At 54.4% G+C, this 104256-nt stretch carries 83 protein-coding genes, 2 tRNA genes, 2 pseudogenes and 1 other annotated feature; of the genes and pseudogenes, 8 read left to right on the forward strand and 79 right to left on the reverse strand.

The genetic code is table 11. The features are described from left to right. Positions 1 to 183, reverse strand: a pseudogene (locus ACI1P1_RS26450) (IS110 family RNA-guided transposase); the annotation flags it as partial. Between the two features lie 157 nt (positions 184 to 340). Between ACI1P1_RS26450 and ACI1P1_RS26455 the strand changes: the two are divergent. After that, entirely contained in the window at positions 341 to 757 is a 417-nt protein-coding gene (locus ACI1P1_RS26455; RefSeq protein ID WP_416219525.1) for a hypothetical protein, read from the forward strand. 218 nt (positions 758 to 975) lie between these two features. Further along, a complete protein-coding gene (locus ACI1P1_RS26460; protein WP_416219526.1) occupies positions 976 to 2067 on the forward strand; it encodes an HD-GYP domain-containing protein in 1092 nt (363 codons plus the stop codon). A gap of 88 nt (positions 2068 to 2155) precedes the next feature. On the opposite strand, the gene ACI1P1_RS26465 is transcribed toward ACI1P1_RS26460, so the two are convergent. From ACI1P1_RS26465 to ACI1P1_RS26475, 3 genes are all read right to left on the reverse strand, one after another. Beyond that, complete coding sequence (locus tag ACI1P1_RS26465; RefSeq protein ID WP_416219527.1) at positions 2156 to 2695, reverse strand: methylated-DNA--[protein]-cysteine S-methyltransferase; 540 nt, start codon at positions 2693 to 2695, stop codon at positions 2156 to 2158. Between the two features lie 12 nt (positions 2696 to 2707). Then, positions 2708 to 4165 carry a hypothetical protein gene (locus ACI1P1_RS26470; protein WP_416219528.1) on the reverse strand — a complete coding sequence of 486 codons (1458 nt, stop codon included), beginning with the start codon at positions 4163 to 4165 and terminating at the stop codon, positions 2708 to 2710. A gap of 117 nt (positions 4166 to 4282) precedes the next feature. Next, positions 4283 to 5254 (reverse strand): LysR family transcriptional regulator, encoded by a 972-nt coding sequence (locus tag ACI1P1_RS26475; RefSeq protein WP_416219530.1) that lies wholly within the window; start codon positions 5252 to 5254, stop codon positions 4283 to 4285. A 36-nt stretch (positions 5255 to 5290) separates the two neighbouring features. Here ACI1P1_RS26475 and ACI1P1_RS26480 point away from each other — a divergent pair, with 36 nt between their 5' ends. Further along, complete coding sequence (locus tag ACI1P1_RS26480) at positions 5291 to 6229, forward strand: NAD(P)-dependent oxidoreductase (RefSeq protein WP_416219532.1); 939 nt, start codon at positions 5291 to 5293, stop codon at positions 6227 to 6229. Between the two features lie 89 nt (positions 6230 to 6318). Here ACI1P1_RS26480 and ACI1P1_RS26485 read toward each other — a convergent pair. The 27 genes from ACI1P1_RS26485 to lspA form a co-directional block, all read right to left on the reverse strand. Then, positions 6319 to 6392: transfer RNA gene (locus ACI1P1_RS26485), tRNA-Ile, on the reverse strand. A 13-nt stretch (positions 6393 to 6405) separates the two neighbouring features. Further along, positions 6406 to 6479, reverse strand: a tRNA-Met gene (locus ACI1P1_RS26490). Positions 6480 to 6609: 130 nt separating this feature from the next. After that, positions 6610 to 6780, reverse strand: a complete 171-nt coding sequence (locus ACI1P1_RS26495) for a hypothetical protein (protein WP_416219533.1) — start codon at positions 6778 to 6780, stop codon at positions 6610 to 6612. Between the two features lie 580 nt (positions 6781 to 7360). Then, positions 7361 to 7915, reverse strand: coding sequence for a phosphatidylglycerophosphatase A family protein (locus ACI1P1_RS26500; protein ID WP_416219534.1), 555 nt, complete (start codon positions 7913 to 7915; stop codon positions 7361 to 7363). Positions 7916 to 7999: 84 nt separating this feature from the next. Then, complete coding sequence (locus ACI1P1_RS26505) at positions 8000 to 8671, reverse strand: tetratricopeptide repeat protein (protein ID WP_416219535.1); 672 nt, start codon at positions 8669 to 8671, stop codon at positions 8000 to 8002. Between the two features lie 114 nt (positions 8672 to 8785). Beyond that, entirely contained in the window at positions 8786 to 10291 is a 1506-nt protein-coding gene (locus tag ACI1P1_RS26510; RefSeq protein ID WP_416219536.1) for an ABC transporter substrate-binding protein, read from the reverse strand. A gap of 187 nt (positions 10292 to 10478) precedes the next feature. Further along, positions 10479 to 11351, reverse strand: a complete 873-nt coding sequence (locus ACI1P1_RS26515) for an ABC transporter ATP-binding protein (RefSeq protein WP_416219537.1) — start codon at positions 11349 to 11351, stop codon at positions 10479 to 10481. Between the two features lie 3 nt (positions 11352 to 11354). Further along, a complete protein-coding gene (locus ACI1P1_RS26520) occupies positions 11355 to 14339 on the reverse strand; it encodes an ABC transporter permease (protein WP_416219613.1) in 2985 nt (994 codons plus the stop codon). A gap of 3 nt (positions 14340 to 14342) precedes the next feature. Continuing rightward, on the reverse strand, positions 14343 to 15449 hold the full coding sequence (locus tag ACI1P1_RS26525; RefSeq protein WP_416219538.1) for an efflux RND transporter periplasmic adaptor subunit: 1107 nt from the start codon (positions 15447 to 15449) through the stop codon (positions 14343 to 14345). Next, the gene (locus ACI1P1_RS26530; RefSeq protein ID WP_416219539.1) at positions 15412 to 16329 is read right to left on the reverse strand and encodes an ABC transporter ATP-binding protein; all 918 of its coding nucleotides are present in this window, start codon (positions 16327 to 16329) and stop codon (positions 15412 to 15414) included. Before ACI1P1_RS26530 ends, ACI1P1_RS26525 begins: the two co-directional genes overlap by 38 nt. 433 nt (positions 16330 to 16762) lie before the next feature. Next, entirely contained in the window at positions 16763 to 17569 is an 807-nt protein-coding gene (locus ACI1P1_RS26535) for a response regulator transcription factor (protein ID WP_416219540.1), read from the reverse strand. Continuing rightward, positions 17562 to 19454, reverse strand: coding sequence for a cache domain-containing sensor histidine kinase (locus tag ACI1P1_RS26540; RefSeq protein WP_416219541.1), 1893 nt, complete (start codon positions 19452 to 19454; stop codon positions 17562 to 17564). Before ACI1P1_RS26540 ends, ACI1P1_RS26535 begins: the two co-directional genes overlap by 8 nt. Positions 19455 to 19578: 124 nt before the next feature. Further along, positions 19579 to 21234: an extracellular solute-binding protein gene (locus tag ACI1P1_RS26545; RefSeq protein ID WP_416219542.1), complete on the reverse strand. Its 1656-nt coding sequence runs from the start codon at positions 21232 to 21234 to the stop codon at positions 19579 to 19581. A 58-nt stretch (positions 21235 to 21292) separates the two neighbouring features. Continuing rightward, the gene (locus ACI1P1_RS26550) at positions 21293 to 22162 is read right to left on the reverse strand and encodes a carbohydrate ABC transporter permease (protein ID WP_416219614.1); all 870 of its coding nucleotides are present in this window, start codon (positions 22160 to 22162) and stop codon (positions 21293 to 21295) included. 23 nt (positions 22163 to 22185) lie between these two features. After that, positions 22186 to 23133: an ABC transporter permease gene (locus tag ACI1P1_RS26555; protein WP_416219543.1), complete on the reverse strand. Its 948-nt coding sequence runs from the start codon at positions 23131 to 23133 to the stop codon at positions 22186 to 22188. A gap of 228 nt (positions 23134 to 23361) precedes the next feature. Beyond that, on the reverse strand, positions 23362 to 24219 hold the full coding sequence (locus tag ACI1P1_RS26560; protein ID WP_416219544.1) for a DegV family protein: 858 nt from the start codon (positions 24217 to 24219) through the stop codon (positions 23362 to 23364). 511 nt (positions 24220 to 24730) lie between these two features. Next, positions 24731 to 25384 (reverse strand): orotate phosphoribosyltransferase, encoded by a 654-nt coding sequence (gene pyrE / locus ACI1P1_RS26565; RefSeq protein ID WP_416219546.1) that lies wholly within the window; start codon positions 25382 to 25384, stop codon positions 24731 to 24733. A gap of 3 nt (positions 25385 to 25387) precedes the next feature. Beyond that, positions 25388 to 26155, reverse strand: a complete 768-nt coding sequence (gene pyrF, locus ACI1P1_RS26570; RefSeq protein ID WP_416219547.1) for an orotidine-5'-phosphate decarboxylase — start codon at positions 26153 to 26155, stop codon at positions 25388 to 25390. Between the two features lie 159 nt (positions 26156 to 26314). Next, on the reverse strand, positions 26315 to 29533 hold the full coding sequence (gene carB / locus ACI1P1_RS26575; protein ID WP_416219548.1) for a carbamoyl-phosphate synthase large subunit: 3219 nt from the start codon (positions 29531 to 29533) through the stop codon (positions 26315 to 26317). Continuing rightward, a complete protein-coding gene (gene carA, locus ACI1P1_RS26580) occupies positions 29520 to 30704 on the reverse strand; it encodes a glutamine-hydrolyzing carbamoyl-phosphate synthase small subunit (protein WP_416219549.1) in 1185 nt (394 codons plus the stop codon). The genes carB and carA overlap by 14 nt, the downstream gene beginning before the upstream one ends. An 84-nt stretch (positions 30705 to 30788) precedes the next feature. Continuing rightward, positions 30789 to 32084 (reverse strand): dihydroorotase, encoded by a 1296-nt coding sequence (locus ACI1P1_RS26585; protein ID WP_416219550.1) that lies wholly within the window; start codon positions 32082 to 32084, stop codon positions 30789 to 30791. Between the two features lie 192 nt (positions 32085 to 32276). Then, positions 32277 to 33179, reverse strand: a complete 903-nt coding sequence (locus ACI1P1_RS26590; protein ID WP_416219551.1) for an aspartate carbamoyltransferase catalytic subunit — start codon at positions 33177 to 33179, stop codon at positions 32277 to 32279. Continuing rightward, a complete protein-coding gene (pyrR, locus tag ACI1P1_RS26595) occupies positions 33176 to 33721 on the reverse strand; it encodes a bifunctional pyr operon transcriptional regulator/uracil phosphoribosyltransferase PyrR (RefSeq protein ID WP_416219615.1) in 546 nt (181 codons plus the stop codon). Before pyrR ends, ACI1P1_RS26590 begins: the two co-directional genes overlap by 4 nt. Before the next feature lie 268 nt (positions 33722 to 33989). Continuing rightward, on the reverse strand, positions 33990 to 34982 hold the full coding sequence (locus tag ACI1P1_RS26600) for a GNAT family N-acetyltransferase (RefSeq protein ID WP_416219553.1): 993 nt from the start codon (positions 34980 to 34982) through the stop codon (positions 33990 to 33992). Between the two features lie 156 nt (positions 34983 to 35138). Further along, complete coding sequence (locus ACI1P1_RS26605) at positions 35139 to 36374, reverse strand: LL-diaminopimelate aminotransferase (RefSeq protein ID WP_416219554.1); 1236 nt, start codon at positions 36372 to 36374, stop codon at positions 35139 to 35141. Positions 36375 to 36709: 335 nt separating this feature from the next. Further along, positions 36710 to 37714 (reverse strand): RluA family pseudouridine synthase, encoded by a 1005-nt coding sequence (locus tag ACI1P1_RS26610; RefSeq protein WP_416219556.1) that lies wholly within the window; start codon positions 37712 to 37714, stop codon positions 36710 to 36712. A gap of 56 nt (positions 37715 to 37770) precedes the next feature. After that, positions 37771 to 38289 carry a signal peptidase II gene (lspA, locus tag ACI1P1_RS26615; protein ID WP_416219557.1) on the reverse strand — a complete coding sequence of 173 codons (519 nt, stop codon included), beginning with the start codon at positions 38287 to 38289 and terminating at the stop codon, positions 37771 to 37773. A gap of 140 nt (positions 38290 to 38429) precedes the next feature. Between lspA and ACI1P1_RS26620 the strand changes: the two genes are divergently transcribed. Then, positions 38430 to 39173: a TraR/DksA C4-type zinc finger protein gene (locus ACI1P1_RS26620; RefSeq protein WP_416219558.1), complete on the forward strand. Its 744-nt coding sequence runs from the start codon at positions 38430 to 38432 to the stop codon at positions 39171 to 39173. 404 nt (positions 39174 to 39577) lie between these two features. Here ACI1P1_RS26620 and ileS read toward each other — a convergent pair whose 3' ends face one another. The 39 genes from ileS to bshC all read right to left on the reverse strand — a co-directional run bounded on the left by ileS (position 39578) and on the right by bshC (position 89656). Next, on the reverse strand, positions 39578 to 42346 hold the full coding sequence (gene ileS / locus ACI1P1_RS26625) for an isoleucine--tRNA ligase (protein ID WP_416219559.1): 2769 nt from the start codon (positions 42344 to 42346) through the stop codon (positions 39578 to 39580). Between the two features lie 49 nt (positions 42347 to 42395). Next, positions 42396 to 42640, reverse strand: a binding site (T-box leader). A gap of 124 nt (positions 42641 to 42764) precedes the next feature. Continuing rightward, positions 42765 to 43271 (reverse strand): DivIVA domain-containing protein, encoded by a 507-nt coding sequence (locus ACI1P1_RS26630; RefSeq protein ID WP_416219560.1) that lies wholly within the window; start codon positions 43269 to 43271, stop codon positions 42765 to 42767. An 84-nt stretch (positions 43272 to 43355) separates the two neighbouring features. Beyond that, positions 43356 to 44132 (reverse strand): YlmH family RNA-binding protein, encoded by a 777-nt coding sequence (locus ACI1P1_RS26635; protein ID WP_416219561.1) that lies wholly within the window; start codon positions 44130 to 44132, stop codon positions 43356 to 43358. 16 nt (positions 44133 to 44148) lie between these two features. Beyond that, the gene (locus tag ACI1P1_RS26640; RefSeq protein WP_416219616.1) at positions 44149 to 44427 is read right to left on the reverse strand and encodes a YggT family protein; all 279 of its coding nucleotides are present in this window, start codon (positions 44425 to 44427) and stop codon (positions 44149 to 44151) included. Between the two features lie 26 nt (positions 44428 to 44453). Continuing rightward, positions 44454 to 44879, reverse strand: coding sequence for a cell division protein SepF (locus ACI1P1_RS26645; RefSeq protein WP_416219562.1), 426 nt, complete (start codon positions 44877 to 44879; stop codon positions 44454 to 44456). 74 nt (positions 44880 to 44953) lie between these two features. Then, positions 44954 to 45643, reverse strand: a complete 690-nt coding sequence (locus ACI1P1_RS26650; protein WP_416219563.1) for a YggS family pyridoxal phosphate-dependent enzyme — start codon at positions 45641 to 45643, stop codon at positions 44954 to 44956. Positions 45644 to 45668: 25 nt separating this feature from the next. Continuing rightward, positions 45669 to 46502 (reverse strand): peptidoglycan editing factor PgeF, encoded by an 834-nt coding sequence (gene pgeF / locus ACI1P1_RS26655; RefSeq protein WP_416219565.1) that lies wholly within the window; start codon positions 46500 to 46502, stop codon positions 45669 to 45671. Positions 46503 to 46795: 293 nt separating this feature from the next. Then, entirely contained in the window at positions 46796 to 47119 is a 324-nt protein-coding gene (locus tag ACI1P1_RS26660; RefSeq protein WP_416219567.1) for a YlmC/YmxH family sporulation protein, read from the reverse strand. Between the two features lie 212 nt (positions 47120 to 47331). Continuing rightward, positions 47332 to 49782 (reverse strand): hypothetical protein, encoded by a 2451-nt coding sequence (locus tag ACI1P1_RS26665; RefSeq protein WP_416219568.1) that lies wholly within the window; start codon positions 49780 to 49782, stop codon positions 47332 to 47334. Between the two features lie 43 nt (positions 49783 to 49825). Beyond that, positions 49826 to 51442 carry a response regulator gene (locus tag ACI1P1_RS26670; protein WP_416219569.1) on the reverse strand — a complete coding sequence of 539 codons (1617 nt, stop codon included), beginning with the start codon at positions 51440 to 51442 and terminating at the stop codon, positions 49826 to 49828. Continuing rightward, positions 51439 to 53205, reverse strand: coding sequence for a sensor histidine kinase (locus tag ACI1P1_RS26675; RefSeq protein WP_416219571.1), 1767 nt, complete (start codon positions 53203 to 53205; stop codon positions 51439 to 51441). The genes ACI1P1_RS26670 and ACI1P1_RS26675 overlap by 4 nt, the downstream gene beginning before the upstream one ends. Positions 53206 to 53287: 82 nt before the next feature. Next, positions 53288 to 54682, reverse strand: coding sequence for an ABC transporter substrate-binding protein (locus ACI1P1_RS26680; RefSeq protein WP_416219573.1), 1395 nt, complete (start codon positions 54680 to 54682; stop codon positions 53288 to 53290). A 78-nt stretch (positions 54683 to 54760) separates the two neighbouring features. Then, positions 54761 to 55624 carry a carbohydrate ABC transporter permease gene (locus ACI1P1_RS26685; RefSeq protein WP_416219574.1) on the reverse strand — a complete coding sequence of 288 codons (864 nt, stop codon included), beginning with the start codon at positions 55622 to 55624 and terminating at the stop codon, positions 54761 to 54763. Positions 55625 to 55638: 14 nt separating this feature from the next. Continuing rightward, positions 55639 to 56526, reverse strand: a complete 888-nt coding sequence (locus tag ACI1P1_RS26690) for a carbohydrate ABC transporter permease (RefSeq protein WP_416219576.1) — start codon at positions 56524 to 56526, stop codon at positions 55639 to 55641. Positions 56527 to 56700: 174 nt separating this feature from the next. Further along, positions 56701 to 57483, reverse strand: a complete 783-nt coding sequence (sigG, locus tag ACI1P1_RS26695; RefSeq protein ID WP_113018803.1) for an RNA polymerase sporulation sigma factor SigG — start codon at positions 57481 to 57483, stop codon at positions 56701 to 56703. 97 nt (positions 57484 to 57580) lie between these two features. Next, positions 57581 to 59365 (reverse strand): ABC transporter ATP-binding protein, encoded by a 1785-nt coding sequence (locus ACI1P1_RS26700; protein WP_416219578.1) that lies wholly within the window; start codon positions 59363 to 59365, stop codon positions 57581 to 57583. Then, positions 59340 to 61175 carry an ABC transporter ATP-binding protein gene (locus ACI1P1_RS26705; protein ID WP_416219579.1) on the reverse strand — a complete coding sequence of 612 codons (1836 nt, stop codon included), beginning with the start codon at positions 61173 to 61175 and terminating at the stop codon, positions 59340 to 59342. Before ACI1P1_RS26705 ends, ACI1P1_RS26700 begins: the two co-directional genes overlap by 26 nt. Continuing rightward, the gene (locus ACI1P1_RS26710; protein ID WP_416219580.1) at positions 61172 to 61885 is read right to left on the reverse strand and encodes a LytR/AlgR family response regulator transcription factor; all 714 of its coding nucleotides are present in this window, start codon (positions 61883 to 61885) and stop codon (positions 61172 to 61174) included. Before ACI1P1_RS26710 ends, ACI1P1_RS26705 begins: the two co-directional genes overlap by 4 nt. Positions 61886 to 62372: 487 nt before the next feature. Continuing rightward, positions 62373 to 63095, reverse strand: a complete 723-nt coding sequence (gene sigE, locus ACI1P1_RS26715) for an RNA polymerase sporulation sigma factor SigE (protein WP_416219581.1) — start codon at positions 63093 to 63095, stop codon at positions 62373 to 62375. Between the two features lie 25 nt (positions 63096 to 63120). Further along, positions 63121 to 64020, reverse strand: a complete 900-nt coding sequence (gene spoIIGA, locus ACI1P1_RS26720; RefSeq protein ID WP_416219582.1) for a sigma-E processing peptidase SpoIIGA — start codon at positions 64018 to 64020, stop codon at positions 63121 to 63123. A gap of 269 nt (positions 64021 to 64289) precedes the next feature. Further along, positions 64290 to 65414: a cell division protein FtsZ gene (gene ftsZ / locus ACI1P1_RS26725; protein WP_416219583.1), complete on the reverse strand. Its 1125-nt coding sequence runs from the start codon at positions 65412 to 65414 to the stop codon at positions 64290 to 64292. 54 nt (positions 65415 to 65468) lie between these two features. Continuing rightward, positions 65469 to 66710 carry a cell division protein FtsA gene (ftsA, locus tag ACI1P1_RS26730; protein ID WP_416219584.1) on the reverse strand — a complete coding sequence of 414 codons (1242 nt, stop codon included), beginning with the start codon at positions 66708 to 66710 and terminating at the stop codon, positions 65469 to 65471. Positions 66711 to 67160: 450 nt separating this feature from the next. Further along, a complete protein-coding gene (locus tag ACI1P1_RS26735) occupies positions 67161 to 68066 on the reverse strand; it encodes a cell division protein FtsQ/DivIB (protein WP_416219585.1) in 906 nt (301 codons plus the stop codon). Between the two features lie 174 nt (positions 68067 to 68240). Beyond that, positions 68241 to 69560, reverse strand: coding sequence for a UDP-N-acetylglucosamine 1-carboxyvinyltransferase (gene murA / locus ACI1P1_RS26740; protein ID WP_416219586.1), 1320 nt, complete (start codon positions 69558 to 69560; stop codon positions 68241 to 68243). Between the two features lie 250 nt (positions 69561 to 69810). Further along, entirely contained in the window at positions 69811 to 70716 is a 906-nt protein-coding gene (gene murB, locus ACI1P1_RS26745; RefSeq protein WP_416219587.1) for a UDP-N-acetylmuramate dehydrogenase, read from the reverse strand. A gap of 563 nt (positions 70717 to 71279) precedes the next feature. Then, a complete protein-coding gene (locus tag ACI1P1_RS26750; protein WP_416219617.1) occupies positions 71280 to 72356 on the reverse strand; it encodes an undecaprenyldiphospho-muramoylpentapeptide beta-N-acetylglucosaminyltransferase in 1077 nt (358 codons plus the stop codon). A gap of 38 nt (positions 72357 to 72394) precedes the next feature. Next, complete coding sequence (gene spoVE, locus ACI1P1_RS26755; RefSeq protein WP_416219588.1) at positions 72395 to 73492, reverse strand: stage V sporulation protein E; 1098 nt, start codon at positions 73490 to 73492, stop codon at positions 72395 to 72397. A 57-nt stretch (positions 73493 to 73549) separates the two neighbouring features. Next, the gene (gene murD, locus ACI1P1_RS26760; RefSeq protein ID WP_416219589.1) at positions 73550 to 74950 is read right to left on the reverse strand and encodes a UDP-N-acetylmuramoyl-L-alanine--D-glutamate ligase; all 1401 of its coding nucleotides are present in this window, start codon (positions 74948 to 74950) and stop codon (positions 73550 to 73552) included. Positions 74951 to 74953: 3 nt separating this feature from the next. Next, entirely contained in the window at positions 74954 to 75916 is a 963-nt protein-coding gene (gene mraY, locus ACI1P1_RS26765; RefSeq protein ID WP_416219618.1) for a phospho-N-acetylmuramoyl-pentapeptide-transferase, read from the reverse strand. Between the two features lie 30 nt (positions 75917 to 75946). Next, positions 75947 to 77338, reverse strand: coding sequence for a UDP-N-acetylmuramoyl-tripeptide--D-alanyl-D-alanine ligase (locus ACI1P1_RS26770; RefSeq protein ID WP_416219590.1), 1392 nt, complete (start codon positions 77336 to 77338; stop codon positions 75947 to 75949). Next, entirely contained in the window at positions 77335 to 78825 is a 1491-nt protein-coding gene (locus ACI1P1_RS26775; RefSeq protein WP_416219591.1) for a UDP-N-acetylmuramoyl-L-alanyl-D-glutamate--2,6-diaminopimelate ligase, read from the reverse strand. Before ACI1P1_RS26775 ends, ACI1P1_RS26770 begins: the two co-directional genes overlap by 4 nt. 26 nt (positions 78826 to 78851) lie before the next feature. After that, positions 78852 to 80765, reverse strand: coding sequence for a stage V sporulation protein D (locus tag ACI1P1_RS26780; RefSeq protein ID WP_416219592.1), 1914 nt, complete (start codon positions 80763 to 80765; stop codon positions 78852 to 78854). Positions 80766 to 80907: 142 nt separating this feature from the next. Beyond that, positions 80908 to 83313, reverse strand: a complete 2406-nt coding sequence (locus ACI1P1_RS26785) for a penicillin-binding transpeptidase domain-containing protein (protein ID WP_416219593.1) — start codon at positions 83311 to 83313, stop codon at positions 80908 to 80910. Positions 83314 to 83362: 49 nt separating this feature from the next. Beyond that, positions 83363 to 83779 carry a cell division protein FtsL gene (locus ACI1P1_RS26790; protein ID WP_416219594.1) on the reverse strand — a complete coding sequence of 139 codons (417 nt, stop codon included), beginning with the start codon at positions 83777 to 83779 and terminating at the stop codon, positions 83363 to 83365. A gap of 69 nt (positions 83780 to 83848) precedes the next feature. Further along, positions 83849 to 84805 (reverse strand): 16S rRNA (cytosine(1402)-N(4))-methyltransferase RsmH, encoded by a 957-nt coding sequence (rsmH, locus tag ACI1P1_RS26795; RefSeq protein WP_416219595.1) that lies wholly within the window; start codon positions 84803 to 84805, stop codon positions 83849 to 83851. A 15-nt stretch (positions 84806 to 84820) separates the two neighbouring features. Beyond that, a complete protein-coding gene (gene mraZ / locus ACI1P1_RS26800) occupies positions 84821 to 85252 on the reverse strand; it encodes a division/cell wall cluster transcriptional repressor MraZ (RefSeq protein WP_416219596.1) in 432 nt (143 codons plus the stop codon). Positions 85253 to 85421: 169 nt separating this feature from the next. Beyond that, positions 85422 to 86531 (reverse strand): DUF4349 domain-containing protein, encoded by a 1110-nt coding sequence (locus ACI1P1_RS26805; RefSeq protein WP_416219597.1) that lies wholly within the window; start codon positions 86529 to 86531, stop codon positions 85422 to 85424. 194 nt (positions 86532 to 86725) lie between these two features. Then, on the reverse strand, positions 86726 to 87988 hold the full coding sequence (locus tag ACI1P1_RS26810) for an adenosylhomocysteinase (protein WP_416219598.1): 1263 nt from the start codon (positions 87986 to 87988) through the stop codon (positions 86726 to 86728). A gap of 36 nt (positions 87989 to 88024) precedes the next feature. Beyond that, positions 88025 to 89656 (reverse strand): bacillithiol biosynthesis cysteine-adding enzyme BshC, encoded by a 1632-nt coding sequence (gene bshC / locus ACI1P1_RS26815; RefSeq protein ID WP_416219599.1) that lies wholly within the window; start codon positions 89654 to 89656, stop codon positions 88025 to 88027. Positions 89657 to 89826: 170 nt separating this feature from the next. On the opposite strand from bshC, the gene ACI1P1_RS26820 reads away from it, so the two are divergent. Next, positions 89827 to 90477, forward strand: a complete 651-nt coding sequence (locus ACI1P1_RS26820; protein ID WP_416219601.1) for a VC0807 family protein — start codon at positions 89827 to 89829, stop codon at positions 90475 to 90477. A gap of 73 nt (positions 90478 to 90550) precedes the next feature. Here the strand turns inward: ACI1P1_RS26820 and ACI1P1_RS26825 are convergent, their stop codons facing one another. From ACI1P1_RS26825 to ACI1P1_RS26860, 8 genes are all read right to left on the reverse strand, one after another. Then, entirely contained in the window at positions 90551 to 91504 is a 954-nt protein-coding gene (locus ACI1P1_RS26825) for an ABC transporter ATP-binding protein (RefSeq protein ID WP_416219602.1), read from the reverse strand. A gap of 1 nt (position 91505) precedes the next feature. After that, positions 91506 to 92537 (reverse strand): ABC transporter ATP-binding protein, encoded by a 1032-nt coding sequence (locus tag ACI1P1_RS26830; protein ID WP_416219603.1) that lies wholly within the window; start codon positions 92535 to 92537, stop codon positions 91506 to 91508. A 24-nt stretch (positions 92538 to 92561) separates the two neighbouring features. Then, on the reverse strand, positions 92562 to 93476 hold the full coding sequence (locus ACI1P1_RS26835) for an ABC transporter permease (RefSeq protein ID WP_416219619.1): 915 nt from the start codon (positions 93474 to 93476) through the stop codon (positions 92562 to 92564). An 11-nt stretch (positions 93477 to 93487) separates the two neighbouring features. Beyond that, positions 93488 to 94408, reverse strand: coding sequence for an ABC transporter permease (locus ACI1P1_RS26840; RefSeq protein WP_416219604.1), 921 nt, complete (start codon positions 94406 to 94408; stop codon positions 93488 to 93490). A gap of 88 nt (positions 94409 to 94496) precedes the next feature. After that, positions 94497 to 96203, reverse strand: a complete 1707-nt coding sequence (locus ACI1P1_RS26845; protein WP_416219605.1) for a peptide ABC transporter substrate-binding protein — start codon at positions 96201 to 96203, stop codon at positions 94497 to 94499. Between the two features lie 471 nt (positions 96204 to 96674). Beyond that, on the reverse strand, positions 96675 to 97646 hold the full coding sequence (locus ACI1P1_RS26850) for a ketopantoate reductase family protein (protein ID WP_416219606.1): 972 nt from the start codon (positions 97644 to 97646) through the stop codon (positions 96675 to 96677). 119 nt (positions 97647 to 97765) lie between these two features. After that, positions 97766 to 98416: an RsfA family transcriptional regulator gene (locus tag ACI1P1_RS26855; RefSeq protein WP_416219607.1), complete on the reverse strand. Its 651-nt coding sequence runs from the start codon at positions 98414 to 98416 to the stop codon at positions 97766 to 97768. A 405-nt stretch (positions 98417 to 98821) separates the two neighbouring features. Beyond that, positions 98822 to 99946 (reverse strand): class I SAM-dependent methyltransferase, encoded by a 1125-nt coding sequence (locus ACI1P1_RS26860; RefSeq protein ID WP_416219608.1) that lies wholly within the window; start codon positions 99944 to 99946, stop codon positions 98822 to 98824. A 109-nt stretch (positions 99947 to 100055) separates the two neighbouring features. On the opposite strand from ACI1P1_RS26860, the gene ACI1P1_RS26865 reads away from it, so the two are divergent. Continuing rightward, on the forward strand, positions 100056 to 101039 hold the full coding sequence (locus ACI1P1_RS26865; protein WP_416219609.1) for a hypothetical protein: 984 nt from the start codon (positions 100056 to 100058) through the stop codon (positions 101037 to 101039). Between the two features lie 147 nt (positions 101040 to 101186). After that, positions 101187 to 102311, forward strand: coding sequence for a coiled-coil domain-containing protein (locus tag ACI1P1_RS26870; protein WP_416219610.1), 1125 nt, complete (start codon positions 101187 to 101189; stop codon positions 102309 to 102311). 106 nt (positions 102312 to 102417) lie between these two features. On the opposite strand, the gene ACI1P1_RS26875 is transcribed toward ACI1P1_RS26870, so the two are convergent. Continuing rightward, a complete protein-coding gene (locus ACI1P1_RS26875) occupies positions 102418 to 103740 on the reverse strand; it encodes a sugar ABC transporter substrate-binding protein (protein ID WP_416219611.1) in 1323 nt (440 codons plus the stop codon). A 333-nt stretch (positions 103741 to 104073) separates the two neighbouring features. On the opposite strand from ACI1P1_RS26875, the pseudogene ACI1P1_RS26880 reads away from it, so the two are divergent. After that, a pseudogene (locus ACI1P1_RS26880) lies at positions 104074 to 104256 on the forward strand (IS110 family RNA-guided transposase); the annotation flags it as partial.

Here is a 104256-nt window from a genome sequence, read left to right on the forward strand (position 1 = left end):
CGCCTCATAACAAAAAGAAAGGGTTTCGACGGAGCCCAGAGCACGGATGAGTTTTCGTAACGCAGCAGGCGTATGCGGAATACTTCCATAATACCGGGGAGCTTCTTGGCCGACTTCAGCAATGGCGACGGCGATGGTATCTTTCGAGACATCCAAACCGATAAATTTTGTGGTAGAATGCATAGTAACAGCTCTCCTTTGCTATGTAGCTCTGAAATGGGTGGTGGTCACTTTCCATTTTAACCTACGACAGTAGCAATTTGGAGGGCTGCCCTTTGTTTACGTTCATCTTAGCTAGATTTTTTACTATACCCGTATTCGCCCCGGCCCGCTGGACACATTGAAGGCCGCTGCCGCCTATCTGGGGGATGCCAGCTTCTATCATGCCCTCTACCGGACACTGCTGAAGCTTGCCGTCAGTATGGTTTGTGTGCTTCTCGCGGGCGGCGGACTGGGGCTGGCCATTGGCCTGCGTCCCCGCTGGAAGCCGTATGTAGAGCCGGTGGTGGATATGATGCAGTCCATCCCGCCCATTGCTTGGCTGGGCATCGCGATTATCTGGTTCGGGCTTACCGATCTGCCCTCCGTCTTCATTATTGTGCTGTCCACCAAGCCGATGCTCTGCACCAATCTGTATGAGGGCTTTATGGATCAAGCTGCCCGAGCTGATGAAATGCCGGTCGGATATTTTACAGCTTTTGCTGGCAATTTAATAGATATGCTCCTGTCCCCTAAGCAGCGGGGGCTTTTTCCCTAGGGGGAGAAATACCCAGGCCGCACCGGCATATAGTGCCATTCTCATGGGAAAACCGCTTCCGGGGCAGGAGGCGTATGCTACTCCCGATTCATTTTTGCTTTTCGACTAATGAAAACCGCCTGTTTTACCGAAAATTTTTCATGCTTTTATGCGCAGCACGTATCGGAAATCCCGGATTTATATGCCAAAAATCATAAGACCTCGGGAGGTATGCTTTCATGCCGGCCAAAGAGTATGAAGAGTTAATCGGGAAACGACTGACAGCGAGTATTTACGGTGCCAAAGGAACAATGCTGATCGGCGAAGGGACTATACTCCTGCCAAGCCATATCGAGAAGCTGGCCAATTTCAAAATCAAAGCTTCGGATGTGGAAGCAGTGGAGGTGCAAGAGCCGGAGACAGAGACAGAGTCTGAACCGGAATTAACAACGGAAAGAGAAGCCCGTGAGGTTAGCGGCGGGAGTGCGGCTGACACCCGGGAAAAAGCGAGGCTGGCGGGGGAGCATCTGAACCACATCGACTTCTTCGTGCACCAGAACAGCATCGTCCCCTTGGAACAGGTGGAGGAAAAGATCTTGCCGTATATCCGGGAAACGGCTATGCGGTACAATATGTTCCAGGTATTCTCTGAGCTGAAGGACCAGGGAGATTACCGGTACAAGCAGATTCTCGGTGTAGCCGTTATGGCAACCGCCCTGGGCAAACGGCTACAGATGGATGAGGAGGAGCTGGCCCTTCTGTCCACCGCGGCCATTCTGTATGATATCGGCTCCGTCCAGCTGCCTTCCTCTCTCATTAATAAAACCGCCCGATTCGACACCCATGACTATGCCATCATGAAGCAGCACACCGTGCTGGGTCATGAGCTGTTATCCAAGTCCGGTGTGGATCCGCGGATTGCCGCTGTGGCCCTGGAGCATCACGAGCGGGAGGACGGCAGCGGCTACCCCAACTCACTCACGGGGGATCAGATCAGCCGCTTCAGCAAGATTATCGCCTTGGCCGACGTGTACATGGCCTTAACCTCGGACCGCCCCCACCGGCCGGCGTTCACCTTTTTTGATGCAGTCGAAGAGATTCATCAGCAAATTCTCCGCAACAAGCTGGACTCGGTCATCGGCATTACCTTCCTGGATCTTATCCTAGTCCGGCAAACCGGCTGCGACGTGATCCTCTCCGACGGCCGCCGCGGCAAAATCCTGCTGACCAATGTGAATTATCCCACACAGCCCTTAATCGTGCTGGAGAATGACGAGTTTATGGACCTGAGCAAGGTGTTCGATGTGAGAATTCAGGAGGTGCTGGGGTAATCTTTATCTCCGCACCGGCTAACCTCATAAAAGAAAGCCCCTATTCGCAGTGAATGGGGGCTTTTGGTTATGTTTTATGTGTTTTATGTTATAGCGCTGTACCTTTTGTGGGGACAAACAACCGGGACATATCCACGCCCTCCAGCTCAAGCAGTTTCACCTTTGTGCCTATCCCTCCGGCATACCCTGTTAAGCTGCCGTTGGTCCCTACAACCCGGTGACACGGAATCACGATAGAGATAGGATTATGCCCGACTGCCCCGCCTACCGCTTGGCTGGACATGGTTGTTTTGTTCAATTTAGCGGCAACCTTTTGTGCAATCTCCCCATAGGTGATGACCTGCCCATAGGGAATTTCACATAGAATCCTCCATACGTGCTGCCTGAATTCCCCTCCAATAGGACTCAGCGGCAATTCGGAAATGGCGGGTTTCTTTCCTGCGAAATAGTGATCCAGCCATCTTTTTGCAGCGTCAAATACCGGCATATCGTCCTTTTCCGTCATTGACGCGGCAAGACCGGAACCATGATATTTTTGCCCTTCATTCCATATCCCAACAAGATGGCCATCCTTACTCGCAAGCGTAATGGTACCGACAGGTGAAAGATAGGTCGTTGAATAGTACAATTTGCATCCTCCTTATTTCATACCGATCAGATCGTAGTCAAACCAGGTGCGGGTTTCCCCTGTATTCAGATTCTCTAACGTGTTATTGCCGTGCAGGACAAAGAGGGTCCGGTTCCGGTCCAAATAGAAATCCCCCTGCGTCTGATTGGAAATAAGGGTCGTTTCCAGCTTCGTATTGATGGTATACACACCCTCAACTGGTTGGTCACGGGTATTGGGGGCATAGTCTCCATAAACCGCTATGTGGAGGCTGCCATTCTGATCTACCGGATTGTCCAGCATCGGATTATTCAACCCTAGTGTCAGAACGTCCGCTCCACCTAACAGCTCATTTACCATGCGTAAATTTCCATCCGCATCCAGCAGACCCAAACGGGCACTGCCTGATATATATGCAGATCGGCTTGGCAACCGATCGGAGGCAATCCATACGGTACCGTCCGAATTGGGGATTACCCTGCCCAACCGTTGGTTCTTGAATTCTTCGAGCATAGTAGCTTGGCCATGGCGGACCAAAAAGGTGTAGGTGGTGCCATAATTCGGTCCAATCACCGCTATGGAGATTCTCAGATTGACGGTGATGATCACCGCATCCTCACCTGCCGCATACTCCTTGTAGGTGTGGACAGGAGCCCCCCATGTGACTAATTCTTGAAGGTCGTTATCCGTAAAGGTATAGATTTTCACATCGCCATAATACAGCTCCCGGTCCTTTTTCAGCAGCTTCGCAGGTTTGCCGGTGTAAGGGACATCTCTGGAAGACAAAGCGGTCCTCAGGACATCCCCTTCCTTTTCGCTCTTCCATTGAAGCCCGAAATCCGTTTTATCCATCCGGATCATTCTTTTTTGGGGGTCAGCATAATACATGGATTGAAAATACAGCGCCTCGTCATCCTCGCCGACCACGGGTCCCAGCACATGCTGCCCGCCGATCAGATGCAGCCCTTCCCCTTCACTCCAGCGAATATCCAACTGCAGCAGATCATGGACGAAGTGCCAGGTAAGAGGCATGTAGGTGACATCCCTGAACATCAGAAAGGGATACGGCTCATTCAAATTGTCAATGGAGGCTGCGCCAATACGGATAGGTCCCTGCGCCAACTGAGCGGTATAAACGCGCCCGGAATTGGTTGCCTCCATCAGATCCTGGACAAGCAGTGTTTCCACCACAGGGGGCGGATAATCCCGATTAGAAGACACCTGCAGCCCCTCTTCCTCGCTCCAACCATACCGAAGCCCAAGAGCCTGCAGATTATTCCAGGTCAGAGGAAGATACGTCACATCCTTGTAATAAAGAAAGGGGTATTCGCTGTGTGTCTGGTCCATCGTTTGTCCGTTGATTTTGACAGGGAAATAGGGTAGATTGACCCGGACAGAGGACGCCGCCTCCACTGGAGAAAGTGGCATCAGAGGCAGCGCGAGTACAAAAGCCAGCAAAACGGCCAATATGCTTTTTTTGCAACCAATCATAATAGGTCACCCGCTTTTGTTAATTGAGTGTAAACCATATATACAGACGCAGGTGATAGTCAAAAAGTTCCTCCATGCATTGTGTGGATCTTCCCCGTATGCCGGCCTGCCGGATCATTAGCTTCCGAATATATCTTGCAGGTAGGTATCCAGAATACGAAGGGGCTCGTGTAAAGCCTGGTTTGGAAACTTATGCGTTACCTTATAGCATATTCTCGGAGGCACCGGTACCGATAGCTTCTGAAGCACAAAATCTCCCATCCGCATCATATGTTCACCAATCGAAGCGGGCACGATGGTCCATTGTTTGGCGTCATTCAAAAAAGTAGTGATAAGTCCCGCTGTATCCAGATGAACACGGGACGGGCAAAGAGGATCCCACCATTGGTCATGCCGGAATTGAAACTCTCTGTTCCAATTGATGAAAACTTCGTGCTGTGCCGCCAATTCTTCCATTTCCACCGTATCTCCAGCCTTCCGCCCTGGCACAGCCAAGCGCAGCAGCACCATTTCCTCCGTAAAAAACGGTTTAACCGTAACACTGGGCGACACGATTTCCCGCACCACAAACGCCACATCCATTTCACGCCGCTCAATACTATCGAATGCTTCCTGAGTATGCTGCGTACGAATTTGCAATCGAATTAGCGGGGTATGCTGATTAAGCATTTTATAGACAGGAGGCAGCACAAAGTGACTTATGCTTTCGGCTGCGCTTATGGCCAAGCTTAACTGCGAACCGCTAGCCTGTAAGATTTGTGTTTCCCTGGAGAGAGCCTCCCATCGTTCCGCAATGCTAAAAAAGTTCTCCCCTTTAGGGGTCAGACTGATTCTGGATGCCCCTTTTCTCCGTTCAACCAAAAGGCCGCCCATTTCCTGCTCCAACGTCTTTAACCGGTAGCTAACCGTCGCTTGTGACAGATGCAGCCAGTCTGCCGCCTTGCTTATACTCTGGGTCCGTACGATAGCCAGGAACGCTTCAATCCCGGGAAAATACATAGAACAGCTCCTCGATATATAGAAATACTTAATATACTTCTGCAAATAATTGAGTTTTACAACATTATTCTTTATGTCTAAAATTATCATGAATCAAGACATACCGCAACGAAAGGTGGTTCAGCAATGAAGATTCTCATCGTGGGTCATTTTAATGAGAGCTCCAAATCAAATATTGTCCGCTATTTTCCGCAAAACTGGAACGTTGTCATTGTTCCTCCCGGAAAAGAAATGCTGCACCATGTTGAAGATTGCCAGGTCATTATTCCTGAACATATTAAAGTGGATCACAGCCTGCTTTCTATCGCTAAAAATTTGAAATTGGTGCAGACGGGTGCAGGATTTGATAATGTGGATATTCCTGCCTGTACACAACGCGGCATTTGGGTGGCCAATGCGGCAGGAGTGAATGCACAGGCAGTGGCCGAGCACGTTATGGCACTGATCTTGTCTTATTATAAAAACATCCCGTTTTTTGATGCCTTCATGAAAAACAGGATGGATGAAAACCAATTGGACTATACCGGGAGTGAGTTAGAGGGCAAAACCATTGGGATCATAGGTTTAGGCGCCATCGGCAATAAAGTAGCTACATTTTGCCGGGTGTTTGATATGAATGTACTGGCTTATAAGCGAAATCCCGTTGTAGGAGCGGATGATTTCGTGAGAATGACGGATTTCGATACGCTTGTCAGCACATCGGACATTATCAGTGTACATGTCCCCTTGACTCAGCAAACCAAGCAACTGATTAACAAATCAGTATTCCAGAAAATGAAGAAAACCGCTCTTTTTATCAATACAGCCCGCGGCGGGGTTGTCAACGAACAAGACTTGATTGAGGCCTTAACAAACGGGGATATTGCTGGCGCCTGTCTGGACGTATTTGAATCTGAACCACTTCCTATAGACAGTGAGCTTCGGAATCTGCATAATGTGATCCTGACTCCCCATACAGCCGGAATGCCGGATGGCCGGAAATTCCACAAAAAAAGATATGATTTCTTTATCAACAATATAAAACGTGTAGAACGTGGTGAAGAGCCTGAGAGCAAGCTCAATTAGGTGATTCCCCATCTCCATTAGGCTTCACAAAAAAACTACCCGAAACAACAAATAACCCCTTGCGCAAGTGGCAAGGGGTTGTTCATCTATGGGCCCTGCAGGACTCGAACCTGCGACCAATCGGTTATGAGCCGACCGCTCTAACCAACTGAGCTAAGGGCCCGAACAAAAAAATATTGCGGGGGCAGGATTTGAACCTGCGGCCTTCGGGTTATGAGCCCGACGAGCTACCGGGCTGCTCCACCCCGCGTCGTTAAGGAAATTGCGTATCTGTTGCCGCTTATGGCGACAAATGTAAATATACCAGAATTGCGGTTGTCCAGTCAAGGCTTTTTTTCGCAAAAAAGCCCCGCGTCCGCCGCGGGTCTGTACGAAGCCGCTTATTCCATCAAGCGGTACCGGACACCGAAGCGTCCTTTGGTGGAGCGGTAAATCTCCACGAATTGCGGGCACTCATACCCGTAAATCCACCAATCCTCCTCCATCCGTTTGGCCAGGCAGCCGGCTTGGAATTTGCTTTCGTACAACTTGGCCCAATACACCCAATTCAATGGCTCCGCCTCCTGTCAGTAATGGTTGGTATTCTTAGCATATCCATTTTGTCGGGAAATCCATTCCCGTATCTCTACTGTTGAAGCCGCTGAGAGTGAGGCAGAGGGTGCAGCTCTGTGTGGGACGGTGTGTGGCGGTGGGTACAGCTCTGTGTGGGACGGTGGGTGTAGCTCTGTTTGGAACGGTGTGTACAAGAGTGTAACGGAACTGAGCAGCTCTTAGAGCGACTTTTGCGGCTTCTTTCACGGCTAACGGAACTGAGAGGCTCTTAGAGCACGCTCCGGCTACATTTCTCTCCATTTTTTCCGTCTAAGGAGCTCTCAGTTCCGTTAAAACTCCAAACACCCGATTTTCTGCCTCTAAGAGTCGCTAAGTTCCGTTGCAGCCCTTCGGCCCACACAGACCCACTCCCATCCGCCTCACTCAGACAAACTCCCATCCGCCTCACTCAGACCTACTCCCCATATCCTCATCTGCCCCACCCCACTCGGCCCTCTCTCATATAAAAATGCCCTCCGCTGCAAACGGAAGGCATCGGGGGCGGGGGGCAGGGTCGGTTTCCGGACTACCAAGCAGGAATTACGGCGCTTCCTCATGCTCCTCCGCCAGGGTAACCAAGCTGCCTGCGTCCGCTTCCTCCACATCCCGTAAGCGGTGGGCCAAACGGCTGGCCGCCGAGGAGGCGATGCTGGCCACCAGATCATCCAGGAAGGTATGTACCTGGCCGCCGGTTTTGGAATCCAGCTTCTTGATGATGCCGGTTTTGCACTTATCCAGGAAACCGAAGGTGGTTACCGCAATGCTGCCGTATGCGAATACGGCTCCGAGAGCCAGCGTTTCGTCGCAGCCGAACAAACCCTCATCCTTCTCCACAATAGATTGCAGAGGTTCGGATAGGGCTTTCCGTTCAGCCAGCTTATCAAGCTCCACACCAACCAGGATGGCATGCAGCAGCTCGCGTTTTTCCAAAACCCGCTTGACGCTGTCCAGGCAGGTCTCTTGGCTGAGGTGGGGGTGATAGGGAGCTTGCAGCTCGTATACAATTTCCGCGATACTATCCAGAGTGACGCCGCGCTCCGCCAGAAGCTGCACCGCCGCCTCTTTCACTGTCCTGCTGTGAACTCTTCCCTCCATACCCATCTCCCCTTTCTCTTCTATCTTATGAAGGGGGAGGGGCAGAAGTGTCCTTGGGCGGGAACAAAGTTATTATCGATAAGATTATTCGTATTGAATGGCGTCGAAATAAGCCTCCAGCGCCTTCTCATAATCGTTGTTCTTTTCGGCCGCAAGGCCTGCATCCACCATCTCCCGGTCGAGCCCCGGCGCCAGCTCCATGGCCTTCTTCATATGGGTAAGAGCCTGGGGCACATCGGTCTTATGCAGCTCGAACCAAGCCAGGTACTGGTAGACCTTGGCCAACCGTGTATTGTCGGCGTTAAGGCTGTTCAGCTTATGGAGAATCTCCTCAGCCCGCTCCACAGCCTCCAGAATAAAGCCTTGGCCAAACCGGCATTGAGCGATCAGGAGAGAAATCTCCTCGCGCAGGAATTCCAGCTCCGGCACCTGGGCGTATTCCTTGCGGGCTTCCCAAAGCAGGTTCTCCGCTTCATCATACTTCATCTCGTCCATCAGGAGATACGCCATCTCCATCCGGGAGCGGATACGTGCCGCATCCTGCTCGCTGTCCCCGGTGGGGTCTGACGCAGCGATGCTCTTCAGCAGCAGCGTCCCTTCCTGCTGTTTGCCTGACTCCAGAAGCGCGGAGGCCACCGCTAGCCGCGCCCCCAAGTCTGTTCTTGCGCTGTCGCATATAAAAGCATGCTCCCGGTCAAACCAGGGGAGGATGGTGCTTAACAATTCCTGAACCGTCTGATCCGCTACCCGTTCCATCTATGAATTCAGCTCCTTTGTTCCGACTACGTCTCATCCATTATAAGCGAAGCCGCGGCACAAAATAAAGGCGAACCGGTCTAAGCCGGTCCGCCCTTCATTGTAATTAGCTTTTTACCAAGCGCGAGCTGCTCCCATAGTACTGCCGTCTCCCATATCGAGAGGTCCGTTGGGATTATCCCGCATCTGCTGCAGCATGGAATCCCCGCGGGTTTGCCAGGATTTCAACGCATCCCGGATAGATTTGGTGCCTTGCAGCGCCTGCATATATTCCATTTGGGCTACGTTGTAGACCGCATAGATATTCGGATATTTCCGGTACAGGCTGTACATGTCGTTCATGGTTTCGAGGGCCGGCTTCACATTGATGAAGGCATTGATGTTCAGATCCGAGCCTTCCTTAGCCTTGATGTAAGACTTGCGGGACAAGAGCTGGTAGTTATTCTTGGCCTTGGCACGGGCGTAATCCTCGCCGTTGATGAACTTCAGGAAGCTCCAGGCATCCTTCGGATTGCCTGCCTTGGCGTTGATGCCCATAATCCCGTTCAGGCTGACACTGCCTACCACACCCGGATGGTCCGGATGGCTGGGAAGGGTAACCGCATTGTATTCCACAGGGGTAAAGTTGTTCTTGGCTGCATTCTTATTGGCGTTGTCGATCCGCGAGAGGTCATAATAGTTCATGACAGACATGGCCAGACGGTTGGACAAGAAATCGTCATGGGCATACGGTTTCTCTGCACTGGGTTGTTTGGATTGCTGGAAGACCTCATCCTGATAATCGTTCTGGCTGGGGATAACTTTATCCTTCTCCAGTTGGATCAAGGTGTTCCAAACCTTTTCCCAGTTATCCGAATCCACAGTCAGCTTATCTACATCCTTGTCAAAAATGGACATCCCCATAGGAGACGCGTAGATGGACATCATGTTCATATAGTCCATATAGCCTTGGGAGTTGAAGCTGAAGCCATAAACCCGCTTAGCGGAGTCCTTGTTGGTCACCCGGCGGGCCAGGTCGAATACCTGATCCCAGGTCATATTGTCTTCGGGATAAGGAGCGCCTGCCTCGTCGAAAACCTTCTTGTTATATACCAGAGCGGCCGAGGAGAAGGTCGGGGACAGCGCATAAAGCTTGCCGTCCGGGCTGACGCTCTTCAAACCGTCCAGCACGATAGGTGCGATATCCGTGGTGTCAAATTTGTCCTTGGTGATCATGGGATCCAAGGGCTGCAGCAGGTTATCCGTCAGCAGATCCTGCATTTCATTCAGGTTAAACATGACGATATCCGGCGGATTGTCGGCCTGCATAACCTCCTTCAGCTTCACCACCGGATTGGGCTGCTGCTCCTTTTGCTGTTCAGGGGAAATAAATCCGCCGTAGCGCATAGAGCTGTTGTCCACCACTTCCACAAACTCCAGCTTGATATTCGGATGGGCATATTCGAAGATCTCCGTAAATTGCTGGCGGAAATATTCCCCTTCCTCCCCGTTATCACTAGTGGCGGCAACCCGAAGCACCCGCTCCGTGTCCTTGTCGTCGGCATCCCCTTTGGTACAGGCTGCAACAGTCGGCAGCACCATCGTCAGCGAAAGCGCCGCGGCAATCCAAGACTTCTTCATGTGTTTGTTCTCCCTTCCTTTTTTAAGGTCTCTCTTTTGAATATCTCTTTACCGGGGGCTCCCCCAAAAGTAATCGGAATTCACTTCGAAGCTTCGCTTCACTTTTGGGGGATTCTATCGGGGGCTCCCCCAAAAGGTATCGGAACCCGCTTCAAAGCCTTCGCTTCACTTTTGGGGGATTAATTTTTTATCCCAGCTTGCGCGGGGCCTTGATAATAATCTTCTCGCCGTCGAATTCCATGGAGGCTTTGCCGGCGATACCCAACTGCTCCAGATAAGCCTTGGGCACCTGAAGCCGCCCCGCCCGGTCCAACACCACATATTCCTCATGCTCATCCCGGATGGAGCCCTTGAAGCCGGAAACGGAGGCATCCAGACCCGGGTTCCGCTTCACGAACTCCGTGCTGGTCATGCCGTCCCGGATGGCGACCACCCGGTCCACGGAGCTGGCCAAGGACATATCATGGGTAACGATCACGATGGTGACCCCCGTATCCTTGTTGAGCCGCCGGAAGATGGACATAATCATATCCGAGGTTTCCGTGTCTACGGAGCCGGTGGGTTCATCCGCCAGCAGCAGCTTGGGCCGGTTGCACAGCGAGATGGCGATGGCTACCCGCTGCTGCTCGCCGCCGGAGAGCTGATGCAGCTTGTTGTTCATCCGGGCTCCCAGACCTACAGCCTCCAGGAGCTGCTTGGCATAGTCGCGGTCCACCTTGCCGCCCAGCATCATGGGCATTTCCACATTCTCCAAGGCGGACAGATACGGCAGCAGGTTGCGTCCGTTGTTCTGCCAGATAAAACCAACAGTGCGGCGTTTGTACTCCACCAGCTCCTCGTCGGTTATCTTCAGCAGATTCCACTCGCCTACACGCACCTGGCCTGCGGAGGGGCGGTCCAGACCGCCCAGGATGTTGAGAAGCGTTGACTTGCCGCTGCCGCTGTTGCCGATGATGGCCATCAGCTCGCCAGGCTGCACATTGATGTTCAGACCATGGAGCGCCACAACCTCCAGATCCTCCGTTTTGTAAATTTTGACCAAACCCTCGCATTGAATCATCGGTTAGCGCTCCTCCCCCAGCTTCACTGCTTGATGAACCCGCAGCCTGCGGATATGGAGCAGAAGCAGAACGGCTCCCGTCGCCATCATCACGACCGTAACCAGATACAGCTGCAGGGTATCCCGTCCTTCGAATACCACCCGGAAGGGGGGGACCTGCTTCTTCACATCATCCGACGTTTGCAGAAACGGCAGATACAGGGTGCTGGCCAGCTTGCCGATGCCGATGCCGAGTACAATGGACAGCCCTGCCGTAAACAGCTGCTCCAGCAGGAGCATGCCGGTGAGCTGGCGTTTTTTGAGGCCCATGGCCCGCAGAACACCGAACTGCACCACCCGGCTGGAGAGGTTGAAGAACCAATACAGGAGGTATCCGATGAGGGACACCAGTACGGATACAAGGAAGCCCAGGCTGAGAATGCCGAACACGCCACCCCTGGTGGGCTGTTTGCTCTCCCGGACCAGCTCGCTGCGCACATCCTTGATGCTGGTGACGTCGATTTTGGCCTCTTGCAGCTTTTCGATCAGCGGAGCCGTTTTGGCCCCTTCCTCCATCTTGATCCATACATCATAGGGGATGGTATCCCCCTGGTCATAGATATACTCCAGATTGGTAATCACAAAGGGCCGGTCATCCGGGTATTGGCTGGGCCAATAGGGCAGCACACCTACCACTACCAGCTCCATGCTTTTCTGGTTGACGGAAAGGCTCATCAGGTCGCCGGGCTTCAACTGGTTCTTCTCGGCGAATTTATCGGGAATAATGGCTGCTTGCTCGTAGCTGCCGAGAAGATTCAGATAGGCATGAGGGTGAGCCGGGAACAAGTCCCGCCGCATCCACGCCACATCCGCAAAATCCACGTTATCGATGGCGTTTAAATTCACAACGCCGAGTGACTTGCCGGAAGCGCTGATATTGGCCCGGGTCTGCAAAACGCGGGCAGTATGCTCGACCCCCGGCAGTTCCTTAAACACAGCATAAGGGGGCTCCACATACCGGATATTGGTAGGGAGCTCGGGACCCCCGCTTCCGGGATTGCCTGTGCCCGGGTTGCCGCCGGAACCTCCGCCCGTGCCACCGCCGGTGCCGCCGCCACCAGTTCCCTGGCCGCCACCGCCGCCGGTGCCAGCTCCACCACCGCCTTGAGAACCCCCGCCGCCGCCTGAACCGGCGCCGCCGCCCTGCTGTCCCTGGTTTTGACCGGGATTGTAAACAGGCAGATCATCGGATACAGATTCCCACGCAGTGCTGATTATCACATCCGTACCGTATTGGTACAGCGTCCGCTCCGTGGAATTAAGGTCAATGGTGCGGGCCGCCGAGGAATTGTATACTCCCAAACCCAACGTCAGCGTAAGCAGCAGCATCAGCGGGTAATAGGATCGGGCGGAGCGCGACAGCTGCGCCAGCGTCAAGTAGATGGAAACGGGAAAGAACCGTTTGCCGATGCCGTTGACGGCTTTTAGAATCAGCGGGAACAATCTCAAAAACAGGAGTCCCAGCGCAAAAATGGTCAGCGCCGGCACAAAAAACAGCAGCGGATGCACCTGCAACTGGTCCGAACCAAGACCCGTCTGCTGCGACAGAAGCTTATGCTCCCGGAACATATACCAGCCGTAGCCGGACACCGCCAGCAGAATCACATCCAGGAACCACTTCTGCCAAACCGGCTTCGCATCCGCCCGGGCCAACGCCTGCTTCAGCCCCACAATGGAGGAGCGGGCATACTGGACGGCCGGGATCAGAGTGGCGCCCATAGCCAGCAGCACGGCCGCCAGACCGTACATCATGGTGGTGCCATGAAAGCCCACCGGGATGTTCTGCCGGTTGACGAAGGTCAGGAACCCGTTGGAGGAGCCGATGCTCTTGGCCATGAACCAGCCCAGAAGCGGACCGGCAATTAGAGCGGCCAGCCCCAGCATCAGGCTTTCCAGCAGATACAGCATGAATATTTGTTTGGTGCTGCCCCCTCTGGAGCGGATCACCGCTATATCGCTGCGTTGACGTTCCAGGGATTGCCTGGCGTTCATGACGATATAGTACATCACCATACCCAGCATGGGTGCCGCCAGTGTAAACAGGAGCACCTGCAGCTGGATGCTGTCCCGGCGGAATTCCTGCAGCATATCGGTGAAGGTGACATCCACCTTCGTGTCCTTCAGCTTCTGGTACAGAGTGACGTCCAGACGGGCCAGCTTCTTCTCCAGAGGACCGATCTGCGAGGTGCTGATCTGGGTCATATCGAAGGCATAGAACCAGTTTGCCTGATGAAGCTGGATTTTTTTCTTCTGGAGAAGCTCAGTTCGGAACAATCCCTCCGGCACAACCAGGGTGTTCAGCATCCCCTCAAAACCCTGGAACCAATAAGGATCTGCCTCATCCAACGGCTTAAAAGCTCCTGTAATCTTGACCTTCAGCGGGGCAATCCCTTGTCCGCCGGAGATGGGGTACGTGAATTCATCCCCTACGTGAAGGTCGCTGCGGAACATGGCCTCCTCCAGCACCAGCGCCTCAATCACGCCGTTCTGGATGGTGTCCTTGGGCTTTTGGCCAAGGCTGAGCTCAGTGCGCGCGTCCAGATCGGACATGGCGCTGACGGTCATTTGCCTGCGTTTGCTGGGATCGGTTTTGGACGGGTCCACCGGCGTCACCTGGGCGCTGCGGATGGACATTACGCTGGCATATACCTCTTGGGGCAGCGCGATGTCCTGGGCCACGTCCTCCCTTATGTATCGGTCAATCTCCTCCACGTCCGCGAAGTCCGCCTTGTCCTGTCCCGCCGCCTGGTAACGCAGCACCAGGGAGCCCGGGGGCAGACCGCCGGCCTTCTCCTCCAGGGACTTGGCGATGACGCGCTTTAACGCCCCGTCGGAATACATGGGAATGCTGGTGACAAAAGCCACCGCCACAATCAGCCCCACCAAGGCGCTGACCGTAAGCCACCGGGTATTCCACATTTTCCGCATAATAAAATGCAGCATGGCCATCATTTATCGACCTACAACTTTCTGCCCGGCTTGAAGCCCCTTCAGAATCTCCACGCTGGTAGAGGTCTGCAGGCCCAGCTCCACGTCAACCTCCCGCTTGGCTCCCGACGAATCCACCACCTGGACATAGTTGCGCCCGGTTATGGTCCGCAGTGCGGAGGGCGGAATCGTGACGGCATTTTCCTTCTTCTGGACAACGATTTCCACACTAAGCTGGGTTCCCCGGGAGACCTGCTCCGGCATCTTCTCCAGCTCTACCACCAGATATTGGTCGATGGTTTCCTTCTGCCGCTCCTGGCCGTTGTAATAACCGCCGCCATAGTAGCCGCCGTTGTTCTGATTCTGGGTTTTGTTGGGATTGGGAAGCTGCTTGACCGTACCCTTGTGCTGGCCGGCCGTGTTGATATCCGCCGTCACCTCCATACCCAAGGCCACCTTCTTCAGGTCCTCCTGGGAGATAGACGCCACCACCGTCAGCTGGGACATGTCGGCAACCGTTGCAATGGACTCGTAAGCCTTGCTGTTATCCCCCTTGGCTTTATAAACACCCACTACCTCCCCGGAGATGGGGGCGGTGATTTTCGCCCGGGCGATGGATTCCTCCAGCGTCACCAGCTCATTGCGCTTCAGCTCGAACTCGATCTTGGCCTGCTCCAGCTCCTCGGCGGTTTTGGTGCCTGCGTCCCGCAACAGCTGGATCATCTTCAGCTCCTCGCTGCGGGTCTGCAGCCTCTTTTGCCTCAAGTCACTCTCCAGAGTAGCCACATCCAGCTCCGCAATCAGCTGTCCGGCCTCCACCTGGTCGCCGGTTTTTACATAGATTTCCTTAATCCGCTTGCCGTCGTCCGAGAAATACACATCCTCCTCCCGGGAGGACATCAGCTTGCCCGAACCCCGTACCTTGGTGGTCAGAGTTTCGGTTTTGACGGTGTATTCCGGTTTTTTGGACAGTTTGGGCGGGTTGATGGTGGGCAGGGCTTCCTCCACTTCCTCGCTGGGCAAAAGAGCACAGCCCGACAACGCGGTGACCGCCAGCAACGCGGCCGCCGCAACTAAACCTGACTTGCGGACGCTAGCCCTGAATCCGTCCGTCAACCATTTGGTAAACATGGTCCGCAACCTCCATTATTGTTGGATCGTGAGTCGTCATGCAGATGGTCACCTGCTCCTGCCGGATAATCTCCCGGAAGACCGCCATAATCTGAGCGCCCATCTGGGAATCCAGCTCCGCAGTGGGCTCATCCGCCAATAGCAGCACAGGCCGGTGGGCAATGGATTTGGCAATAGCCACCCGCTGCTGCTCGCCGCCGGACAATTCAAAGGGGCGGTGGTGCATCCGTTTGGCCAATCCCACCAGGTCCAGACAATGCTCCACCCGGGTTTTCCAGCCGCTCCGGGGAATGCCTGCCATTCGCAGCGACAACTCCACATTCTCGTAGGCTGACAGGAGGGGAAGCAGCGCGTAGGATTGAAAGATAAAGCCAATCTCCTTGCGTCTGGCCTCGGTGCGGTTCTCATCATTCAACGTATGGAACGGCTTGCCCTGAAACAGAATTTCCCCTTCGTCCGGCTGGTCCAGCCCGCCCATCAAATTCAGCAGGGTGGTTTTGCCGGAGCCGGATCTCCCCCGCAGCATGATGAGACTGTTGGCCCGCAGGGTCATATCGATGCCCTTCAAAACCTGGAGCTTATTGCTCCCCACGTCAAAGCTCCTTACCACTCCCGAGATGACGAGAAGGGGATCAACAACCTCCCGCGGCTCCGGCACATAAGCGGCTGCCGGTGCAGGTGCATCGCCTGTTTGGGGCTTGCCCTTGCCGGGACGCAGCTTCAGGGCCATTCCCTTCAGCCTGCCGGCCTTCTTCCGCTCCTCGGGAGCGTCATTGCTCTGGCCGGTTTCGGCTTGCCCGTCCGGCTCTGTAGTGTTCTCCCTTTCCGGCTCGTCGATCAGACCGGTTCTTGCTTGCTTTCGGTTCGCCAACCACCCCATCCTTATACTCTCCCTCTTTCAAATTCCCGGGTCATCTGCCCGGACAGGCAATGATCCACACTTAATGAGACGTACAAAACTGGAATAAGGTTACAAGTTTTCGAAAATTATTTGCTTTCGGTTTGTTTGGAGGTTTGCTAACGGAAGCTGCAGCCTTTATTTGCCCCAAAATCACCCTTTATAAATTCTAACGGCGGCCACAGCCGCTATTTGAGGATCGGGAGGTGTTTTGGCCCGAATGGAGCACAAATAAGGTCGCTGGCTTCCGTTAGGAATCCAAAGCTCCTTTTTTCGGCCAAATAAAGGCTCTCACTTCCGTTAGGTCTATCCCTGGCCGTAGAATAATCCGCCTGGCCCAAAACAAAAACGGCTGAACCGGGGACCAGTTCTCGCCGACGAGACGTAAAGTTTGGGGAGCTGCCGCTCCGACGGGTCAAAGAAACGTATTCCGGAATTCCGTTGGCGTCAAGCCGAATTGCTTCTTAAAGCTTTCCCGGAAATGGTCCTGGTCTGCATAGCCGATCCGGTCACAAATTTCGTATATTTTCGTCAGCGGATCCTTCAGCAGCCGGGCCGCCTCCTCCATCCGCAGCCGGATAATCATGTGGTTGATGGTTGTGCCGGTCACCTCTTTAAAAAGCCGATTCAAATACCGCTCGCTTAATCCAACGGCTGCGGCCACATCCGACAAAGCGAAATCCCGCTTGCGGAAGCCCACGTTCATTACCTCCAGCGCCTGCTCCGCCAGCTTGACCTTCTTCAGGCTGCCTGCCCATTCGTCTGGTTGGAGAGCTCCGGAGAGATGCGGCAGCTTCTCCTTCGTTGTCCGGCCGGCCAGCTCGAGCTCCCGGCGCTCCCAACGCTCCTTGTCGAGCTCCGCCACCGCCCTGGCGAATGCCGCCTCCAGCTCGGAGGGATCCAGAGGCTTCAGCACGTACTCCAGCACCTGGAGCTTGATCGCTTGGCGGGCATGCTCGAACTCATTCAATCCCGACAGAATCAGGCATTTGATATCCGGGAACCTGGCCCTGGCGGCTTCGATCAATTCCAGCCCGCTCATACCCGGCATGCCGATATCCGTCAGCAGGAGATCCGGGACCTCCTGCTCCATCCGGACCAATGCCTCCTCCCCGTTCTCGGCACTGCCCAAAAGCTCTATCCCCAGATCACTCCAAGGGATGGAGCATTCCAACGTCAGGCGGATCAGCCTCACATCCTCCGCAATCAACAGCTTATACATGGCAGCCTCCTGTCAAAACGGACCGTTCCGCATCATAAGGCAGGACCGCCTCCACAACCGTTCCACGTTCAGCGGCGAGATACCGCAAACCATATCCCTCCCCGCAATACAATTGAATACGGCGGTGGACATTAAGAATGCCATACCCCCGCTCCCCTCCGTCCTGCCTTTGGCCCGGTTCCTTGGGCGGCTGCCGCAGCAGCCTGTTCAGCTCCCCGGGATCACAGCCGCGGCCATTGTCCGTCACCCGCAGAATCAGGGCCTGCCCCTCGGTCCTTGCGGCAATATGGATGAGGCACTCCTCCCGGCGGAAGGCAAATCCGTGTTTTACAGCATTTTCCGCCAAAGGCTGGAGGATCAGATGGACGATCCGTGCGCCCGTCAGCTCCCGGGGGACATCTGTCACCACGGCAAGCTGCTCCAGCATCATGGATTGGATATGGAGATACGCCTCCGCCTGCTTGATTTCATCCTCCAGGGAAATCCAGGTTTGTCCCTGGTTCAGTCCATAACGGAATACATCGGCCAAGGAAAGCACAATCCGGCTGGTTTCCCGGTCACCCGCCAGAATAGCCCGGCAATTGATCAAATCCAGTGTGTTGTACAAAAAATGGGGATTAATCTGCGCCTGCAGCAGCTCCAACTGAAGCTGCTTACGCTCTATCTCCTCCGTAAAGGAGCGTTCGATGAGGCGGTGAATGGTGACCAGCATCCCCGCAAATTGCTGGTTCAGCTCATCCACCTCGTAGATTCCCGTATGATGGCAGGGCAGCGGCTCCTTAAAATCCACCACCTCCGGGCGCTGCATGGCATGGACTAGCTTGGTGATGGGAACGGTTACCCTTACCACAATCTTCCGCAGCAGATAGGCGGCAATAAAGGATGCGGCAACCGCAGTTGCGGCCCCCAGAGCTGCGATGAAATAGGTATACCGGCTCAAATGGCGCTCCGGCACCACTGCCAGGAGCCGCCAGCCATTCTCCATGGTTTCGTACATCATCCGGTGCTGCTCCCTGTTCAGTTTCACCAGCGCCGTACCCGCTTTCCCCTTCAGCAGCTCCATATACGGCATCGCAGACAGATCCTCCAGAAAGCCATACTGCTCGCTGTAGATCACCCTGCCGCCTTCATCCAGGAGCAGATGATACCCCTCCTCTAAGGGAGCGTTCTCGAATACTCCCTTGATACTGCCCGTGTCGGCCCCGATAATCACCGTACCGATGCTGCGGCCGCCGCTAAGGTTTCCCTTTTTTCTAGCCGAATAGATCATAGTGCCGCTTAGAACATTGGTTTTCTCCCCCCACCAGACCGTAGAGCTGTCTCCTTGCTTCAAACGGCTATACCAGTCCCGTGTGTCCAGGCCTTCACTTTTGAAGATACCGGTTACCGGGTAAAAGGCTTCGGGAGCCAGGGCATACAGCCCGCTTTCCGGCTCCAGAGCCATACTGACCACATAGGATTGCTTGACCGATTGGGCGGACCCGAAGTCATTCAACAGCGATAATAGGGACATATTCTCCAGGTTCAACTGAAGCGTGTAATAATCATTAATGGCCTCGTAGGCCTCCCGGACACTGGGCTTCAGCAGACTGTCAAGGGCAGGATTGTTCAGCACAAAAGCAGCCAGATTATCCATGGTATCAAATTGGTACCGGATGTTCCGGTAAACAAACTGCAGGGATTGCTCCGCCATCTTCAGGCTATGGTCATTTTGCACCCGGATCATCATATAGCTGGCAGCCGTAGAGAACAAAGCAATGAATGTGACGATCAGCAAAAAAATGGGATAGGTAAGCCGGGAAAGCAGCCTCGTGCCGGCTGCCCTGCGCCGCAAATGCTCCATCATTGTCCACACTCCGTTGCAGCCATAGTGCCGGGTCTTCATGCCCAACGGCTCCTTCGGCAGACTATTGCCGCCTTAGGAGCCGTTATTGGACTTCACCGTTCCCTTTATTCGTATTCTCCGCCCGGTTTTGCGTATCCTGCCTCATGCATCCGCGGGTCAGGATTTATTTCCCAGCTTTCTTCTGGAATGAAGCTCCCAGCTCCTTCAGAATCTGTGCTCCGCCCTGAGCCCTCCATTTTTCCGCAAATTCATCGAACTTCTTGATATCCCCGCCCATAATAATCTGGGTAAACACCGAGTCGCGCATGGTATTCAGCTCGGTCAGCTTCTCAATTTTGGTGGGGGAGTCCAGATAATTGGAGGCGTCGGTAATCTGGTATTTATTGTTGATGGCAATATCCAACGCCTGGGCGTTGCGCAGCGGCACCGATTCCAGATAACGCGGCCAGCCCTTCAGGCCTGGGGAGACCAGATAGCTTTGCACACCACGGTAATGGCCGTTTTTGTCCACCTGGGTTTTCGGATCAACAATGTCCGTCACCATCTTCAGCTTGTTGTCCACGATATTATAATCCTCATTCTCGATCCCCCAGACAGTGAGCATCTGATTTTCCGGAGTCAGGGAATTCTCCAGAATGGCCAGCGCCCGCTTGGGATCCTTAGTTTTGGCGCTGATGGCGGTCATTTGGGCGAAGGGCGCTCCGGCTGGAGCCACCGCTTTGCCGTCGGTACCCAGCAGGGAGCCGGTCAGAGCCAAATACTTGAAGGGCTGCTCCACCTGATTGGGGAGGCTGCCGTCCGCGGCCAGCTTGCCGCTTTTCTTCAGCTCATTGGCTTCGATCTGAGTATCGTAATCATTGGCTGTGGACCACCAGCCCATCCAGGAAAACAGCTTGCCGCTGTACAGCTTCGCCCGCAGCTGCTCCTCTTTGATAGTGGGAAATTCCTTGTCAATCAGGCCTTCCGCATACATCTTCTGCAGAAGCAGGAGGGCTTCTCTGGTTTTGGGATCGGTATCATAGCTGCTGAATTCGCCATTTTTCTCCATGAAATAGCCGGGCGTGACGCCGAAAGCGCCGAAGATATGGTCGAAGGAGTTATTGGCATACTTGGACTGGCCAATCTGCGCCGTATATCCGCCCAACGGGATCACTTCCGGCTTCGCCGCTTTGATCTTCTTAAGGAGATTGTAGTAGTCGTCCAGTGTTTTGGGAATTGCGGAGCCGGTGCTGTCCAGATAATCCTTGCGCATAGCCAAATTCCAGCGGTATCCGGCGCCGGGGCCGCCCTGGAAGGGGAGGCCGTAAATTTTGCCGTTCACCTTGGTTTTTTCGAAAACCTCCGGCGGTACCTCACGCATAATATTGGGCGTATCCTTTTCGTTCAACAACGAGGTCAGATCCGTAAAAGCCCCCTGCTGGGCGTACTTCTGGAAGTCATCGGCGAAGTCAATTTTGACCACTACATCAGGAATATCACCGCCGGCCATCTTCAGGTTCAGCTTGGTTTTGTACTGCTGCAGATCCACCATCTCCGGGATGATCTTGACATTCAGCTTTTTTTCGATGGCCTGGAGAACCGCATCCTTGGTGTAATCATACGGCTTGGAAATATCCTGGGACTTGAGGAATTTGATCTCGTAGGGAGCTGCCGGGGCTTGTGTTCCCGCTCCCGCCGAAGCACTGCCTGCTGAAGCCGCCGGCGGAGGAGCAGAAGCCCGTCCCTCCCCGTTGTCATTACCGCATCCAACAAGCGTCACGGTGCCCGCTAAAGCGGCGGCAAGCATACCCATGGATAATTTTCTCTCGATAGTCGCCATATTGGCTTGACCTCCTTGAGGATATTTATATATAATTCCGCAGCGGATGCCGCAGATCCTAACCTTTCACAGAGCCCAGCAGCATCCCCTGTTCGAAATATTTCTGGACAAAGGGGTAAATGATCATCATCGGCAAAGCAACAATTACAATCGCTGCCATCTGAATGCCGATGGTGGGAGGCGGTGCGGAGCCTGCGGCCTCCAGCAGCTCCGGGGGCAGGCTGGAGTTGGCGATGATCGTGCGCAGCACCAGCTGGACAGGTGCTTTGCCCCAATCGGTCACATACAGCATGGCGTTGAAGAAGTCATTCCAATACACCACCATATACAGCAGGCTGATGGTGGCCATAACGGGCAGGGACAGAGGCAGGACAATCTGCCACAGAATCCGGAATTCGGAGGCGCCGTCGATGGAGGCCGATTCCTTCAGGCTCTCCGGGATTCCCTCGAAGAAGGACTTTATGATAATCATGTTAAACGCGCTGTAAGCCATCACCAGGATCAGCACCAGGTTGGAGTTCAAAAGCCCCAGCGCTTTGATATTGATATAGGCGGGGATCATCCCGCCCTTAAACAGCATCGTAAAAATAAAATACAGGAGGATGATCCGCCTGCCGGGCAGCTTCTTTTCGGAGAGCGCATAAGCCGCTGACACGGTCAGAAACAGAGCCAGCAGCACACCCCCGGCCGTATTGCGCAGTGTATTAGCATAAGAGGAATAGACCAGGGAGCCTTTGGCCAGCAAATATTCGTAATATTGAAGGCTGAAGCTCCGGGGAAACAGGATCAGCCCGTTTTTCTCGCTGAACACATGGTACGGCGTGACAGATACGGCGAGCACATACCAGAACGGCAGAACGATGATCAGCGTCATGGCGGTTAGCAGCGTATAGTTGACTGTTACAAAGGAAGCTTCGCCTTTGCTCATTTTCACGGTAAAATGCCCCCTTCTCAAAAAATCCCCGAATCATTCACCCGTTTGGCCGCCTGATTGGCCAGAAGAACCAGGATCAGTCCGATTATGCCCTTGATCAGATCCGCTGCCGCCGCCAGACTCAGGTTGAACTGCTCAATGCCAATCCGGTAGATATAGGTGTCCAGAATATCCCCCACTTCAAATACCATAGGGTTATACAGGTTGATGATCTGATCCAGCCCGGCGCTCATGATGTAGCCTACCCGGAGGATAAAAATGACGATGATGGTATCGGTAATCCCCGGCAGAGTCACATGCAAAATACGGTGGAGCCGTCCCGCTCCGTCCATAACCGCCGCTTCATAAACCTCGGGATTGAGTCCGGCAATAGCCGCAATATAGATGATGGCTGCCCAGCCCATTTCCTTCATGGCATCCGTCAGCACCAGAATAAACCGGAAGGATGCCGGATCGGCCAGCAGGTAGGCCGGCTTCATCCCCAGAAGCCCGGCCAGCTTATTGATGAGACCGGTTTCAGGAGACAGCAGGAGCGTAATGATGCCGCCATAGACCACCCAGGAGACAAACCGGGGAAGGTACACGGCAGTCTGCAGCGTTTTTTTGAACCATATGGTACGGATTTCGTTTAAGGCCAGCGCCAGCACAATAGGGCATACGAAGCCGCTGATCATTTTGTACAGGCTGATAATCAGGGTATTCTTGAAGGAGTTGCGGAACATCTCCGATTCCACCAGCATGCGGAAATATTTGAACCAGGCCCAGTGGCTGCCAGCGTAACCCTGGATGGAATTATAATCCATAAAAGCGATTCTGATGCCGTGAAGGGGCAAATAATCAAAGATGAATACCCATGTGCATGCCGGCAGCAGCAGTACATAAAGCAGCTTGTATTTCCATATCCGTTTGAGGCGCCTGTAGGGCAGCGCCGTTTCCTTGACGGCTTTAACCGTCGCCATTTCCATCCTTAACTCCTCCGTTTCCCGCTTCTCTGCTGTTATGAAAGGGCTTACTGTAATAAGCATACAGGAGGCGCCTTCAATGGAAAACCGGAGGGAAGGACGATACTACCGGGGTAAATGGCGAATGTCCCGAGTGCCGGAATGCCCCGGAATACTCTGGAATGCTCCGGGAACATAGACAAAACCCGCTACCTCCTTTCGGAAGTGCGGGTTTCGTGTGAAGCAACCTGGTTATGCCGGGCGTTTGGCAAACAAAATCCCTACGGTGCCGGGACCGCAGTGGCTTGAGATGACGCAGCCGGCATTGGTGACAATAACCTCGCTGCCGGGGAACTGCTTCTCCAGCTCTCCCTTGACCCAGGCCGCATTCTCCGCAGCCAGGGAATGGGTGACGAAAATCCGTTTGGGGTCAATGGTTTCCTTGTGGCTTAAGGCCCGGTCAAGCAGGCTTTGCACCACCTTATCCATCTTCCCGCGCAGCTTCTCCGCGACGATCATGGAGCCATTCACCACCTTGATCACCGGATGGATCCGCAGCAGACTGCCGATCACCAGCTGAGTGCCGCTGCAGCGTCCACCTTTGTGGAGGTAATCCAGGGTATCGATGACAAACTCGGACTCTACCAGCGCCGTATCGTCCCGAAGCCGGTTAGCCAGCTCCGACAGATCATCCATTCCAGCCTTGACGTAGTCCACGGCCTTCATCACCGTCACCCCGATGCCGGTGGACAAATTGCGGGAGTCCACCACTTCAATGGTGCCTTGGGGGAATTCCCGGCTGGCAATGACCGCATTCTGGTACGTGGACGACAATTCGGAAGAAATGCTTATGTATACAATGCGCTTATCCTCACGGACGATGTTCTCGAAGGACTGGACAAAATCAGCAGGCGAGGGAGCCGCTGTTTTGGGGAGCTCCCCTTCCTTCTCCACTTTCTCATACAATTCGGCGGTGGTCATATCCGCACCGTCGCGGTATGTACGGTCACCGAACACAACATGGAGCGGTATAATCCGGATGTTATGGTCCCGGATCATGTCTGGCGTTAAATCGCATGTGCTGTCCGCAACAATTTGGATGGACGGCATGAATGATTTCCTTCCCTTCTCCAGATCCTGTCGGATCTGCTTCTTGAACCCACCTATCTATTATAGCGGTGCGGGAGGGGCTTGAAAAGGTAGGAAGATTGAGAGGCTGTTTACGCGGCCTGAATCAAGGAAAGACATGCCATGGCCCACCGGCAGATGAGAAAGCCTTAATATGCCCCCGTATCAAAGCTAACGGAACTCTGCGGCTCTTAGAAGCTAAAATCCGGCTGATCTGAAATCTAACGGAACCCGGCGACTCTTAGACGCCTATTTAGACTAGCCACCGCCTATTTTTTCCTGCTAAGGGCTTCTCAATTCCGTTAGATTTTCAACCGGCCCATTTTAAGCCGCTAAGAGCGTTTCAGTTCCGTTAGAGCCAGGGTTTGTTTGCAAACTCGCCCTAGAGCTGCCAAAAAAACTCCGGCCACGGAAAAGCCGCGGGTCACCCGCCAGCCTCCGCAACCGGAGCATATAAGCCGCTGCATGCAGAAATTTCGCCGCAGCCGATAACTTACTTTTTGCCGAACGCCTGCGGATCCTTCCGCCAGGACTGGAGCAGCTCCACATCCGATTCCCGGATGCTGCCCTGCTTCACAGCCTCTCCGATCAGCGCTGTATAGTTGGACAGCGTGTGCAGAGGCATGTCCGCTTCGTTGAAGGTGGCCTCCGCCTGATCCAGCTGATACGAGAAAATCGCCGCAACTCCCAGGGCATTGCCGCCTGCTTCATTAACAGCCAGCGCAGCCTTTAAGGAGCTGCCGCCGGTGGAGATCAAATCCTCGATCACCACAGTTTTGGCGCCTTCGGGAAGCATTCCCTCGATCTGATTCTTCTTGCCGTGGCCCTTGGCCTTGTCCCGGATGTAGATCATCGGCAGGTTCATCCGCTCCGCCACCCAGGCGGCATGGGGAATGCCCGCTGTAGCGGTTCCGGCGATGACCTCCGCATCCGGATAATATTGGCGGATCAGCTGCACGAAGCCGTCCGCAATCAGGCTGCGGATGGCCGGGTAGGACATGGTCAGCCGGTTGTCGCAATAGATAGGCGAGATAATGCCGGAGGTCCAGGTAAACGGCTGGTCCGGCCGCAGGGCCACCGCCTTGATATTAAGCAGCTCCTTGGCGATTTGTCCGGCAAGGGCGTTCAGATTTCCGGTGTTAGGCATCTTTTAGCTCAGCTCCTTCAGAATAGTTTCCAGTGCTTGCCGCGGGTCCGGCGCAGCAGTAATGGGACGGCCCATCACAATAAAATCGGTTCCCTGCCCAAAAGCCTCCCGCGGCGTCATCACCCGGGACTGGTCACCCTTGTCTGCCCCTGCGGGACGGACACCGGGAGTTACCGTAACAAATTGGGAGCCAACCGCGTTTTTAATGGCCGCTACCTCCAAGGGTGAGGCAACCACACCATCCAACCCCGCACCCCGGGTCAAGGATGCATACCGCAGAACAGCTTCTTCCACGGTACCCGGAATGCCGATCTCCTTGTTCATGACCGTCTGGCTGGTGCTGGTCAGTTGGGTGACGGCAATCAGCAGCGGACGCTTGAGCGCGCCGGCGCTTTGGCCAAGAGCCCGCTCCATTCCTTCCCGCGCTGCCTCCATCATGGCTTTGCCGCCCGCTGCGTGGACGTTGAACATATCCGCTCCCAGCCGGGTGATGGAGTCCGCTCCACCTGCAACGGTATTGGGGATGTCATGCATTTTCAGGTCCACAAACACCTTGTAGCCCTGCTCCTTCAGACTCCGTACAAAAGCTGGCCCCTCCGCATAAAAAAGCTGCATGCCCACCTTCATGTAACAGGGGATGCCCCGCAGCTTCTCCAGGAGTCCGCTGGCTGCCTGGGCAGACGGATAATCCAGAGGAATAATGATCCGTTCGGCGATTTCCGCCGCCGTTTTGCCCTTCAGGACACCCGCCGGTTGTTGAAGCTCCGCCACGTGTTGACGCCTCCTTCATATAATTTAGAGTTACCCCCGCACGGGGAACACCCTTCATTCAAGACAGGAGCCCGGCGCGCAAGCCTTCAGGAGCGGCTCCACCATTGGCGGAGGACGTTCCCGTAACTTGCGGGCAGGGCTTCTTATGTCAGTTCGGGTTTACAGTGTTACAGCATTGGCCGGCATCGGACGGGAGGAGAAGTTAATGGCCTCCAGTGTATGCAGGAGCGCCCGCACCGTGTCCAGAGAGGTCATACAGACCACGCCGTTCTCTACTGCTTCCCGGCGGATGCGGAAGCCGTCGCGCTCGGGGGTTTTGCCCTTGGTCAGGGTGTTTACCACAAAGTGGGCCTGGCCGTTGCGGATCAGATCGAGAATATTCGGCGAACCCTCGGAGAGCTTGTTAACCCGCTTCACGTTGATGCCCGCTTCTTCGAAGGCCAGAGCTGTGCCGCCGGTAGCCACAATGTCGTAGCCCATGGCGTAGAAGCCCTTCACAATCTCGATAGCTTCCTTCTTATCGCTGTCCGCTACGGTTACAATCATAGAGCCTGTGGGCGGAATCTTCATGCCGGAGCCTACCAGACCCTTGTACAGCGCCTTGGCGAAGGTAATATCCCGGCCCATAACCTCGCCAGTGGATTTCATCTCAGGACCGAGGGTTGTGTCTACCCGGCGAAGCTTGGCGAAGGAGAATACCGGCACCTTGACGGACACATACTCGTCCTCCGGCCACAGGCCTTCGGTGTAACCCAGCTCCTTCAGGGTTTGGCCCATAATCACCCGGGTAGCCACATTGGCCATGGGGATTTTGGTCACCTTGCTCAGGAACGGAACAGTTCGGGAGGAGCGCGGGTTCACCTCAATGACATAGACCTCATCCTTGTAGATGACGAACTGGATGTTCACCAGACCCACTACGTTCAAGCCCTTGGCAATGCGGATGGTGATATCCACAATCTGCTGCTTGATTCTATCGGACAGTGTTTGTGGCGGATATACCGCTATGGAGTCGCCGGAGTGTACGCCTGCCCGCTCCACATGCTCCATGATGCCGGGGATCAGGACCGTTTCGCCGTCGCAGATGGCGTCCACTTCCACTTCCTTGCCCAGCATGTAGCGGTCGATCAGCACCGGGTGCTCCGGATTAATCTTCACAGCGCGCTCCATGTAGTTCAGCAGCTCATTGTCGGAGTATACGATTTCCATCGCCCGGCCGCCCAGCACGTAGGAGGGGCGAACCAATACCGGGTAACCGAAGCGGGCTGCCGTGCCTACCGCTTGGTCCACAGAGGTTACGGTGCCTCCGGGAGGCTGGGCAATGTTCAGCTCGTTCATCAGCGCCTCAAACCGCTTCCGGTCCTCCGCTGTGTCGATGCTGTCCAGATCGGAGCCCAGAATGCGCACGCCTGCTTTGGTCAGGGGACCTGCCAGATTGATGGCGGTTTGGCCGCCGAACTGCACGATCACGCCGATGGGCTTTTCCCGTTCGATGACGTTCATGACATCCTCGTAGAACAGCGGCTCGAAGTAGAGCCGGTCCGAGGTATTGAAGTCCGTAGACACAGTCTCCGGGTTGTTATTGATGATCACCGCTTCAAAACCGGCTTCCTGGATGGCCCAGACGGCATGGACGGTGGAGTAGTCAAATTCGATGCCCTGGCCGATACGGATGGGCCCGGAGCCCAGAACCACTACCTTTTGCTTGGCGGTTTCGGTGACTTCATCCTCGGTCTCGTAGGTGGAGTAGTAATAAGGCGTGGTGGCCTCAAACTCCGCGGCGCAGGTGTCTACCATCTTGTAAACCGGCTTCAGCCCCAACTCAAAGCGCAGCGCCCGCACATCGGCTTCCTTCACATAGGACGTGCAGCCGGCCAAAGCTCTGATCTCGGCGACAGCCCGGTCGGTGAAGCCCATCCGTTTGGTTTCCCACAGCAGCTCGCGGGTCAGCTCAGGCTGGGCGATTTCCGCTTCGAAGCGGATCATGCCTTGCAGCTTGGAGAGGAACCACCAGTCGATTTTGGTCAGCTCTTGAATCTGATCCAGCGTGTAGCCTCTGCGGTACGCTTCGGCGATGAGGAACATCCGCTCATCGTCGGGACGCTTCAGTCTGGTTTCCAATGCCTCAGTCTCCAGCGCATCGGTTCCCTTCAGGAAAAGGCGGTGTACGCCGATTTCCAGAGAGCGGATCGCCTTGTGCATGGATTCCTCGAAGGTCCGGCCGATGGCCATAACCTCGCCGGTCGCCTTCATCTGGGTGCCCAGCTTCCGGTTGGCGGAGATGAACTTATCGAAGGGCCAGCGCGGGATTTTGCTTACGATATAGTCCAGTGTCGGCTCAAAGCAGGCATAGGTTTGGCCGGTAACCGGGTTGACGATTTCGTCCAGGGTGTAACCAACAGCGATTTTGGCGGCCATTTTGGCGATAGGATAACCGGTTGCCTTGGAGGCCAGGGCCGAGGAGCGGCTGACCCGGGGGTTTACCTCGATGACATAATACTGGAAGCTGTGGGGGTCCAGAGCGAACTGGACGTTACAGCCGCCTTCAATATTCAGCGCGCGGATAATCTTCAGCGACGCGGAGCGGAGCATTTGGTACTCGCGGTCGGACAGGGTTTGGCTGGGAGCCACGACGATGCTGTCGCCGGTATGTACGCCAACCGGATCGAAGTTCTCCATGTTGCAGACAACGATACAGTTGTCGTTGGCGTCCCGCATGACCTCATACTCCACTTCCTTCATGCCGGCGATGCTCTTCTCCACCAGACATTGGCCGATGGGGCTGTAGCGGATGCCGGAGCTGACAATCTCAATCAGCTCTTCTTCGTTGGAGCAGATGCCGCCGCCTGTGCCGCCCAGGGTATAAGCCGGACGGATGATGATGGGATAGCCGATTTCATTGGCAAAAGTCACTGCCTCTTCTACGGTGGTGACAATTGCGGAGTCCGGCACCGGCTGCTCCAACTCCCGCATCAGATCGCGGAACAGATCCCGGTCTTCGGCCTGCTCGATGGCCGACAGCTGGGTGCCCAGGAGCTTCACGTTCTCCCTCTCCAGCACTCCCGCCTTGGCCAGGGCAACCGCCATGTTCAGACCGGTTTGGCCGCCCAGGGTGGGCAGCAGGCCGTCCGGCTTCTCGGTGCGGATAATATTGGTGACAAATTCCAGGGTGATGGGTTCGATATACACCTTGTCTGCCATATTGGTGTCGGTCATGATGGTGGCAGGGTTGCTGTTGATCAGCACCACCTCCAGCCCCTCCTCCTTGAGGGCCTGGCAGGCCTGGGTGCCGGCATAGTCGAACTCCGCGGCCTGGCCGATGACGATGGGGCCGGAGCCAATCACGAGAATCTTTTTGAGAGTATTATTTTTGGGCATACTGGAGGTCTCCTTTCACTTCAGAGGCTTCTTCTTTGTGTTTCAGCGCCGATGCCGCCACCATTGCCGCCTGCTGCGGCACATAGGGCTTGGCTGCCTTGAAATCGCGGATCATCTCCAGAAACTCGTCGAACAGGTAGCTGGAATCGAAGGGGCCGGGAGCCGCCTCCGGGTGGTATTGGACAGAGAAGGCCGGATATTGGGTGTGACGCAGGCCTTCGATGGTTTTATCGTTGTTGTTGATGTGGGTGACCACCAAACCGGTGCCCTCTACAGATTCTTCCTTCACGGTGTAGCCGTGGTTCTGCGAGGTGATGTAGCAGCGGCCGCTGGCCAGCTCCTTCACCGGATGGTTGCCGCCGCGGTGGCCGAACTTCAGCTTCTCGGTGTCCGCGCCGGAGGCCAGCGCCAGAAGCTGGTGCCCGAGGCAGATGCCGAAGATGGGCAGTTCACCCAGCAGGGAGGCGATGGTTTTGGCTGCGTGGGGCACATCCTTGGGGTCCCCGGGGCCGTTGGAGAGCAGCACCCCGTCCGGGCACAGCTTGCGGATTTGCTCGGCGGTAGCGGTATGAGGCACCACTACCACATCTGCACCGCGCGTACTCAGCTCGCGGATAATGCCGCTTTTGGAGCCGTAGTCCACGAGTACGATACGCTCCTTGGTGCCGGGGCAGCCGAAGACGCTTTTGGTGGAAACCCGGTCCACCTGGTCACGCAGAAGCTGGGCCACGCCCAGACGCTCCTTCAGCTCCTCCAGAGGAGCATTGGAGGTGGTCAGAAGCCCCTTCATGGTGCCGTGGTGGCGCAGGATGCGGGTGAGCATCCGGGTATCGATGCCGCTGATGCCGGTAATGTCGTAATCCTTCAGCAGGGTGTCCAGGGTGAACTGGGCCCGCCAGTTGCTGGGGGTTTCCTCATGATGGCGCACCACAAAGCCGTGGATAAAGGGCCGCATGGATTCGAAATCGTCGCGGATGATGCCGTAGTTGCCGATCAGGGGATAGGTCATGGTCACGATCTGGCCGCAGTAGGACGGATCGGACAGCACCTCCTGATAGCCTGTAATTCCTGTATTAAACACGACCTCGCCGGTGGATTCGCCGGTTGCGCCGAAGGCTTTGCCCGTAAACAGCGTGCCGTCTTCCAAAAGCAGTCTCGCCTGAACCTGCATGGTGATCTCTCCTTTTATCGCGAAAATGTGGAGCGGTTTCTCTAGAGTCTGTCATCAAACCCGCTTGAGGGCATCTTTTATCGCCTATTCGTCCTGCCAGACCGTCTTTCCCGCTACCATGGTCAGTACCGGCCACCCGGCCAGCTCCCAACCGATGAAGGGGGTGTTCCGGGATTTGGAGAGGAAGTCAGCCGCATCTACGGCTGCGCTGCGGTCCAGATCCACCAGCACCAGATCCGCGTCCGCCCCTGCTTCCAGCTTGCCCTGCTTTAGCCCGAATACCTCTGCGGGTTTGCCGGTCATACGCTCCAGAAGGAATTCCAGGGTCCAGCGTCCGGTTTGCACAAACTTGGTGTACAGCAGCGGGAAGGCTGTTTCGAAGCCGACGATTCCGAAGGGTGCAAGGGCCATGCCCTTGGCCTTTTCCTCAGGGCTGTGGGGGGCATGGTCGGTGACGATAATATCAATCGTCCCGTCCTCCAGTCCTTCCAGCACCGCCTCTACATCCCGGGGAGTCCGCAGGGGAGGGTTCATTTTCCAATCCGCGTCCATTCCGGGGATATCCTCATCAGAAAGGATCAGATGATGGGGGCAAACCTCTGCGGTCACGTTGATACCCACCGCTTTCGCCTGGCGGATCAGCCGCACGGACTGCTCGGTGCTCACATGGCAGACATGGTAGTGGACCCCTGTGGCTTCCGCCAGCAGAATGTCCCGGCCCACATGGATGGCCTCCGACTCGTTGGGAATGCCCTTCAAGCCATGCTTGGCGGCAAAAGCCCCCTCTGTTACACTGGCGCCCTCCAGCAGGGAGTCGTCCTCGCAGTGGGCCACTACCGTCATTCCCAAGCCTTGAGCCAGCCGCATGGCATCCTTCATCATCTTGGAGTTCTGAACCCCGACCCCATCGTCGGAAAAGGCCACCGCTCCCGCTTCCTTCAGGGCGGCGAAGTCCGTCAGCTCCCGGCCCAGCTCCTGCTTGGAGATGCTGCCGTAGGGAAGCACCCGCACACCGTTGCCCTCCGTCCGGGCTTTTTCCAGGATAAGCTTGATGGTCTCCGGATTATCCGTTACCGGTCTTGTGTTGGGCATACAGGCGATGGTGGTAAAGCCGCCCCTGGCTGCCGAACGGGTTCCGGTGGCGATGGTTTCCTTATGCTCAAAGCCGGGCTCGCGCAGATGTGTGTGCATGTCGATGAAGCCCGGCGCCACCAGCCTGCCGCCTGCGTCGATAACCTCGTCGCCTGCTTCCGCTCCGTTCCACTCCCTGGAGGACACCTCCTCCATCCGGGAGATCACCCCGTCCTCGATATAAATCCGCTTCTCTGCCAGCTCATTGCCTCCGGTGTTGACCTTGCCGTTTATAATCCAGGTTCCCATTTTGGCCTCCTTACTGTTTTTGTGCTATCTGCTTCTCACGCATTTTCTTGAGCCGCTCCAAACCCCCGCTTGTATTAATATACACTTACTACGTATAAAATTAAGGCTAATCGCAAAGATTATACACTTTATGCAGACTATATACAACACTTTTCCTGAGGCTGCCGATTCAGCTCCATGCTTCCGCAGCCATCAGGACAATGCCCGCTCAATTACCGCCATGCGGATCGGCACTCCGTTGGCCATCTGGGAAAAGATCCGCGACCGGTCGCATTCCACCAGTTCGTCATCAATCTCCACATTCCGGTTCACCGGAGCAGGGTGCATGATAATGGTATGGGGCTGCATCTTGTCGGCCCGTTCCACGGTAAGACCGTACTGCGCCCGGTATTCCGCGGCAGAATTGAACAGCCCGTCCTCGTGACGCTCCAGCTGCACCCGCAGCAGCATCACCACATCCGACAGCAGTGCCTCCTCTATGCTTACATAAGGAGCGAATTCCACCAGCTCCGGAGCCTGCATATTAGGCGGTGCACAGAACTTCACATTGGCGCCCAGCGCCTGCAGCCCCCACAGATTGGAGCGGGCCACCCGGCTGTGCTTCACATCTCCGATAATGGAGACCGTCAGACCCTTCAGATCGCCGAACTGCTTCTTCATTGTATAAAAATCCAGGAGTGCCTGGGTGGGATGTTCATTGTTGCCGTCGCCCGCATTAATTAGAGGAATCTTCACCTTCTCCGCCAGCGTCTGCAGCACACCCTCGGGTTTCATCCGGATGACTCCGGCATCGATACCCATGGATTCCAGCGTCCGTACTGTGTCGTAGATGGATTCACCCTTCTGCACGCTGGATACCGCCGCCGCGAAGTTCAGAACCTGGGCGCCCAGCCGTTTTTGGGCCATTTCGAAGGAGAAGCGGGTTCTGGTGCTGTTCTCGAAGAACATGTTGGCTACAAATTTCCCTTGTAGGATGGAAGTGGCCTTGGCCGGGTACTGCTCCCAGAATACAGCGCGGGTCAGAATGGCGTTAATCTCCGAGGCGGGAACCCCCTTCAAGCCCAACAAATGCTTCTCTGTCGCCAATTGAATCATGATTGCTGCCTCCTTTGAATAATCACCTGATCCTTGCCGTCGATTTCGGCCAGCTGCACGTCCACCGATTCCAATCTTGAGGTCGGCACATTCTTGCCTACATAATCCGGTCGGATGGGCAGCTCCCGGTGCCCCCGGTCCACCAGCACAGCCAGTTGGATCATCTCGGGCCGGCCGCAGTCCATCAGCGCATCCATAGCCGCGCGTACCGTCCGTCCGGTATACAGCACATCGTCACATAAAATCAGCTTTTTGCCCTCTATGGACAGGTTGTCCGCCTGAATCCGCGGTCCGGCTACACCGCGCCGGATATCATCCCGGTAGGAGCTTGCATCCACCTCTCCGACACCGATGGGGACACCCTCGATTTCCTGAATCCGCTCGGCAATCCGCCGGGCCACATAAATTCCTCTGGTACGGATGCCGATCAGCATGCTGTTGTCCACTCCCCGGTTGCGCTCCAAAATTTCGTGGGCGATCCGTGTCAAGGCCCGTCTGATGGCCGTTTCATCCAGCAGCACATGCTCCTCTTGCATGAGCATCATGATCTCCTCCTATTGTTTTCATTAGGGCACAAGAAAACCCCTGCCGCTAACGGCAGGGGTGAGTTGATGAAGGGCGGATTCCGGCTACGTCCGCATAGAAATACAGATGGATCCATGACCGGATACAACCATCCTCTTGCGCACACAACTTGACAGATGAGGCAGCGCCCCATCCTTCGAAATCGTTCACCTTGCCAGTCTCACGGGACTGTCCGTTAAAGGTGCTATTTGGTTAAAAGAATTATCCCATGTTCGACAAAAGAAGTCAAGGCCGAAGATTCTTTTCCATCCAATAGAAACCCGGCTCTGCTTGAAAACCCAGCACATCCCGGTTGATATGCAGCATCGGACCGTTCATGGAATCGTTATGGGTGCGCAGGTGGGCGGCTTTCCACTCCCTGGCTTTTTCGATGGCCATAAGCTTCAGAACAAGAGCAATTCCCCGGCCACGGTACTCCCTGTCCACGCAGGTATATTCATGGTACATGGACAAGAAGCTTTTGTTCCATAACAGCTGGACCATGCCGATGATCCTCTCCCCATGGCAAGCCAATAAAATGAGTTCCGGCGCCGCTCCGTCTGCCTCCAGGGTCCATTTGCGCCACCACTCGTACATGGGCGGTTTACCCGAGAAGCCGGGAATATCCGGCTGGGTCTGCTGGCAAAGAGCGTACAGCTTGCGCTCCTCCTCTTCCCCCGGCAGCTCCTGTAAGCTGCAGAATATAATACCTTCCTTCTCCAGGGCATGGCGCTTATCCACCGAAGAGGGTCCTTTATACGCTGCCACATCCAGCTTGGATTCGAAGGTCCTCCGGCCAATCGTAAATCCCCGTTTTTGGGCAAAAGCAACAGCCCGCTGATCCTCCTCCCGCACCGACAGCTTGAAGAGAGAGCCGCTGACGCTCTCCGCCCATTGCTCCGCTGTCCGGTACAGTGCCTGTCCCGCTCCTTGCCCCGTCTCCGCCGGATGGACCACCACCGTGAGGAACAGATCTCCAGGGGCATCCCAGCCTGCCCGGACCACAACAGCAAATCCGCAGGCCTCACCGCTCTCTTCCTTGACTACCACCCACCGGATACGGTCATACCCGCACAGCTCATTGTTATCGTTTTGCTTCAATTGACCCTTAACCGGAATAATGGCATCCTCCGCCTTCAGCCGGTCAACGGTAACCGGGTCGGATTGCCAGGTGGTCAAGAGCTCCGCCACCCTCTCATAATCCTCCGGCACCCGCATTTGTCTAATGATCCAACTCATGGCACATATCCCCTTTTTCCTTGGAACAGCTGCCACTATTATCCCATACGGCTCCCCATGCGGCATGGCATAAAACGGTTAAATTAAAAGTGTCCCGAAAATAAAGACAAGCCCTCCGCAAAGGAGAGCTTGTCTTTTACAATTGGATGTCCGTTCTTAGAAACGCAGGTTTTGGAAACGCTCCACAGCCTTCTCGGTATTCTCGCGGCTGCCGAAGGCGGTAAGACGGAAGTACCCTTCGCCGCTTTGGCCAAAGCCTACACCCGGTGTGCCGACGATATGCGCTTGAGTCAGCAGCTTGTCGAAGAATTCCCAGGAGCCCATACCCTCCGGAGTTTTCAGCCAGATATACGGGGCGTTGATGCCGCCGAATACTTCAATGCCCAAAGCCGCAATACCCTCGCGGATAATCTTGGCGTTGGTCATGTAATGCTCCACCAGCTTGGCAATTTGCGCCTTGCCTTCCGGAGAATAAACGGCAGCGGCGCCCTTTTGGGTGATGTAGGAGCAGCCGTTGAACTTGGTGGTCTGACGGCGGTTCCACAGCTCGTTGACCACTACCGCATTGTTGTCCTCGTCGTAAGCCAGGAGTTCCTTGGGCACAACGGTGTAGGCGCAGCGCACGCCGGTAAAACCGGCGGTTTTGGAGAAGCTGCGGAACTCGATGGCCACTTCCTTGGCGCCTTCGATTTCGTAGATGCTCCGCGGCACATCCTTCTCCTGGATATAAGCCTCATAGGCGGAATCATACAGGATCACGCACTTGTTGGCGCGGGCATAATCCACCCACTTCTTCAGCTCTTCCTTGGACAAGGTCATGCCGGTGGGGTTGTTGGGGTAACACAGGTAGATCAGGTCCACCTTTTTGTCAGGCAGCGCGGGAATAAAGTGGTTGCCTGCATGGCAGGGCAGATACACAATGTTGGAGTAGCGGTTCAGATCCTTCACATAGTCGCCGCTGCGTCCGGCCATCACGTTGGTATCCACATATACGGGATACACCGGATCCGTAACCGCAACTACGCTGTCCAGGCTGAAGATTTCCTGGATATTGCCCACGTCGCACTTGGAGCCGTCGCTGACAAATACCTCGTTAGCTTTAATATCGATGCCTCTGGCTTGATAGTCGTTTTCGATAATGGCGTTAAGCAGGAAGTCGTAGCCCTGCTCCGGGCCGTAGCCGCGGAAGCTGGAGGCCTCCGCCATTTCATTGACAGCGGCGTGAAGCCCGGTAATGATCGCTTCCGGCAAAGGACGGGTCACGTCGCCGATGCCCAAGCTGATCACTTCTGCGTTGGGATTGTCATTGATGAACTTCACCCGGCGGCGGGCCACCTCCGCAAACAGGTAGCTGCCTTGCAATTTCTTATAGTTCTGATTGATCTTGGCCATGGATAATTTGATTCCTCCTGATTCGCTTGTGCTTAGGGCCTGTCTTCAAACTCGCTTAAGGGCAGCTTTCACCATCTTTTCGTCCCTTGCATCGTTACTTTTGCTTGACGTACCCCCGGTGAACTAGCGCAAAAGTGCCTTGCCTGGAACGAAAATCCGGCAAAATCTGCTCCCTTCGGAGTTTGAAGACAGCCCCTACCGCGCTTCCTCTAAACTACCGAAATTTCTATGGGAAATCAATGGATCGAAGGCTGTTTCCTTTGCACTATTCTCCGGGGTAAATAAATATTCATGTCGTTTAAGTCCTTCCACATAAATATTTATTCGCCCGTGGGTTAGCTCATCCGCAAGCGTTCCAGCAGCTGGCGCATATCCTCCGGAAGCGGGGCGCTGAATTCCAGATATTCGCCGGTGACCGGGTGGACAAAACCCAGCACGGCGGCGTGAAGGGCCTGTCCCTGCCCCTTCATTTCCTTGTCCTTGCTTTTGCCGTAGTACGGGTCGCCTACCAGCGGGTAGCCGATGTATTTCATGTGGACCCGGATTTGATGAGTTCTGCCGGTTTCCAGCTTCAATTCCAGCACGGAAAAATCCTTCAGACGCTCCGTCACGTTAAAATGGGTCACGGCATGGCGGCTGTTTTTCTCAGTAACGGTAAACAGCTTGCGGTCGTAGGAATCCCGTCCGATAGGAGCATCCACTGTGCCCATATCATGCTGTACCACACCGTGGACCACCGCAATGTATTTACGCGTAACGGTATGATCCTTCAGCTGTTGAGCCAAGGATTGATGGGCCAGATCGTTCTTCGCCGCCATAATCAGCCCGGAGGTATCCTTGTCGATGCGGTGGACGATGCCGGGGCGCAGCTTGCCGTTGATGCCCGACAGATCCTTGCAATGATGGAGCAAGCCGTTCACCAGGGTTCCGGTGTAATGGCCTGCTGCAGGATGCACCACCAGACCTCGGGGTTTGTTCACTACAATGACATGACTATCTTCATATACAATCTCCAGGTCCATCGGCTCGCCTGCAACTTCCGTTTCTTCCGGTTGGGGCACGGTGACCACAATGCTGTCACCCTCCGCAACCTTATAATTCGGCTTCACGGAAAAACCATTGACCAGCACATACCCGTCCTTGATCCAGCCTTGAATCTGCGTCCTGGACACCACCGTATCCATGGATTCGTTGACATATTTATCGATGCGTTGGCCGGCAAATTCGGACTCCACTGTTAATGCCAGTGCTGCGGACTCCTCCTGAAGCTCGTCTTGCTCCTCCGCCTCTTCCGGAAAAGCGCTGTCCAGCTCTTCCCCTCCGATGAGATCTTCGTTCAAGCGGTTGTCCTCCTCAAATTCATTCCTTTTAGAGCGTGTAGACTAGCAAACACGGCCTAGGAAGCTTGCTCCCCGTTTTTCTGCTGCAATGCCCGTTTTTCTTTGCGCCATTCGAACAGTGTGTCCAAAAATATCAATGCCACACCCAGCACAATGGCCGAATCCGCCAGATTAAAAATGGCGAAGGTATAATCCACATGTTTGCCGAACCACTCGAATTGGAAGCGGAATTGCAGGAAATCCACCACTTCCCCGAACAATGCCCGGTCGATAAAATTCCCCGCGGCGCCGCCTAGAAGAAATCCGAGGGCTGTGGGCAGAAGCTTTTTGCCCGAGCGGATAGTCCGGAGCAGATACCAGATCAAGCCGGTAAGAATAACCACGGTAATGGATACAAAAAACCACCGCTGCCCCTCCAGAATACTGAAGGCTGCGCCGGTATTCCGGTGGGAGGTAATCGAGAAGAATTCACCGATTACCGGTCTTGTTTCGTACAGATCCATCTTATTGACGATGATCCACTTACTGGCCTGGTCCAAAGCCAGCACCACAAAGGCAAGGATAAAATACAGCAAGGAAAAACCCTCCCTTAATAACGTCCATTCATCCTTGTCGTTCATGCACACCTGCATGTACGCTAAACTTTACCTTGCGAGAAAACCTGTTTTATGACGCAAACTACCGGTAAGACCTGTTTTAGAAAGGAGCGCTTCCTTTGAACCATTTGAACGCTTCACAATTGGATACCCTGCGCCGCCAGCTTCTTCAGGATAAAAAGGAGCTGACCGACCAGCTTCATGAGAATGAGCTGTTCGGCTTCCACGATTCCCTCAGTGAGGGGACCGGCGAGCTTTCGACGTACGACAACCACCCGGCCGATGTGGGCAGCGAGGTGTTTGAGCGCGGCAAGGATTTGGCCTTGGCCGAGCAAACGCGGCATCATCTGGAGGATGTGGAACGGGCTCTGGCTGACATGGATGCCGGAATTTACGGCATCTGCAAAGCCAGCGGCGACCCCATCCCTTTCGAGCGGCTTGCCGCTATGCCTACTGCAGAGTTTACCATTGACCACACCCCTGCCAAACCCCATTATAACCGCCCGGTGGAGGAGGAGTTTCTCCAGCCTCCCTTTGGCCGGACCAGTCTGGATGAGCATTCCGACGAAACCGAATTCGACGGAGAGGATGCCTGGCAGATCGTAGAGTCCTGGGGCAACTCCGATTCCCCTGCCATGTCCGAGAATCCCCAGGTGGAAAGCTACGACGACATGGAAATTGAAGCCGATGAAAATATCGGGTATGTGGAAGCCCTTGAGAGCTTCCTGGCTACCGATATTTACGGCAGGCATGTAACGGTTGTCCGCAACAAGCAGTACCAAGAATATATGCATAACGGTGAAGGTGAGGCGCTGCTGGAGGAACCCGAGGCCCAGGATGATTATGGAGCAGATTTGCGGTAACCGCAATCCGCCACCCAGTATGTACACCCGGAGACGCCCTTTGCAGGGCGTCTTTTTGGGCTGGTTTCCCGGTTTTCCATGTTCGCCAGTTCAATACGTTCGCCCAGTTTGCTAGGTTTGCCCAGTTCGCCGGGTTTCCAAGCTGCAGCCAAATTTCTAACGGCGGCTACAGCCGCTATTTCCACAAAAACACCGCTTTGGAAAATCTAACGGCGGCCAGAGCCGCTATTCGGCCCAAACTGACTGCCGGAGGCGCAGTTTTACCCAAATAGCGTCTCCTGCTTCCGTTACATTTTGGAGAGCCCCTTTTTCTAGCGAATTAGGGCTCTCACTTCCGTTAGCCGCCTGGCGTAGGGACGGAGGCACGGATGCCGGCTGATACACGCACCGTATCACACCCAGCTTTAGCCAATAACCTCGGCACAGCGCTCGCACAAGGTAGAATGCTCTTCGACGGTTCCCACCTCAGGGGTGACGATCCAGCAGCGTTCGCACTTCTCGCCTTCCGCCTGGCTGACCCGCACATGGAGCCCCTTGAAGGCTGCCGCATCCTCCGGATGAGCCTCGTCCGCTTTATGCAGCTCTACCGCAGACACAATAAACAGCTGGTCCAGATCGGCAAATTGCCCCAGGAGTGCTTCCGTCTCCTTGGTGGGATACAGATCCAGCTTGGCGCCAAGGGAATTGCCGATGAGCTTTTTGTTGCGCGCTTCCTCCAAGGCCTTGTTAACCTCGTCGCGGATCACGATGAATGCTTCCCAACGCTGCTCCAGCTCGGCATCAGCTACAGCGGGATCAGCCACAGGCATTTCTGCCAACTGGACAGATTCCTCGGTTACTCCAGGGATCAAACGCCAGATTTCATCGGCGGTATGCGGCAGAATCGGGGTCACCAGCTTGGTGATGGCACACAGTGCATCGTACAGCACGGTTTGCGCCGCTTTGCGGGCCGGGTCCCCCGGCTTGCTTGCATAGAGGCGGTCCTTCACAATATCCAGGTAGAAGGCGCTCATCTCCACGGCGCAGAAGTGATGCACCGCTTGATACACCTGCTGGAACTCGTAGCGGTTGTAGCTTTCTGTTACCTTGGCGATCAGCTTGTTCAGCCGGATCATGGCGTAGCGGTCCAGGCTGTTCATGTCCTTCACCGCTACGCGGTCAGTGGCAGGATTAAAGCCGGTGAGATTGCCGTGCAGAAACCGCAGGGTGTTGCGGATTTTCCGGTAGACCTCGGCGGTTTGGGTCAGGATGTTGTCGGACAGGCGCTGGTCGGACTGGTAGTCCGCAGATGCCACCCACAAGCGGAGAATATCCGCGCCCAGCTTATCGCACACCTTCAGCGGGTCAACGGTGTTGCCCAAGGATTTGGACATTTTGCGTCCTTCCCCGTCCAGGGTAAAGCCGTGGCTCAATACGCCCTTGTATGGTGCGCAGCCGTTAACGGCCGTGCTGGTGATCAGAGAAGAGTTGAACCAGCCGCGGTATTGGTCGGAGCCCTCCAGGTACAGGTCCGCCGGGAACTGCAGAGCCTCACGCTGGCCCAGCACCCCTGCATGGGAGGAACCGGAATCAAACCATACGTCCATTATGTCCTTTTCCTTGCGGAATTGGTTATGGCCGCACTTAGGGCAGACAGAGCCTTCCGGAAGAAGCTCAGACTCGTCGCGGATAAACCAGGCGTTGGAGCCTTCCTTGGCAAAAATATCCGCCACATGGTTGATGGTTTCTTCATCCACATGGGAATGTCCGCAGGATTTGCAATAAAAGATCGGAATCGGCACACCCCAGACACGTTGGCGGGAGATACACCAGTCTCCGCGGTCGGCGATCATATTGTGCAGCCGCACTTCGCCCCAAGCAGGAGTCCACTCTACGTTTTTGATTTCCCGCAGCATGTCTTCCCGGAAAGCGTCAATGGAGGCAAACCATTGCTCCGTCGCCCGGTACATTACCGGTTTTTTGGTCCGCCAGTCATGGGGATATTGGTGGACAATGGAGCTTTGCTTCAACAGATGGCCCGATTCCGTCAACATCTCCAGAATCATGCCATTAGCCTTTTCATAATAGATGCCCTCGAAGCCCGGAGCCTCTGCAGTAAACTTCCCTTGGTCATCCACCGGCGACAGCACACCCAGATTGTAGCGCTGACCCACGGCAAAGTCGTCCTCACCATGTCCGGGAGCCGTATGCACACAGCCGGTGCCTGCTTCCAGCGTAACATGCTCGCCCAGGATCACCAGGGAATCCCGGTCATAGATGGGATGGCGGCATACCACATGCTCCAGCTCGGAGCCGATAAAGGTGGCTTCAATAGTGTACTCCGTCCAGCCGATTTCCTTGGCCGCCGCTTCCAGAAGACCCTTCGCCAGCACATACTGCTTGCCTGCGGCATTAACCAGCGCATATTCGTACTCGGGATGCAGGGAAATGCCCAGGTTAGCCGGCAGGGTCCAGGGTGTTGTGGTCCAAATCACCAAAGAGGCGGTTTCGGGAAGTTTGCCTTTACCGTCCTTCACCTGGAAGGCCACATAAATGGATGGGGAGGTTTTTTCCTTGTACTCAATTTCGGCTTCAGCCAGTGCGCTTTCCGAGGAAGGCGACCAGTAAACAGGCTTGAGGCCTTTGTAAATGTATCCCTTCTTGACCATTTGGCCGAACAAGCGGATTTGTGCCGCTTCATATTCCGGCTGCAGGGTCAAATATGGATGCTCCCAGTCACCGCGTACCGCCAGGCGCTGAAATTGCTTCTTTTGGCGCTCCACCCACTCCAAGGCATATTCCTTGCAGAACTCGCGGAATTCGGAGATGCCCATTTTCTTGCGGTCCACCTTGCCGCTGTTGGTGATGGCCTGTTCAATGGGCAGGCCGTGGGTATCCCAGCCGGGTACATAAGGCGCGTCGAAGCCGCTCATGGATTTGAAACGGACGACGAAATCCTTCAGAGTTTTATTCAAGGCATGGCCAATGTGGATATCACCGTTGGCATAAGGAGGGCCGTCATGCAGAATAAATTTCGGGCGACCCGCATTCTTCTTCTGCACCTTCTCGTAAATTCCGATTTCATCCCACCACGCCTGCACCTTCGGCTCGGCCTGGGGCAGGTTCCCCCGCATGGGGAATTGGGTTTCGGGCAGATTTAGTGTTTTACCGTAATCTGTTTTCGGTTGATCCATTGTAAACTGACTCTCCTTTAATAACAAAATAAAGACCTTCCATCCCAAACAAAGGGACGAGAGGTCTTATTCCCGCGGTACCACCCTCATAAAACCGTCTTCTCTTTAGAGAAGCGGCTTCACTCGTAAGATCCGTAACGGAATCACCCGATGCTCTATACTGGCCGCATCAGGGCGTTCCAGAGCATACTCCTGGAGGATATTCGGCGCCATCCGATTCCCGGGCTTCCACCATGTCCCGGGTCGCTGCGTAACGGAGGTTATGCGCGTACTTGTTCCAGTCATCGCAATCAAAATATTCGTTGACCAAGTTATGTCAATCTTTAACCCTCAAATTGCCTTCAGCAATTTCGAGGCTGACATAACTTATCCGGCCTTCGGCTTGGACCAAGTTATGTCAGTTTACAGTATACCCATTTCAAATAACCGAGTCAATGGACCGCCGTTCCCGCTCCTCGATGCTGCGGCCTTCCAGGCTGTCCCAGCTGTCCGTCTTCAACAGCTCCAGCTGTGCTTCCAGCAGCGTCCGGAACCGTGTCCGGTAGATGGAGGCCTGCTTCTTCAACTCCTCGATCTCCAGAGCGATTTTGCCGGACTTGACCAGAGCTTCATTGATAATCCGGTCCGCATTCTTCTCGGACTCGCGGATAATGAGCTGGGCTTCCTTCTTAGCGTTGCCCTTCACCTCGTCGGCCGCTTCTTGGGCCACGATGATGGTTTTGCTCAGGGTTTCCTCAATATTGGTGAAATGGTTCAGACGATCCTGGAGGGTCTGAATCTGGCTCTCCAGATCTTTATTCTCGCGGATCAGGGCTTCGTAATCCTTAATCACCTGGTCCAGAAACTCGTTGACCTCATCCTCGTCATAACCGCGAAACGAATGACGGAACTCCTTATTATGTATGTCCAGCGGTGTTAATGCCATCCTTGCACCTCCAAGAAAATAGCCGGTATTTCCAATGTATTCGACACACCCTGCGGAAATTCCTTCCGGCGGTGAACGCAAATCTTAGAGATACCTGCCGATTTTTACGCGGACCCGTCCTTTTTTGGTTGTGCCCTCGATCTCCAGCACCTTAAAACGCCCGAAGCCCTGCAGCGAAACCACATCGCCGTCCTTCAGCGGGGCGCTGGGATCCTCCTCCACCTTCCAATTCAAGCGGCAGCGGCCGGCTTTGATGGGGATCAGGATCTTGGCTCTGGACAGATGCCACACATCGCTGGCAATGCCGTCAAGACGCAAGGATGCCACGGATAAGGAGACCTCCTCCAGTTTGGTTTCCGCGGTCCTAAGCTCAGCCGCAGGCAAAATCGACGTACTCACGCCCAAGCGGTGCACCTGGAACAGATTCATGCTGAAATAATCGGCAATCTCCTTGGCAACCAGGATATGGCAGGCATCCCCCAACACATGGATATCCCCCACCTTGTCCCGTTTGACGCCAAGACCGAGAATGGAGCCCATAAAATCACCATGCTCAAGCTCGGCAAACCGGCTGTCCGGCGAGGTGATCTCCAACACCGCAATGCCCATGTCCTCTTCCGCAGGGTCCCGGTAAGCCGGGGCAAAAACCGCCCGTTTGCGCTCTGCGCCGGGATAACCGCCGTCCATATGCAGATTCACATCCGCCCGGTTGGCCAAGGATTCCACAATAAAGCACTGCCGCGGATCCAGAAAATCCGTCCGTTTCACCGTATGGTTTTCCGCCCGCTGGATCCAGTCCCAGGCTTTGTCCACAAAATTCTTCTCGTCGTCGTGAAAATGCGCAATCCATTCCCGTTCCATGCGAAAGCCCTCCAGCCTACAGGCCAAAAGGGCTCAGAATCAGTCCGAGAACGGCTTTAATGCCCTCCGCCACAAATTCCAGCGCAATCAGCGCCACGATGGGCGAGATATCCAGCATACCGCCGATGGGCGGGATAATTTTGCGGAAGGGCTTCAGATAGGGCTCCACCAGCTTGCCCAGCCATTCGCCCACGAAGCTTTCGCGGACGTTGGGAAGCCAGGACATGAAGACGTACGCAATAATCATGAAGTAATAAATCGTCTTGAGGTAATTAACAATCTCGTCGATCAACATCTTCACCCCGGTCTGCTAGTATAAAATCATAATTCATCCGCCTCCGCCGAATCGGTTATCGCTCCAAGAATGTCCACGTTATCCGGCGTACACAGAAAAATATTCGGTCCGACCTTGGTAATCGTCCCATTCAAAGCATAAACGGTTCCGCTGAGGAAGTCCACTATACGGACCGCCTGGTCCTGCCGGGCCTTGTGCAGATTCACCACCACAGAGCGCCGGGAGCGCAGATGGTCCGCAATATCCTGGGTATCCTCGTAATTGCGGGGTTCGCTCATAATCATTCTCAGGTTCTTCTGGGAATGAATACTCACAACATTGCCCTTATTTCTACGGGCTTCGAACGGATTGGTTTCAGGCTCGTCATGCTGCTCCACCACCTGCTCCCGCTCGATAATCTCCTCTTCCTCCTGCAGGCCGATCAGATTCATAATGCGGTTCATAACGCCCATCTTAGCATACCTCCTTATGGCGTGGTTAATAACAACCCGGCGGTATTGCGCCGGACAGGCTAAGGCCCTTCCCGTCAGCTCTGGCTGCCAACCAGAACGGTTCCCAAACGGATATAAGTGGCCCCCTCTTCAACAGCGGCTTCAAAATCTCCCGACATTCCCATGGAAAGCTCTGTAACGGCATATGGGTAAATCTGTTGTTCATTCAGTTGCTCGCGCAGCTCACGGAGTCTGCGGAAAACCGGTCTTGCACTGTCCGGTCCGCCCGTGAGGGGTGCCATGGTCATGAGGCCGACTACACGTATGTATGGCAATTCCGCCAGCTGCCGGGCGAATTCCTCCAAGCCCTCCGGAGCAAGCCCGTGTTTCGTGTCCTCACCCGAGACATTCAATTGGATGAAGCATTTCACCGGCTCCAGTCCAAGCGCTCCGGCCTTCCGGTTCAATTCCTCCGCCAGGGAAAGCCTGTCCAGGGAATGGATGTAGGCAAACTTGCCGATAACATCCTTCACCTTATTGGTCTGCAGGCTGCCGATAAAATGCCAAACCGCTCGGTCCCCAATCGCTTCCCACTTGGGCTTCACATCCTGCCAGCGGTTTTCGCCAATGTCCGTAAGTCCCGCAGCCAGCACCGCCTCCGCTGTTTCCAGGGAGGTATATTTGGTTACGGCAATGACCGTTACCTCCTCCGGCTGTCGGCCGGAACGACGGCATGCCGCTTCAATCCGGCTGCGTATGGCAGCCAGTCTGCCTTCCATGTCCATTCCAACGTCTCCTTCAACCACTCTGTCAAACCCAACCGATCCATGCAGCCATCCGTCCGGTCCGCCCGTTTTCCTTCCGGTGGGAGAAAAATTGGGATACGGCACAGCTGGTGCATAACTTAGTCATTTCGATATGTTGCGGCAAAATTCCTGCTTCTATCATAATTTTCCGGTTTATTTCTTGCAAGTTCAGCATGAATTTCCCCGGATTGACTGGGCTCGGACGAAAAAAGGGCTCCCCCTGAAGGCCGGTTTGGGCGGTGACGCTGTCCGTAACACGGTCATCCACCTCGTAACAGCAGGCTCCAATGGAGGGACCGATGGCGGCATAAAGCTCCGCCGGGCGGGTGCCGAAGGTTTGCGCCATGGCTTCTGCGGTAAACCGTGCGATCTGCTGCACCGTCCCCTTCCAGCCGGCATGGGCAAGCCCAACCGCCTGATGGACAGGATCAAGAAAAAACAAGGGCACACAATCCGCGAACAGGGCGGCCATCATAATGCCCCGCTCTGCGGTAATGAAGGCGTCGGCCTCCGGGAAAGCATCGGCCTGCTCAAGGGTACCGCGTCCCCTATGGCCCGGCTCCACCGTCTGCACCCGGGCCCCATGAACCTGCTCCCCATACGTCCAGGACCCCAGAGTGGTTCCCAATGCATCTGCCAGCAGCCTTCGGTTATCCACCACCACAGTCGGCTCGTCGTCCACATGCAGGCCCAGATTAAGGGTGGCATATGGTGCGCTGCCGGTTCCCCCGTTTCTTCCCGTAAAGCCTGCGGAGAGACCGGGAAACCTGCTCAGCCAGCCGTCCAGCCGGTAGAGCTCCACGCCATTCTCCGCTGTATATTGAACAAAAGGTTCCATAATTCCTCCTGTAAGCATGCACGTTTCCAACGAATAGCTTAATCATTATACCACGAACGGGGCAGCTTGAAGCATGGCGTCCTATCCCATCACCGCTAGAGGCTCCAACTCCGGTTATCATCCCGTCATTCCATGCAGGTGCATCCGCCAACGGCTGCATTCCAAAGTGACGAACTTGATTTTTCATATATAAATAGCCGCCGGGACTATTCTCTCCGAATTATATGCGAAATTTCATATCCAGCTCCCCCGCGCAGCAAGCCAACAGGGAAGGCGGCAGCATATGCCGACGCCTACCTGTCCCTGTAGTTGGACCGGCCGTAGTCACGGTCCCTTTCCTTGTCCCGGTCTCTGTCGCGCTCCTCCTCATCCCGGTACAGCCGGGTGTCATCCAGCTTCACCAGAATGACATCCATGCCGATCTTCACAATGTTCCGCCAGGGAATGACCACTTCGGCACCGCTCCCCCAAAAACCGAACAGCTTGCCGGACGCGGGAACCACAATAGACTCGATCCGCCCCTGCCGGAGATCCAGCTCCAGGTCATTGACGGAGCCCAGCTTTTTGCCGTCGACAATATTGATGACATCCTTCGATTGAAAATCGGAAATCTTCATGGCCATATCACCACCACTGATCCTTTTTCAAAGTTGTTCTCGCGGGAAGGCCGCAAGGGGCAGGCTATTACCCATTATATGAGCCGCCCGGGCAAAATGTCCGGTCAGCGTGAATTTTCCTTCGGTGCAGCGGATAAGGCAGCTTGCACATTCATCAGCTTAACAAAACAGCACCCGGCGGCCGCAAAGCCGAAGGTGCTGTTCGTAACCCTTTACATATATTGCGTCTTGTTGTCACACGCCTCATACCAGAGCTCGAAGCAGCCGTCGGCGGTCAGGCAAAGCTCCGTTTCGTCGAACCGGGGTGCCAGTTCCCGGCAATAGGCGGAAAATGCTTCCAAACTGCCATACTCCTCTACCGAGCCGCATTGGCACAGATAAGCCGCGCGGCGGGCATAAGCCCGCTGCTCGCAGTGGAAGATCCGGTCGTGATGGGCAACCAGCGGCGCGCTGCACCATACCCCCACACAGCCTTTGCCCTTTTGACCGAACAACCATGAGCCCTGCCGCTCCCACCGGTCCAGCTTCTCCAGCGGGAAAAACAGATGGGTGAACCCGATAGGATGCCGGTCATCGATCACATATACCGCCCCCAAGAGACTGCCCTCCTGCCGGACAGCAGGCATAATCCCGTTGCCGTACCAATAACCCGGCCGCATCCCCCCGTCATCCGAAGCCTCTCCGGGATGGTTGGCGAAAATCAGCGTCTCCCCGTCCAAGGCCGCCGTCCACATATGCTGCTGATAACCGTAAACGCCCGGCTCGAAACGGGTGGTGCCGTGGAAGCTTTCATTCAGGGACTTCACGTAAGCGTTGGATTCCATGTCCACTCCCGGCTCCAGCATCACATTCTCCCAGAACCGGGGAGCCTGATCCCTGCGCGGAGATTGCACAGAGGTCAGCGCATAATCCCGCTTCTTCACCAGCTTCACCCAGGCATTGCCCGTCTGATAAGCCAGTGTCTGAGTCTGCTCCATCAGCCCTCCCAGCCCTTCCGGAAGCTTGTAGCGGCTGTCCATCATAAAGACCATCCATTCGCTGTTTCCATAAGGCGCCCCGGGATTGGCCAGATGGACCAGCGCTTGCACCGATTGGGTAAAAGGAAGGATCACCGAGCGGTATACCCGGCCCTGGGGAGCAATCATCGACCCGCGGAAGGTATGCGCCGCAATCTGCTGCAGCATCAGATTCAAGAGAGCTTCGGCCCGCCGCGCCTCAGGCTCTTCCATGAAGTCTGCCACATTCAGCAGTGCGCCCAAGGTAACGCCCATATAATCCGCGCTTAGGAATTCCTCGAAGCCGTACTCCTCCACATCCTCCAGCCATTGCCGCACACGGTCCAGGGCGACAGCAGCAACCTCTTCTCCCGATCTGCCGGACCGGAGGAAACGGCTCCCGGGATAACGCCTTCCCGCCATATAAGCGCATACATAAAACATCAGCGCATGATTCTCGCTCCAGAAGCACATACCGTCCGTGCCATCCTCCGTCATCCAGTACCGGTAGGCCAGAACAGCCTCCTCCGCCTCAGGCAGCAATTCTTCCGGCAGAAGAGAAAATTCCATCATTCTCAGCAGCCCGGCCAGAAAAAAATCCGAGCAATCCTCCCGCCTCCGGATCTGGTCCAGCGCCGTGCGGAGATGCTGCAGGTCGTGAGGCCCCTGGCTCCCCAGCATCCGCCGGGCCAGAACATAAAACAATCCGAACCGCAGCGGACGGTACTCCTCCTCCAACCCCAAACCCGCCAGCTCCGCATACATACGCCGGGTATGGGCATGCCCGCTAGTCCCTTCATTAACCAAAATCCCGGGAGACACTGTCTTAGCGGGCCGCTTATGATGGAGCAGCTCTATCCGCCGGAAACGCCGGATTCCTTCAATCTCTCCGCTGACCACAATCATGGTCCTCTCCGGACGCAATTCCACGGTTTCCGCACCGATTATATTCTCGGATTCCTCCGCAAGCCCATCTCCTTCATAGGCAAGCCGGATGATGCAGGGCGGCGCCGGAGGAAGCCGGAGTCTCCCCTTATATAGAGAGATCCTCCCAAGCCACCGGTCCAGCTCCATTAATGGGCGGGCTTCACCGGAATCAGGCAGCTCAAACCGGATTTTGTCCGTATGCGCCAGAAGCTCCACTCCGATGATATTGCGCGTGTCTCGGATGGCCAGATTCTGTACCCGGAGAATCAGCAGATTGGCTCCGGGCTTCAGCTCCAGCTGCGCCTCCAGCCTGCGGATGGGTTTGTACACGGGCTCCGCCTCGGACACCGCCAGCACACCGTTCAGCCAGAGCTCTACAGCGGCATAGGTCCAAACATACACAGGCACCATCAGCTTTTCCTCTGCCTCCAGGACCGCAGCAGCCAAAAACTCCACCCTGTGGGGCGTCCGCGAAAACATGGGAAGATTGATAAAGCCCCCGGCAGCCTGATGAAGCTCCCAAGGGATGTCCAGCTCGCTGGGCTCCCCCAGCCGGATGCCGTCACATGGGGCAGGCAGACCGTGCTCCGCCACAATGGAACGCAGATGCTTTTCGTAACGGAGCTGGCTTTTGTCAGCGGCCTCATCCTTCCATTCCGTTAACCGGGGACCCGAAAGCAGATAATAGGGGATAAACCGGTCTGCTGCATACGAAACGCCTTCATCCTTCCTGGCTGTCATGTTCTCCTCCGCCTCTCTTGTCTCTTAGGTCACTGCTAAAGCGTCATTTTTCCTTATCCGCATACGCCTGCTTAAACTCCGACGGAGTGACGCCTGTATGTTTTTTGAACAGCTCGCTGAAATATTGCCGCCCCTCATACCCGAGAGCCAATGCAATGTCCTGCACCGCCATTCCCTGCGCCAGCATCTCCTTGGCCCGTTCCATCCGCTCCGAAGTCACAAACTGGGCCACCGGGTAACCCGTCACCTTCTTGAACAGGTTGGCGAAGTAACTGCCGCTTAAGAATACAAGCCGGGCATAGTCGTTGACGGTGTTATTTTCATGCAGATGGTCGCGGATATAAGCAATCACCTGATCCACCACCTGATTGGCCGCATCCGTGTGCTTCTGCTCCATGGCCATACAGCCCATGCTACACAGCTCCTTCACCGTTTCCCGCAAATCCTGCAAGGAACAGAGTCCGGCATCCTTCAGCCGGTGGGCCTGCCTCTCAAGAGGCTTCATCTCCACAGGAGTGAGCTTCTCGGCGAACACGCGGTTCATCAGAAACGCCAGCTCATAATATCTGCCCTTCATCATATCCGGAGGCGGGGCTGTACCATTGACATCGGCGGCGAAGAGCTCCTCCAGCAGATCCAGAGCCTTGGGCAGATTACCCGACCGCAGCAGGAAAAACAGCTCCTTTTCCTTCTCTGCGGCATACTGGGGGGCCGCTTCATCCACCGGCTGCACCTTCCGGTAGCTGTATACGCTGTTGCCGCCGGTATAGAAATTGTAGGACAAGGCCGTTCTGGCCTGGTTATAGGAATAATAAATGTCGTGAATATGAGACACCGCTTCTCCGATTCCAAGAGAAATGGTGAACTTGGAGTATTTGGCTATATTTTCCCGGCACAGCTCCGCCAGCGCTTCCGTATCGGTTGCGGCCGCGGGGTTAATTATTGCTGCAAAACGGTTGGAATGATCCCGGAATATGAAACCCTTGGTGATGCTGCGGATGGTCTCCTCCAGAATGTTGTGCAGAGTGAAGCGGATCAGCTCCACCTCCTGAACGGGGCTGGAGCTGATACGTTCAGCGAAGCCGTCGATCTCCGCCAGCAGCACGGTAAACCCCTCACGCTCCAGCTCAATATTCAGGAAGTCCCACCGTTTGGCCGCCTGCTCTGCCGGAGTCGGATATTGAAGCAGCAGCTGGAAATACTCCTGGCGCAAATAAGGCATGCTCTCCCGCAGCTTCCGCTCCATCTCGCGGTACTGCTTCGCCTGGCGGGCCTCCTCCTCGATTGCCGCCTTAGCCTTCAGCACAAGCTCCACAATCTGCCCGGGGTGGAAGGGCTTGATCACATAATCGAAGGCGCCCAGCCGGACCGCCTGCTGCGCATACTCAAAATCCGTATAGCCGCTGATAAAAATGGTCTTCATTCCCGGACATACATGCTCCAGTTCCTTCATCATCTGCAGGCCGTCCAGCCGCGGCATGCGGATATCCGTCAGCACAATATGGGGCTTGGTCTGCAGAATCAGCTCCCGCCCGGCCACACCGTTGCCGGCTGTTCCGGCAACCGTGATACCGTAATCTGACCATGGGATGCCCCGGGAGATGCCCTCCACCACATCGGGGACGTCGTCAATGATGCACAGTCTGATTTCCTCCGTCATGCCGATGCCTCGCCTTCAATGGGAATTTTGATTACAGCCCGGGTGGACCGGATAGGTTCTGGCTCGCTGGTGAAGGACAATTCTGCCGTTTCTCCGTGCAGAAGCTTAATCCGCCCGTACACATTCTTCAGTGCATAGCTCTTTTTTGCCGGCTCCTTCTGCAGCATGCCTGCCGTGACCGTTTTGACGTCCATGCCTGAGCCGTTATCCTCTATCTCCAGCAGCAGGAAGCCTCCGGAGCGCCTGGCAGTGATCCGGATGAAGCCTTCCTCCTCCAGCTCCCGGAAGCCGTGGAGTATGGCGTTCTCCGCCAAGGGCTGGAGAATGATCTTGGCCACCGGAAGCGGGAGAAGGGCTTCGTCCTCCACCTGGATCTCATATTGAAACAATCCCCTGTAGCATTGCTGCTGCAGGTTCAAATAGTGGCGGACATGCTCCAGCTCCTTCTCCAGTGTGGTGAGCTCACTGCCTCCGTTCAGCCCCAGCTTAAACAGCAGAGATAGGGAGGTAATCATATCCGTCACCTCCTGGTTGCGGGAGGAAACCGATTTCCAAATTATCGCATTTAAGGTGTTGTACAAAAAGTGGGGATCGATCTGGGCCTGCAGCGCCTTAATCTCCATCCTCCGCTTTTCACCCTCCGCCTCCTTCACCTCATCAATGAGGGTTTCCAGCTGCTCCAGCATCCGGTTGAACTTATGCCCCACCTGGGTCACTTCGTCGTCGTACTTGCTGTCGAATCGGACATCCAGATTGTTGTTCTCCACCTGCCGCATCATGCTTTGCAGACGGTGGAGCGGCTTTAAGAGGAACCCGGACATGCCGTTGGCCGCGATCAGAGCTGCCAAGGTGCAGGCCGCCATAATCAAGAGGGAGGTGGTTTTAATTTTATTCACGTTTTTGAGCAGGGACTGCTGGTCCTGGATGCTGACCAAAACCCAGTCCGCCGCCAGATCGAGCCTGGCATAGTTGACCAGGTTGGTTCGGCCCTCCGTCTCCAGCTTAAGAAAACCGCGTTCATTTTTTTGGAGGTTATGAAGCAGCTCCGCATCCTCCGGCAGCCCTTCCCTTTCACCCAAATTCATTACCGGCAAGCCGGTGGTGAGAGACACCAGATAATATCCCTTGGCTCCGCCGGGCAAACCGTCGGCCACCACAGAACGGAGCACCTCCTCCTTGAGGTTGGCTATCACATACACCCCGCTGACGCTAACATCCGTAATCGGCTTCATCACCAGCGTGATCACCTTCCTCCGGTCCATAAACAGGGGATCCACATGGCTTTCCACCCATAACACCTGGTTCATGTCCGGGATTCTTGCGCCAATCGCGGTATTTTCCAACCGGACGCTGGGTGTGCGCAGATCACTGGTGGCGAAAAACTCCCCGACAGGAGTGGAGATAAGCACGGAGGCGATGGACATGTCTGTCAGCTTCATCTGGGCCAGAGGAATCTGCAGCTCCGTAAGCCGCTGGTAGTAGTAGCCGGGAGAGGCTGCATAAATATCCTTCATAATATTTTTGAAGGGATCGCTAAGCATCATGGAGGAGGTGGACACAATGGCGTTCCTCAGCCGTTCATTCAACACCTGGGCCGATTTATTCAGCGTATTCTGGGCGGAAACCGCAGCCTCCTGCTCCGTGGAGCGGTAAGCGATCCAGTAGGATACCAGCCCTGTCAGAGCACTGGCCGATACGGCCAGCACCAGAAACGACAAAAGCAGCCTGCGGCGCAGGCTTAGCCGGTAAAAAAATGTGTTCATAGGCGAAAGCCTCCTTTCCGCAGGCCGGGAATAGAGAACAGACGCGCTGAGGGAGGTTCAACGCGTCTCTCTTGATGAAAGGTTACTTGGCCATGCTTCCCTGAAGAGCGGCAGGATCAAAGGCAGAGTTGGGAGCTGCCTTGGTGTCACCAGCCTCCTTGGCCTTCTTCAGGCCGGCATTGTACCGGGTGGTCAAATCCTTGAGCACAGCGGATGCGTCGCCGCCCTCCAGAATGTACTTGATGACCGCGTTGCCTGTTTTCACACCCTCCACCTTGGCTTCCGTTGCGGACAAGGGGGAAGGGGAATACAGAGCATCATATTTGGTCGGAAGGAAATTTTCAATGCCCGGAATAGAAGGTTTGGCCGCCACGGAGTTCACATCAGGCACGATGGAAATGCCGAAGCCCTTTTCCTGATAAGCCTTCTGCACCTCTACGCTGTACATGTACTCCATAAACTTCCATGCCGCTTCCTTATTCTTCGTGTTCTTGTTCATGCCGATGTAGTTGCCGGCCAGTACAGACACGGTTCCGTTCCGGCTGCCGTCAATGGTCGGCGGCAAAGCCGAATCCCAGTTGATCTTGGTGGGAAATTGGTTCTGGTACACACCCGGCTCGCCGGAGTGGTTAAAGTACATGCCGATCTTGCCGGCTGCGAACTGCGCACGCAGGGGATCGATATCCAGGGATTCCACACCCGGGAGCATGCTGCCGTCCACCTTCATTTGGCGCAGGCCCTCCAGAAGAGGCTTGTACACGCTGAAATCATACTCCCCTGTTTTGTAGTTATAGCCGTCAATGGTAGAGGTCCCGGAGAGGGACATAATGGGATTGGCCACCCGTGTGAAGGCCGAGGATGCGCTCTTGAAGTTGCCGGCAAAGCCGTAAGCGCCCACGTCCTTGTTAGAGTCTGTAATCTTCTTCGCATAGTCCACCATCTCGGCAATGGTTTTGGGCGGTTCGGTCAGCCCGGCCTTGGCGAACAGGTCCTTGTTGTAAATCAGCCTCCACAGCTGTCCGGTGCTGGGCAGGGAATAGGTTTTGCCGTCGAAGGTATTGGCCTCCGCCACCATCAGCTTGCTGAAGCGCGCCTTCATGTCGCTGGACATAAGCTCATCCAGAGGCATCAGATAACCCTTTTTGACGAAGCTGACAAAATCGGTGGTACGGAATACGTCGGGAGCCTGGTTGCTGGCAAAGGCGATGTCTACCGACTGGGTGAAGTTGTCCGCCATTACGGTCATTTCCACTTCGATGCTGGGATTATTCTTGTTAAAGGTTTCGATCACCGACTTGATATAATCGGCGTCGTGGCGGTCAATCGTCCAATAGGTGACCTTGGTTTTGGCCCCGTTGGCCACTGTGGCGGCCGGGCTTCCTTGGGCTGCGGTATTGTCGGAGCCCCCGCTGCCGCAAGCGGCAAGAGAAACGGCGAGAGACAAACTCAGCAATGTGCCTGCAACTTTCATTTTCATATCTGTACCCCTCCTGGTATGAATTATTATATGAATAACATTCAGCGAGCCGCAAGGCTTGCGTCCTGGTGGCTCCAATCAGCCTTTGACGGCTCCCGCCGTCACCTGCATGAAGGACTTGCTGGCAAACAGATACACAATCAGCACCGGCAGAAAGGCAATACATGCGCCGGCCATCATCAGCTGATTCTCCGCCGCCGCGCCGATGCCATAGCGCAGATTGGCCAAACCCACCGTCAACGTCTGGAGCTTGGGGTTGGTCAGGGTGAAAACCAGGGGCAGGATATATTCATTCCATGCGCCCCGGAAGGTAAACAGCGCGGTGACGGCCAAGGCGGGACGCAAGAGCGGCAGCACAATGCGGAAGAACACCGAGTAGAAGTTGCAGCCGTCAATGTAAGCCGCTTCGTCCAAATCCTTGGGTATGGAGCGGAAGAAGCCGATCAGCATGAAGAAGGTGGAGGCATGGGCGCTGATCAGAATGATAATGACCCCCCACAGGGACTTGTTCAGGCCAAGGGAAACCATCAGGTCGAATTGCGGACGCAGGACAACGGCGCCGATGGAGATAAACATGGTGCTGGCCTGGAGCACCACGTAAATTTGCTTGCCCGGAAACCGGTTGCGGTCCACCGCATACGCGGCCATGGCGGTAACCAGCAGGGTGCCCGCGGTGACGGCAGCAGAGATGTAAAAGCTGTTCCACATAAAGCGGGCGAAGTTGGCCTGCTTCCATGCCGTCAGGTAATTGGAGAATTGCCAGGATGAAGGGAAGAAGGTAGCCCCTGAGGTTAGCTCGGCATTGGTTTTGAAGGACCCCAGGATGGCCATGGCCATGGGCAGCAGCGTGAACAGGGCCACCGCCAGGAGAAAGATCCACATGATGACTTTTCCGCCCCATGCGCCAACCAGCAGACTGCGGCGGGTATTTGTTTTGGACATAACGGTTCCTCCTCCTATTCTTGGGCCAGCTTCTTGGACATGTAGAAGTACAAGCCGGTAATGGCGCCTACGATAAGGGCGGTGACAAAACCGACGGCACTTCCGTAGCCCAATTGCTGAACGGTTGTGGTCGTGGAGGAAACGGGGAAAAACAGCTTGTACACATACAGATACATAACCTCCGTTTTTCCGAAGGGTCCGCCCTCCGTCAGCACCATAATGCTTTCATAACCCTTCAGGGCGGTTATAATGGCCAGCATGATAATCATCTGGAGCACACGCCCCAGCATGGGGATGGTGATGTACCAGAATTTCTGCACACCGTTGGCTCCGTCCAGTCCGGCGCTTTCGTAGATATCCTCGGGAATCCCCTGCAATCCGGCTATAAACAGCAGCATGTAGTTGCCAATGGCGCCCCACACGGCGGTAATGATTACAGTGAGCATGGCATACTTGGGTCCGAGCCAATCGATGGAGCCAAGCCCGAACTTCAGGAGAAACTGGTTTAACATCCCGTTGAAGGAATTGAAGATGGTGAAGAATACAATGGCCATGACCGAGGTGCTGATAATGGTGGGCATAAAGTAAACCGCCCGCAGGAAGCTTCTGCCCTTGATCGCCCGGTTCAGGAGCACCGCCAGGATCAGGGAGATGGGCAGCGTAATGATGATTTTGCCGCCGGCATAAATGAAGGTGTTGTACACCGCGTGCCAATATTCCTGATCCCGGAACAGCCGCGCAAAATTCTCGAGGCCGATATATTTGGGCGTTCCGTAACCCTGGTAATCAAAAAACATATACCGCAGCGCCCAGGCAATTGGGTAAATGCCCAATGCGCAGGTAAGGAACAGGCTGGGAAAAATGAATACATACGAGTTGATTAATTGAAGCCTTCTTTTCATGGGTCTTGTCTCCTTCCTTCCGTTCGTCGTACCTTGAGTATACGGCAAGACACGGATGAGGCAGGAAGGGCAAAGCAACTCTCCCGCATACGACAATCCAACTATTTTGGGCGGGGGTGCGTAAAAATGACAAAAACCCGGCTTGCGCCGGGCTCCTTTATGGGGAGTGTTAGTTTATGATTTCACATGTTTTTGCATCTGCGAAATGGCCGATTTCTCCAGCCGCGATACCTGGGCCTGTGAGATGCCGATTTCGTCCGCAACCTCCATCTGTGTTTTGCCCTCGAAAAAACGCATGGACAGGATCATTTTCTCCCGGTCATTCAGCTTGCGCATCCCTTCACGGAGAGCAATGCCTTCTATCCAGGAGATGTCCTTGTTCTTGTCGTCGCTAATCTGGTCCATCACATAGATGGGATCGCCGCCGTCGTGATAGATGGGCTCGAACAGGGAGACCGGGTCCTGAATGGCATCCAGCGCAAACACCACATCCTCCTTAGGCACGTTCAGGGCTTCCGATATTTCATAAATGGTCGGCTCCCGCGAATTCTGGTTGGTCAAGCTGTCGCGGACCTGGAGCGCCTTGTAGGCGATATCCCGCAGGGAACGGGAAACCCGGATGGGGTTGTTGTCGCGCAGGTACCGGCGGATTTCCCCGATGATCATCGGCACCGCATAGGTGGAGAACTTCACATTCTGGCTTAAGTCAAAATTGTCGATGGCCTTCATCAGGCCGATGCAGCCTACTTGGAACAGATCATCCACAAACTCGCCTCTGTTGTTGAAGCGCTGGATGACGGACAGGACCAGCCTGAGGTTGCCGTTGACCAGCTTTTCCCGGGCCAGGCGGTTATTTTTCTCCTGCAGCTCGACGAATAATTCCCGCATTTCTGCGTTGGTAAGGACAGGCAGCTTGGATGTATCCACGCCGCATATCTCGACTTTATTTCGGGTCATCGTGATTACCTCCCAAGGAGAAACATTACTGTTCATTATCTCCTGGGATGGGTTTTTTATGCGTATGCGGGATTATAGCCTTTACATGGAGAGGGCCCTAAGCATACCACTGCGCCTGAGCGCGGTACATGTCGGCGTAAAGCCCGTTTTGGGCCATTAGCTGCTTATGCGACCCGTCCTCAACAATTTTTCCGTTATCGAATACGAGAATGCGGTCCACAACAGCCGTTATACCCAGCCGGTGCGAAATAAGAATCGTGGTTTTATCTCCTGTTAAGGAGGCGAAATTCCTGTACAGCTGCGCCTCTGCAACCGGGTCAAGGGCGGATGTCGGTTCATCGAGGATCATGATTTTGGCACTCTGCCTATATGCGGCACGGGCTATAGATATTTTTTGCCATTGTCCCCCTGACAGGTTATTGGCCTTATGCGAAAACGAACCAACAAGTTCATTTAATCCTTCTTTTTGCTCCTCCACCACATCATGAACATTGATGCTCCGCAGAAGCTCCATAATCTCGGCTTCATCCGCTTTACGATGCTTGTCCGAAACCGTTATATTATCACGCAAGCTGGCTTCATAGTGGGCAAAATCCTGAAAAACGACGGATACCGCTTCTCTTGCCGCGGCAGGGTCTTCCGCAATGTTGATTCCTCCAACATGGATTTCGCCGGCCCTTGGATCAAACATTCCGCACATCAGGCTGATGAACGTTGATTTTCCACTTCCGTTTTCTCCTACCACTGCTATTTTTTCACCGTCTTGAATCTGAACAGTGATGTTTTTCAGAACCTCTTTATCTGTATTGGGATAAGTAAAGGTAACATTATCAAAATGGATTGTCCCCGTTGATGGTTTTCCTTCAGAAGTGCTTTTATGCTCCCGTTCCAGCTCGTCCAGATAGAAAAACTCCTTCATGTAGGGAATATTCTGGGCAAGCACCATCGTTCCCACCAAAAAATCTCCCGTCACCGATTGAAGCTGTCCGGACAAGGCAAATACGAGGGTAAACGCACCAAGGCCAATAGCGGGATTTCTATAAATCTCGTATGCCGCCAAAAGGAGAACAGCCAAATAAACGGCGCTTCTTAAAAAATCGGCTGCTGTGTTGAACTTAACATGCTTTGCCATGATGCTATTCTTTTTTCCTATGTATTCATCGGCAATGGCCCGCCAACGGGCTTTCAGGTAGTCGAACAAGGCGAAGTGGCGTATTTCCTGTAAACCATTCAGAGAATGGTCACCACCGCCAATCATGTGAAAATAGTGAATAGCGAGTGCCCCTTCCTCCATCCATTTTGCCCTATACCGAAAGGTTTCCTCCTGCTGGAAATAAGCCAGCAGCGCTGCCGGAATACTTGTGACGAAGAGAATCAGAACAATCAAAGGATTGATTTTCCATAAGGAAAAGGAAGCGGCCGCAAAGGCAGCTGCAAGCTGCAGTATAGTAACCATATTGCCGATACATTTCGCCATTTGATAGCCTGCATATTCTTCAATAAATGCCAACCTCTTTTGGAAATCATCGTGGTTTTCAATATATGAATACCGGACCTCACATTTGTGGCGGATGATGGTCCCTTTAATAAACCGTTGGATTTTTATTTCGTCCATACCGTTTGTGTATTGCTGGATGTTCGTTATCAGTACCTGCGCAATATACAAACCAACAACAGTGATAAAAGCAAACAATGCCGGGCCAGCATCACCTTTGGTCCCCATGAGCATTTGGAGGGAATCCGTCAGCGTTCTCAGCCTGTTGGCCAGAATGACCGGCAGCAAAGCGGCGCCAAATCCAACGAGACTGATCATCATGGAATAAGGTCCTTTGATTTTCATACTAACGCCAAATGCTTTAAGCAAAATCCGCAATTTGCCCATCTGCTTCATCCCTCCCTTGTTCGTACCACTGGGCTTGCTCTCGGAAAAATCCGGCATAGATGCCGTTTGATAACATTAACTCCTCATGGGTCCCGCTCTCTGCCAGACGGCCGTGATTTAGAACGATGATGCGGTCCGCCAAGCGGGCAAAACCTACACGATGGCTGATCAAAATAGCGGTACGGCCCTCAATCTTCTCCCGAATGGCATGAAATTGATTCATTTCTGCGATTGGATCCAAGGCTGCGGCCGGCTCGTCAAAAATCAGAATTTCTTTATCGCTCATGTGGGCGCGGGATACAGCCACACGCTGCTTTTCTCCACCGGAGAGCATCGCTCCATCCTTTACGACGTTACGTAACAACCATTGCTCCAGTCCCTTGGGGAAACGGGCGGGCAGTTTGTCCGCTCCTCCTTTTTGCATAGCCAGCATAATACGCTCTGTATTGCTGAGTTTTTTCAGGTCGCCAAACCCGACATTCTCACGAAGCGTGGCATGGAAAATATGAAAATCCTGAAAGAACATCCCAACCTTTTTTATAACCGCCCCTCGGGTTTTCGAGTCATAATGCTTCCCGTAAAAACTCAACCTTCCTTTTGTCGGAGTAAATAGTCCAATCAATACTTTCACCAGCGTGGTCTTGCCGCTTCCGTTTACACCTACCAGCGCAATGGTCTCGCCTTTTTTTATTTCAAAGGAAAGGTCATGGAGAGCCTCGGTTTCATCATTATAGGAAAAGCAAATCCCTTCCGCCTTGAATGCGGTGCTGTCATCTGCCGGTACAAACCCCTCTTCCCAATCCTCCGCTGCTTGCGGAACAGATTCTACGAATTTGCGCTGAAGGTTAAGAAAGTACAGCCCGCGGTCCATTTCTTGAAAGCTTGAGGAAAGAATCTGTGTAACCTCACTGATGCTTTGCCCCATAGCGTAAAGCATCAGGAACACATCCACGGACATCCCGCCGTCGGCAACGCGGTATATACAATACCCCATCATACCTGTCATAAAAGCATAAAAACCAATACCGCTGATGAAGGCAACAAGCTGACGCACCCGCACATAACGCCTGTCGATAAGTTCGACTTTATCGTATGCCTTATTCCATTTCTCAATCGTTTCCTCCGTCAACCCATATACACGCAGCTCCTTGGCAACCCCCGGAGACATCGTGGAGCTTTGGTAGTAATTTGCAAGCCTGGAGGCTTCCGAATAGGGCCGGCCATCCCAACGCAGTTTATTGGCTGTTGAGAAATTCAAAAGCAATACAGCCGCAATGTAACCGGTGGAAATAACAAAAATAACCCATGAGGTTTGAGCGGCGACCACAAGCAGGGAAACCGCACCGGCCAGTTTGGAAAGAAACAAACACCCTGAGCTCATGAAATCGGCCAAAGCGCCGCAGCGCCCCATTACTGACCAATGGTCATCGCGGTATTTCTTGTCCATAAGGGTTTTCATTTCGATCCGGCTAACCACATCCATCAGGTGTTCTTCAAGTCCAAAATAGTAGGAGTCGTACATAATAAAGTAAAGAAAATTGCCATTAATTCGTTTGGAAAGCCCTACGGCTGTCAAGACAATGCCTAATGCCGCAATGGATGGGACAATATCCTGAAAGCTTCCGCTTCCGCTAAGGAGAAACTCGGATAGAATCGATACTGCCTCCCGATTGTAATGAAGTGCCACAGCCGGTAAAACAGCCAGTACAATACTGAGTGTCCCCCAGAACAAAAACAGGCGCGCATCAATACGCAGAGCAAGCCGGATTGCCCAGGCTATTGTAAGAAAGTTTTCTTTTATTTTTTTCATATCTCCAGCTCATCCTCCGCGTAAAATGCCTTTAATCTTTCAAGGACAGCTGGACGCCGCCCCCGGCTAACAGGTATGCGGGCAATCGGTGACAGCAGTAAGTCGTGATGTTCAAGCTTTTCAAAAAAAAGCAAATTGACTATGTATCCCGTGTGGCAGCGGACGAAGTAGGGCTCAAACAAAATCTGCTCGTGGTCTTTCATTCTTTTGTAGCTCAGTATCGAATCGGTTTCTGTGTAAATGCGGGTGTTATGCCCCTCCGTTTCGATGTAACGAATGGATTTTGTATAAATTTTATAGATGCCGTTTGTATTGGTCTCAATAAAAAACCGGTTTTTTCCGCTGCGAATACGCACCTGCTCCGCCTCTTTTAAGAACCGGCTATACCGCAAAGGCTTAATCAGATAGTTATCTGCCTTTACCTCATAAGCCTCCAGAACGTGATTCAGTATAGTCGTCAGGAAGACGATACCGACCTTTGAATCGACTTCCCGAATACGCCGTGCAATTTCAATTCCATTCATTTTTGTAAAAGGGATCTCTAAAAAAATCAAATCCATCTCCAGCGGATAATGCTTCAATAATTTTTCTCCACTGTCATAAGAGAGAACCTGAACATTAAGGCCTGTTTCACTCTTGTATCTTTTGATGAAATTGGATAGCAGGATGCGGACGGCCGTATCGCCATCGCATATCCCAATGACCAGCATTGTAGTTCACCTCCTGGAGGGTTCAAACAAACCCTAGCAAATTATAGCAACCCCGATTTGATTTACCAATAGAGAATCGATAACTTGCATCTCGCGGTGCATATTTTGCAGATGTGCATAGAGCCCTGTTCAGTGGCGGCGCCGCTAACGAATCTCACAAGCCTTATTTCGCGGAAAAGGTGGAGGTTGGAAATGTAACGAATCTGAGCCACGCTATTGCAAACACATTGGCTTTTTTCAGCATCTTTTAGACGGAATAAGGCGTATCACATTCGTTACAACTGGAAAACGGGCCAAACGGGTGAAATGGCGTTGCTGAGATTCGTTAGAAAAGTCAGCTGCTGCATTCGCCGTTTTCTCCGTTTCCCGATCTCCGCATATAAAAAAACGCCCGGGCCGGCGCATATGCGCATCAGCCCGGACGGGGTTGCCTTGTCCGTGTGTGTTTTTATTCGTTTGTTGCCATTTGTTTGTTGTCCTTCCGGTTTCACACCATCTTGTTGAATTCCTTGCGCAGCCGCTTGATGATCCGCTTCTCCAGCCGGGAGATGTAGGATTGGGAGATGCCCAGCATGTCGGCTACATCCTTCTGGGTTTTCTCCTCCCCGTCCGTCAGTCCGAAGCGCAGCTCCATGATGGTCCTCTCCCGCTCCGTCAGCTTATCCAGCGCCTTATGCAGCAGCTTCCGGTCCACCTGCTCCTCGATATTGCGGTAGATGGTATCATTCTCCGTACCGAGTACGTCCGACAGCAGCAGCTCGTTGCCGTCCCAATCGATGTTCAGAGGTTCGTCGAAGGAAACCTCCGACCGGATTTTACTGTTGCGCCGCAGATACATCAGAATCTCATTCTCGATGCACCGTGAGGCGTAAGTGGCCAGCTTGATCTTCTTCTCCGGGTCAAAGGTGTTGACCGCCTTGATCAAGCCGATGGCGCCGATGGAAACCAGGTCCTCAATATTGATTCCGGTGTTCTCAAACTTCCGGGCTATGTAAACCACCAGCCGGAGGTTCCGCTCAATGAGCATCGCACGGACTGCGGCATCTCCCGATGATAGGCGGGACAGGAGAAATTCCTCCTCCTCCCGGGTCAAAGGCGGCGGCAGGGCTTCGCTTCCTCCGATGTAATAGATTTCGTCGCTTTTTTTGCCCAGCAGAATGAGAAATTTGTAGTAGTACAGTTGCAGCATCAGCCGCCATTTTGCTTGCATGTAGCGTACCTCCTGTTGATACTAATTAATCCGACAGCAGCATAGGATGGATTATGGCCTGGTAAGAGCCGTCCGCACTTAACTGGCCCCCGTCGAAGCCGATCAGCACCTTCCCGGTTTCCCAATCCCGTCCCCCGTAATGGAGCTGCACCTTATCCGGCCGGATGGCCAGCATAAATTGGGTAGACCGGTTGACTCCCCGGTACGGCACGATGCGCAGTCGGTCCTGCCAAGCAAATTCCTCTTCCCCCATTGCCGCCACAATGGATTCGGCATCCTGGGTCTGCAGCCGTTTCAGCCATTCCTTGGGCAATACATCTTTCCACAGCCTGGCTTCAGCGATCATAACCGGGGTTTTGGTCAAGGGATCGTACAGCTGGTTGCCGGTATCCACCAATCCGATGCAGGACAGCCGATGGCCTTTGATTTCCACCTCCACCGACGCCATCTGTTGGGCAGCCGCCTCCTGTTTTTTGGACCCGCGGAAAACCCGCATGTACAGCCAAATCAAGAACACAAAGCATAGTCCGATAAAACCGTATCCTGCCGTCCACTCATACACGCCGGTAAATACCGCCTCCAGCACGTCCTTCGGCGGCAGAAAAAAATAATACAGCCCATAAATACCCCCGGCGGTTACAAAAGCCGTCACATAAAAGGCGGCCACATTGCGGGCCAGGGCCTGCCACCCTTTGTACCCGAAGGAGATCAGCACCATCAGCACCGACACCAGAAACTTAATGCTAAACGCCAGCAAAAACGACCATTGGGGAAACAAAAGAAGCACCACATACACAGAGCCGAAGGCGGCGGCCGCGGCAATACGCCAGAGCTTAATCCTGCATTTCCTTGTCCACGCTGTAGCCAGGAGCAAGACGCCATCCGTCAAAAAATTGACCAGGAATATCAGGTCCGCATAAATCACGCCGACGCTCCACGCCCCTTCCCTACCTCCGCTTCACCGTGGAACCGTAAAACGGGACAAGCCGAACGGGGCACCATGGACGATAAGCTTGAACTTAAGTATAAGCCCTCTTTTGCTCATTGTCTGTCTAACCCTGCTGCCCGACCCGCTGTTTTTTTGTCGAAACCCCAAGGGCTTTGCTGGGGGGTGAAGCTTCAATAATAAAGCGCAAAAAACCCTTTGCCGTGGATGGCAAAGGGTCATTGTGGCGGTTATGCGGTTATTCCCGGTTATTCCCGGTTGTTCCGCGGACGGTTCCGCAGGAAGGTGGGGATGTCCAGTTGGTCACCTGCCGGCTGGTTGCCGAAGGGCCGGATGCCTGCCGAACGGGTTTCCGGCTGGTGGGTCTCCGGTTGCCCGGGAGCCGGAGTGGAAGGACGGCGCTGAGGTGCTGCGGCAGCCTTGTGCTCGAAGCCGGTGGCAATTACCGTTACCTTGATTTCATCCTTCAGGCTCTCGTCAATAATAGCACCGAAGATCACATTCACCTCAGGGTCAGCTGCGGCGCTGACAATCTCAGCCGCTTCATTAACCTCGTAGAGGCTCATATTGATGCCGCCGGTAATATTCATGATGACGCCGCGTGCGCCTTCGATGGAGGTTTCCAGAAGCGGGCTTTGGATGGCCTTGCGGGCAGCATCGGATGCTCTGTTCTCGCCGGCGCCAACCCCGATACCCATCAATGCGGAGCCACGCTCCGACATAATGGTCTTCACATCGGCAAAGTCCAGGTTGATCAGACCGGGTACCATGATCAGGTCGGAAATCCCTTGCACACCCTGCAGGAGGACATTGTCCGCAACGCGGAATGCTTCCATCATGGGTGTTTTCTTGTCAATAATCTCCAGCAAACGGTCGTTGGGGATCACGATCAGCGTGTCCACCTTATCCTTCAGAGCGGCGATGCCCTGCTCCGCTTGCATGGCACGTTTGCGGCCTTCGAAGGTGAAGGGGCGGGTGACCACACCCACTGTCAATGCGCCGCATTCCTTGGCGATTTCGGCGATAACGGGAGCGGCTCCCGTTCCTGTGCCGCCGCCCATCCCTGCTGTAACAAACACCAGGTCTGCGCCCTTCAGCTGTTGGATTAAGAGCTCGCGGGATTCTTCGGCGGCTTTTTTACCCACATCAGGATTGGCTCCTGCTCCAAGGCCCCGTGTCAGCTTCTCGCCGATCTTAAGCTTAACCTCGGATCTTGCCATATTCAATGCTTGCGCATCTGTATTCACCGTAATGAATTCAACGCTTTGGATGCCCGATTCAATCATCCGGTTGACTGCATTGCTGCCGCCGCCGCCAACTCCTATTACCTTGATCGTAGCAAGCTGTTCGTTGTCAATATCAAATTCCAGCATGCGTATTAGTTCCCCCTCACTGATCCTCATTCAGATTCATAGCAGTGTAACCTGCTATATTAATTCGCTTAGGAAGTTTTTCACCCTCTCGAAAAATCCCGGCTTGTCCGACGCGGCAGGGGATGAAGCCTTGACGGCGGCCTTGCGGGTATTCCCTGAAGGACGTGTCTTGGCGTTCTTCGCCACAAAGTTAATGATGCCGACCCCGCTGGTATAAGACGGATCACGGACACCGATGAATTCCGGCAAGGCAATCCTGACGGAAGTATCCAGTTCCCGTTTGGCAACGGACAGGATGCCCGGCAGGTTCACCGTTCCGCCGGTAAGCACATAACCGCCGGCCGCATTGCCATAACCTAAACGATGAACTTCAGCACGGATCAGCTGGAAGATTTCTTCAATTCGGGGCTCGATGATGCTGGCCAGATCCACCTGGGAGAATTCCTTGTCCAGATTGCTTCCGATGCGAGGCACCTTAAATACCTGATCGGCAGCGGCGTCATCGATGGACGCACAGCCGAATTTCAGCTTCATCTTCTCGGCATGTTCGGTTTGCGTATGCAAGCCGATGGAAATATCGTTGGTGACAAAATCGCCTCCAACGGGAATGGTGGAGGTAGCGGCCATGTTTCCGTCCAAGAAGACGGATATTGTTGTGGCACCCGCTCCCACATCCACCAGGACGGTGCCCAGAGACTTCTCATCCTTGGACAGGGTCAGATAACCGCTGGCCAAGGACATCAGGGTCAGCCCGGCAATGCGCAGGCCGGACTTCTCCACGACGCGCCTTAAATTATGTACGGCTGTTTTGGTTCCGGTTATGATGGTGGCTTCCACTTCGAGGCGGACACCGATCATTCCACGGGGGTCTTGGATGCCCTCAAGCCCGTCCACGAGGAACTGCTTGGGTACGATGCCGATAATTTCCCGTTCGGGAGGCAGAGCAATGACTCTGGCCGCTTGCAGAACACGTTCGATATCCTCATCGCCGATCTCCCGGTCTTCGTTGGAGACGGCTACAACTCCATGGCTGGACTGAAGCGCAATATGGTTGCCGGAAATCCCTACGAATACGTCCGAAATCTGGATACCCACCATACGCTCGGCATGGTCCACTGCACTCCTGATGGATTCTACAGTCTTGTCGATATCGACAATGGCACCTTTCCGGATTCCCTCGGATTCGCTTGATCCCACTCCAATTATATTAATGGCCCCGTTTATCACTTCGCCAATAATAACACGCACTTTGGATGTACCGATGTCCAGACTCACAATGACGTCATTGTTGCTCAACCGATGGCACCTCCTGTTCTTTCGTCTTAACGCTCCATTTATAGAAAAATGGAGGCTTGGGCCGGATGCTTCTGTATGTATTCAACAGGAGCCCCGGATTCCCTCTTTTTTCAACATTTTTTTTGGTGGAAAAATCTTCCCCGGCTACCCCTGATCCCCGTATAGGCCGGAGGAGGTATGCCGGTTTCAAACCCGGCAGAGCCTGTTTGAGGCAAGGGCTATCTTTACCCCGTTTTGCCCTGTTTGAAACAGGAGGTCTGAAGGGTGTACGCCTTATCGGCGCCATCATAAAGAGTCTATAAAGCTAGCAAACTCCATAATTTTAATTTTAACATTATTTCCAGGCGATGAGTAGTCCTAATTACCGATTCGCAAGCACTATATCGCCATGGTGTAGTCCTTATTTTAGGGGGAATTACCGACGTCACTGCTTCACCGGAAAATGCCGGCCTACCCGTTGGTGTTGCCGCCCTGAGCGTTGGTTTTATTGCTGGGGGTAGGGGTTGGCTTAGGGGAAGCTTTGGTGGAGCTGCCGGTCTGCCCTTTGGCCGGAGTGGCTTTGGCTGCATTCGTGGCTTTGGCCTGGTTCGTCTTAGACGCCGTCTCCCCTTCGAAGGGAGCATGGCGGATCTGCTCCAGCATGGTGATCACGCCGGAATCCTTGCCCCGTTCCTTCAGCTCATTAGTAAGAAAACCCAGATACTGAATGTTGCCGGGCAAATATTCGATGGTGGTCAGCACTTCGTAGCGAGACCGGGTGTAAATTTTGATGCGGTCCTCATATGCGGTGCTGGGATCGGGCCGGATCTCGGAGATGTCGGATAAATATTGCTGCGGAACCTGGGACAAAGCAATACACAGCTTGGCCTTCAAGGGATTATCCGCTGCCCAGCCGGAAAGAATGGGCATGTCCAAGGGGACATTGGCCGCTTGTCCGGCAACGGGCAAAGCACTTCCGTCGGCCAGCAGCACCTCCTTGGTGCCATCCTCCGCCAGCTGGAAGGCCACTCTGCGGTATTCCTCCACATGAATCTTCAGCACTCCCGGGAAGCTCTTCACGACCTCCACCGTCTCAATAAACGGATGTTTTTTGACATTGGCCGAAACGGCGCTTGTCCCCATCGTAAAAAAGTTGTCACCGGTTCTCGCCCCGGAAGCCGCTATAATCTCCTCCGCCGACACCAGCTCGTTGCCTTCCACTTTAATTTGGGAAATTTTGCTGATGGAGGATTGAAAGAAGAGGACCAGGAATAAAGTGATAAAAAAAACAATGACCAGCCGGCGCAGCTTGCCGCCCCCCCGCCTTTCCTTGGGACCGGCAGGCTTCATGGCAGGTACGGCGTTTCCTTTGGACAATCGAACACCTTCTTTTTCCCGGGTGGGCAGAATGAAGCATGGCCGGGACGCCATGCGAAACGCATATCCCGCACCCTCCGCTTTTCTTGGCGGCTGATGCGGGTTATGCAAGAAACACTTCTCTCATGATGGCCGGTTTTGCCGCGAATAAGATGTAATAAGGATGGCTTCTTGTTATGCCTCGGAAACCAGCTTTCCGGCTGCTGGGCTGCCGGTGGTCCATGCCGCAGTCGAAGTGGAAACGTCGGTTCTGGTGATGGAGGCTCCGAGACGGGCCAGGATTTCTTCTATTCTATCATATCCGCGGTCAATATGATGAATCTGTTCCACAACCGTAATGCCGCGCGCAGCCAGCCCCGCAATGACCAGAGCAGCTCCGGCCCGCAGGTCTGTAGCCTCCACAGTGGCCCCGTACAGACGGGGAACGCCGCGGATATAGGCATTGGCCTGATCAATGCGGATGTCCGCCCCCATTCGGGCCAGTTCATCCACATGTTTGAATCTGCCTTCAAAAATCGTTTCTTTGATTATACTCATTCCGTCTGCAAGTGATAGAAGCACCATAACCTGGGATTGGAGATCCGTAGGGAATGCGGGATGGGGGGAAGTTACGATCCGCTCCACCGCCTTGGGTCTTCCGTGGCAGCATACATGTATTATATCACCATCGATGGAAATTTGAACACCGGCGCGGCGGAGTGCGTGGATTGCGGAAGTGAGGTGTGAGGAGTTGGTGTTTTCGAGTGTAATGCTGCCCCGTGTGACAGCTGCTGCGATCATAAGTGTGCCTGTTACGATCCGGTCCGGTATGACGGAATAAGTGACGGGTACCAGCCTGGGAACACCTTTGATGGTGATGGTATCGGTGCCTGCACCGTATATATTGGCTCCCATGGCATTGAGATAATTTTGCAAATCCTGGATTTCCGGTTCCCTTGCCGCATTATGAATGGTGGTAAGTCCCTCTGCCTTGGCGGCAGCCATCATAATATTCTCCGTAGCCCCGACACTGGGAAAATCAAGGAAGACATCACTGCCGACCAGTTGACTGGCGGTGCAGACGATCCGGTTGCCGGATTCCTCCACCTTGGCGCCCAATGCTTCCAGCCCCAGAAGGTGAAGATTAATTTTTCGCTCCCCGATGGCACAGCCACCGGGCTGATATACCCGAACCTCGCCGAATCTGGCCAGAAGAGGCCCCATCAGGAAGATGGACGATCTCATCTGTCCCATCAGCTCCTCGGGAATATGGGAGGAATGCATCAGCGCCGTATTGATGGTGACCGTGCCGTTCGCCAATTCCGCCTTGCACCCGAGGGACCTTAGTATATCCAGCATAACATGGATATCCAGCAAATCCGGCACGTTTTGGATACGGTGCACCCCTTTGGCCATAACCGACGCCGCCAGAATCGGCAGCGCCGCATTTTTGGCGCCCTGGATGCGTACCGTTCCCGCTAGTGGTCTGCCGCCTTCGATGACCAGCTTCTCCAAAGTTCCACCTCCGTAAAAGTTTTCCGTGAGAAGAGCTGCTGCTCCGCAATGTTTAAACGGAGAAGCATTTCTTTTTACCGGCCGGAAGCTTCCGTATCCGTAAAGTCGGGATACGCGCTGTCTGGCCAGTGAAGGAAAACCCGCGACTAAGAACCCGCGAGGCTTGTGAGCCGCCGCCTGCGCCTGCATGGGGAGAAAGCATCGCGATGCATGAATTGCCCGCCTGTTGCTTACAGCGGAGAGGGGAGCTTCACCATTCCCCGATCTTGCGGATCTCCGGCACCAGGTCCACCCCGGCAGCGGTCTTCACCGTAGAACGGATCAGCTCCATCAAGCCTGCAACATCTTCAGCTGTGGCGCCGCCGGTATTCACGATGAAATTGGCGTGCAGCGGAGATACCTCCGCTCCTCCAACCCGCTTTCCCTTCAAACCGGCTTCTTCAATGAGTTTGGCTGCAAAATGTCCCGGCGGATTGCGGAAGGTACTCCCGGCACAGGGCAGCTGCAAGGGTTGAGTCCGTCTCCGGCGGTCCTTGTAGGCTGCCATGGCGCCGGCAATTTCCTTGCGGTCCCCATGCTGCATCCGGAACACCGCTTCGGTTACAATGCCGGTTTCCTCATGAAGGATAGAGTGGCGGTACGCATATTGCAGTTCCTCCGGCGCCATTCTTTTCCATTCCCCCGTTCCCAGAAGAACCTCCGCCTCCACCAGAATCTTGGACATATCCGAGCCGTGGGCTCCAGCGTTCATGAACACCGCACCACCCACCGTGCCCGGAATGCCGCCGGCAAATTCCAGACCTGTCAGCCCTTCCTTGCCAACCAGCACCGACAGCTTGATCAGAGAGAAGGCCGCCCCGGCATAGACGGTTTCCCCATCGAAGCGGACCTCCTCGAACGCCCGGCCCAGACGGATCACCGCTCCCCGGAAGCCCTTGTCGGACACCAGCAGATTAGAACCTCTCCCCAATAAAAACCAGGGAATCTGCCTGCTGTTCAGGTACGCTACGGTTTGCGCCAGCTTCTCCTTGGAGGAAGGCGTCACCAGCACATCCGCAGGTCCTCCAATCTTCCAGGTGGTGTAGGGAGCCAGGGGCTCCCCGGATAATACTTCTCCCACTTCAAAAGCCAGCAACTCGCGAGCCAACTCATGCATCGTCAAGCAACCTCCTTCACAGAACAACCGGGCCTGCCGGCGGCTCGCGGATCCCCGCGGGTTTGCCGCTTCAAGTTCCTGCCAGCCCGCCTTTTTACCGGGTGTCTGTCACGGTTATAGTGTAGTTTATGTAAAAGGCCCGAGAGTGTGACAAATGCCCATTTGTGTTATCGGGACATCAGCACGGGCAATGCTTAGAGTTGTCCGGCTCTGCGCCAATACCAGTGTTTGACGCTGCAGCCTGTTCCCCCGAAACGCTAACGGAACAGAGAAACGCTTAGCCTGCTAAAAAGACCCGTTTGAAATTCTAACGGAACGGAGACGCGCTTACAGGAGCAAAACCGGCTGTCCAGCGTAAATATAGGCGTGTAAGAGTCGCTGAGTTCCGTTTACTATGCAAAGCTAGTTCCAAAACGCCCGTAAGAGTCGCTGAGTTCCGTTAGCCGTCAAACGCACGTCCAAGGGGGACTGCAGGCATAACCATTGGGAGTACCCTATGGTTTTTTCAATCACCATGCGTTTATACGAAGATGTCATGTCTGCCGTATGCGTTCCCGACACTGCTACTTCCGACCTCCCGCCGCTTCGCGGATGAGGCCTACAATCTTGCCGGTAGCGTCGAAGTCGGCCGCCTCCTGCTCCATGGCAGCTGCGTAGGCGGAGCGGTTCGCGTACAAATCCCGCACACGCGCCAGCAGTGTCTGCGCGTTCAGCTCCTCCTCCTCCAGCACCTGGGCAAACCCCCGGCGGGCGAAGGATTCCGCGTTCAGGATCTGGTCGCCACGGCTGGCGTTCCGGCTGAGAGGAATCAGCAGCATCGGTTTCTTCAGCACCAGAAACTCAAAAATGGAGGTGGCCCCCGCCCGGGAAACAGCCACATCCGCCAGCGCCAGCATATCCGCCAGGCCGCCGGTGAGAAACTCCACCTGCTTGTAGCCACGGCGTCCGTTAAGAGTGTCGTCCACATTGCCTTTGCCGCATATATGGATCACCTGGTACTCCTTCAACAGCTCCGGCAGCGCCTCGCGCACCGCCTGATTAATCGACTTGGCGCCTAGGCTTCCGCCCATCACCAGCACAACCGGACGGGTCCGCACAAAATCAAGATCCATCCGGGCCTTGTCCGCTTTGCCTTCAAGAAGCTCCCGGCGGATGGGCAAGCCGGTATACACCGCCTTGTCTCCTTTAATGTGCTTGACCGTCTCCGGGAAATTGACGCACACTCTGCCGGCCAGCGGGACGGAAATCCGGTTAGCCAGCCCCGGAGTAATATCCGATTCGTGGATAATCACCGGAATGCCCCGCAGCTTGGAGGCGATAACCACCGGCACCGTCACAAAGCCGCCTTTGGAAAAAACCACATCCGGCTTTACCCGGCCCAGCACCCGCCAGGCGTCCCAAACCCCTTTGACCACCTTGAAGGGGTCGCTGATATTCTTCAGATCGATATACCGGCGCAGCTTGCCCGATGAAATGGCATGGAACGGGATTCCCGTTCCTTCCACAATGCCCCGCTCGATGCCTTCGGCAGAGCCGATGTAATCTACGCTCCAGCCAGACTTGCGGAGCTCCCCAATAAGAGCAAGGTTCGGCGTCACATGGCCCGCCGAACCGCCTCCGGTGAATACAATTTTGTTCATACCACTGAGTGGACTGTTGTTGTTCATAGGATGAGGATTCACCTCGAATATCGTGATATGTTGAGCAGAATGCCCAAGGACACCAGCATCAGTGTCAGGGACGAGCCCCCGTAACTGATCAGAGGCAGCGTTATGCCCGTCACCGGCATCATGCCGATGACCACACCGATGTTGATGATCACCTGGACGGCGATCATGCCGGTAATGCCGGCGGCCAGCAGGCTGCCGAAGGTGTCCGGTGCCGTTATGGCGGTGCGCATGCCCCGCCAGACCAGAATGGTGAACAGCACCAGCACCAGCCCTGCGCCGATAAAACCCAGCTCTTCCGAAATAATGGAGAAGATAAAATCCGTCTGCGGCTCCGGCAGGTAGCTGTACTTCTGGCGGCTTGCGCCCAGTCCCAGGCCCACCAGACCGCCCGGCCCGATGGCGTACAAGGATTGAATCGCCTGATACCCCGCACCCAATGGGTCTGACCACGGGTCAAGGAAAGCGGTGATCCGCTTCAGCCGGTAAGGGGCGGCGATAATCAGCCCCACAAATCCGGCCACACCGATCATCCCCAGCCCGGCCAAATGGGACATCCGCGCACCCGCCGCATAGATGATCAGAAGCGATGCCCCTACCAGCACGGAGCCGGTGCCCAGGTCAGGCTGGAGCATAATCAGGCCGAAGGCGGCGCCCATCACCGCAAGCGGCGGCAGCAGCCCTTTGGTGAATTCGGTAATCCGGTGGTTCTCGTCCGACAACAGCTTGGACAAAAAGAGAATCATGCAGATCTTCATGAATTCCGAAGGCTGAATGCCGAAGGAACTGATGCCGATCCAGCTGCGGGCTCCTCCCCGAACCGCACCGATGCCCGGAATCAGCACCAGAATCAGGAGGGCAAAGCCACCCAAGAGCGCGGGTTTGGCCAATCTTTTCCACACCTGGTAGTCCACGTTCATGATGGCGGTCATGGCGATCACCCCAAGAACGGCGAACAGGAGCTGGCGCTTCAAGTAATAGTACCAGTCCCCAAAATCATGGTACGACAGCACCGCACTGGCACTGTAGACCATCACGACACCGATGCACAGGAGCGCAAGGGTTGCGATCAGCATAATCAAATCCGGCGAGTTTCGTGTTTTTCCCATGCCCGACACCTCTTTAAGCGTAAGCTTGTGAGGGGCAAGCAGGGCTTGACCCCTCTGTTAAAGGTTATGCACGGACTCCTTAAACATGCTACCCCGCTCTTCATAAGAGGAAAACATATCCCAGCTGGCACAGGCGGGCGACAGCAGAACCACATCGCCTTCTTGCGCAAATCCAAACGCCGCCTCCACCGCTGCCTGAAGAGCTTCCGCAGGGGTGTTAGCAGTATCGACGGTTTTGATCAGCTTGATTCCCGCCAATTCGGCAGCATGGGCGATTTTGTGCCGGGTTTCCCCCAGCGCCGCCACTGCCTTGACCCGCTCGCGGAAATGGGGAACCAGATCCAGATAGTCCATTCCCCGCTCCAGTCCGCCGGCAATAAGCACGATAGGACGGTCAAAAGCTTCCATAGCCTTCACGGTGGCCGCCGGATTGGTGGCTTTGGAATTATTGTAGTAGGCGATCCCGTTTTTCTCCCGGACAAACTCCAGACGGTGCTCCACACCGCGGAACTCGCGCAACGCCTTGGCGACGGCGGCCACATCCGCTCCTGCGGACAGGGCAGCGGCGACGGCAGCCAGCGCATTCTCCACGTTGAACTCCCCGGGAATGCCCACCTCCGCCGCGGGAAGCACCTGCACAGGCGCAGCCTCCGGCCCGGCCTTATACATGATACAGCGCTCCGGTGCAGCGGAAAGATAAACCCCGGCCTCCAGCTCCTCCTTCATGGAGAAGGACAGCACACGCGCCTGCAGAGCAGGAATCAGGGACCGGCAATAAGCATCGTCCCAATTCACCACCGCCACATCCTCCGGCTCCTGGTTGGCAAACAGCTTGGCCTTGGAGCCTGCATAATCCTCCATGGTGCCATGGTAGTCCAAGTGGGTTTCATAAACATTCAGCAGCACGGCGATCCGCGGACGGAACTGCTGGGTACCCTTCAGCTGGAAGCTGGAGAGCTCTACCACCATCCAATTTTCCGCCGTCGCCTCCTCAGCAGCATCGCACAGAGACCGGCCGATATTGCCGGCAACAATGGGATGAAGCCCTGCTTCGTCGAGCATCCGGCCGATCCACGTGGTCGTGGTGGTTTTCCCGTTGGAGCCGGTAATGCCGATCATCGGCGCCTGGCAGATCCGGTAGGCCACCTCCACCTCGGTCACCACCTCAATGGACAGCTCCAGCGCTTGGGCCACCGGAGGTGCTTTGTAGGGAATGCCCGGATTTTTCACCACCAGGGCTACACCTTCATGGATCAGCTCGGGAGGATGCCCCCCGCAAACGACAGAAATACCCAGAGCCTCCAGTTCGTCGGCCTCCGGGCATTCCTCGCGGTTCTTTTTATCATTGACGGTCACGATGGCACCGTGTTGGTGAAACAGCTTGGCAACAGCCACACCGCTTTTCGCCAAGCCCAATATGATAACCTGCTTCTGTTGATACCAGCCTGGCTCTCTCATGCCCTAGAACACCCCGTTCAAATATAATCCGATTCCGGCAAGCACCAGTCCCGCCAGCCAGAAGGAGATAACAACCTTCCATTCGCTCCAGCCCACCAGCTCGAAATGATGGTGGATCGGGCTCATTTTGAACACACGCTTGCCCCTGGTTTTGAAGGATGCCACCTGGATGACTACAGACAGCAGCTCAAACACAAACACACCGCCGATAACCAGGATAAGCAGCTCGGTTTTGGTGAGGATCGCTACCGCCGACAGCGCTCCGCCGATTCCAAGCGACCCCGTATCTCCCATAAACACCTTGGCCGGATGGGCGTTAAAGACCAGGAATCCCAGCACAGCCCCCACCATGGATGCTGCCAAAATAGCGGATTCCGGATGATGGCCCTTCATGGCAATAATCAGGAAGGCGCCAAACGCCACAGCGCTGGTACCTGACAGCAGGCCGTCCAGTCCATCCGTGAAGTTCACGGCATTGGACATACCCAGCATCATAATCACGACGAAGGGGTAATACAGCCAGCCCAAAGGAATAGACACATCCGTCAGCGGGATGAACAAATCGGTGGAATGGCCAATGCGGTACAGCATGTAGCAGACAAAGCCGGAAACCAGCAGTTGGCCCAGAAGCTTTTGTCTGGCCGTCAGCCCCAAGGAGCGTTTGAACAGAATTTTGATGTAGTCGTCCAAAAAGCCCACCAGGCCATAACCCAGCGTAGCCACCAGCAGGATGACCAGCTCTTCATTTTTGTCCGAGAACCGCAGAGCGGCTACGGACAAAGCCAATAATATAATGATGCCGCCCATGGTGGGCGTTCCCGCTTTTTTCTGGTGGCCCTGAGGGCCTTCCTTGCGGATCTGCTGGCCGAACTTCATCCGGCGCAGAAGCGGAATGAACAGCGGCCCCGCCAACAGGGCAAATAAAAACGCAACTCCCATGGGAAACAGCACTTCTTTAAGATCGATCACAACATTTTGCCCCCTGTAATGACATTCCTAGACGCCTGTCAGCACCTCTACCAGTTCGTCGAGTCCCAGCATCTTGGAGCCCTTGACCAAGATGGCATCCTTGTTATCCGCCTCCGCCGCCACGGCGTCGATCAGCTCCGCCTTCTCCTGGAACCACTTGACCCGTCCCGGCGGCTGGCCTTTCCCTGCTTCAGACGCAATATGCCTGGCCAATGTTCCATAGGCGAATACCTTATAGATCTCCGGAGCCGTAAGCATCGCCCCGATCTCCTTGTGGTACCGCACCTCATCCGGTCCCAGGTCGGTCATATCCCCCAGCACGACGATTTTGCGCTCGTAGCCGGACAGCTCCTTCAGCAGCTCGATGGCCGCCTTCATGGACGTCGGAGTAGCACTTAGTGAATCATTGAAAATCACCGCGCCCGAACGTGTGTACATCGGCACAAGCCGAGAATAGCTCCGCTCCAGGCTGTTCATGCCGGTTACGGCATCCTGGTCGCACACGCCCATATACTTGGAGAGGGCGGCTGCAGCCAGCGCGTTCATAATATTATGCAATCCCAGCAAAGGTACGCGGAAATAAGAGGCTGTGGGCAAATTAGTCTTAAAGCAGGTGCCCTCCAGCTCGTTCATAATCGCGATGGGATAGATATCGCATGTATCCGAGGAACCGAAACGATAGGTCAGAAGCCCGTCAGGTTTGTTGGCCGAGGCCAGCATTTCCCCCAGAAGCGGCTCCTCTCCGTTATAAACCAGCAGCGAGCCGGGCAGAAGCCCCTCGGCCACCTTCATGGTTGCTGCCGCCACCTCGCGCCGGCTGCCCAGTACCTTCAATTGGGTTTCCCCCACATTGGTAATAATGGCCGCCTCCGCACGTATAAACCCGGCCTGCTCCGCCAGATCCTCCTGTTCGTTCCATTGGAGCTCGAACACCGCCATCTCCATGGATTCATCCATCCGGAGAATGGCACAGGCCAGATCGGTTAACGGATGGTCCACCCCGCCTTCCGTTTGAAAGGTTTTGTAGGTGGTGGCCAGCATGGTCGCCAGCACATCCCGGGTGGTGGATTTGCCGTCGCTGCCGGTGACGGCGATGGCGCGGGCCGGCAGCTCCTTGCGGTAAGCGGCAGCCAGCTTCAGCAAAGCCGTCTTCGCGTCCTCCACACAGATGGACGGAATCTGGCCCGGATACTCCTCTATATGTCCCGCCTGGCGCAGCATGGCTGCTGCTCCGCGGCGCACCGCCTCCTCCGCCAGTTCCAGTTTATCCCCCTGATCTTCAGACAGAGGGATATAGAGACAGCCCGGACGGACCTCCTCGGGATGAAGCGCTACACCTTTTATTTCCACCTCTCCGAACAGGTCGGGCACACTGCCCTCCGCCATCCGGGCGATATCGCTCAGCTTTCTTGTTATCAATGCTTCCGACTCCTTAGCGCGGCCCTTGCTTCTTCCCGGTCATCGAAATGATGGGTGGCGCCATTTATAATTTGATAGGTTTCATGACCTTTTCCCGCAATTAATACTACATCCTTGGGGCTTGCCATTTCAATAGCCAATTGGATGGCTTCCCGGCGGTCGGCAACCAGCCTGTAGCTCTCAGGAGTAAAGCCTCCCTCCAGCACACCCGGCTCGATGTCCCGCAGAATCGACTCCGGGTCCTCCGAACGGGGATTATCCGAGGTGACGAACACATAATCGCTGAACCGGGCGGCAATGCGCCCCATAATCGGACGTTTGGTCCGGTCCCGGTCGCCTCCGCAGCCGAAAACAGTAATCACCTTGCCCTCCGCCACTTCCTTCACGGCTGCAAGGGCATTCTCCAGGCCGTCGGGCGTATGGGCGTAATCCACCAGGATCTGAAAGTCCTGATCTTCTCCCACCGCTTCCATACGGCCTTCCACCGGGGGAATGGATTCCAGACTCTTCACGGCATGCTCTAAGGATACACCTTCCAAAAGGCAAACCGCAACCGCTCCGAGGGCATTGTAGACATTAAATTTGCCCACCAGCCGGAGATTCACGTCCGCATCTCCTAGCCAGGTGCACAGCCGGAAAAGGGTTCCTTGGCTGGTGATCCGGATCTCACGCGCGCTCACATCCGCAGCCTGCTCCACACCATATGTGACAACCTCCACAGCGGTTTGGGCGGCAAAATAGGCGCTGGCCGGATCATCCGCATTCAGCACAGCATAGCTGCGCCCGTCGGGATCGGACATTCCGCCGTTGCCCAGGCGGGAGAACAGCAGCCCCTTGGCCTGGCGGTAATTGTCCATGGTTTTATGGTAATCCAGGTGATCCTGGGTCAGATTGGTGAAAAGCGCGGTGCGGAACCGGGTTTCCTTCACCCGGCCCAGATCCAGGGCATGGCTGGAGGCCTCCATCAGGCAGTACTGCACTCCCTCTTCCGCCATCCTCCGCAGACTCTCCTGCAGCTCCAAGGGCTCGCGGGTGTTGGTGGAACCGGTGGGATAGGAGGTGTTCCCGATTCTCATCTCGATATTGCCCATCAAACCGGTAACATACCCGCGGTCAGACAGAATCTTTTCCATTATATAGGTGGAGGTGGTTTTACCGTTGGTTCCCGTTACGCCGATGACCTTCAGCCGGGTGCTGGGATAACCGTTAAAGCAGGCGGCAATAGCAGCCAGAGCATGCCGGGCGTCCTTCACCACCAGCATAGGCACCGCAAGAGGCAGCGCCTCCTCCACAACCAGAGCGGCTGCACCGGCCTCCACGGCTGTGGCGGCGTATTGGTGTCCGTCTGAAACCAGCCCTCTTACGCATATGAACAAATCGCCGGGCTTCACCTTGCGGGAATCCGCCTGAATGCCCCGAATCTCTACATTTCCATCGCCAATCAGCCTATGTACGGCGAATAGTCCCGCCAACTCCTGCAGCTTCATGCTTATTTCCTCCTGTTATCAACATATCAGTCCGATAAATAAATCCGTACCGTGGAGCCTTGGGGTAGCCGTGTGCCCGCTGCCGGAAGCTGGCTCATTACCTTGGAGCCGGTGCCGGACTTGGCCAGGACCAGGTCGGAGCGGATGTCCTCGTAAATATCCTGGATGGTCATACCCACCATATTGGGCACCTCCACGTCGGGGATATCCGGGTATTTGTATTCCTTTTGGATTTGATCCTTGCTGGGCTCCACCTTCATATAACGAAGGGAGTCGGCCATAATGTTGCGCACAATGGGTGCGGCGATGAGACCGCCGAACTGGATGCCCTTGGGATTGTCCACGGCTATGTAAACCACCAGCTTGGGATTATCCGCAGGGGCGAAGCCCACAAAGGAAACGATGTGCTCGCTGGCGGAGTACCGGCCGTTGACCACCTTCTGGGCCGTACCTGTTTTGCCCCCGACCCGGTAGCCGTCCACAAAGGCATTGCGGCCTGTGCCCAGGGCCACCACCTTCTCCAGGGATTCCCTGACCTTCTGGGAGGTTTCGGGACTGATAACCTCCCGGACCACCTCCGGCTTCGCCGATTCCACCATCTCCCCCGTAACCGGGTGATACCAGCCTTTGGTGACGTGGGGCTTATACAGCTTGCCTCCGTTCACCGCCGCTGAGACAGCAGTAATCTGCTGGATCGGCGTGACCGACACACCTTGCCCGAAGGCGGTAGTGGCCAGCTCCACAGGGCCGACCCGGCTGGGCTTAAACATGATGCCGTTTTCCTCGCCCATCAGGTCAATGCCTGTTTTTTTGCCAAAGCCGAATTTGCCGATGTAATCAAACAGGGTTTCCTTCCCCAGATTCTGGCCCATGACCACAAAGCCGGGGTTGCAGGAGTTCTCCACCACCTGCTGGAAGGTTTCACTGCCGTGGCCGCCGCGTTTCCAGCAGCGCAGCCGGGCGCCCCCCACCTCTATATAGCCGGGATCATAGAAGGGATCGCTCAGATTCACCTTATTCTCCTGCAGCGCTGCCGCCAGGGTAATGATCTTGAAGGTGGAGCCGGGCTCATAGGTCATCCAGATAGGCAGATTCCGGTTGTACACCTCGGAGGGATACTCCCTGAATTTCCCCGGATCATAGGTGGGCCTGCTGGCCATAGCCAGAATTTCCCCGTTGGTCGGGTCCATGGCAATGCCGATGATCCGGTCCGGCTGATGCTGCACCATCGCCTGGTCCATTTCCCGCTCCATGACGGATTGGATGTAGTGGTCCAGGGTCAGCTGCAGATTAAGCCCGTCCTGGGGTGCGTTGTATTGATCCGTAGAACCGGGCATGGTACCGCCGCTTGCGGTGGAGAGAAACGACACTCCTCCGCGTATGCCTTGCAGCAAATTATTGTACGAAGCTTCCACTCCTGTCAAGCCCTGATTATCAATTCCAGTAAAGCCCAATATATGGGAAGCCAGGGTTCCAAAAGGGTAATAGCGCTTATTGTCCTCCGCCACCACAATGCCCGGCAGCTTCAGCTTGTTGACCTCCTCCGCCTTCTCCGGCGAAATCTTCCGGCCGCCCGGCTGGATCCGCTCGATCATGGAGCGTTTTTTGAGAATATCCAGCACCGATTGCTCAGAGATCTGCAGGACCTGGGCCAATTGGCGGGCCGTATCCTCGGGATCCTTAATTTGGGCCGGTATGGCCATAATGGTAGGTGTGGATACATTATACGTCAGCTTAACGCCGTTTCTGTCCCACACCTCTCCCCGCTTCGCTTCAAACGGAATATTGCGGCGCCAGGATTCCTCCGCTTTCTCCGCCAGGTCCGGCCCCATCCACAACTGCACGTATGCCAAACGGATAATCAGGGCGGCGAACAGGACTGTCCCCCCCAGCATGGCATACCATAATCGGCGACGTATGGTTACATTGGAAACCCGCACGGGCGCTCTCCCCCATTCGCAAATAGTCAGACTCGTACAATTCATGACTATTCGGGACAAACAGGGGTTAGAACAAGCTCGTGCGGGAGGTATCGCATCGTATATGAGGGGCAAATGGGGTATTTTATTTCCCCGCAGTCTCTTATGGCTTTTGGGACGTCTGCGGCGGGGGAGTCGGTGAAGAGGATGCCGCTCCCGCCGGCTTTCCGGAAGGTGTTGACTTTGGCGGGGGCGTTGGCGTCGCTGCCTTGCCCGAAGGGCTGGGAGTAGCCTTGGCTTTGCCGCTTGGTAAAGGCGTCGCAGAATGTTCCGCCGCTTCCGGCTCAGCGCCATCCGAACCCGGCTTAAGGGTGAGCAGCAGCTCCCGGTTATTCTCATCACCCGTCACCGTCTGGCCGACCACATAACCTTCCCCTTCCGTCTTGCACTTCAGGTCGGTTAACGAACAGACCTCCAGCGCATCCCGCAGGGACTTGCCGGCCAGATTGGGAATATTGGCCGTCTCCTCCTCCTGGGTCATCAGATACACCCGCTGGGTACTGGAGATTTTCGTATCGGGCAGAGGAATCTGCTTCAGCACATCTCCCCCGGAGCCGATCACCTCCGCCTTAAGCCCGGCCTGGTTTAATGTGGTTTTGGCGGCTGAGACAGCCATCCCCACCACATTAGGCACCGGTGAAAGAGTCTCTATCTTGGCCATCTGGGCTGCGCTGGCTTCAGAGGTTACCCCCAGATAGCTCAGCGATTGGGAGATAATCTCCTTAAAAGCAGGGGAGGCCACCTCGCCGCCCAGATGATAATCCTTCTTCAAATCAGGCACATCGGCGACAATGACCACCACAATCTTGGGGTCATCCACTGGAGCGAAGCCGGCGAAGGTAATCAGCCACTTACCGTCCGCGTATCCCTTCTCCCCCGGAATAACGATGTTGGCGGTGCCGGTTTTGCCGGCGATCCGGTAACCGTCGATATAAGCCCGCCAGCCTGTGCCCATTTCCCGGTTGGACACCACCTGCTCCAGGTCCATCCCAACCTCCTTGGCTGTAGCCTCGGAAACCACCTGACGTACCATGGTGGGGGTATTGACCTGAACCGGCTCATTGGTAACGGGATCGAGGATTTCTTTAATAATGTACGGCTTCATCAGCTTGCCGCCGTTGGCGATGGCCCCGTAGGAGGCCAACTGCTGGATGGCGGTGACGGTCAATCCCTGTCCGTAGGTAGAGGTGGCAAACTCTGATTTATACTTCATTTTCACGACGCCGGCCGCTTCTCCAGGCAGATCGATTTGCGTAGGAGTGCCAAAACCGAAATTGGTAATATACTGGCCAAGTTTCTGGGTGCCCAGCTTTTCGATGCCCAGCTTGACGAAGGCCACGTTACTGGAGCGGAGCAGTCCCTCCATATAGGAGATTTTGCCCCAGCCGACGGTATTGTGGTCATGCAGCCGGCGGTCATCCACCACAATGCTGCCTGACTGGTAGGTATCGTTGGGGTTGAACATGTTTTCCTCCATAGCCCCTGCCAGGGTAACCAGCTTGAAGGTGGAACCGGGTTCATACGCATAGGATACGGCATTGTTGCTGAACACGGCGGGGTTGGAAGCAGCCTCCCAATATTTATTGGGATTATAATCCGGCGCATTGGCCATCGCCAGGATTTCTCCGGTTTTGGGATTGGCGGCAATGGCCGTTACACTCCTGGGGTTCCATTTTTCATAGACCTGGCGGATGGCGTTTTCCACATAATACTGAATGGTCTGGTCCAGGGTCAGAACCACATTTTTCCCGTTGACGGGTGCCGTATAGGACATCTTGCCGTTGGGAATTTCCACTCCCTTGCGGTCGCTTTCCTTGTTAAGTTCGCCCGGAGTCCCCTGAAGCAGATCATTCAGGGAGTATTCCAGCCCGTACCCGCCTGGTTTATCCCACTTATCCATATACCCCAATACATGGGATGCCAAATTTTTGAACGGGTAGGCCCGCCGGCTGGTTTTGGTCAGGTAAATCCCCACATCCTTGGTATCCAGCTTTTTGCCTTCGGTTTCTTTGTTCCTCAGCTCAATTTTGAGCTTAAGCTCCTCGATCAGCGCGTCAACCTTTTCCTTGGTTTCAGAATCGATCTTGTAGCCCTCGCTCTGAACCTCCACCGCCATCATCATTTCTTCGCTGTTGGGTCTTTTGCGGGTAGCCATCTCATAAATTTTGCTCTCCAGCTTGGCCGTTGCTGCAGGATCGCTGCTTGTGGCCAATACCGCGGATAGTCCCTGGGAGATATCCCGCTCCAGCCCCTTGGTTTTGATCACCTGGGGATTCAACGTCACGATGTAAGCGATGCCGTCTTCTGCCAAGATTTTTCCATTGCGGTCGGTTATGGTTCCCCGCTCCGCCGGAATTGTCTTGGATTCCTGCCATTTCTTCTCCGCCCTGGCCAGCAGCCACTCGTGGTCAACCACCTGTACCCAATAGATCTTGACGATCAGCCCAAGAAAAAAAAGGGTAAAAAACAGGCCGATAACCAATGAACGGCTACGCGTTAGCTTCTCCATGTTTTCACCCTGCTTTACATATGTAATTAGTCATCCTCAATCACGGTCCTTACGGCTTCCCCGCAGTTGACGAACCCTGCTGGGTTTTTACTTCACCCGGCACACGGACGAAATTATCCTCCTGTATGCGCACAAGCCCCTTCTTCGCTGCCTCATCCATATATTGGGAAGGATCTATCATCTTCGACAATTTTTCCTTCAAGGCATTATTGTCGGCTTCCAGCCGGGAAATTTCCCTCTCCACATTCTGAATCCGGGTATTCATCTGATAGATTTGGGCATACCGCCATATGACAACGCCTGCCACCAGCGCACAAAGCAGCACCGTAAACAAGTACAGAAGCTTCTCCTGTGTCGGAAGGCGGCTTGTCCGGTATACCACCCTGCGGGTTTCCTTGATCTTAACACGTTCCGGGGAGTTTTGTCTCTCCTCGACTGCCAAATTCCCACGTATGTAAGCTGCCATTTTTACACATCCTTCATCAGGTTCTCACTCGATAGAATCGAACGGTGCTTGATCTATGCGACAGACGGCTTATCCCAGCTTCTCGGCGATGCGCAGCTTGGAGGAGCGGGCCCTCTGGTTTACTTCCAGCTCATTGTCCCCCGGCACGATGGGCTTGCGGTTGACCAGCCTCAGGGTGGATTTCCGGCCGCATACGCAGATGGGGAAATCCGGCGGGCAGGTGCAGGACTCGATATGTCCGGCGAATGCTTGTTTGACGATCCGGTCCTCCAGGGAGTGAAAGGTAATGACCGAAATTCGTCCGCCGGGCTTCAGGCATTCAATCCCCTGCTCCAGCACATCCTCCAGCGCACCCAGCTCGTCGTTGACGGCAATGCGGATGGCCTGAAAGCTGCGTTTGGCCGGATGCCCGCCCGTCCGTCTGGCTGCTGCGGGAATACCTTCCTTGATCAGCTCGGCCAGCTGGCCGGTGGTTTCCACGGGGGCCTTCTCCCGGGCCTTCACGATCACAGAAGCAATTCTTCTGGCGAACTTCTCCTCCCCGTATTCGAACAGAATCCGGGTCAGCTCCGCCTCCGGCCATTCATTCACCAGCTTCCGGGCCGTGAGAGGAGCAGTTTGGTCCATGCGCATGTCCAGCTCCGCATCCTGATGATAGCTGAAGCCCCTGTCGGCATCATCCAGTTGGGGCGAGGACACGCCCAAGTCAAGCAGGATGCCGTCCACCTGAGGCACACCCTCCGCAGACAACGGAACCCCGGCCTTCTCCAGAGCCTGCCGGATATAGCGGAAATTCGTTTTCACCAGGGTAACCTTATCCCCGTAGGGCGACAGCTTCTCCCCGGCAAAAGCCAACGCCGCATCATCCTGGTCCAGCCCGATCAGCCGTCCACCGTCTCCCAGCTGTGCCGCAATCCGCTCACTGTGGCCGGCTCCGCCCAAGGTGCAATCGACATAGATGCCGTCCGGCTTGATGGCAAGCCCCTCCACAGCCTCTTCCTTCAAAACCGTAATATGATGAAACAAGATGTGTATAACCTCCTAGAAGTTAAAATCAATCAGCGTTTCCGCTATTTCGTTAAAGGAGTCCTCGGAAGCCTGGGAATAGCGGTCCCACTCCGCCTTGCTCCAAATTTCGATTTTTCCCGATACGCCGATAATGACGCAATCCTTCTCCAGCAATGCATGATTAATCAGGTTATTGGGTATATTTACCCTTCCCTGTTTATCCAACTCACATTCGGTGGCCCCGGAAAAAAACATCCGGCTGAAGGCTCTGGCCTCCGCCTTCATCATGGGCAGCGCTTTAAGCTTCTGCTCCAGGACTTTCCATTCTTCCATCGGATACACAAACAGGCATTTGTCCAGGCCTCTTGTGATGACAAAGGTGGGAGCGAGCTCATCGCGGAATTTGGAGGGAATGGTGAGCCGGCCTTTTTCGTCGATGGCATGCTGATATTCCCCCATGAACATAATTCCGCCCCCTTTATCCCCACTTTGCCCCACTTTTCACCACACCTTTAAAAGAGTTCTCCACATGTGCAAAAAATCCTGCTGGGATCAGCAGGATTTCAAAAAAAGATTTCATATATTTCGCCAAAAGTCAACCAATTACGTCAATCTTTGAATGGATTTTAGAAAATCATGTCGTTTTATCATCTGTTTCCTCTTTAGGCTGGACAGATGCAGCGGGAAACGGATCATTTGACGGAGGCAAACGGTCCTTATGAGATTGCATTTTCTGTTGATAAGCCTCCGCTTGCGCTCTGCGCTTCTTCCGGCTTCTGTTATGCAATATCCACAGTGGAGAACCGACGACAAGCCCGATGGCTGCGATGGGGATAACTCCTGCCAGGAAAACCACCAGCCCTTGGCCGAAGCCGGCCAGGAACCCCATCGACGAGAGCATGGCATCCCGGGAACGGCCGAATACGGAATCGGATTTGTGGGTATCCAGAGAGCTTCCGGGCTGGTAAAGCCGGATTTCCACGGTGGAAAAAGCCACATTCGAGTCGATGTAGCGCATACGCCCCTTCATTCTTTCAATGGCCTCCTGAATCTTGGCCAATTCGTTGGTGTATTGCACCAGCTCCTCTGTCCGGGTAGCCTTCTGCATAAATTCCAGATAACGGGCCTCCACCACCTGCTTCGCCTTCAGCTGGGCTTCCAGATCCACATACTCCTCCGAGAAGTCTTGAGCCTGGACATTACGCTGAATGGCTTCATTCGGAATCTTCTCCAGCTCCTTCAGGAAGGTGGAGAAGCCTGTGGACGGAATCTTCAGGACGAAGTTTCCGCCTTCCTCCCGGCTGGTGCTGTTCTCCGAGAATTGGAGAATGTAACCGCCGGAGAGGGTCACCAGATTGCGGATCTCCGCCTGTGCATCCGCGTAGCTCTTCACCTTCATGGTCAGGTTGGCCTTGTAAACCAGCTTACGGTTCAGCCCTTCCTGATCCGTTCCCATACCGGAGAAGCCCGCTCCCTTCTCCTCCCCCGTGCCGCTGCTTTGGCCACCGGCATTGGCCTGCCCGGACGGTTGGGCCGCCGGAGCCGCTTTACTGTTGTCCTTATCCGCCTGCTCGGAGGTTTTAGTTAACCCCATCTGGTCGGCAACCGAGTTGCTCATCATGTTGGCCGACGAACCGCTTTCGCTGCTTGCTGTGGAGCTTTCACTCTTGTCCGCCGCGGAGCATCCTGCAAGTGCCAGCGCTGCTGCCAGCCATACCGCCGCAATCCTTCTCCCCCATTTCATGCCTGGTTCCCCCTGTTTTTTGTTATTTACATGGATCCATCCGGAACCGCAGGCTCCGTTATCCATCAAACGGCATACGCAGGGAAAATGTTGCAATTGGCCCTCCATTTTACTGTGGCCCAATTCAAAAAAAAGAGGCAGCCCTCCTAATGGATACGGAAGGGCTGCCTCATTCATTCGCTTTTCAGGGATGCTTAATGCTCTGCCCAACCGGCCAGATAAGCGGTTTGCTCCTCGGTCAGGGCATCGATGGCCAGACCCATGGAAGCCAGCTTGAAGCGGGCTACCTGCTCATCCAGCTCATAAGGCACATTGACCACCTTATTGCCGATGGCTTGGTACTGGTCGTTAACATATTTCAGAGCCAGCGCCTGCAGGGCAAAGGTCATATCCATAATCTCTGCCGGATGCCCGTCGCCTGCCGCCAGATTCACCAGACGGCCTTCGGCCAGCAGATAGATGCTGCGTCCGTCCTTCAGCTTGTATTCCTCAATATTTCTGCGGACTGTCCGTTTGGAGACGGACAAGGCGTCCAGCTCCGGCTTGTTCACTTCCACATCGAAGTGTCCGGCATTGGAGAGAATCGCGCCGTCCTTCATCACCGCATAGTGCTCGCCCCGGATCACATCCCGGTTGCCGGTTACCGTGACGAAGAAATCGCCTTCCTTGGCGGCTTCCAGCATAGGCATCACATGGAAGCCGTCCATATACGCCTCAATGGCCTTGATGGCATCCACTTCGGTAACAATGACCTTGGCGCCCAGCCCCTTGGCCCGCATTGCGACACCCTTGCCGCACCAGCCATAGCCAACGACAACCACTGTTTTGCCTGCTACCACCAGATTGGTGGTGCGGTTAATGCCATCCCATACGGATTGGCCGGTTCCGTAACGATTGTCGAACAAATATTTGCAGAAGGCATCATTTACAGCCACCATCGGGAACTTCAGCTTGCCCTCGTTCTCCAGAGACTTCAGCCGGAGAATGCCGGTTGTAGTCTCCTCTGCACCGCCCCGGACCTGAGCCAGCAGATCCTGGCGTTCACTGTGAAGAATGGTCACCAAATCTCCGCCGTCGTCAATGATCAGGTCGGGTTTTTCCTCCAAGGTTTTGATCAAGAGGGCCTTATACTCCTCCGGAGAGGGATTGTATTTGGCATACACCCGGATGCCATCCTCAACCAGCGCTGCACATACATCATCCTGTGTGGACAGCGGATTGCTGCCGGTGATGGTCACATCTGCTCCACCGGCCTGAACCACCTTGGCCAGATACGCGGTTTTAGCCTCGAGATGAAGGGAAATGGCCACCTTCAAACCTTTAAAGGGCTGCTCCTGTTGGAACTGCTCCTTGATTTTGTTTAGGACCGGCATGTGGGCGTCCACCCAGTCAATTTTCAGATGCCCTTCCGGAGCCAGCGCCGGGTCGGCAATAATGCTTTGGTTTTGCAATGTCATTGGAATGCCTCCTTTAAGGATTGGTTATCGTTTCTATTAAAAAAACATCAGCCGGTGTTTACCGTCATTGTCATAAGATGTGACAATGAGCTCATCAATCCAGCCGCTTCCATAACGGTTCAAATAAGCAAACACATTATACACTCTTTCCTGCGGCTTGGACAATGGGTTCAAGCTGAGCCGGATGCGGTCCAATTGGCGCAGCCCGCTGGAAAATTTGCTCTGCAGGGAATCCGCAGCCCGGTTGCGGAGATATTCGATCTGCTCCACAATCTTTTGCTTGTTGGTGTCCCCCAGCTTCGCCAGGCCGGGATTGAGGCTCGCTACGGTTTCCATAACAGGCCGGTACAGCTCCAGAAATCTCCTGCGGGTTTCCGAAAACAGCTCCTCCACCTCGTATTGCCCCTGGTCCATCAGCCACTCCTGGCGGAAGTCATCGAACTGGTCCATTACGGCATCATACGTGAGGCCGAATTTTTCCATATTCTTATGTACCGTTCCTTCAATTAAGGTAAACTCCAGGCGGGGTTTGATGATTGGCAGCCACAACCCCATCCGGTGGAAGGCCTCCCGGGTTAAGGACCAATAGGCGATTTCCCCCGGTCCCAGTACCACAGCCAGCACCGGAAGCACATAATCCTGCATCATCGGCCGGGTCATGACATTATTGCTGAACCGCCAGGGCTCCTCCTCCACAAGACGCTCCAGCTCTGCCTTCTCCACGCGGAAGGTCCGTTTCCGGTTGGTAAACCCGTCTCCATCCCGGTACAGCAGGGTCCGCTCGCCATTGTCATCATAGAAGAACAGATTGGCCTGCCCCGGAGTCTGGTCCGCTTGCGGGGTATAACCCAGCTCTGCCACAGCCGCGCTGCCATCCAGCACACAACGGTTCAGCTCATCGCAATCTGCCAACAGACGCCGGAACATGGGGCTCTCCAGCCGGCGCAGGGCCGGATCCTCGGAATCCAGCAGGACCAAGCCGTGGGCTCCGAACAGCCATCCCATAATCCGGGCAAAATAATCCGTCAACGTCCGGGATACATCCGCAAATTCCCGCAGACGCGCCATCAGATCAGGCTTGAAGTCGCTGTCCTGGAGCCATTCCTCCATCTTTGCCAGAGCATCAGCCCAGGAGTCGAAATCCAGCCGGCTTACCGCCTCGCGTTTGCCTGTGGGATGCTCCAGACGGTACCGTTCCACAGCAAGCTGCGGGGTTAAGGCAAACCAATGATTCACCTCATCAAAGTCATGGTCCTCCCCTGCAATCCAGAAAACCGGAACCACCGGCTTGCCCAGCGTGGCCGAAGCCTCACGGGCCAACCGGATAATAGAAATTGCTTTATAAATCACCAGCAGCGGTCCTGTAAATAAACCTGCCTGTTGGCCGCCTGTTATTACCAGTGTATCCTCCTGCGCCAACAGAGCAAGGGATTGACGGACGGCCTCATGGTCGTTTCCTTGCTTGAGATTGTATGCTGTCAGCACCTCGATCATGCTATCCCGCGGCGCCCGCTCCGAATGAGTGGAGGCTAACCAGTCTGCCCGTCGCTCCCATTCGCCGGCCTGCCAAGGATGATAATCGAAACGCTCTGCCACCTTATCGTAATGCCGGCAATAATCCTCCGCCAGCGGCTGGCTTTTGCTCCGTACCGCTTCTACCAGTTGCAAGATGCTCCGGCCTCCTCTCATGTCCAGCTTTTATCTTAACGCAAAGCCAAGCTTTGCACAAATACCAAACTGCTTATGCCTATCAAGTTTTTCATTGACAACCAAGTATGAAGACGCTACGATAATCCCATTCTATCCCAGCAGCTTGTTCTGCTGACGAAGGGGATCCAATGAAATCAAGTATGCTTTGGGACGTCGTCATTTATCTTGTGCTCCCGATAGCCGTTTGGCGGTTGGGAGAAGGCCACCTGCCTGACTATTATTTGATTTTACTTACAGGCATTCCGGGTATTATCTACACCGTGCTGACACTGGCTATCCGCAAAAAAGCCAACTTTACAGGCATTTTCCTGCTGACGACCATGCTGATCGATTCCGCCTTGGACCTGTTGGCCGGCTCTGTACGCAATATGTTCCTGTACGGCTTATGGCAAAGTGTAGTCATGATCCTGTTCTACGGCCTCACCCTGCTTCTACGCCGCCCGGTGAGCATGTACTTTGCCTTGGATGTGGCCGAGCTCCAAGGTTATAACCGCCAGGAAACCCGTGAGCTGTACGTTTCGCCCAAACCCTGGAGGCTGCTGCAGCTGATTACTGTTCTGATGGGCGTAAAAAGCCTGGGCTTCGCCTTTATCAAATGGTCGGTCCTTACCCATTTTTACAATGAACGATTGGGCAAACTTACCATTGGGTATGACAATTACCTTTTTTATATCCGGATGTATAACTGGGTTTGGGGCGCGGTTATCGCGGTGTGCTGGCTGCTGTTTTATAGAAGCGTAATGGCACTCGTTAAGGACGAGCCCAATCCGGCCGTGTAGCTTATCCCCACCTGTAATAAAAAACCGCCGCGGCTCCCTTGGGGAATGCCGGCAGGCGGTTTTTGCTTTAGAATTAGTACAAATGGCAGGCTGTAAAGTGGCCGGGCTCTACTTCCTTCATCTCCGGCATGGATTCCGCACACTTGGCCATGGCCTTCGGACAACGGGTCCGGAAGGGACAGCCGCTGGGCGGATTCATGGGGCTCGGTACTTCGCCCTGGAGGATAATGCGCTCCCGTTTCTTTTCCACTTCAGGATCGGGAATCGGAATTGCCGACAGAAGGGAAACGGTATACGGGTGAAGCGGGTGGGAGTACAGCTTCTCAGAAGTCGTAATCTCCATCATTTTGCCGAGATACATAACGCCAATCCGGTCCGAGATATGCTTTACCATCGCCAAGTCATGGGCAATGAACAGATAAGTCAAATCCCGCTCCCGCTGGAGCTTCTTGAACAGATTAACCACCTGCGCCTGAACGGAAACGTCCAGAGCGGAGATGGGCTCATCCGCCACGATAAACTGCGGCTGGATGGCAAGCGCCCGGGCAATCCCGATCCGCTGCCGTTGGCCGCCGGAGAATTCGTGGGGGAAACGTCCGGCATGTTCTGAATTCAGACCCACGTCTTGGAGCAGCTGATAGATCTGCTCCTTGCGTTCCTTGCCGGAAGCCAAGCCGTGGATATCAATGCCTTCGCCGATAATATTCTCAATGGTCATTCTGGGATTCAATGAAGCGTAAGGATCCTGGAACACCATTTGCATTTGTTGATTGAACTTCTTCAGCTTCTGGCCCTTGTACTTGTAGATGTTCTCACCGTTAAACAGCACTTCGCCTTCTGTGGCATCATACAGCTTCACAATGGTCCGGCCTGCAGTGGATTTGCCGCAGCCGGATTCGCCTACAAGACCGAAGGTTTCTCCGCGTTTAATGGCGAAGTTAATGCCGTCCACCGCTTTAAGCACGCCGTTTCTGACATTAAAATGCTTCTTGAGATTTTTGACCTCAAGTAAAGTTTCCTCTTTCATCCTAGCGTACCTCCTTCGCAACAGGCCTGGATACTTCAGGCGCCATCGGATGGGTTAGCCAGCAAGCAGCCGCATGACCTTTGCCGATTTCGGTAAGCTCCGGGTCTATCTTCTTGCAAATATCCATGGCATAAGCGCAGCGGGCAGCAAAAGCACAGCCAACTGGCGGGGCAAACAAATCCGGAGGTGTGCCTTCAATGGGCATCAGCGGCTCATCGGCAGACTGATCAAGGCGGGGCATGGATGCAAGCAAGCCCCATGTATACGGGTGCTTGGAGTTGTAGAATACATCATCTACCTTCCCGACTTCCACTACCTTGCCGGCATACATAACCACAACACGTTGGGCGATATTCGCTACCACACCAAGGTCATGGGTAATGATAATAATGGACATCCCCAGCTTCTTCTGCAGATCCTGCATCAAGTCGATAATTTGCGCTTGAATAGTTACGTCCAATGCGGTGGTAGGTTCGTCCGCAATCAGAAGCTTGGGACGGCAGGCCAGAGCAAGTGCGATCATAACCCGCTGGCGCATACCGCCTGACAGCTCATGGGGATACTGCTTGACCCGGGATTCCGGGCTGGGAATGCCAACAAGCTTCAGCATCTCAACTGCTTGCTCGATAGCAGCCTTTTGGGACAGCTTTTGGTGCTTGACCAGACTTTCGGCAATTTGCTTGCCGACAGTCATGGTAGGATTCAGGGACGTCATGGGATCCTGGAAGATCATACCCATTTCGTAACCGCGGATATGCTCCATGTCCTTGTCGGACAGCTTGGCCAAGTCCTTGTCGCCATCAAACAAAATTTGCCCCTTCTTAATGTTTCCGGGAGGCATGGGAATCAGACGCATGATGGTCTGTGCGGTTACGGACTTGCCGCAGCCGGATTCGCCTACAATGGCGAGTGCTTCGCCTTTATGCAAATCGAAAGATACTCCCCGTACGGCCTGAACCTCGCCGGCATACGTGCTGAAGGAGACTTCGAGATCCTTAACATCGAGTATAAGGTCATTGCTTGCTTTGTTCATGGGGTCCACCTCCTGTAAGTCCGCTTATTTGCGCATCCGTGGGTCAAGAGCATCACGCAGACCGTCACCCAGCAGGTTAAAGGCCAACATGATAAGAGAAATTACAGCAGCAGGGAAAAACAGCTGGTACGGATGCCCTTGGATAATGCTGCTGATGGCGTCGCTTGTCAGCGTACCAAGGCTCGCTTGGGGAGCGGGAATACCCAGACCCAGGAAGCTCAAGGTTGCCTCGGTAAAGATGGCGCCGGGGATGGAGAAGGTAATGTTAACGATAATAACGCCCAAGGTGTTGGGCACCAGATGTTTGAATAGAATGCGGTTGTTGCTGGCGCCCAATGTGCGGGCGGCCAGAATAAACTCTTGTTCCTTCATCTGCATAACCTGGCCGCGGACCAGCCGCGCCATACCCATCCAGCCGAAGGCGGTCATGGCGACGATAATCGTCAGCAAGCCTTTTTCCATAACAACCATCAACAGGATAACAACCAGCAGATAAGGGATAGCATACAGAATTTCCACAATACGCATCATGAAGTTATCGGTAGCGCCGCCTTTGTAGCCGGCGATGCCTCCGTAGATAACCCCGATCATCAGGTCCAAGCTGGCAGCCACGATGGCAATGGTCAATGAAATCCGGGCGCCAAACCAAACACGGACCCAGAGGTCACGGCCCAAGTCATCCGTGCCGAACCAGTGGGTGGCATTGGGAAGCTTGTTTACGTTCATGAAGCTTTGCTCCGAATAAGAAAACGGGCGGATCATCGGCCCGAATATAGCCAGCAAAATTAATGCGATCAAAGCAAACAAGGCGGTCATCGCCACTTTGTTCTTCTTCAACCGGCGCCAAGCATCCTGCCAATACGTAAGGCTAGGGCGGACAATGCGCTCGCCATTATCATCCTTAGGCGCAGGCAAAAACATATTTTCATTAATATTCATCGACATCCGGTTCACCCCCTCAGCTTAATGCGCGGATCTATGATGGAATACAGCAGGTCTACTATAAAGAGTATGACGACAAGCGCGATGCCATAAACCACAGTAGTACCCATAATGAGGGAGTAATCCCGATTATTGATGCCGTCTACCAACATTTTACCTGAACCCGGTACAGAGAAAATTTTCTCAATGACAAAAGAACCGGTAACCAGATGAGCCGTGATCGGACCAAGGATGGTGATAACGGGAAGAATCGCATTACGGATGGCATGGTTAACCACAACACGCACATAAGGCAAACCCTTCGCCTTAGCCGTTTTGATATAATCCTGATTCAACACCTCAAGCATATTGGAACGCATTAACCGGGTGATCTGCGCAAGAGGCGAAGCCGATAATGCGAGTGTTGGCAGAACCGTATGTTTCATGGACGCCCATGTGGCGACTGGAAACCAATGAAATTGAACCGCAAGAAATTGGATAAGTAAGGTAGCGATTACAAAGCTGGGCACAGATGTTCCTAAAACCGCTAATATGGTAGCGAGTCGGTCAGGAATTCTGTTATGGTACAGCGAGGAAGTAATCCCTAAGAACAAACCGCCGATAACGGCAACAACCAAGGCTTGTAAACCCAGCTGAACGGTTACTGGCATAGCTTCCTTCAGCATTTGGTTAACATCCCGGGATTGTGATTTGTAGGAAGGGCCAAGATCACCCTGCAGCAGGGAACCCACATATCGGAAATATTGCTTCCAGACAGGCTCGTCCAGATGATAAAATTTATTCAAATTTTCCAGAATAGCAGGAGGCACCGGTTTCTCTTGGGTGAAAGGTCCGCCAGGTACGGAATGCATGAGTATAAAGGTTAGAGTAATTATCACCAAAATCGTAAGAACGGCGTTTACTCCTCTTTTAATAAGAAATGATCGCATAAAGTTAGTTACCCCTTCCCAAGCCTCTATCATCAGAACATGAGGTATGCCTGCACGTACGGCATACCTCATGTGCGATCTTTTTTATTTACTTAGTAACAGCATAACGGAAGCTCATTTCACGGTTAGCAGGAGTGTAGACACCAGTGATGTCCTTCTTGATGGCGTTAGCCGAGGTGTAGAAGTAGATCGGCATAATCGGCATTTCATCCATCAGGATCTTCTCTGCGTCACGGAATTGTTGAATCCGCTTAGCTTCGTTTTGTTCCTTCTTGGCAGCTGCTACCAGCTCATCATACTGCTTGTTGCTCCAGCCGGTGTTGTTGTTGCCGCCGCCTGTAACGAACATGTCGATGTAGGTCATCGGATCCAGGTAGTCGCCGATCCAGCCGGTACGAATGACTTGATAATCCAGCTTGGATTGTTTGTCAGTCCATACCTTGGATTCAACATTACCCAGGGTAACTTCCACACCCAAGTTCTTCTTCCACATTTCTTGGATGGCTTCAGCAATTTTCTTGTGGCCTTCATTGGTGTTGTAAGTCAGCTCGGTTTTGGGGAAGGCAGTCAAGCCCAGTTCCTTCAAGCCTTCATCCAACAGCTTCTTGGCTTCTGCAGCGTCTTCCTTGAAGTAGGTTTGGGTAGCGGCGTCGCCTGTACGGAAGTCCTTGCCGGCCATGATGATACCGGGGGATACGAAAGCGAATGCCGGAGTTTGTCCGGTCTTGGTGATGTTGTCGATAATCGGCTGACGTTGGATGGCCATAGTCAGAGCCTTACGAACCTTCACATTGTTGAAAGGAGGCTTAGTTACATTGAAGCGGTAGAAGTAAGTAGCCAGCTTCGGAGATACAATCAGCTCGCCGCTCTTCTTCGCAGTTTCGATAGCAGCCGGAGTTACGGATTGATAAACATTCAGCTCACCGGTGGTGTACATTTGCCATGCAGTGTTGTCGTCTGTGATGTTGTTCCAGGTAATTTGGGTAGCAGTGATCTTGGCCTTGTCATAGTAGTTCTCGTTCTTGACAGCCACCATCTTCTTGTCCTTGCTCCATTCCTTCACTGTGAAAGGACCGTTGCCGACAAGGGTTGCAGCTTCGTTCGCCCACTTGGGGTTGGCTTCAACAACCTTCTTGTTGACCGGATAGTAGGTATAGAAGGAAACCAGCTGTTTGAAGTAAGCAGTCGGGTTAACCAGATTAACGACCAGAGTCTTGTCGTCGGTTGCCTTAACGCCTACAGCATCCCGCAATTTATTCATTTCTTCGGCGGAAAGCTTCTTGGGGTCAGCTCTGTTGTATTCTGTGCCGCCCTTAATGTAGTCACCGATTTGGTAAGCATATTCAGAAGCGAAGGCTGGGTCCAAAACCCGTTTCCAGGAGTATTCGAAATCCGCTGCTGTTAACGGATCACCGTTGGACCACTTCAGGTTGTCCTTCAGGGTGAAGGTATAAGTCAGGCCGTCTTCGCTGATCTTAACATCTTTTGCTTGTCCGGGAACCAGTCCGTCTTTGTCTTGGAAGAACAGACCTTCAAATACGTGGTCCAAAGACCAGCTGGATGAGGTGGACTTGGCAAGACCTGGGTCCATGGTAGGAATTTCGCCGTTAATGTAAGTGTTGATTACGGCGCCTTTAGCAGAGGGTGCGGTAGAAGCCGCGGTGCTGGCTCCAGGGGAAGCCGAAGGTGCTGTAGAGCTGGTGCCTTCATCTGAAGATGTTGTGGTACAACCTGCAGCTACGCCAAGTGCCATCACAGAGGACAGCGTGGCGGCTAACAACTTTTTCGTTTGCATAGTAACCCTCCCGAATATACTGAATACTTTTTTTATGGTAAAGGTACAACAACCGTCCAGCAGTGACGATTGTCACACCATTAGCCCAACTCCATGAACATTTGTACACCGGTCAAAAACATTTCGAATTTGCGCCTTTTTCTTCATGTGAGATTATCTCACACTAAATAAATTCCATGTCATTATTTTTAACATAAAGTTATTGACCTGTAAATAATTTTTTTCAATTCCTTCACAAATTTCACAAGTAAGTAACAATTCAATAAAAGAAGGTTTATCTTTTTCGGCCGAATTATAATCTTTTTCAATTATACAACCGGCGGTTAATAAAATCTACGATTTTCTTGTGGAAAAAATTCCTCTCTTGGGTAAACCTTTTAAGAAAAGCTTCCATGGAATTATGATAACTTATATTTATACATTTTTGAAGTATTTTTATTCAAATTAATTAAGCTTTCGACAATCTGCTTCCTATTCGCAGCCCGCCCGCAAAGCTTCTTTGGCCAAAACCAAGCGGTGAACTGTCTCGTGGAAAGGAAGTTTGAGAGCATTCCGTTCCGCTTCCCGGAGCAAGCTGCCCGTCAGCCACTCCAATTCCGTAAGGCGACCCGCCGTCACATCCTGCAGCATTGACGAACGGTTCCCTGCCGTTGCCCGGCACACCTCAACCAGCCTTCCCCAACGAACCCCCTCCGGCCTTCCGTATCCGGCAGCCGCAGCAACAGATTCCGCTTCTTCATACAAGCTCCTCATGAGCTCCATACACCGGGGCTGCTCCAGCAGCTGGCCGTTGCGGATCTCCAACAGGGCGGTTAGCGGGTTAATCACGCAGTTCATAATCAGTTTGTCCCAAACATCCATCTGAATATGATCAGAAACCTCAGTGCGGAAGCCCGCCCTGCATAACATTTCTGCCAGCGATTCAGCATACGGCCGGGTAAGGAGCTCTTCCTTTTCCACACCACCGACGCGTGTGCTTCCGGCTCCCGTATGCCGGACCTCCGTATCCGAAACCCGCATAGCGCCTTCTGTGGTTACCGCGGCATAAAGCCTGCTTCCTTCAAAAACAGCCCGCAGCTTCTCCAAGTGCCCCATGCCATTCTGAATGCAGCATAAGCGTGTATTCTGCGAGGCCTGTCTGTGGACCGCCTCCACAACTTGGGGGCTGATATCCTTTTGCTTCAAAGCAAGAATGATCCAGTCTGCGCCGCTTCCCGCTTGGTGAAGCCTTGAGGAATAAGCGGCAAAATCCAGGCATCCGGCATCCGTCGCATGCAGATGTTTGCCGTCCTGCTCCTGTACCGTAATCCCCAACCGGGAAACAGCCGCCGCCTGCCCGGGAGTACGCACAACCAGCGTAAGCGAACCTCCGCCTTCAGCCGCCGCGAGGCGGCCTGCCAGCAGCAAACCCAATGAGCCGCCGCCGATAATCTCGATGTTCATGCTCCCACATCCTTTTTTCCACTATACCACTATACCACTTTAGGGCAAGAAAGGAAAAGCGGCTCCTTTTACGGAAGCCGCTTTTGATGTCAGACTATTCTTATTGGAAGGATATTTTCTTATTCAATACGCTCCAGGTTACCGTTTGCATCCATTTTAAACTTGGATTTCGCCTCTTCTTCTTCTTCCTGCAGAAGAGACAGCTTTCTTGCCCTGTCCATAATCTGGATCAGCGCTTTATAGTCGTCATTCACCACCCTGTAATCGGTGGATACATCATGGACTTCGGAATTCAGCTTTTCATTCTCCCGGCGCAGCGAGGCCATGGTCTCGCGGGTTTCTGCCAGATCCTTCTCCAGCGTACGGATTTGCCGGGACATATCGGCATAGGTGGTTTTCCACTGGCGCAGAAAACGGATTACCGCATCAATGGATACGGATTCCTCCGAAATCATTCCTTCAGACCGGGTGTACCCGGATTCCTGGACCTCGAGCATCGCCACGGAAGCTGTTGCACCGCCGGACGAATGTTTCTTGGCCTGGTTGCGCTGCTGCCGCTGCTTTTTGGCGATTTGGATGGCGGCCTCATATTTTTTGCGGACAAAACTGTTCCAGCGGAATCCGCAAGCTGCGGCCGTCCGCCCGATCCGCTCCCCTACTTCTTCGAATGCGGCTAACTGCGTGCCGCCTTCCCTAATATGGCGGAGTGTCACCTCGGCCAAAATCAAATCATCCTCTTCACTCCACGCATCTTGTCTGACTGCTGACATTTTACTACCTCCCAAAAAAGGTTATTCTCCTGTTGCAGTGCCCCTTGCATGCTTCTAATGTCCGGTTTCGTGCAAACGTCCGGCGTATGATCTCCGGTCTCTTTTTGCCATACGGAGAACTAGAGCCCCTTCAGCAGCCGGTAACCGCTTCATATCTTATAGGCGCCATGCGCAACTGCCTGGTATGTACTCCATACTTATGGTTATGCCGATACTAGAATTCATAGAATCTATTTGCTTGCAAAAGTCTTCTCATACTATTCGGTATTGACACTTTTTCTTAGAAACATACCTTTTAGGAGAGCTTCCCGGGTAAAATCAGCTAACTTGTATGCACGGCAAAAAAAGGCCGGCTTCCGGTGTGCGTGGGAGTACGCCGGAAACCAGCCTTGACATCCATTCAACTTATTTCTTTTGGATCAGCACCTTGAACAATTCGCTCATCCCATCGGACAACAGGAGCTGCCTGATGGCCCGGTTCCGTTTGGACGCCGGACTGAAGGGATCACGGCCATCATGGGACACCAGACGCTCCAGCACGCCGCTTTCCAGGAGAAACTCCTTCTGGGTCATCAGCTGCCACCGGTTGACGCCGGCCTGAATTCCTGAACGGATACAGGCACTGAAATCCACATGAGCGGTTATATCCTGTTCTCCTGCATAAATATACGGGTTTTCGCCAGCCAAATGATTTTTATAGCATAGAAGTGTGCCGTTCATACGGTGAGTTCCGAACAATTCCAAGGCAGTATCCCCGTAATCAATAGTAATTAGCTCTCCGCTTTTCAGCTCCCCCAGCCTTTCGCCCAACCAGAGGGGTGCCTCCAAAGAAATATCTGCGGTTTGCCCGTCTGCCAGCTCGATTCCCGAATCCCTCAAGTAACGGATGAGTGCTTCGTCCGCACAGGGTAACTCGAGCTCATGAAACCCACCTGCGGAAACATCCCAGCCTACATAAAGCTCCATCAGCGCTTGATTTCGCTGCCGGAGCCGGTGAACGGGAAAAGCATCCAGCAGCTCGTTGGACAAAAGAAAGTCCGCCTGGCCTGCCCCGCCTGCTTCCACCGCTTTCTCGGGTGTCCATTGCCGGACAATATGTAAGTGATCCGCCAACTGCTGCTTCTGGCTTTGTTGGTGCCAGGGGCTCTTTTCCACAGCAATATAATGGATTCGCAGGTACAGCTCCGGGAAATGCTCCCGGATACCGTCCAGAAGCTGCGCCGCCAACCTTCCCGTTCCGGCTCCCCATTCCATCATGCAGACCGGACCGGTTAGAGAATCGGCTTGGCGGGCAATATAGTAAGCCAACGCTTCACCAAGAACGCCGCCGATATTCGATGCCGTATAAAAATCGCCGGCTTTGCCGATTTTCTCCCGGGGCTGCATGTAATACCCCCACTGGGGATGATACAAACACAGCTCCATGTAATCCCGGAACGTGATGGCAGCTAGAGAGCCGGCATCGATCTTCCGTCTGACCGCTGTTTCCAGACTTGAGACGGACTCAGGATGGTCTATAGAATGTTTCATGAGTTCCTCCATCTTCCGGTTTCGTAAGAGGCTGTTTCATAGAGACAAACAAACCGGATGCCAGTATAATGGAACATAACTTACATTGTTAAAGGAGAACATCCCCGTTATGCGCAAAAATGTTACCAAAACCCTGCTTATGGGCACCCTTCTGGCTGTCGCCGCAGTGGGGGCCGGCTGTACCAAGGAGCCGGATTTGGCCAAAGAAAAAATGGAGCAGGCCTTTCTGAAGCAAAGTGAAGCCGCGGCGTATTCCTTCTCGGGAAAAGCCACGATGAATATCCAGCTGCCCTCTGAAGGGGCCGGCAAAAACCTGATTGCTTCCGCACTCAAAGGTATGCTGACCAAGGGCACACTGGAGTGGAGCGGCGCAGCCACTTATGAGCCCGTCCGCTTGGAGGCCGAGCTGAAAAGCACCCCGGAGGGATCAACAACAGCCATGGCCTTGCCGTTATTGTTTAAGGATAACAAATTGTATCTGCAGCTTCCACTTTTAGGCAAGCAGAATGAAAGCTTTTCTCTGGATATGGCGGAGCTTTCGAGCCTCTCCGGGCAAACCAGTCCCTTTACCCAGGATAGTCTGAAGGCAGCCGGCAAGCTGGTCTCCGAGGCTTTCCGGCTGCTGATCGCAGATATGGACGCCAAATGGTTTGCCACTGTTGAGGACACGGTGCAGGCCGACGGCAGCAAACTCCCGGTTTACCGTCTGGAGATTACAGAAAAGAACAAAAGCGAAATTGAAGCAGCTATTAAAGGCAAACTTCCGGAGCTTATTGACCGCCTTTCCGCTGCGGGCATTGCCGGGGATGACCAGGTTCAATCCTTGAAGTCTGCCGCTGCAGGCTTCGTTCTTCAGGCGCCGGGGGAAATCTCCGTAGCCGTTGACCAAACCGGCTTTGTACGCCGCGAGAATCTGCAGCTGACCTTCAGCGGCACGGGAGCCGGCGGTGCATCCGCCGCCAATTCCATCAAGCTGGAGCAGTCCTTCGCCGATATTAACGGCACCCCCGCCTTTAAGCAGGAGCCGCCGGCCAACGCCCGGTCCTTGGGCGATATTCTGAAGCTGCTGATGCCCCAGACCAAGCAGAAGTAACTAGAGCACCCTAGGCCCTTTTGGGCCTGTTTTTTTCAAGAAAACTGTCATGTTTTTGGGCGCTGCAAGATATGGTTAATGATAGACTCTCCCAGCACGTCCACCCCATATGGGGAGCCCTCCCGATTTCGAGTTAGGAGTCGTTCTATGAGAAGCAAACCGCGATTGTTAAACCATATTTTCCGCCATAGAGCGCTCCGGCTTATTCTGGGGATTGTGTTATGCACCAGCCTTTCCCTGGGAAGTGTGGCACCCGGCTCAGCGGAGCCCACTTTAGAGGAAACCCGCGCGCTGCTCCAGAAGGGACTTAACCTTGCGGAGCTTGACCAGGAAATTGCCCGTCTGTCGGCACAGGACACGAAGCTTGCGGGCCAGATTGCCGAAACGGAGCAAAGCATCGCCTCCAATCAGGAAAAGGTGGAGAAAACCCGCGAGCATGCAGGCAAGGTGCTGCGCGCCTACTATATGGGTGATCGGGTGAACATCTGGATGCTGGTGCTTTCGGCACGCTCCATGTCCGATGCTATCTCCATCTACGAATATTTCAATCTGCTGGTGCAGAATGATCACCGCTCGCTGAACGCTTATGCGGACTCTTACAACAGTCTGGTAACCTCCCGGGAGCTGCTGCAGAAGGAGCGGCAGGAACTTGCCGATGTGAAGGCCTCCTTCCTTGCCCAGCGGGAAAAAGCGGTGACTATTGCCCAGGAAATTGAAACGGTTATTGCCACAAGCCCTGACGGGGAAACCCTCCGCCAGGAGCTGGATCGTTTTACGGTGGAGTGGAAAGACAAAGGCGTACCCATGTTCCGCAAATATCTGGCTTCTATTTCGCAGGCGATGCAAAGCCTGCCGGAGCTATTAACCGGCAAAAACGCAAGCACCTATATTAAGGATATCGATTTTAAAACAGGCAGTATGGTTTTCGAAATTTCCGACAGCGATCTGACTACCTTCTTCCGCTCCAAAAACCCGCTGTTCAACAATATCAGCTTCCGGTTCGAAAATGACGAGCTGTTCGCCTCCGGCCGTGAGGACGGTGTGGATGTTTCCATCAAAGGGCACTATACCATTGAGAACAAAACCGTAAACAAGCTGCAGTTCCATGTGGATCAGCTTACGTACAGCGGCTTCATACTTCCGGAGACTTCCAACCGGTCCCTGGAGGAGGAATTTGATCTGGGCTTTACCCCTAGCCTCTTCCTCAAAGGAATCAGCGTTACGGAGGTTAACATGAAGAACGGCATTCTGCACCTGCGCATCAAGCAGTAAGAGACTGCTCCTAAATGTGAAAAACCCGCGTTGCCTCTTGGGGCCCGCGGGTCTTTTTGTGTGCAGATATGTGGTTGATAGTCGATGATAGCGGATGAAAGTCGAGTTACGGCTTGCGGTCTTCCAGTTTCCAGGACTTGTCGGTGTGCTCCATCAGTGTTTTGACTGTATTCTCCGTTTTCCACAGCTTGACCAGCTCCTTCTGGAGGGCGGACAAACTTTTGGAGGTTTCGGAGGCGATGGGCAGCACTCTGCCTTGGCTGATCAGCCAGTCAAAGGACTTGATCTGCTCATCTCCCTTAAGCGGGACAAGGCTGTAAGCCGGGATTTGGGCGGGCAGCATCTGGGCATCCGTCCAGAAAGCAATTTCACTCTCCGGTGTGGTCAGCTCCTTGATCCAATCCATCAGCAGCTTGGTGTGCGGGGAACGGGAGGAGACGGTGAAGCTTCTTCCCTTTAACCAGACGGTTTTCTGGTCATTGGCGACCAGGACCGGAATGGAGGCCATTCCCAGGTTCGAATCTGCCGCACGCTGCTTGTACTCGGAGACAGTGGTGATCATGGCAGCAATTTGCCCCTTGGCCAGCAGCTCCCAAGGTGACCAGGTTGCGGAGGGCAGCGGATAATTCTTGGGGAATGCCTTGCCCGCCCAGGTTTCCTCCTGGGGCGCCAGGAAATTCTCCAGCCGCTTCTGTGCCTCGGCGTCGTTGGTCCACACTTCCTCTTTGCCCAGCCAGCCGGAAGTCAAAGAAGAAGCCGCCGCGATAAAGGCATACGGATCCTGAGGATCGAAATAGAGGCCGTACCGGCCATCCTCCGGCTTCATCAGCTGCTTATTCCACGCCAGCAGCTCGTCGCCTGTTTCCGGCGCGCGGGACAGCTTGTTTTCCGTTGCGGTTTTTTTGTTCCAGACCAGGATATACGGATCAACATCCTTGGGTACACCCCATATGTAGCCGTTCCATTTTACCTGATTCATGAGCTTGGCAATCCGGGCATTCTGCTGGTCCGTGGAGAAGAATTCCCCTACGGGCTGCAGGAAGCCCAACGCGGCAAACTCCTGGACCCAATCATTGTCCAAGAGCATCAGATCCGGTGCTTCCCCCAACTGGGCGGCCTTCTTCCACTTCTCGTACGCCTCCAGCTGTGAAACATTCTCGATCTGGATATCAATGCCCTCATGCATTTCCGAAAACCGCTTGGCCATGCGGGAGAACAGGTCGTATTCCCGTGAATCCATTGCGACAGCCACCTTGATGACTTGGCCGCCTTCTGTGGAATCGCTTCCGTTCGAAGCCGAACGGGAGCTGGGAAGGCCTGTTGCTGTGGAATCACCGCCATTGCTCCGTGTACCGACGCACTGGCTGAAGACGAGAGCGGAAAGCCCGAAGATGCAAAGGATAATAAGCAAACCCTTTTTCTTAGTCAACGATCAACTCTCCTTTCATTTCCACCCCCGCCCTATATCATAACATAAAAAATCTGCCGTTGAACGTATTATTTTTGGAGAACAGTCGAAAATCAGGGACTTTTTGTCGAAATTGTTCCGGTTTTTTAGGGCTTATAACCCATTTAAATGCTGCCGCACGGGAATGGCGGGTGCTCCGGCTGCTCCATTTCACGGGAAAAACCGGATTGTTCTGCGTTCTAGCTAAGATGAACGTAAACAAAGGGCAGCCCTCCAAATTGCTACTGTCGTAGGTTAAAATGGAAAGTGACCACCACCCATTTCAGAGCTACATAGCAAAGGAGAGCTGTTACTATGCATTCTACCACAAAATTTATCGGTTTGGATGTCTCGAAAGAAACCATCGCCGTCGCCATTGCTGAAGTCGGCCAAGAAGCTCCCCGGTATTATGGAAGTATTCCGCATACGCCTGCTGCGTTACGAAAACTCATCCGTGCTCTGGGCTCCGTCGAAACCCTTTCTTTTTGTTATGAGGCG

Source organism: Paenibacillus mesotrionivorans (assembly GCF_046098205.1).
Classification (GTDB): domain Bacteria; phylum Bacillota; class Bacilli; order Paenibacillales; family NBRC-103111; genus Paenibacillus_AR; species Paenibacillus_AR mesotrionivorans.

Bases quoted from the DNA above. Each gene is read 5' to 3' on its own strand.
- ACI1P1_RS26460 (WP_416219526.1), top strand. From the start codon at position 976: ATGCCGGCCAAAGAGTATGAAGAGTTAATCGGGAAACGACTGACAGCG.
- ACI1P1_RS26470 (WP_416219528.1), bottom strand. From the start codon at position 4,165: ATGATTGGTTGCAAAAAAAGCATATTGGCCGTTTTGCTGGCTTTTGTA.
- ACI1P1_RS26475 (WP_416219530.1), bottom strand. From the start codon at position 5,254: ATGATAATTTTAGACATAAAGAATAATGTTGTAAAACTCAATTATTTG.
- ACI1P1_RS26480 (WP_416219532.1), top strand. From the start codon at position 5,291: ATGAAGATTCTCATCGTGGGTCATTTTAATGAGAGCTCCAAATCAAAT.
- ACI1P1_RS26500 (WP_416219534.1), bottom strand. From the start codon at position 7,915: ATGGAGGGAAGAGTTCACAGCAGGACAGTGAAAGAGGCGGCGGTGCAG.
- ACI1P1_RS26505 (WP_416219535.1), bottom strand. From the start codon at position 8,671: ATGGAACGGGTAGCGGATCAGACGGTTCAGGAATTGTTAAGCACCATC.
- ACI1P1_RS26510 (WP_416219536.1), bottom strand. From the start codon at position 10,291: ATGAAGAAGTCTTGGATTGCCGCGGCGCTTTCGCTGACGATGGTGCTG.
- ACI1P1_RS26515 (WP_416219537.1), bottom strand. From the start codon at position 11,351: ATGATTCAATGCGAGGGTTTGGTCAAAATTTACAAAACGGAGGATCTG.
- ACI1P1_RS26520 (WP_416219613.1), bottom strand. From the start codon at position 14,339: ATGGCCATGCTGCATTTTATTATGCGGAAAATGTGGAATACCCGGTGG.
- ACI1P1_RS26525 (WP_416219538.1), bottom strand. From the start codon at position 15,449: ATGTTTACCAAATGGTTGACGGACGGATTCAGGGCTAGCGTCCGCAAG.
- ACI1P1_RS26530 (WP_416219539.1), bottom strand. From the start codon at position 16,329: ATGGGGTGGTTGGCGAACCGAAAGCAAGCAAGAACCGGTCTGATCGAC.
- ACI1P1_RS26535 (WP_416219540.1), bottom strand. From the start codon at position 17,569: ATGTATAAGCTGTTGATTGCGGAGGATGTGAGGCTGATCCGCCTGACG.
- ACI1P1_RS26540 (WP_416219541.1), bottom strand. From the start codon at position 19,454: ATGAAGACCCGGCACTATGGCTGCAACGGAGTGTGGACAATGATGGAG.
- ACI1P1_RS26545 (WP_416219542.1), bottom strand. From the start codon at position 21,234: ATGGCGACTATCGAGAGAAAATTATCCATGGGTATGCTTGCCGCCGCT.
- ACI1P1_RS26550 (WP_416219614.1), bottom strand. From the start codon at position 22,162: ATGAGCAAAGGCGAAGCTTCCTTTGTAACAGTCAACTATACGCTGCTA.
- ACI1P1_RS26555 (WP_416219543.1), bottom strand. From the start codon at position 23,133: ATGGAAATGGCGACGGTTAAAGCCGTCAAGGAAACGGCGCTGCCCTAC.
- ACI1P1_RS26560 (WP_416219544.1), bottom strand. From the start codon at position 24,219: ATGCCGTCCATCCAAATTGTTGCGGACAGCACATGCGATTTAACGCCA.
- pyrE (WP_416219546.1), bottom strand. From the start codon at position 25,384: ATGCCTAACACCGGAAATCTGAACGCCCTTGCCGGACAAATCGCCAAG.
- carB (WP_416219548.1), bottom strand. From the start codon at position 29,533: ATGCCCAAAAATAATACTCTCAAAAAGATTCTCGTGATTGGCTCCGGC.
- carA (WP_416219549.1), bottom strand. From the start codon at position 30,704: ATGCAGGTTCAGGCGAGACTGCTTTTGGAAGACGGCACGCTGTTTACG.
- ACI1P1_RS26585 (WP_416219550.1), bottom strand. From the start codon at position 32,084: ATGGGAACCTGGATTATAAACGGCAAGGTCAACACCGGAGGCAATGAG.
- ACI1P1_RS26590 (WP_416219551.1), bottom strand. From the start codon at position 33,179: ATGATTCAATTGGCGACAGAGAAGCATTTGTTGGGCTTGAAGGGGGTT.
- pyrR (WP_416219615.1), bottom strand. From the start codon at position 33,721: ATGCTCATGCAAGAGGAGCATGTGCTGCTGGATGAAACGGCCATCAGA.
- ACI1P1_RS26600 (WP_416219553.1), bottom strand. From the start codon at position 34,982: ATGAGTTGGATCATTAGACAAATGCGGGTGCCGGAGGATTATGAGAGG.
- ACI1P1_RS26605 (WP_416219554.1), bottom strand. From the start codon at position 36,374: ATGGCCAAGATCAATCAGAACTATAAGAAATTGCAAGGCAGCTACCTG.
- ileS (WP_416219559.1), bottom strand. From the start codon at position 42,346: ATGGATCAACCGAAAACAGATTACGGTAAAACACTAAATCTGCCCGAA.
- ACI1P1_RS26630 (WP_416219560.1), bottom strand. From the start codon at position 43,271: ATGGCATTAACACCGCTGGACATACATAATAAGGAGTTCCGTCATTCG.
- ACI1P1_RS26635 (WP_416219561.1), bottom strand. From the start codon at position 44,132: ATGGAACGGGAATGGATTGCGCATTTTCACGACGACGAGAAGAATTTT.
- ACI1P1_RS26640 (WP_416219616.1), bottom strand. From the start codon at position 44,427: ATGTTGATCGACGAGATTGTTAATTACCTCAAGACGATTTATTACTTC.
- ACI1P1_RS26645 (WP_416219562.1), bottom strand. From the start codon at position 44,879: ATGGGCGTTATGAACCGCATTATGAATCTGATCGGCCTGCAGGAGGAA.
- ACI1P1_RS26650 (WP_416219563.1), bottom strand. From the start codon at position 45,643: ATGGACATGGAAGGCAGACTGGCTGCCATACGCAGCCGGATTGAAGCG.
- pgeF (WP_416219565.1), bottom strand. From the start codon at position 46,502: ATGGAACCTTTTGTTCAATATACAGCGGAGAATGGCGTGGAGCTCTAC.
- ACI1P1_RS26660 (WP_416219567.1), bottom strand. From the start codon at position 47,119: ATGAAGATTTCCGATTTTCAATCGAAGGATGTCATCAATATTGTCGAC.
- ACI1P1_RS26665 (WP_416219568.1), bottom strand. From the start codon at position 49,782: ATGACAGCCAGGAAGGATGAAGGCGTTTCGTATGCAGCAGACCGGTTT.
- ACI1P1_RS26670 (WP_416219569.1), bottom strand. From the start codon at position 51,442: ATGACGGAGGAAATCAGACTGTGCATCATTGACGACGTCCCCGATGTG.
- ACI1P1_RS26675 (WP_416219571.1), bottom strand. From the start codon at position 53,205: ATGAACACATTTTTTTACCGGCTAAGCCTGCGCCGCAGGCTGCTTTTG.
- ACI1P1_RS26680 (WP_416219573.1), bottom strand. From the start codon at position 54,682: ATGAAAATGAAAGTTGCAGGCACATTGCTGAGTTTGTCTCTCGCCGTT.
- ACI1P1_RS26685 (WP_416219574.1), bottom strand. From the start codon at position 55,624: ATGTCCAAAACAAATACCCGCCGCAGTCTGCTGGTTGGCGCATGGGGC.
- ACI1P1_RS26690 (WP_416219576.1), bottom strand. From the start codon at position 56,526: ATGAAAAGAAGGCTTCAATTAATCAACTCGTATGTATTCATTTTTCCC.
- sigG (WP_113018803.1), bottom strand. From the start codon at position 57,483: ATGACCCGAAATAAAGTCGAGATATGCGGCGTGGATACATCCAAGCTG.
- ACI1P1_RS26700 (WP_416219578.1), bottom strand. From the start codon at position 59,365: ATGGGCAAATTGCGGATTTTGCTTAAAGCATTTGGCGTTAGTATGAAA.
- ACI1P1_RS26705 (WP_416219579.1), bottom strand. From the start codon at position 61,175: ATGAAAAAAATAAAAGAAAACTTTCTTACAATAGCCTGGGCAATCCGG.
- ACI1P1_RS26710 (WP_416219580.1), bottom strand. From the start codon at position 61,885: ATGCTGGTCATTGGGATATGCGATGGCGATACGGCCGTCCGCATCCTG.
- sigE (WP_416219581.1), bottom strand. From the start codon at position 63,095: ATGCAAGCAAAATGGCGGCTGATGCTGCAACTGTACTACTACAAATTT.
- ftsZ (WP_416219583.1), bottom strand. From the start codon at position 65,414: ATGCTGGAATTTGATATTGACAACGAACAGCTTGCTACGATCAAGGTA.
- murB (WP_416219587.1), bottom strand. From the start codon at position 70,716: ATGCATGAGTTGGCTCGCGAGTTGCTGGCTTTTGAAGTGGGAGAAGTA.
- ACI1P1_RS26750 (WP_416219617.1), bottom strand. From the start codon at position 72,356: ATGAACAAAATTGTATTCACCGGAGGCGGTTCGGCGGGCCATGTGACG.
- spoVE (WP_416219588.1), bottom strand. From the start codon at position 73,492: ATGGGAAAAACACGAAACTCGCCGGATTTGATTATGCTGATCGCAACC.
- murD (WP_416219589.1), bottom strand. From the start codon at position 74,950: ATGAGAGAGCCAGGCTGGTATCAACAGAAGCAGGTTATCATATTGGGC.
- ACI1P1_RS26775 (WP_416219591.1), bottom strand. From the start codon at position 78,825: ATGAAGCTGCAGGAGTTGGCGGGACTATTCGCCGTACATAGGCTGATT.
- ACI1P1_RS26785 (WP_416219593.1), bottom strand. From the start codon at position 83,313: ATGGAGAAGCTAACGCGTAGCCGTTCATTGGTTATCGGCCTGTTTTTT.
- ACI1P1_RS26790 (WP_416219594.1), bottom strand. From the start codon at position 83,779: ATGGCAGCTTACATACGTGGGAATTTGGCAGTCGAGGAGAGACAAAAC.
- mraZ (WP_416219596.1), bottom strand. From the start codon at position 85,252: ATGTTCATGGGGGAATATCAGCATGCCATCGACGAAAAAGGCCGGCTC.
- ACI1P1_RS26805 (WP_416219597.1), bottom strand. From the start codon at position 86,531: ATGAAATGGGGGAGAAGGATTGCGGCGGTATGGCTGGCAGCAGCGCTG.
- ACI1P1_RS26810 (WP_416219598.1), bottom strand. From the start codon at position 87,988: ATGACATTGCAAAACCAAAGCATTATTGCCGACCCGGCGCTGGCTCCG.
- ACI1P1_RS26820 (WP_416219601.1), top strand. From the start codon at position 89,827: ATGAAATCAAGTATGCTTTGGGACGTCGTCATTTATCTTGTGCTCCCG.
- ACI1P1_RS26825 (WP_416219602.1), bottom strand. From the start codon at position 91,504: ATGAAAGAGGAAACTTTACTTGAGGTCAAAAATCTCAAGAAGCATTTT.
- ACI1P1_RS26830 (WP_416219603.1), bottom strand. From the start codon at position 92,537: ATGAACAAAGCAAGCAATGACCTTATACTCGATGTTAAGGATCTCGAA.
- ACI1P1_RS26835 (WP_416219619.1), bottom strand. From the start codon at position 93,476: ATGAATATTAATGAAAATATGTTTTTGCCTGCGCCTAAGGATGATAAT.
- ACI1P1_RS26840 (WP_416219604.1), bottom strand. From the start codon at position 94,408: ATGCGATCATTTCTTATTAAAAGAGGAGTAAACGCCGTTCTTACGATT.
- ACI1P1_RS26845 (WP_416219605.1), bottom strand. From the start codon at position 96,203: ATGCAAACGAAAAAGTTGTTAGCCGCCACGCTGTCCTCTGTGATGGCA.
- ACI1P1_RS26850 (WP_416219606.1), bottom strand. From the start codon at position 97,646: ATGAACATCGAGATTATCGGCGGCGGCTCATTGGGTTTGCTGCTGGCA.
- ACI1P1_RS26855 (WP_416219607.1), bottom strand. From the start codon at position 98,416: ATGTCAGCAGTCAGACAAGATGCGTGGAGTGAAGAGGATGATTTGATT.
- ACI1P1_RS26860 (WP_416219608.1), bottom strand. From the start codon at position 99,946: ATGAAACATTCTATAGACCATCCTGAGTCCGTCTCAAGTCTGGAAACA.
- ACI1P1_RS26865 (WP_416219609.1), top strand. From the start codon at position 100,056: ATGCGCAAAAATGTTACCAAAACCCTGCTTATGGGCACCCTTCTGGCT.
- ACI1P1_RS26870 (WP_416219610.1), top strand. From the start codon at position 101,187: ATGAGAAGCAAACCGCGATTGTTAAACCATATTTTCCGCCATAGAGCG.